Source organism: Coprococcus sp. TF11-13, from assembly GCF_003481085.1.
Classification (GTDB): Bacteria; Bacillota; Clostridia; order Lachnospirales; family Lachnospiraceae; genus Coprococcus; species Coprococcus aceti.
Genome location: NZ_QUKK01000005.1, coordinates 57672 through 173014, shown reverse-complemented (window position 1 = coordinate 173014; position 115343 = coordinate 57672). Strand labels below are relative to the sequence as shown.

Sequence of the window (115343 nt, the reverse complement as noted above, 5' to 3'; positions counted from 1 at the left end):
TGCTATTGGAGCTTTGGTAGCCGCCGCATCACTTACCATATCTATTATCTTGGACAGTGCGGTATCCGCACCTACCTGTGTAGCACGACATTTCAGATAACCCGACTGGTTGATCGTCGCCGCAGACACACGGCTTCCTGCAGTTTTATCCACAGGTATACTCTCACCCGAGAGAGCTGACTCGTCCACAGCGGAATCCCCCTCAAGGACTACTCCGTCCACAGGAACGCTCTCACCCGGTCTAACGGCAAATATATCTCCAACCGCAACTTCGTCTATATCCACGGTGACCTCCTCACCATCTCTGATGAGAACGGCTGTCTTCGGGGCAAGATCCATCAGACCTTTGAGTGCGTCCGTGGTTCTTCCCTTTGAATATGCTTCAAGCGTCTTGCCGACTGTTATAAGCGCCAGTATCATGGCCGCAGATTCAAAATAAAAATCATGCATGAGCGTCATGACACGCTCACCGTCACCTGCTGTCTGCGCCGCTGTCATGGCATAGAGCACGTACACGCTGTATATGAATGAGGCACCTGAGCCCATGGCAACAAGTGTATCCATATTAGGCGAGCCGTGTATAGCTCCCTTAAATCCACTCACAAAGAATCTCTGATTTATCACCATCACAATTATGGTTAGCAGCATCTGCGTGAGTCCCATCGCCACATGATTGCCGTCAAAGAAGCTTGGCAGCGGCCAGTTCCACATCATATGTCCCATTGATATATACATGAGGGGAATAAGAATTATAACTGATGCCACCAGTCTCTTCTTCATTTTTCCAAATTCTTTGTCCGCCTCACTCTCACCGGAACCGCTGCTCTTCCCACCTGAATGTGAAGTATTTCCACCAGCGGATCTTCCACCCGCCAGACTCGCACCGTATCCTGCCTTCTCAACTGCAGCCACTATAGTTCCGCTGTCGGCTGTTCCATCCACCATCATGGAGTTGGTCAGGAGATTCACCTGACACGAGGTAACTCCCTCAACATTGGATACGGCCTTCTCGACTCTTGCACTGCATGCACTGCATGTCATTCCTGTCACATTGTACTTGTCCATATATTTCACCTTCCTTTATCAAGCATCAGTCAGTTCGTAACCGCACTTGCCAATAACTGACATATCTATTTCATAAGTCTGGTAACCGTATTTACCAGATCCTCTATAGTATCATCCTTGCCATTTCTTATATCATCTGCAACACAGGTCCTGATATGTTCGGCAAGGAGCTGTCTGTTGAAGCTGTTGAGTGCCGCATTGATCGCCGACACTTGGAGCACAATGTCTGTGCAATAGGCATCATTTTCCAGCATACTCTTCACGCCTCTTATCTGCCCCTCTATCCTGTTCAGTCTGTTGAGAAGCTTCTTATACTCCTCGTCTGTCCTTGTCCTCACCCTGGCTTCCACATCGCTTATCTCTCCGCCATGATGACAGCAGCATTTCTTCTGTTCTTCCATATATCTTTCCTCCATCCTTATTGAACTCCAGCCATGCAAAATTTGCCTTCGGCAAATGGCTGGAGCTACATGTCAAGTTTTCATAGAAAACTTGACAATTCTCTTTTCATCCACGGATTATATACCCCCTAGGGGTATGTGTCAACAATAAAAAATCCTCATAGACCAATATTTATACCACTTTATCAGTCTATGAGGTTTTTTCTCCTTTAACCTATATGTCTGAGTTTTATTTACTCTGTTGTATCCTGATCGCCCATGTCGATATCAGCATCTCCGATATCAATCGCATTTGCGCTTGACTCATCACTGCTGTCTGCATCGTCAGTATCAGTTATATCAGTCTCATCAATGAGGCTGTCGTCACTTATATCAAAATCTGAATCACTGTCAATAACAGAATCAACTACAGATGAATCATATGTCTGCTGGTTCAGGACATCCTTAAGATCTATCATATCTCCTGTGGTAGCATCTAACATGATGAGCTGTATTGGATAATCCTTATCGAGGCTTCCATCCTCCATCTTGTCGCACTGTGCAAATACCCATACAGGGCTGTATGTGTACTTATCTCCATCCTTGAGCTTGTAGTATGTAAGTCTTACATCGTTGAACTCAATGGTGCTGTACTGTGTCTTGTTGTCTGTGTAATACTTATTTACAGCCTCCGGAAGCTTCTTGAGTGCATCATCCCAGCTTATAAGATCAACGTTGTCCTTCTTGTCTCCTGTTGCTCTGAAGGAATCAAGGCAATATGCTGAGATAAGTCCATTGTCATCAATACCGAGCTGGAATGTCTCATCCATGGTGTCATAATATACTGAGTCATCCCCTGTCGAAAGGGAATCAAGGCCGTATACATTAGGTGTATATGGAGCCACACCGTCCACAGAACGCTTGTATGTTACCATATAACCATTCTTCTCTGCTGCAACTGTGTTGTATGATGCATCGCTGTAATCCCACAGCAGATCAAAATTACTTGTCTCTATAACATCTGAGATTCCACATGATGCAAGGAAATCTGTTCCCTTCTGCTCAGCATCTGCCGCACTGATAGAAGCTGTGTTTGCGGAAGCCTCCTCGTCAGAATATTCACTGCTGTAGCAGTATACACTTGTTGCGCCATCCTTAGGTCTGTACTGTATAAGCTGATCCGATGGATAGTAATCCAGTGAGAATCCACCGCCTGTGGACATGTCATCGCCACTTCCATAGAATGTTACAATGAACTCGTTGTCCCCTACAGATCCGACGAATGTGTCTCCACTGTAATCTCCGGCACCCTCTCTCGTATCAGACGCTGTCTTGAGCTGATCCTTGAGGGTCTTCATGTAATCCTCATAATAGCTCTTGTCATCATCCGATGTTGCCTGATCCATCATAGCCTGAAGTGAATCTATCTCTCTCTGTACATCCTCCTTGTATGGCTTATCCCAGTTATATACATATACACCGGCGCTCACGTCAAATATATTCTCGCACACACGCTTCTTATAGTCATTGTCTACATTGTTACGCTCATAGTAAAGCACTGACATCTTATCTGTGTCAGGCACCTCTATCTCTGTGGCATTTATGGATACATCTGTGAGACCTGTATCTGCATTGATACCCTCAAGCTTGCCATTGTATGACTCCGGTACGTCGAGTCTTGATGCCAGCTTACCGCCGCCACCGCCGTTCTCGTCGTCTCCCATGTTGTAATCCACCTTCTTCTTGCCACATCCTGTGAGCGCAGTTCCTGCCACAAGTGATGTCACCAAAAGCAGCGCCGCCGCTTTTTTGTAACCCGCTTTTCTCATATAAAATACCAACCTTTCCTTACTTAATTGAAGTAATTATAATATATTTTCCCCGCTGACACAACACCATCTGCTATCACTCTTTTGTGATGATGACCTTGCCGTCAACAACCTGAACCTTGACCTTATTGCTGTCGATTCCGGCAGCAGCCAGCATATCAGGGCTTATCTGTACACGATTTGCCTTATCGAGTATCGAGAACTCCTCATGTGAATCATCAGATGAGAAGCCATCTGTCGTCAGCTCGTTCATTCTGTCCTTGTAAGATTCCTTCATGATCTTCTCTGTGCTAATCTTGCCGTCCGCAATCATAACCACACGTCCCACCTTATTTGCAAGACTTATATCATGTGTAACTATGATTATCGTTATCCCGAGCTCTTCGTTCAGCTTTCTGAACAGATCCTGTATCATGTTGGATGTCTTGCTGTCCACGGCTCCCGTCGGCTCATCCGCAAGAAGTATCTTCGGATTATTTGCCAGGGCTATGGCTATGGCAACTCTCTGCTGCTCACCACCTGACATCTGAGATGGATATGAATTTATCTTGTCCTCAAGTCCCACTCTGCAGAGCAGATCATGGGCTCTTGCATACTTGTCTTCCTTGTTGCTCTTGTCGAAGTACATAGGTACCTGAACATTCTCTATGGCTGTCATATATGGCAAAAGGTTTCTGGAGTTTTTCTGCCACACAAATCCTACAGTGTGCTTTCTGTACTCCACAAGCTCCTTATCCGTCATCGCAAACAGATCCTTGCCGTCGACATACAGCTTTCCGGCCGTAGGTCTCTCAAGTCCTCCGATCATATTGAGGAGTGTGGACTTTCCTGATCCCGACTTTCCGATGACCGCCATGAGCTCGCCGTATTTGATGTTGAGCTCCAGCCCCTGAAGAGCCATGACCTCCACATCGTCAGTCTTGTATATCTTGACAAGGCTGTCACACTCTATGATATTCTCCTCCGAGCCAAGGCGCTCCCCGCCGGATTCTTTATCTGTGCCATCCTCACGGCCCTCTTCCACGGCTTTCCCGCTGTCAGTGCCCTCGTCTTCCTGAAGATCCATGCCGTACACGAACTCCTGCGCCTCCTGGCCATCCGTGTTCTCTATGTCCTGTGTCTCCACATCCGGTGCTATAGTTTCAGGCTCCACAGCATCGTTCTTCTTTTTTCTGAATAAATGCTTATCGCTCAACTATCTCACCATCCTCTATCTCATATACTACATCACCGAGCTCCATAAGCTTCGGATCATGTGTCGTCATGACTATCGTTATTCCTTCCTTGTACACCAGCTCCTGGAACAGCTTCATCACCGCAAGTCCCGAAGCCGTATCAAGGGCTCCTGTAGGCTCATCCGCAAATATTACCTTTGGCTTATGAGCCACCGCTCTGGCTATGGCAACTCTCTGCTGCTCACCACCTGACATCTGATTCGGAAAATGCGTCATTCTGGATGACAGACCCACCAGATCGAGCACTTCTTTTATACGGGCATCCCTGTTGCCCTCATATTCCGCAAGTCTGAGTCCGAAATCGACGTTCTCATATGCACTCATAATCGGGATCAGGGCAACCGACTGGAATACAAATCCTATATTGTATCTTCTCAGCTTCTCCTTTTCCTTCTCGTTCATCTCGCTGTACACGTGGCCGCCGACTATCACTTCGCCCTCAGTAGGCTCATCCAGCGCGCTCAGGATATTGAGCAGTGTCGTCTTACCCGATCCTGAACGACCTTTGAGTATAGTGAGCTTTCCAGCCGGGACTGTTATATCTATTCCCTTGAGTGCATAGAAATCTTCTCCGCTTCCAAGTCTGAAACAGCGTTTGATTCCATGTGCCTCTATCATAATTTCATCCATAGATTAATCCTCCCCCAGCTTTAATGCCTGTGTTATATTCATCTTCTTCAATATAGTTCTTATGACTACGAAACATACAACAAACATAAATACAACAACCGCTGTGAGCTTTATGATGTCGTAAGGATCCACAGCTATCGATATCGCTATGTTGTGTGATTCCGGCAGATAAACCACGGCAACCAGCTTGACGAAAAGCGCCGTAGCCGCAGCACCAACTCCGTATCCCGCCAGACTGGCAAGTACCGAGCTGAATATCTGCTCATTTATGAGCATCTTGTTGATCTCACGCATGCTCATACCCATAGCTCTGTAGATACCAAACAGAAGTTCTCTCTGTTTGATGGATGTTATCCAGTATATCAGGAATCCCACCGTACAAAGTATGATCGCTATGATAAATGACAGTGAGAACAGACCATTTGTTATGAGCACCAGAGGTGACTCCTGCATCTCTGACACATCCTTATCCACACTCTCATACTGCACTATATTGACATCCTCATCACTGAGTGCCTGAAGTACATCCTTGTAGTCCACACCATCCTTGAGATGCATCCATACCTGGTATGGTGTCTGACTGAATGCACCAACAACATATGCATAGTTGGCAACTACGAGGTATCTCTCCACCTCCTGCATCTCTCCCTCGGAATCCTTCTCATACACATACTGTTGGAATCCCGGGAATGCATCCACTATGGCACATACCGTTCCGCTAGGAGATGCGATCTCCTCCTTCTCCTTGCTTGCAATAGGACTGTATCTCGCATAGTTTATGGAATCTCCAACCTTTATATTGTACTTCTTTGCAAGGTTTGATGAAATGATGACTCCATTCGACACTGTTGCAAGATCATTCAGGTAATTGTACCAGTGCTCCTTGTTGAGTCCGCTCTGCAGTCTGGCCGTCTCACCGAACTCCTTGGTGTTGATACCCATGAGTACGCTGCCCGCCAACTCCTCGCCGCCCGCTTTTATGACGGTATTGTCGTCGTATATGACTCTTGTCACCTTGTCGCACAGGCTGTCCTCGAGCTTTGTAAATCTCTCAAAATCCTGCTCTGTGTAATACCAGTGGGTCTTCTTGTCTTTGTCTATGTATGTTCCTCTGGTCCACTGCTCCTGTACCACAAGATCCGTTCCCAGATTGTAATCTATTCGCTGTGTCTTGTTCTTATTTATGGTTCTTGCCATGTTCGAGTTGAACATACCCATGGCTATTGTCATTACAAGGAACACCGATATGAATCCCTGCTTCTTGACCGTACGTGTGATCTGCAGGAATGATGCGTACACAGCCGGTGACCATCTCTTTCTTCCGATCCTGTATATCAGTCTTATCAGGTATTTGATGAGTCTGAGCACCAGAAGTCCCACTGCAAATATAAAGAGTGAGGAGTTCAGGAAGATGACCGGATCAGGTCTTGAACCCGCAAGTATATCGAGTGCTATCGTCGATTTCTGCTTGTTGTAATTGTACAGGAGGTATATTGAAAGTGCCACAAGGATGACGTCCACAAAGAACTTCTCCCAGAATGGCTTGTAATTTACCTTTCCTGTTCTGCTCTTCTGCTCTACTATGGAGTTCTTGGCGTATTTGAACACCGGAAGTGTCACAAATAATATAGCTATAACAGCGGCAGCCAGACTGTATACTATCATCCACGGATCTACTCCATAGAAATGTGTATCCTTAAATCCAAACTGCAGGAACGAATCCGTGCTTGCTGCAAGCTTACACAGAAGATATCCTATAGGGATTCCTATCACTATGGCTATCGCCGACAGTATTGCCGACTGTCCAAGGTATATTCCGAGAACCTGCTTCGTGCTGGTACCACGGCTCTTGAGCATGGCGATCTCTCCATCCTCCATCTCAAGTATCTGACTTGATACCATGTAAATGAATGCCAGAAGCAGAACCAGTATTGGGAGCTCCAGAACCCATATGATTATACCGATGGTTCTTGCATCGCCTTTATAATCTATGAGCACACTGCTGAAATTCTGCTCAAAATATTTATCTGACTTCTCAAATGACTGGAGATAATACAGCGTGTCCATGGCATTCTTGTGTGTTATCTGTGAGTAGTCAAGCATGACGTGATCCACGTAGTATATTGTGAGGAAGCCGTACTTGCCTATCATGTCGTTGAAGTCATCCTTCTTCACATATACCTCGCTGTCGAGATCTGCAAGCTGGTCATACCAGAAGCTGTCTGAGTAATCCTTCTCCTCAAATACACCTACGATCTGATACTTCATAGGATTGCCCTGTGTGTCAACGGCATCGCTGAGTCCGGTATCTATGCTGAATACCTCTCCAACGACAAGGCCGTATTTGTCAAGGTTTCTCTGTGAGATGATACACGGATACACACCATCCTCTGTCTTGGCATCCTCGAGTGACGTTCCATATGTTATGTTCACATGATCCTCTATCTGTGGCATATATGTCATGTTGAAGCTGGTCCTGTGATTCAGGTTGCTCTGGGTGTAGCCCGCCTGAAGTGACAGGCTGGTCTGCTTCTGCAGAGCATCTATCTCCATGTAGTAGTTCCACATGTCCTCATATTTGCCGATCCTGCCAAGTACTGCATCGGCATCGGCATAATCGTCTACTGCGCATGAGCCTGATCTGCCGATAGTTGCCGGATACTTGTTCTGCTCTACCATCGCCGCGTCAAACTTGGACGACATGAGCATATCCAGCGCTCCGTTTTTGAACATTGGGTTGCACGATGCAACAGCCACCAGCAATATGATTCCAAGCAGGAGACATGCATTTAACCACTTCTTGTTCAATAATTTATGTGATAAAAATTTAAACATTATATCTCCTCTCTGCTACTCTGCTGTTGTCGCATCTCCGTCAGATGAATCCGATCCGCCATCCGACTGGCTGTCTGCGCCTGACTTTGAATTATCGGAACCATCTGATGAACTCGATGAGCCACCGGTGGATGTTGCTCCTGATTCCTTAGCTATGACATCGCCCTCTGAAAGACCTGACAGTATAACCGTCTTGGTCTTGTCTGCCTCGCCGAGAGTGACATACTGCTTTATGATCTCATCATCCTTGATGAGCCATACATAGTCATACTCATTTGAATTGTTCTTGCTCGTCTCATGATAGATCATGTTGTTAGGTATCATGACCACGTTCTCATAGGACTTTGTCGGGTAGCTGACCTGATATGACTTCGGCTTCTTGTAAAAGCTTGCATCATCAACCTTTATATAATACTTCAGTTCATCACTGCCTGAACACTTGGTTACGTGAACCCCGCCCTCTGAATCAGTACTGATATATGACTTGGAGCTGTCTCCGGTGCTTCCGACACACACTCCGCTTATCTTCTTACCGCTGTTGTTCTTATTTGATATTGAAACCTTCTGGTTTACAGCAAGTTTTCCCTCTGATATGGATATCGCCAGGATCACATTGTCGTTGCTTCCGACTGTGAGTACATTTGCACCTTCCTTGACAGCCACATCAGTCTTCGCGCCAACCGAGAGGACTGTTCCCGCCTGGTCAGCGTAGACAGTTATCTTTCCGCTTCCATCATTGTTCTTGTTGAGCTTTTCTCTCTGTGCGTTTAAGCTCTTGATGGTTGCATTGTGTGTATATATCCTAAGATCCTTGTTGTATGTAACAACATTTCTCTGGCACACGAGCTGCTCCGCCATGTAGAGAGTGTTCTCTGCATCCGTCGGCGTTGCCACCTTACCCTTCTGGTATCTCGTGATCTCATTTGTAAGCTCATTTATCTGATCATCAAAATCCTTGAGATCCGAACTGTAAGTCTGGTTCTCCTCGCTGATCTGGTTATCTATATCCTTGACCGCCGCTGTTCCGCCGCCACTGTCAATGACAAACAGCACATCCCCCTTCTTAACCTTCTGGCCCTTCTTGACGTTGAGTGACGTGAAACGTCCATCGCATGGTGCAGTGTAGCTGACACTGTTGAGGTCCTCCACCGAGAACGAATCGCTCTTCACCGTTGCTGTCTTCGTATATGAATCGAGTGCCACCGTGTATTCTGTGTAATCACTAGGCATGACCGCATCTGAAGCGTAGTAGACAAGATCGCCTTCCTTGAGTCCGCTGACTACCTCTGTGTAGTTATTGTCGCTGGCACCGGTCTCTATATCCCTGCGCTCCTTCTCACTGGAATCTGTCTTGACATATACAAATTTCTGGTTGTTCTCCTCGTATATGGAATCATTTCCCACTGTGAGTACGTCCTTTGCATCGGATGTACTGAAATACAGTGACACCGTGTTGCCCACGCTGAGGATCTTATCTGCATCCTTCACACCCTTGAGCTTAAATCTTGTGTATGGAAGGCTTGACTTGCTCTGTGCCACAGCTATCTCCTGATTGGTGTAGTTGTATGGCACTATGTCATACTGCTTTCCATTTATCACAGTGTACATGTTCTTATACATGCTGTATGTATTCTTCTTGAAGCTCTCACCGGTTATCTCTATATATGGATCACTGTAATCTGAAACCACGACCACGTTCTCACCGCCGCCGACAGTATTCTCACTGCCGCTTATCTTCTTGGCGTATGTTACCGTGCCCGGACGGTCTGCCTTGAGCGTTCCGCTCTGCTTGACCTTGTCCTCATCCTCGTCCTGCTGTGTGAGCTTTTTCTGCTCATACTCATATAAAAGATTATCGTACCTGTTGTTCTCCTCATTTATGGCTTTTTCTGTTCTGGCCTCTGCAGCGCCCTTTGAATCACCGATCTCTTCGCACGCCTTTATCTTCCAGTCCAGCTCAGCCTGATTCTGCTCATATATCTTCTGCTTGATCTCATGTGAATACTTCTTCACATCCTGGGAATCAGCTCCCGAGCTGTCGTCCCCATCCATCGATGTTGAAGAATCATCCACTATTGAGCCTGAATCTGTACCACTGCCATCGTCTCCCGATGCTGTGGATGCATTGCTGTCGGTCTCTGCAAGAACCGTGTCCTTCTTGACCTCATCGCCCACATTCACATACACCTTTGACAGAGTCACAGATGTGTCATAGTAATAACAATAGTCAGTTGGGACTATCGTTCCGGTCTTGATGACCTTTTTGCCTATATCTCCATATGTAACCGGTCTGTATGCCTCGTTTGTACTTACAGGTTCAACGAGCTCAGGAACCTTCTCGCTGTTCTCCTTGCCACAGCCCGCCATTCCTCCTGCCATGACAAATGACATTACAAGGCATGCTATTCTGGCGGTCATATTCTTTTTTGTCCGTGTGCTGCCTTTATGCATAATATTCTGTCTCATCAATTTATCACCACCTGCTCTCCGGCCTTCAGTCCTGATTTGATAACTGTATAATCATCCACCGTATCTCCAACGGTAACTTCTACCGCATTCCTGTATCCGTCCTCATTTACAGTGTACACATACTTCTTCTCATCCGAGCCGTCAAACACAGCCTTTTTATTCACATATACAACGTTCTTTACAACCGGCTTATCTATGACCATCTTGAGGGTATCCGCTTCGGTCACTCCGGTCATATCACTGACAGGCTGAAATGTAAGTTTCTGCATCTCCTCTCCGGTGGCAGAGCTTGTATACTTCTCACACTTCGTGAGCTTCAGTGTAAATGTTGCCTCCTGAAAATCAGCATCGTAGGTCTGCCCCTCCTTGAATTCGTATGAATCCGCAGTCTCTGATACATAATCAGACGAACCCGAATCCACCGTTATGAGCGTATCACCCGCTGTGACATATCCATACTGCAGATCTGAGTTGACATAAGTCACTGTTCCGTCCTTGTCTGCAATGACCTGATAGTCCTTCATTCTCTCGTTCTGCTCTTTGATGTATGTATCCGCCAGATCCATATCCTCCTTCGCCGCGGATATGTCACTGGAGTAATCCTGGCTGCTGTCTATGCTCGCCAGCCTGTTGTAATGGTCTATAAGAAGCTGATCCCGCTCCTTCTGATCCGTATACTGATCTATGGTCTTCTGGATATCCTTGGCCTCAAACTGGATCATCACATCGCCTTTGGCCACCTTATCGCCCTCTTTTACCTTGACCTCCTGAACCTTGTAGTCAGACTGCTGTATCGAATAATCTTTGCTGCTGTAACCATCAGGCTTGAGCTCCAATGTCAATGAGGACTGGATATCTCCGCTCTTAACCTGATCCGTATTGAATTCCACCTTGCTATACGGCTCTATATTTATTCTGGAACTTCCTGTCTGTCCACCGGTACTGCCTCCGCAGCCAACCAGCGACACGGACATCAGACCGGCAATCGCTGCCGCCAGAACCTTCTTATTGAATATCGCTTTTGACACGCTATATTCCTCCTGTTTTTATGAATATATTTGATTCTACCCCCTGTCAGCCCATATATCAAGGAAATCTCCCGGGAGTTAATATTAGTTAAAAAAAAGAGAAAGCTTATGTTTTAAGCTTTCTCTCGAAATAAAAAATGCGGGAGATGGGACTTGAACCCACACGCCGTTTCCAGCACTAGATCCTTAGTCTAGCCTGTCTGCCAATTCCAGCACTCCCGCATATTCTATATGTAATTGATAACCGCCCATTCTCTCACATCCGAAATTCCATAGGACTTTCAAAATAAAAATGCGGGAGATGGGACTTGAACCCACACGCCGTTTCCAGCACTAGATCCTTAGTCTAGCCTGTCTGCCAATTCCAGCACTCCCGCATATTTATGTGATGTCGACTTCTGTGCTCGTCACCAACGAATAAGATAATACCATCTATCGAATACAAAGTCAACAACTTTTTTCAGATTTTTATCATATTAGTGAGCTTTCTGTCCACATCCTTCATAAGGTACTCCTTGAACGCTGTGTAATACTCATGTGTGAACTGTGTATACAGAAACTTATTCCAAAGATTACTGCAGTATGTACTGTCAAAATCATAATATGAATCAGTATATACCAGACCATTGCTGAACCTGGTCACATCCAGATACGGTTCCTTTCCTGCATAGTTAAGTCTCATAACGAGGTTCTTCTGCTCACTACAGCAAGCAAAAGTCTCAAGAAACATCTTCATCTGATCCTTTGTTATTCTCTCTACGAACATATGTGCCTCCTACTCTGTGTCTTTACTCTCATTGGTCATCCCCTTAACCTCTATAATTATAGCATACGCCTCCGAATTATAAAACCTTTTCGCGCAACAAAAGAACCGGATGTGTAAGTTTATACCACATCCGGTTCTTTTTACTTATATATAGAAGATTCTATATTCTATATTATGATAACTGTGCCTTTGCAACCTCAACAAGCTTTGCAAATCCCTCAGCATCGCTGATAGCCATCTCTGAGAGCATCTTTCTGTTGATGTCAACACCTGCCAGCTTAAGACCATGCATAAGCTTGCTGTATGAGATATCGTTCATTCTTGCTGCTGCGTTGATACGAGCGATCCAGAGCTGTCTGAACTGTCTCTTTCTCTGCTTTCTGCCAGCGTATGAAGATGTAAGTGCTCTCATAACTGACTGCTTTGCTACTCTATACTGCTTGCTTCTTGCTCCTCTGTAGCCCTTTGCAAGCTTTAATACCTTATTGTGCTTCTGCTTTGCGTTCATTCCGCCTTTAACTCTTGCCATTGGTTTTCTTCCTCCTGATCTATTAGATATAAGGTAATATCTTCTTCATTACCTTCTCGTTTGTTGCGTCTGTCATTGTAGCCTTTCTAAGATTTCTCTTTCTCTTAGTGGTCTTCTTTGTTAAGATATGACTCTTATAAGCTTTAGATCTCTTTAAACCGCCGTTAGCTGTTTTCTTGAAACGCTTAGCTGCTGCTCTTTTTGTCTTTAATTTAGCCATTTTACTTACTTCCTCCTTGAATTATATGTCTATAATAATTTAACGCTTTTGTGTTAAAAACATTATCATGCTTCTTCCTTCAAACTTAGCAGGCTTATCGATAACTGCTATCTCTGCAAGCTTCTCAGCAAAGTTGTCAAGAATAACCTTTGACTGCTCTACATGCGCAAGCTCTCTTCCCCTGAATCGCAGTGTAACCTTAACCTTATCGCCATGCTCAAGGAATTTTCTTGCCTGATTGATCTTGGTATTAAGGTCATTCGCATCGATGTTCGGTGAAAGTCTGACTTCCTTGACTTCCATGGTCTTCTGCTTCTTCTTGGCCTCTTTCTCTTTTCTGGCCTGCTCATAACGATACTTACCATAGTCAACTATCTTGCACACCGGTGGCTGTGCCTTAGGTGCTATCTTCACAAGATCAAGTCCTGCATCCTGAGCCATCTTGTATGCATCCCTGGATGACATTATTCCAACAAGCTGACCATCTTCTCCGATGAGTCGTACCTCTCTGTCTCTAATCTGTTCGTTGATCATTAAATCGCTAATGACTCTCTACCTCCACACTTTTAAAATTCAATTCTCTGACATAAGAAAAGTGGATAGAACCATCTATCCACTTTCTTAATACAAAGCATATTCAAACTCAGGAAAACCCTGTAAATCTTCTAAGCTAAATATTAACCCGAGTCATGTCAGACCATGCTGAGGTGAGAGTGGATACTCTGCTTCTATGTTCACTGTTTCACACAGCAATGGTAGAATACCACATCGCCAGCCGTGTGTCAACTGTTATTTTTCTTTTGTCGATATGCCTCTGTGCTGCCTTTATATCACTCATTATCGCCGTGGGATTCAACCGGGATGAACACCCTGTCATTGTCCTCTTCCTTCACCGGCTTCTGACTCTCCTGCGCAAGCTTCACAAAATACATCTGTGAATCAAGCTTTGCCTTGCCCCTGAGATCCTGCTTCGCATATGAGCCGTCAGGCTGCATGATGTGAGCCTTGAGTGTATCCTCAAGCTGTATCTTAAGGATATTCTTTATCTTCTTCTTAAGCTCCGGATCCTCTACAGGGAACGTTATCTCAACTCGCTTGTCCAGATTTCTAGGCATCCAGTCCGCACTTCCCATGTATATATCCTCAAATCCGTCATTATAGAAATAGAATATTCTCGAGTGCTCAAGATAATTTCCAACTATGGATCTTACTGATATATTATCTGAAAGTCCCGGAACTCCTGCCTTGATACAGCATATTCCCCTGACGATGAGTTCGATCTTTACGCCTGCCTTTGAGGCATCGTAGAGCGCATTCATGATCACCGGATCACAGAGACTGTTCATCTTGGCGACTATCCTTGCCTTTTTGCCCTGTCTCGCATTCTCTGCCTCACGGCCTATCAGCATGAGGAATTTGTCCTTCAGCCAGATCGGGGCAACTGCAAGCTTGTTCCACTTCTTCGGCTCTGAATATCCTGACAGCATGTTGAACACCGCCGTCGCGTCCTCTCCTATGGCATCGCTGCAGGTGAGAAGTCCCATGTCAGTGTAAAGCTTTGCGGTCTGATCATTGTAATTTCCTGTTCCCAGATGCACATATCTTCTGATTCCGTCCTCCTCGCGTCTGACAACCAGTGCGATCTTGGAATGTGTCTTAAGACCCACAAGGCCATAGATAACATGACAGCCCGCCTGCTCCAGCTTCTTGGCCCACGCTATATTGTTCTCCTCGTCAAATCTTGCCTTGAGCTCGACGAGAACAGTTACCTGCTTGCCATTTTCGGCAGCCTGTGCAAGTGCCGCGATGATAGGTGAATTGCCGCTGACACGGTAAAGTGTCTGCTTGATTGCCAGGACATCAGGATCATTTGCCGCCTGTTTTATGAACTCAATGACCGGAGTGAACTCATAATATGGATGGAACAGAAGGATGTCTCCCTTCTTTATCCTGTCAAATATATGGCTGTAATCGCCCATTCCAGGTACAGGCTGCGGTTTGTACTTAGGATACTTCAGATGGTCAAAACCATCTATGCCGTTCACCTTCATGAGGAATGTGAGATCCAGAGGTCCGTTGATCTTGTATACGACCTCGTCATCGACTCCGAGATGCTTCTTGAGCTCCTTAAGGAGCTTCTTGTCCATGGCCTCGTCCACCTCAAGTCTTATGACCTCGCCCCACTGTCTCTGCTTGAGCTGCTTCTCGATCTCCTTCAGCAGATCTGCGGTCTCCTCCTCATCTATGGAGAAGTCTGCATTTCTCATGATACGGTATGGATATGCACACACTATGTCGTAGTTCAGGAACAGCTTGTCAAGGTTCTTCTCGATAACCTCCTCCAGAAGAATTATCTCGGTAACGCCCTTCTCCTCAGAAGGAAGTCTCACGATCCTTGGAAGTACAGATGGAACCTGAACGGTCGCTATATCCGTCACGTCCTTTTTCTTATCGTATATGAGTGCACCTATATTCAGTGATTTATTGCGCACCAGCGGGAATGGTCTGGACGAGTCCACCGCCATAGGTGTGAGTACCGGGTATACATCCTTCTCAAAGTATTTGTCCACGTACTTTGCCTGCTTTGGAGTGAGATCCTCATGGTGTCTCACAAGCTTCAATCCGTTCTGGGCAAGCTGAGGGATGAGGGATCTGTTCAGTGTCTGATACTGGTTCTTCATGAACTCTTTGGTGCTGGCATGGAGTGCGTCAAGCTGCTCCCGCGCCGTCATTCCGGCTATATCCTTCTTGGTGTATCCGGCATGCACCATATCCGTGAGTGATGCTATTCTTACCATGAAGAACTCATCCAGATTGGATGCCGTTATACTCAGGAACTTTATTCTCTCAAACAGAGGAATGGTCCTGTCCTTCGCCTCTGACAGACATCTCTTGTCAAATTCAAGCCAACTGAGCTCTCTGTTATAAAATATCGGATTCTTATCTGCCATCCTTTACAACCCCCTTTTCTGTTTTAACACAGGCTTCACTCCAAAGACCTTTCTGAACAGTTCAGTCTTGGTCTTGAACACCCCTGCCTCAAGCGTAATATCATTCAGTGTATCTACCGTCATCGTGAGCACGTAGTCCTTGAAGCTGAACTTCATATCACTTATCTTCTGCCTGTGGCTCTTGTCAAGGACATCCGCAAGTCTCAGTATGGATGCCAGCTTGGCGACCTTCATGTAATCCGCAGTCATCAGCGATACCTGTGCCTTTGTCTGTGAAGGGAGATAATACTCGTTGAACTTCACAATATTTGCAATCTCCTCCCTCTCCTTGTGGGACAGTCCAAGTATCTCCGTGGACATGATTATGTGATAGGACATCATGGTGCCCTCGTTCATATTTACAAATTTGCCACAACTGTGGAGCATGGCTGCGATCTGGAGCTGCAGTCTCTCTCTCCTTCCGAGTCCGTGGACGCTCTTGAAGGAATCAAATATATCCAGTGCGTTCTGCGTCACATTCTGTGTGTGCTTCCTGTTGACCTTATATTTCTTGGCTATGCTGTTTGCCGATGCAATGATATCCTCGTCGAAATTCTTATTCAGCAGAAGAGTTCCGTTCTTATCCATATAATCGGCAACTATTCCGTCACAGAACGTAACATCCGGCGTGATGATATCCTCCGCCCTTGAGTTGTCGAGGAATGACTGGTAAATGATCGCCATCGGAAGCATCAGTGTCGCCCTCTCGTATGGCACACCGTATTTTTCTGAAAGGACCTCCGGGGTGGTCTCAACTACCTTGTGATAAAGCACGCGGAACTGATCTCTTGTGATCTTGTCTGTGATATTCAGCTCCGGTCCGACCTTCTTCAGATTTGCGATTCCGTCTCCTATGGCTATTATGCTCTTGATGTCCTTATCGTTTATAAAGAGGTTCCTGAACTCCTCTATGAAGTTCGATACGAACTCCTCCATGATATTCTCCAGAGCCACCGTGTCTGCGCCGTATTTTGCCAGATAATCCCTTATTCTCACGGCTCCTATAGGAAGGTTCTGTGTCTGGATCAGATTCTGCTTGTCAAATATAGATATCTGAAGACTTCCCGCTCCTATGTCCAGAAGCGCCCTGTTCTTCGTGTCGGCATCCTCAAACTTCGACTTTGCCGCATACGCCTTGTAGTTCATGAATCTCTGCTCCGAGTTGCTGAGCACTGAGACATCGATGCCTGTATGCTGCTTTATCCTCTCAAGGACCATGACTGAATTCTCCGCCTCACGCACAGCGGACGATGCATACGCCTTGTATTCACGCACATCGTATTCCCTCATCTTCCTTCGGAATTTGTTGAGGATCTCACATACCTTCATTATGGAATCCTCGGTTATCCTGCCACTGTTGTAGGTATCACTTCCGAGCTCAACTGTGCTGTTGACGTAATCGATCTCCCTCGCCCCTTTTTTGGGAGTTATCTCATACACCTTCATTGACAGCTCGTTAGAACCTACATCGATGGCTGCAAATACCTTACTTGCCATATCTACCCCACCTTTCATGTTACTTATCAGTATGTTCCAATTATCTTGAAATCCATAGAATCCTTATTTATATGGTCCAGCGCATCTATCGTCGCCGGATCCATGAGACTTCCCTCAAGAGTTATGAAGAATGAATATTCCCATTTTCTTCCCCTGAGAGGCCTCGACTCAATGCTTGTCATATTGAGCCCGTTATGTTTTATATGTCCAAGTATACTGTAAAGGGTTCCACTCTCATGTGGCAGTGCAAAGCATACGGATATATTTCCCGCACTCTTCACATACTCCTTTTTCTTTGACAGTATGATAAATCTCGTTGTGTTGTTCTCATTGTTGACTATATCGTCCTTGAGTATCTCAAGTCCGTATATATCTGCGGCAAGAGCGCTCGCTATGGCAGCCTGGGTAATATCACCTTCATCCCTGACCTTCACCGCACCCACTGCAGTGTTCGCAACCGGGCACTGTGCGTATCCGGCTCTGTTTAGGAATTCACTGCACTGCAGAAGCCCCTGCGGATGGGAATATACAGTCTGTATATCAGAAAGCTTTGAGCCCGGAACTCCCATGAGCATATGTGCCACCTTGACCTCGTCTCCGCCCACGATGGTCAGGCCGCTGCTGCCAACCATATCATATATACCACTCACAAATCCGGCAGAGGAATTCTCTATGGGCAGGACTCCGTAATCAGCCTTGCCGCTCTTCACCGTCTCTATGACATCCTCAAATTTTGCAACATTTACATTCTTTATATCCTTGCCAAAATAGTCATGCATAGCCTGATGACTGTAAGCCCCCGGAACACCCTGGTATACAACCACCGTGTCTTTATCGACCTTCAGATGATCCACGGGCACAAACCCGCTCACCACATCAGAGCTTATATGTGCCAGCGCAATATCTCTGCCCTCAACACACGCTCTGTCGATAATCTCATTCTTTCTGGTGATAAGCTGCTGTATCTGCTCCTCCAGACTGTTTATCTCTTCCAATGTATTCATTCTATCTATCCTTCCACTTGAAGTGTCAATTTTGTCACTGTTTGTCCAGCCCGGCACGAAGCTCGGATATTGTCTTGCCAAGCAGCGGGTGCCTCTTGTATCCCGCTATCGCGGACAACGGTTCAAGTACAAAATCTCTCTTGTGCATCTCCACGTGTGGTATGTGAAGATCCTCACTGTCATACACGACATCATCATAAAGCAGGATATCGATATCCAGAGTTCTCGGTCCCCAGTGGATCAGCCTCTCTCTTCCCGCCGCTTTCTCTATTCCATTCACCAGTCTCAGCAGTTCCTCAGGAGTCCTGAGCGTCTCTATCTCCAGACAGCCGTTCAGGAAATCGTCCTGCTCAACGCCGCCATACGGCTCGGTCTCTATAAAATCTGATACTCTTGTCACCTTGGTGTATTTATCCTTGTTCAGCTCATCTATGGCCATGTCCAGATATGATTCCCTGTCGCCGATATTTGACCCAAGTCCAAGATATGCTGTGTGCTTTTTTCTGCTTATGGACACGGACACTGTATCTACATGTACCATGACCGGAGCCCACGGCTTCTTCACCGTCACATTTACCCCTCTCACATCATCGTAAGTGAGAAGTATCATGTCTGCTATCTCCTCAGCCACAGTCTCTATCAATTTATAATTTCTGTTCTTCATGACCTTCTGTATGCCATCGCACACGCTGCCATAGTTCACAGATTTTCTTATATCATCACTTCTGCCGGCCTCCTGGGTCGACACCTGCATGGATACGTCCACCACGAACTTCTGTCCAAGGACATTCTCCTCCCTGTACACTCCGTGATGTGCAAATACCTCAAGTCCTTTTATATTGATACTGTCCATACCGCACCTCCGCTATATTTTATCTGGCACTCAGCATCGCATGCGTCATCTTGAGTGCTCTGTAGTTGCTCTTCACATCGTGTACTCTGAAGAAATCGCAGCCCTTCACAAGCCCAAGCACTGATGTGGCAACTGTTCCCTCCTCGCGCTCGGTCACCGGAAGATCAAGTGTAAGTCCTATCATCGACTTTCTCGACGTTCCGAGGAGTATCGGGAGATCCCATTTGTGGAGCAGCTCCAGATTGTTCATGAGGAGCAGATTCTGATGCAGATCCTTTGCAAATCCTATTCCCGGATCCACCATGATCTTGTCCCTGTCTATGCCTGCTGCCAGAGCCATGTTAACCGACTCATCCAGATCTGATACAACATCAGCCAGATAGTCTGTGTAATCTGTGTTCTCCCTGTTGTGCATAAGACAGCACGCCTTGTCGTACTTCGCTATGACAGCCGCCATCTTCTCATCGTACTTCAGTCCCCATATATCGTTTATGAGATCTGCACCTGCATGTATACCAGCCTCAGCCACCGCAGACTTGTATGTGTCGAGTGATACTGCCACGTCGAAATCTCTCTTTATCGCCTCTATGATCGGTGCGGTCCTCTCTATCTCCTCCTCATCCGATATCTTTGTATATCCAGGTCTTGTGGACTCACCGCCAACATCTATTATCACGTCGTTTCCCTCTGCATACAGGGTGTATAGCCGTGGTCTTGTGGACTCACCGCCAACATCTATTATCACAGCACCCTCAGCTATCATCTTCTCTGTGGTAAACAGAGCTGTGTCCATGGTGTTATGCTGTCCTCCATCCGAAAATGAATCCGGGGTCACATTCAGTATCCCCATCACATAAGGTTCTTTTCCACTCTCAAATGTCTTGTTTCCTATTATCATCCTTTTATCCTCCAGACATTAAATATCCGCACATGACGTGCGACCCCTTGGTATTTCCCTTAATATTTTATCCCTGTATTGCGTGCACTCTCCAGCCAGTAACACTGGTCTGATGCCTCGCAGTCAAAACAGTTTCGAGACAGCTTATCCGCATTATACAACACATATGCCAGTCCTTCCCGCTCAGCACCGTCTGTATTGTGTGAGCCTATGGCATCACATATCTGCTCATTCTCCTGCGTGGAAAATCCGCACTGCTCCAGTATTCTGCCCGCATACTCAACACTCAGCTCATGATGCTTCCTGCCGGTGTCATCAGGATCTGCCCGTCCCACATCGTGAAGAAGTGCCGTGGCATATATGATCTCCCTGTCTATCGCATATCCCTGTTCGATATTCATTATATACGCTATCCTGGCAACATCCAGGCAGTGCTCAAGTCCATGCCGGCAGAATATCCTGTCGGTCTCCTTGTTCCGCACAGTCTCCATGAGACGTCTGTATTCATCGTTGTATATGATCCTGTCCACTCTGTCCATCTCTGTCTGCATCAGCTTTCTATATATCCTCCATGTTCCGCACGGTCTATGATCGGCCCAATAAATGACAGCGAGCCAAATACCATCACCACCGAATCCCGCCTGCCATCAGCCAGCGTCATCGCCTGCCTCACGGCATCGTCCACATCTTCCTGCTCATAGACTTCATCTATATATGTCCCTGCCAGCTTTTTCAGCTCATGCCTTGAAAGTGCTCTCGGGTTATCCGGCTCAACTGCTATGAACGCAGAAGCCCCCGGCATCATGATCCTGAGCATCTGCTCATAGTCTTTGTCCTTGAACACACCACATATATATATGAGGTCTCTTCCGGCAAAATACTCATCTATGTTCTGTCTAAGTGCTCTCCAGCCTCCCGGATTGTGCGCGCCGTCCACATACATTAGAGGTTTGTCCATAAGCTTCTGGAATCTTCCCTTCCAAAACGTCGCTTTAAGCCCTCTCCTTATGTCATCCTCAGTCAGCTCGTATCCAAGCCTCATGAGAACATGTGCGGTCGCAGCCGCTGTGGCACTGTTATATATCTGATATATGCCCGGAACCTGAAGTTCGTATCTCTGTCCGTCATATATATATTCACTTCCACCTACTGACTCTCCGCATATCTCTATATCCTTCTCCCTGATAAGTACCGCCAAGTCCGATATATTATTCTGCTCACATGCCATATCCCACATATCCTCAAGCTCTGAGGCAAGCGGGTACGCCACACATGGGCAGTTCTTTTTCAATATTCCAAGCTTCTGTCTGTATATATCCCTCAGGGTATTCCCGAGGAAATGCATGTGATCCATGCTTATACTTGCTATTATCGTACAGACCGGGTGGCTGCACACATTTGTGGCATCCTCCAGGCCTCCCATTCCGGTCTCAAGCAACAGGAAATCGACCTTTTTGTCGCAGAAATAACAGAACACCACCGCTGTCTCCGTCTCAAACGATGTGGGCCTTCCCCAGCCGTCCGACACCATGTCATCCGCTGCATCTTTCACCGTCTCTAGATATACGGCAAAATCCTCCTCAGACATATATTCCTTATCTATCTGAAATCTCTCAAGATATGTAAATATCGTCGGAGATATATATCTTCCCACACTGTATCCTGCACTCTCAAGTATCTCGTCCAGAAATGCGCATATCGAACCTTTGCCATTTGTTCCTGCTATATGTATAACCGGGACTGCGTCCTGCGGATCGCCCAGCCTTCTCAGCAGCTCCTTTATACTGTCAAGCCCCAGAACGCTTCCCATGGTGTCCGTATATTCTATATAACTTCTTGCCTCTTCATAAGTCATGGCATATATCCGTCCCTTCTCATCTGTGCCTGATAAGTGGTGCATTCTCATCTATAGGCAGCAGCTCATACCCATCATCCCGGAGTCTTTCAATGAGCATCGGCAGTGATTCCACCGTGGTGTGCCTCGACTCAAGATCATGCATCAATATGACCACATCGTCGTGCTGCAGTGCATCATTCATGATATTGTCGACAAGCTGCTCCGGCGTGTAGCTGCCACACACGGCATCATTGTTCAGCGCATTCCAATCATAATATATAAGCCCCTCGGCATTCACATAGTCTATCAGGGTGTTCATATCCACTCTGGATACCGTATTTGAACTGCCACCCGGGAATCTGTAATATACACAATTTACACCTGTTACATCATACAATAAATTTCGCAATTCCTCAATATCTTCGGAGAAATCAGCAAGGCTTCCATATATTTTATCGTAATCATGGGTGTACGAATGAAGCCCCAGTGTATGTCCCCTATCCACTATATCCCGGTAGGCATCATAATAGCTCTTGTCGCGCCCCACGACAAAAAATGTTGCCTTCACATCGTATTTATCAAGGATATCCAGTATCTCCACTGTGTTCCCGGATGGCCCATCGTCAAATGTGAGATACGCCCTCTTCGTTATCTCCGGCTCCGCATTAGACTCCGTTTCGTCCTTCTCCGGCTGCATCTCCCCGGTATCATTTGCCCCATCCACCTCCGATGGTGTGCTCTCATCCGCCCCCAGGACATTTGCCTGCTGCCTGACCGGCCCTCCGGCAGTATAAAAGCCCCACCTCGACTGGCTGATTATGTAATAACAACAGAAAATTATGGCAAGAAATATGGCAACCGCCAGCATAATATACTGCCATCTGTCAGTCACCTCCTGCACATTGTCAATTTTTTTCAAATGATCCTCGCCGCCTATAGCGTTTTTTCTATTATATTATTTTTTATTTTTAATTATGTGTCTATTTTTTATGCCATGAATATTTCTCAGATATACGGAGAATATAAATAGCAAATATTAAAAAAAGGAGAACATGTACAATGAAAAAATACTTTTTACTTGTGACGTGTATGACACTCACCATGATCCTCTTCTGTGGTTGTGGCAATTCAAACGGTGCTTCAAGCACTGGCTCATCTTCAGCAGCCAGCACCCAGACAACATCTGAGGCTCAGAATGGTAACAGCTCTGAGGAAAACAGCACCGACTCATCTGACAAAGGCGTTGTAGGCGGAGCAGCCGACGCTGTAAAGGATGTCGCTGACGGCGTGGCCGACGGTGTAAAGGATGTTGCTGACGGCGTGGGAAACACCGTGTCAGGCATCTTCGGTTCATTTGATGATGCCCAGGACTGGTTCATGGATCAGCTTCCCGCAGGTGACGGAAGATTCGAGGTTGCCAACAGTGACAAGGATCTCACAGAATTTTCCGGTGGAAAAACAGGCTACCACATCGAGCTCCACGACAACAATAAAGAGGGCGACACCAAGGTCGGTGATTTCTATATCGACTCCAGCGATGGCAAGGTGTACAGATCCGATGAGCACGGGAAGACATTTGCAGAGTATGATTTCTCTGATTATAAATAGATGAAATATCCCGCATGAAAAAACAAGCGGCACGGAGGTATCTGAAAACCTCCATGCCGCTTTATTCTATGTTCTTATTCTGCCACATCCGCTGCATCATCAGCTTCAGTAACAGTCACTTGTTCGTCTTCACCCTTCTTGTCTGAGCTCAGCATCTCTCCTGTGAGCGGATTGATCTTGACTCCCATCTCCGACGCAATGAGATTGTACATGTCAAACTCTCTGTCTCTGGCAGCCTTCTTTCTGGCCTTTACGCCCCTGGATCTGACCAGCTCCACTATTCCGAATCCGATCATCAGTATGCCGAAGAATATGAAGCCCGCCATATTTTTTGAAAAAAATGCATGAGCCACACTTATTGCGCCTATTCCGATCATCACGATACCCATAACGAAATTGAACATATATGCTTTACCGCCTTTCACCAATCATCTGTTTACAAACGCATCTATGCCCGCCTTCTCGAGCATTCTGTCGTATTGCTCATACATATATTGGACACTGTTCTCAAGAAGATGATAGTGCAGTATGTATGGAACAAGCAGCACCATGAATGCAAGTGCAAGTATCAGCAGCGATATATTGTCCGTCACTACAAATGTTATACATGTTGCAACCGTCAATACGGCAAACAATACCAGCACTATGAGGTGGATAAGTCTCTCATGCATGAAAAATCCTACCTGCGTGAGATGTCTCTCTGCCTCCCGTGCAAAGTCCACATCATTCCTCTTTAAAAGCTCATCAATATATGCTATATACCGGCGTATCCTCTTTGCCATCTGCCGCATCTTCCTTTCCTGATCCCTGCCGAACCGTCAGGCTAGTTCATCACCTTGTTCATAAAGTGCTCCCACTGTGCGATCACCTTATCATAGTAAAAACTCAGAACATAGGATTCCTCATCCACATCTATTATCATCTGATAGCATTTTCTGTCAGCATTCTCCGAAGACTTGAGCATCTCCTTTGGCTGACCCGAATAAAATACAACCTTGCCCTCAAAGCTCTTCAGCACATCCTCATAGTCCGCCCTGTCCACAGGCTTATCCGGTACTGACTCCTGGAGGACATCGTTCGCATCGTAATACTTATGACCCTCGAGCAGAAATGCCTCGATCTCAGGCTCAGTGAATCTGACCTGCATATCACTGGCATATCTGTCAGTATAGAGCTCATTTGCAGAGTTGTCCTCTCTGACTACCGCGCCGTCAAATTCAAATTCCAGGATTCCCTGCTTCTCCGAATATATACATCTGATCAGAGTCGCATCCCTGAAAGAGAGCGTCTCGATCTCATCTACACTCTTGTACTTCATATCTGTATCTCCAACTAGTCCATTGCCTTCTTGATGGCCGCAAGAAGCTCATCGTATGTCTCAAATGCCTCAAGATCAGGATTGTCCGCCTTGATCTGATCTGTGCTCTTGAACAGGAAGCCTGCCTTGCTCGCATAGATCATTCCCAGATCGTTGTGGCTGTCACCGCTTGCTATAGTGTCGTAGCCGATTGACTGCAGAGCCTTGACTGTTGTGAGCTTCGACTGTGGGCATCTCATCTTGAAGCCTGTGATCTCACCGTCATCTGCAACGATCAGCTCATTACAGAATATTGTAGGGTAACCGAGCTTCTTCATGAGAGGGCCTGCAAACTGTGAAAATGTATCGCTTATGATTATCACCTGTCCTATGGATCTCAGCTCATCCAGAAACTCCTTTGCTCCAGGGATAGGATCTATCTTTGCTATAGTCTCCTGTATCTCCTTGAGTCCAAGTCCGTGCTCCTTAAGTATACCAAGTCTCCAGTTCATGAGCTTATCGTAGTCAGGCTCATCCCTTGTTGTTCTCTTAAGCTCAGGTATTCCGCTTGCCTCCGCAAATGCGATCCAAATCTCAGGCACCAGTACTCCCTCTAAATCAAGACATGTTATATACATATTATATTATCCTCCGTTCTTATAAAAAGTGTGAATTAATGCATGTCATACTCCTCCCGTTTCTGACCACACAAATGCATTATAGCACAGTATCACGCAGACTAACAATCACTACTTTCAGGCATTTGCCCGGACTTCTTCCATCTGTCCAGAGCGTATCCATAATCCCGGATTATCATGTCGAGCTGCACCCTTTCCGTCACTCTCATGTGGCTTCCCTTCAGGTATACTCCGTCCATGAAACCGGTCCGTATCGTCATTCCGCACTCACCTCTCATCGCAGCCGGTCTCTTCACCACACTTGCCCCCGCCGCCTTCTGAAGCTCTTCGTACCTTTCATAATTCTTCTGCCATGCCCTCATATAGGTCTCAACTTTCCTTCCCGGAATATTGACCCTCACTCCACCATAGCGTCCATCCGGCCCCGGGAAGAAATACTCTATCCTGAAGTCATTCTCACTTATTATTAGCGTACCGCCGCTCGCCAGCTCTTCTCTGCATGTTCTTCCCATAACTTATCCTCACACATTCCTGAGACTTTCAAATGTATTGTAAATGTTCAGCAGGCCATATCCCCACTCGGGATTCGGATACTGCCTGATCTCCAAAAGCCCGCCCGAACTTCCCGGTCTCACCGCTCCCCTTATCAGGTAGCCCCTTATCTGGTTGCCGTTTATATTCCTTATCATCTTTCTCCCATACGACCACTCAAGCATGATGGCACTGCAGCCCGCAGTGTACGAAGCCGCCACTGAGGTGCCGCTTCTTATAACCGTCTCCCCGCCGGCTCCTTCTCCCCTTATATTCACTCCGGGAGCGAGAAGATCCGGTTTCACCCTGCCGTCCGCCGTATAGCCTCTGCTGTTGTCGATATACAGATTACCATTTGAGTGATCATATGCGCAAGTGCATATCGCAGTCTCCGCCACCGCCGGGCTCGTTATGGTCACTCCCGGATCACTTGACACAAATCTCGTCCCCGGGGATACAAAGCTGCTTATGGGCAGCCACGCGTTAAAGCTGAGCTCCGTGGTTCCAACACCGTACACCCTTATCCGCCATATACCATTTGCCGGGGTTATAAATCTGAGCATGATGAGCTCCTGCCCAGCAGAATCCTCTACGAGAAAATAGTCGACATATATCATCCCACCTCCAAATATCGGACGGATGATCGAGCTCCTGTCATACCTCGGCGATATCCTCTCTATAAATTCCCCGCCGGGAATCTCTATGGCCACCGAGTAGGTATTGGTGGACTTACCCCATATCTCAAGTGTAAAGCTGTTGTGATCTGCCACATCGATCTCAACGACATCATATGCCCCTGTGACGATCCCGGAATAATGATGTCCTGCTCTCCCCTCGTTGCCACCGGCAGCAGATACCGCAAACCCCTGAAGATCTCCTATGTTGTTTATATATTTGTCCAGCGCTCCCGCCCCCGTATGGCTTCCACTGTTGGTCCCAAGCGTCACGAGTATGCTCATAGGCATGCGCAGCTTTTTCTGCTGCTCAAGCAGATATGCTATCGCTGTCATTATGTCAACCTCACTGTACGCATTTGCATCCGATGGAATACCATAAAAGCTGCGGAGATTCTCCTTTGCCTGCTTTAACTTCACCACCACCAGGTCTGCCGACGGAGCCACACTCACAGCCGTTCCCGCGCAGAAGCTTCCATGCCCGGTGGTATCCGTCAATATCCTTTGTCTCTCATCCACAGCAGCCTGTATCTCCTCCGTGCTATACTCCCTGCCGTAGCCGTATGATGCGTTGTCAGCCTCCTCCACAGTCTGATCCCACGCCGCAAGTATCTTTGTCTTACCCCCATCCCGCACAAATGAACTGCCAAATATATCGATCCCCGTATCAACGATGCCAAGCAGTATCCCCTTTCCGGTGAGTCCGAGTATATTTTCCTGCTGGATATTGATAACCCCTATAGCCTCAAGAGCCCCCACATCGTCCATCAGGCCGTACACTTTTGGGAAAAGATTGTACTCAAGCCTTGAAAAACTCTCCATATACCCGGCCGGAAACGGCTGATATGCCACCGCATATCTGTCGTCTATTATGTTGAGCCCGTATGGCTGATACAGATCCATCAGAGCTTCCCTGTCTCCGTTGTATTCTATTATATATTCCACATAATCCTCTGAGTAAGCAGCATCTGATATCACCGCACATTCCTCCAGGGGCAATCTATATAGTATATGCAGCAAATTCCGAATCTTTACACAAAAATACCGCAGCACGGAAATTTCTCCGGCTGCGGTATGTCTCCATCTGTACATTATATGTACCGGGTATATTCTATTTTATTGTTTTGTATCAATATACTTCTGAACCTGCTGCTTCAGGATATTGAACTGGCATGGACCTGTCTCGAGAACGACTGTATTGAACTCCTTCAGGTCAAACTTTGATCCAAGCTGTTCCTCAGCATAATCCCTGATCTCCTGCATCTCATAGAAGCCTGTTGAATAACTCTGGTATACGGCAGGATCACCTATCATGGTAGTATACAGATCGTCGGCGGCATCGCCGTTGAATCCCTTTTCATTCAGGTAATCTTTTGCTTCCTGCAGTGACCAGCCCTCATAGTTGATTCCTATATCGATCCTTCCACTTATAAGATAATTGATCTCATCGTTTAACCTGTACAGTTTTGCAACGGTGTCCGAATCAGATGCCCCATCAAATGTGTAATAGTTTATGGCATCATAGCACGCATACATTGCCCAGCCCTCCTTGTATCCAAGGAAGCTTAATATGGTACGTACCGGTTCAGGATCTGTTGACATGTAGTATGCATTCTGCAGCATGTGTCCCGGATATCCCTCATGGGCAAGTGTGGTCCACATACCATCCGTATGTTTGCCATTTACCCTGATAAGGTTGTTGTCCTGGTCATCGATCGCAGGTGACATATAGTATGCCAGCGTATTCTCCTGAATATCCTCAAGGCTCTTATCAAGCTTCTTCGCCTGATACTTTATCTCTCCAAAGTCTGGGTAGTTCTCGGTGGCTGTATTCATGAGTATATCTATTATTTCTGAAGGCTCCTTTGAGTCACTGTCTCCAAAGAGGTCATCGTAGTGCTCCACAAAATATTCATATGAATCGTACTGTGTCATGGCTATGGAATACAGATCTGTCATGAGATCTGACAGGTTGTCATCCAGCATCTGTGCCACTTCCTCAGGTGTCTTATCAGTTCCCGCAGCGTCCTTCAAAAGGTAAGCGTAATACTCTTTACCACCTTCATAGCCACACACACCGCCCTGGTTCTTACCGGTTCCCTTGAGCGATGACAGCACATCTATAACATCCTCATATGCAGGTATAAGACTTTCCGCAACGGCCTTCTTATTCTGTTCCTCAAAGTCCGCTATCTCGTCCGCAGTCAGAAAGTCCAGCGCCTCGATGTTATCGTTGAACACCTGTATCATGAAGTGATTGTCCTTGTCCTTGATGAAGTCTTCGCACTGCTCGATGACCTTATCGCACACGGCATCACTCATAAAATATCCCTTCTCGGACTTTGTCTTCTCAAACTCTAGATTGTCATCAAAATAATCCCTTACCATTCCAAGCACCTGGAGATATCTCTCCACATCACCCTTGTCGTCAAAACGGTAGTCTGTGAAATATGTGGATATATTCGACTGCAGTCCCTTCATAGGTGAGAACGGCTCGCTGAGGTATATGTTCAGATAACCCTCTGACTCCGTCTCCAGATACTGATTAAGTATATCATATGTGAGCTGCTGGCTCTCCGTGAGATCGTCCCTGTCAAATGACTTGAGCTTGTCAAAGGACTCATCAAACTCAGCCTTACGTTTTTTGATTCCCTCATCGCTCATATCCGAATCGCCCAGAGATACCTCCGGCTCAGGAATACCAAGGGCATCCCCATCCTTTATCTCATAGTTGTACGAGAGTGTGTCCGATGTCACACTGTCCACATACTCATCGTGCAGATATTCCTCGAACTCCTTCTGCACCTTTGTGTAGTTGTCCGCATTATCCTTTATTGTTCCTGTGATAGTCTTCTCATCAAACATATGAGAAGTACATGCAGTCATCGACATGGCCATGGCTCCGACAACAGCAGCCACGACAAATCTTCTCATATTCTTTTTGAATCTGGTCATACATCTACTCCTTACTTAATATATTGTCCCTTCACATAACCTATCTACACATTGTATGCCATAAACCATACTATTGTCCATTTATTTTATGTTAAGGTTACAATATACCGAGTCCGTCCAGAACAACCTTTACTCCTATGAGTATAAGTATGATACCTCCGGCAAGCTCAGCCTTTGACTTGTACTTTGTTCCGAATATACTTCCGATCTTCACTCCGACCGCTGAACATATGAATGTGATACATCCTATGAATAATACCGCAAGTATGATATACAGAGTGGACAGCTTGAGGAATGCAAATGACACTCCAACCGCCAGTGCGTCTATGCTGGTTGCAACCGCCAGAAGGAACATGACCTTAAAGCTCATATCTGCATCTACTTCCTCTTCCCCGCCAAACGACTCCTTGATCATGCTTCCGCCGATGAACAGGAGGAGCACAAATGCGATCCAGTGTGACCATTTGCTTACCAGATCTGCAAAAAAGCTTCCGAGGACATATCCTACCGTCGGCATAAGTGCCTGAAATCCTCCAAACCACGCACCTGCGATAAGCATGTGCTTCACCTTGATGTTGCGCAGGGACAACCCCTTACAGATAGACACGGCAAATGCATCCATTGAAAGACCAACTGCCAACAGGAATAACTCTGCAATACTCATAATTTTTCTCCTTGATATAGATTTGACGGATGCAGTCACAGACACATATAAAAAGAGACCTCCCGGGCAGCTAAAAGCTGTCCAGAAAGTCTCATCATCTACAGTAATACCAGATTCACGCCATCATCGACCGATGGCTGTCAATCATTATGTTGATATCACAACACATGCTCTGCGCTGACTACTCCCTTAATGAACGGTGATATTCTAGCATATTGATAAAATATTATCAAGTAGCATTTCCCTGTTATCGCATTATTGTCATTACAGATCTGTTCAGTCCTGCTTATCGATCTGAGTTGCGCTTGCCTCCTCAAGTGCCGGTGTTCCGCGCAGTTCTATGATAGGGCTTCCCTTGCCCTTTATATAATCACCTGTGATGGTCACCCTTCCTATGGTGTCATCCCTTGGGATCTGGTACATGATATCCAGCATGAATTTCTCTATAATTGCACGCAATGCTCTGGCTCCCGTCTTCCTCTTGATCGCCTCCTCGGCTATCGCCTCGTATGCCGAATCGTCAAATCTAAGATCCACCTCATCCAGTGCAAGGAGCTTCTTATACTGCTTTAATATCGCATTCTTAGGCTCCTTGAGTATGCTCACGTACATATCCTTGTCCAACGCATCAAGTGTGAAGAGTACCGGAAGTCTTCCAAGGAACTCAGGAATCATGCCAAACTCGCGGAGATCCTCGGTTGTAACCTGTCTCAGCAGATTCGGATCATCGTCATATTTGTCCTTGAGTTCAGCCTTGAATCCCATGGACGCCTGCTTGCTGATCCTCTGCTTGATGATCTCCTCTATATCAGGGAATGCTCCACCACATATAAACAGTATATTTCTTGTATTGATGGTCGTCATAGGAACCATAGCATTCTTGCTGCCCGATCCCACAGGTACCTCAACATCCGCACCCTCAAGCAGCTTCAACAGTCCCTGCTGTACGGATTCACCGCTCACATCCCTGCTGTTGCTGTTCTGCTTCTTGGCGATCTTGTCTATCTCATCTATGAACACGATTCCTCTCTCTGCCTTCTCCACATCATTGTCGGCGGCGGCGAGAAGCTTTGACAGAACGCTCTCAACATCATCGCCTATATAACCGGCCTCTGTAAGAGTTGTCGCATCAGTTATTGCAAGAGGCACCTTGAGAAGTCTTGCTATGGTCTTGACTATATATGTCTTACCACAGCCTGTAGGCCCCACCATCAGCATGTTGGACTTCTCTATCTCTATATCATCCATGGTATCTGTGAGAACCCTCTTATAATGATTGTATACAGCCACGGATATAACCTTCTTGGCATATTCCTGTCCCACAACATACTCGTCCAGCATAGCCTTGATCTTATGAGGAGCCGGAATGGTCTTAAGCGTGAGCTCTTCCTCCTGCTTCTTTTCCTTTGGCGCCTTCTTCTTGACCTTCTGTGACTTCGGCACGTCATTCTGTGCCTTGAACTTGGACATATCTATATTGCCAAATGGCATATTTGTCAGATCTATGAACTGCATATTGCCAAGCCCCGGCATGTTGCCAAACCCGGAATTGTTGAAGCTGTCAAATGATCTCTGCATGCAGTCCGCACATATATTTATATCTCCAGGCATATGTATCAGCTTGCCGGCCACGCTCTCCGGTCTCCTGCACAGGTAGCAGTATTTCTCGTAGTCGTCATCGTTGTCCTTATCATCCGATGCATGTCCATCGGCATCCACCGTATCCGGTGTCTTCTTATCTATATCATCATAATTCTCTGCCATATCTCATTTTCCTTTCCTGATTATACATATAATCTCAGTCAGAAATATAATAACACACATATACCACATTTACCAACACCTGCAAATATGAAATTACTGTAAATTAACCGCTGGCACGCAGCGCCGCCCTGCTTCTGTCCTTAATATTATTAAGTCATTTGTCTGTTTTTTGTATTATTTTACCGCTGGCATCTTTCGAATCGTTTTAAAATTTCGGCATTTGCGAAGTGCTATGGAATTGGATTTTTCGCTATGCTATAATCATAAAAAATAAATCCAACGGGTAAAAGGAGGACTGTAATTATGAAGAAACTTGAAATCGTAGTTCGTTCAGAAAAGCTTGATGATGTAAAGTCAATACTTGATGAGTGTGAATCAACAGGTGCCATGGTATCAAACATCATGGGTTACGGTAATCAGAAGGGATATAAGACAACTTACAGAGGAAGCGAATATGTTGTAAACCTTATTCCAAAGGTAAAGATCGAGACCATCGCAGCAGACGATGTTGCGGACAAGATCATTTTCAAGGTTTGCGAGAGAATATCCACAGGTAAGATCGGTGATGGTAAGATCTTCGTATATGATGTGGCAGATGTCGTTCGTATCCGTACAGGCGAGCGCGGAGAGACAGCACTCTAATAAGCACAGGTATCCAGTATCATTCCTTTTTCTAAATTGGCAGGCAGTGGCATTTGTACACTGCCTGTTTTTTATCGTTCTGCTCTGTCTCCCAGTATCTTCAGCAGACCCCCCGGGGTCATCCCTGTATACCACTTAAACTCTCTCTGGAAATGCGCCTGGTCAGAATATCCCATGTCATCCATATAATCCGTGACATGTCCGCCCGGATGCTCCAGCATTTTTCTCACAGTCTCCCTGATCCTCACGATGCGGGCAAACCTCTTGGGGCTGACCCCCAGCTCCTCCACAAATCTCCTATGCACATGTCTAACGGTGCATCCCATCTGCTCAGCAAGCTCTGATATGCTTATCTTCCCTTTTGCCGCATATATGACATCCGCCTGTTTCACGATGTCCGAATCAGCCATGCCATTCCTCTGCCACAACGATCCGCATTTCTCTATATGCTCCGTGATCTCCTCTGTCGCACCCTCTATCGGATCTTCTGCACCATTTCCTGTAAATGCATGATCAGCCGTCAGCAGTTTTTCAAGCAGACGCATATCTTGGGTATCCAGAGTCTCCCTGCCAAATCCAAGATCCTGCTCCACAGATATGAAGCTGCAGCTCTCCTCAATGCAAACAGCCGCCTCCAGTTCACCCGGATACACCCTTTTGATGTGTCCATCCGTACATATCACACATATCCCAGCATTCTCCTGTGGCACTATTCTCAGCCCACCCAAGCTGTAACCAGCTCTCACATACACAGACTTCTCATTCTTTTCTATCAAATTAGTATGTACTTCACTGCAAAAATTAACATTCAATAAAATCTGACTATCCATACGCCATCTCCGCATAACTTTATTTATCTTTACCGTATCTTTGCTTTATTATATTAAGCCCGCGCAAAATATAATAAGGTTTATCGTTCCATGTCCGATTTTTTCAATATTTTACCATATCTCAATACTATACTCAACCCAAGTTAGTAATTGAGGTGTGGCACTGAGATACTTATTATCAGTCATATCTCAGTGACGTACGATCAGATATAATGTGCACAAAGATGTGTTTTGTCAGGAGCATACCTGGCAGGGCGCATCTTTTTTTATTATCTGATCACTTCCACAACTACAATGTATTAAAAGGAGGAATGATTATGGAAGACGTAAGCACAATTGTATTTGGAGTATGGTTCCTTGTCGGAGCCGCACTGGTATTCTGGATGCAGGCCGGATTTGCAATGGTTGAGGCCGGTTTCACAAGAGCCAAGAATGCCGGAAACATTATAATGAAGAATCTCATGGATTTCTGTCTCGGTACAGTCTCATTCATGATCCTCGGTTCATCACTTCTGCTCGGCAGCAGTGACTGGGCACTCGGAGGTTTCATCGGAAAACCATCATGGGATTTGTTCCTTCACTTTGAAAACTATGACTGGTCAAGCTTCGTATTCAACCTTGTGTTCTGTGCAACAGCAGCAACCATCGTGTCAGGAGCTATGGCAGAGAGAACAAAGTTCTCTGCATATTGTGTATACTCAGCTATCATCTCACTGCTGATATATCCTATTGAGGCTCACTGGATCTGGAATCCAGGTGGCTGGCTTGTAAAACTTGGCTTCCATGATTTTGCCGGTTCATGTGCCATCCATATGGTAGGTGGAATCTCAGCACTGATTGGTGCCGCATTACTTGGACCTCGTATCGGAAAGTTCAATAAGGATGAGAATGGCAAAGTAGTAAAGGTTCACACCTTCCCTGGTCATAACCTTCCACTCGGCGCACTCGGTGTATTCATCTTGTGGTTCGGCTGGTACGGATTCAATGGTGCAGCCGCAACATCTGTTGATCAGTTAGGTTCTATCTTCCTCACTACTACTATCGCACCTGCACTTGCAACAGTTTCATGTATGATATTTACATGGCTCAAATATGGCAAGCCTGATGTGTCAATGTGTCTCAACGCTTCACTCGCTGGTCTTGTTGCCATCACAGCTCCTTGTGATACAGTCGATGCTTTCGGCGCAGCTATCATCGGTATCGTTGCCGGACTTCTCGTAGTATTCGGAGTATGGCTCTGTGACCACGCATTACATGTTGACGATCCTGTCGGTGCCGTAGCCGTACATGGTGTAAATGGTATCTGGGGAACAATCGCTGTAGGTCTCTTCTCCACAACAACTGTTCCTGGAAATGATACATTAAACGGTCTGTTCTACGGCGGTGGCATTCATCCACTTCTCATCCAGTTACTTGGATTTGCAGCAGTTGCAGCATGGACAGCAGTTACGATCACCATCGTATTCCTGATCATCAAGAAGACTATGGGACTTAGAGTATCTGAGGAGGAAGAGATCAAGGGACTTGATCCTACAGAGCATGGTCTTCCTACAGCATATGCAGATTTCCTGACAACAAAGTAATCCGTAATATATATATTTACAGCAAAAGCCTGTGGTATGAATCAAAGTTCATATCACAGGCTTTTTAATATATTCACATACACAGCTTTCTCTAATTACGATTTATGTCCTGCCGGGCTGCATGCTCCTTTTCTTACATGTTCTTCCTCATGTAGTCCTTCAATATATCACTGTACTCTTCCTGATGCTTAAACATATATACGCAATGGCCATAACCCTTTCTGACCGTTATCGTCGCCTCAGGATAATATTTCTTTATCAGCTTGCGGCACACAATGTGTGAATCCCTGCTGCCGAATTCAAAAAATAATCTTCTCTGCACATCTGCAGGAAGCATGCTCTGCCCGTATTTAAAGCTGTTGCAGGTATGCACCATACATGCAAGCGCTTTCTTATCTGTCCTGCCCATGGAATCGGAAAGCTTTTTCATCACGTCAGAATCTATCTCTGCCGCAGAATACATCTTCGCCGCAGCCTCCGGGTGCTTCTGCATGCCTCCCATCATCCCGCGGAACATCCATTCAACGCCCCTCATTCTCGTGAGCGCAGCTCCTTCAAACACTGAACACTTCACTGTAAGCCACGGACTGTCAGCCACAAGATACATGGCCACGACGCAGCCCAGGGACGTAGAAAACATGAGATCCAATGTCTTTATATCATGATCTGCAAGCCATTTGCCGATCTGTACAGCGTCCTGCTCTGCCCCCTCAAAACTTCCCATATCACTTCCATGCCCGGTGAGATCCGGCGCAATTATATGATACTCACTGCGCATTTTCTCTACATATGGAAGCATCATCTCATGACACATCCACATGCCATGTATAAGCAGTATATGCGGATTCTTCCTGTCTCCATACTCGTGTATTGTCATCTCTTACCCCCTGTAAAAGCATTAGTTAGATTATCCTAACCTATGACATATTATCACAGAAAGGCACTTATATACAACACAATATTGCACAAAGAAAAAAGATCCCAGTCATTACGACCGGGATCCGTCTTAAAACAAACATCTATAGATTAAAGACTGTAAGAACCTGATTCTCCATCAGCTGTATAATATACCATGCCTGTTTCTGGCTGGTAGTATACGTTCAATTCCTTAACTGTCTTATTGCCAATAACTTCCTTCACCTTAGCAACGATTGCTGCCATCTCGATCTGACCGCCAGCGAACTCAACAAATACATTCTCTGTTGTCTTAGCTGGAGCTGCCTTCTTTGCTGGAGCCTTCTTTGCAGGTGCTGCTGCCTTTGTCTCTTCCTTCTTAGCTGGTGCTGTTTTCTTTGCAGGTGCTGCCTTTGGCTCTTCCTTAACTGGAGCTACCTTCTTTGCAGGTGCTGCCTTTGGCTCTGTAGCTGCTGTCTTCTTTGCAGCTTCCTCTTTCTTAACTGCCTCAACCTTAGCAAGTGCTGCTGCAGGTGTTGCCTTTGTTACCTTCTTTGTCTCATCTGCCTTCTTTGCTGTAGCCATGATTCTTTCCTCCCAAATAAAAAGTATCTATGTAATCTTATGTATTTATTTTCAAGCTAGGTTGATATTACTCCATTTTTTATATTTTTTCAATATAACCAAATTCTTTTCTCCCTTTTGTATCGTTTTGGGAATTGATTTACAATAAATGGCAACACTTTACACAAAAAGGCGGTCACAGATCGTTGTAAATCCGTGACCGCTTTTGTCATTTTGTACAAATACACACACTAATTCGTGAGAATATTAACCACTTCACTCAATTTCATTCCGTTTGATCCCTTCAAAAGCACTATATCCTCAGGCTTCATGAGCGCCATAAGGTATATCGCGATCTCCTCCGTGTCAGTGAATGACACAGTCTTGGCATACTTCGTATCACAGGCATCCAGAGCTTCCTTGATCTTCTGGGCATGCTCTCCGATGACTATGACCTCATCTATCTTCTTATCTCTGAGATACTCTCCGACTTCATAGTGGTACTCATCGCTCTTCTCTCCGAGCTCAAGCATATCGCCGAGCACAATATACTTCTTGCCCTCGCACTTCATGTCACAGAGGACATCGGTGCTGGCCTTCATGGAATCAGGGCTTGCATTGTATGTATCGTCTATGATCGTGTATTTGCCAGGAAGCTTGATGACCTTCTGTCTGAGACCTCTGAAATTCTCAAATGCCTTCGACGACTTCTCATATGGAACTCCAAGCTGATGCGACACAGCCATGGCCACCAATGAATTGCGCACGTTGTGCAGTCCCATCACTCCTACCTTGACAGTTACAACGTCATCCCCATGTACCATATCGTATACAGAATATCCATCCTCCATGCGGATGTTAGTCGCTCTGAAGTCCATGCCCTCGCCGCAGCCATATGTGTATACCTTACATGGTATCTCATCCTTGACCGCATACAGCATAGGATCATCACCGTTGATATACAGTGTTCCATTCTCGCCCATGCCCTTGATAATGCTGAGCTTCTCCTTGCGGGTGTTCTCCAGTGAACCCATATATTCTATATGTGCAACGCCTATGGTCGTTATAACGCATATATCCGGCTGAGCTATATCAGTGAGGATGTCCATCTCACCCGGCTCGCCGATTCCAAGCTCAAGAACAGCCGCATCGTACTCGTCTGTCATCCTTGACACCGTGATAGGCTCGCCGTACACCGAATTATAATTGCCCTCTGTGTGGAAGCACTTCATTCCAGCACTGACAGCCGCTGTGATCATCTCTCTTGTCGTGGTCTTGCCCACGCTTCCTGTAACCGCCACAACAGGCATATCGTATCTGTTCCTTATATACTTTCCAATGGCCTGCAATGCCTTAACAGTATCATCCACCCTGATATACGCCTTGTCCGACACCACAACATTGTCATGCTCCGATGTGAGTGTGGCTGCTGCAGTCTGAAGTGCTGATTCTATAAATCTGTGTCCGTCGGTTCTTGTTCCTATGATCGGCACGAACAGATCGCCCTCCTTGGCCTCCTTAGAGTTTATACAGATGTCAGTGAGAACAGTGTTCTCATCTCCGCAGAGGAGTACGCCTCCTGTAGCTTCCAGAATATTTTTTACTGTTATATCTACCATCACTATCCCCTTTTTTCATATTGATAAAATATATACAACCGGGCTTTACCGCCGCTCCGGCTTCATCAGGTGTCCATTATAGCACTGTATTATGCTTTTGTATATTTAAATCTCTTTACTTTTATAATCCCAGAACTGTTCAAGGATCCCGTCCACATTTTGCATGTTGCATATCACGCTGTCATTCCATTCCACAGGAAACAGCTCCGTGTAACGCCTGGTGGCAAATCTCTCGTCTATCAGAAGTATTATCCCCTGATCCGTCTCCGTCCTTATGACTCTTCCGGCAGCCTGAAATACCTTGTTTATTCCCGGGTACTGGTACGCATATCTGAATCCATTCCTGTCGGATGCAGCCTCTTTTTCGTCCGCCGCGGTTCTGCTGTCGAAGTAATCCATCATCAGCTTTCTCTCCGTGCACACCTGGGGAAGACCGGGTCCGACTATTATCGCTCCTATCAGCCTGTCACCAGTCAGATCGATTCCCTCGGAGAATATTCCGCCCATGATACACAGTGCCAGCACATTGTCCTTCTCCTCAAATGCCCTCAGAAAGCTCTCTCTATCGCTCTCCGTCATGTATTGTTCCTGGGCTATAACTTCCACCCCAAGAGACTCTGGAAGCTCTTCAGTGAGCACATGCACCTTCTCCAGCATGGCATACGATGGAAAGAACACCATATAGTTGCCCGGTCTCGCACTTATCACGCGCTCTATATAGCTGTAAATGTTCCTGTACATCGCCTCATTACGGTTCGTGTATCTGGTCGTGACATCATTTGCTATCATTATCTTCCTGTTCTCCGCAGAAAATGGAGACGGGATGTATATTGCCCTGTCCTCCGGGCAGTCCGACAGCATCTCCATATAATATCTGACAGGAAGTATCGTAGCCGAGAAAAACACCGTGGCAAGCCCTTTGTCCAAGCAGTTTCTTATGTTAACTGCAGGCTTGACGCAGTACAGTCTCACCACAAATCTTCCGTCATCCCTTATCTCGTCATACACGACATAATTCTCATCCATCATCTCCGCAATGTTCAGAAATGAGGTGAGATTAAAATAAAAGTTCAGGACTTCCTTTCTCTCCGGGATCTGCCTGTGCTCCTCCAGAAAGAGCTGTATTGCTTCATGGAGGCTGAGCAATTTCAGGTGAAGAGGTGCTATGCTCGAGAGCACCCTGTATCCCTCCTCAGGAACCTCCTTCTTCATCGTAAGCAGCTCTCTGTTGCAGCTTCCTATATGTCTTGCCATACGGCCGCCATACTGGGCTGTGAGCTTCTTGAGCTCCAGAAAGTCCTCCTTCACGATCTCCGCACTGTACATGGACGAAGCCCTGTCCACAAGGTTGTGCGCCTCATCCACAAGGAATACATAATCTCCCGGCTTACCGCCCTCTGCCGCAAAGAACCTCTTGAGGCTCGCTCTCGGATCAAAGACATAGTTATAGTCACATATCACCATGTCAGCAAACAGACTCACGTCAAGGCTCAACTCAAACGGACACACCCTGTGAGCCTGTGCGTACCGTATTACCACATCTCTGTCAACCACCGTCTCATGTAATACCACGTCGTACAGCGCATCATTTACCCTGTCAAAATGCCCCTCGGCATACGGACATACCGCAGGATTGCAATCCACCTGTTCCTGACAACATATCTTCTCTTTTGCCGTGAGTATAACAGTCTTGAGCTTTAGCCCTCTGTCCTCCAGCAGCTCCACCGCATTTCTCGACACAGTGTGGGCTATGGTCTTGGCTGTCAGATAGAATATTTTCGACACATGTCCCTGAACCATGGATTTTATGGACGGGTACACCGCCGCCATGGTCTTTCCGATTCCAGTTGGTGCCTGGACATACAGATGTTTTTCCTGCTCAATAGCTCTGTACACATACAGAGCCATCTCCTTCTGGCCCTTCCTGTACTCAAATGGGAACTCCATGTCCGAGATGGACTGATTCCTCATAAGCTGATGCTTCTCCACCAGATCAATCCATTTGCAAAGCTCCGCCATCATTGAGCTGAACCATTTCTCCAGATAGCCAAATGAATATCTCCGCCTGAAGAACTTCTCCTTCTCGCTGTCAAGGTTTACATAACTTATCCTTACATCTATCCAGCTATAATTATTCTCTTTTGAATATATATACGCATAGCACATCGCCTGGGCCACGTGGACGCGCTGCGGGCTCTCCATGTCATCGAGGTTCCTGTATATGCCCTTTATCTCATCTATAAGCACATCGCTGTCATGGAAGTCCACAGCATACCCCTCTGCCATGTCAAAGCCGTCGTCAATATCCCCGGGCTCTTCCTGTTCGCCACCGCATCTGTCTATGATTCCATCAGCCCGGCCCTCCACAGTTATCAGATGTCCGCCAAGCTCCTCTGTATATCGGAGCGGCACCTCTGAATTATAATGAGACCCTGCCCTTTTCTGAAGCTTCCTGTGAATCCTGCTACCCGCATTCATCGCTTCTCTGGACAGAGTCCCACTACTGCTATCACTTATATCGCCACTGCGGAAGATGAATTCCACCAGGCTCCTAACTGATATTTTTATATTCATTATCTCTTATATACTATCTTCTCTGCGAGATCGTCCGCAGTCTGTCTGTCTATGAGTATCTCAACCAGCTTAAGTGCAAATTCTATGGCTGTTCCCACTCCTCTGCTAGTGATCACATTTCCGTCCACCACTACCGGCTCCGTACTGTGGCGCTTCGCCATGAGCTGATCCTCACATCCCGGATAACATGTTGCATTCTTGTCCGCAAGCACGCCAAATGCGCCAAGTGCTGTAGGTCCCGCACAGATAGCAGCCACATAACCGCCTCTGTCATTCTGTGCCTTGACCATGGCCTGAACCTTTGAATTTGCCTTGAGGTTCGGAACCCCCGGAATACCTCCAGGAAGAACTACAAGATCGCACTGGTCATCGATCTCTGATAACTTCTCATCCATCGTGACCTCCATGCCGCGCGCTCCTGTCACTGTATCCTGATCGTCAGCCGACACCATCAGGCACTCAACTCCGGCTCTCCTCAAGAGATCCACCACCGTGAGAGCCTCTACCTCTTCATAACCTGTTGCAAATAAAACTCTTGCCTTCATCGCTTTTCCTCCTTATTCGCACTCTTTACAAAACTGTCTATATCACGTCTGTCCATGCCGCTCAGGGCGCTGTTCTGATAGATACCGTCCTCAGTCACATCCCTGCCAAACCAAGTCGGCGGCACAAATGTATTTGCAAATTTCTCCTCCGGGAATTCAACCTCAGCATAGGTGAGTCCGCCAAATATCCCGTCGAACACGTCCAGCTCGATCTTCAGTTTCCTGTCCACCTCACTGTCACCACAGGTTCCGTCTGTATCGGAAATCGGTATTATATACCGGTCCTTCTCTATTATATTGCCGTCTGCCTTACATCTGAGATTCCTGTATTCATCCTCGTCCAGATCCATCTCGAATTCCTGCCTGATGAGCAGTCCCTTGGATTTGACCGTGAGCACACGTCTGTCGTCCGTTCTCCTGATCCTTATGACCGGCTTCACGGACACATACATCTGTTCCATGTGCTTCACCTGATATTTCGTCAGATCGACAGGTATCTCATGTACAAGGTATTTTCTCTCTATCTCCATATATGCCTCCACCTATTCAAACCAAATGACCGCCTTATCAGAACACATCTCCCGGCGGTATATCTCCACTCACATAGCTTCCTATAGCTTTGTTCATAAATATCATGGACACGACAAGTGCAATGATCCATACAACAAACGATGATAACAGATATCCAAGAGCAGTGTTGACCGATATTATGAACACCGACAGAGTCTGTGCATAGACACATATCGTAAATACCTTGCCGTAGGACAGTCCCGTGTTGAGATTTCTTGCAAGTCCATTGCCCGCTATACTGAATATCAGCGCAAGGAGAAGCTGTCTGCCCGCCGATGCCGCCATCACCGAAATGAACATGATCACCATGTACATATAAAATACCGGTGTCAGTGCCGCCAGCTTGCTATTGTTGAAGCCATCCGGCAGGAACATGTATTTGAGCGGTGTCACCATGTACTCATAGCCCTTGCCATCTGAGACCATTCCCATGACTATATTCTCACTTCCTATGGCGATGTACACTCCATCCGTTTCCATGGAGTCAAGATCCACTGACGCATTCTCCGTGTTGATGTACAGAGTAGTATTTCCTATCTCAAGCTGCATATCGTGTTCAATGTCAAGTTTATTGTCATGATATGTGAATGCCGGGATCTTATTTGTTATGAGATTTCTCAGACCTCCGACCTTGCCGACCCAGAATATGGCGTCTATTCCAAACTCTATAAATGCCAGCAAAAAGGATATGATCACCACAAACCACACAAGGCGTCCCGTCTTCAGCTTGACCAGTTGTTTGTAATTCTTCGGACTGCTGACCGCTATCGACAACTGATCGAGCAGCGTCACCTTCTTGTTCTCTTCCTGTTCTTCCATATAAATCTCCAACTCTAATAATTATTGACCGGCAAAATGAACCAGCTATTCCATCGGCTCTATGATCCCAAGCTTCACCATAGCCTTATATATTCCATCATTCTCCGCATCGTCTGTGACCATCATAACCTGTCTTTTGAGCTCCTCCGGCCCCTTCTCCATGATTATGCTGTTCGGACAATATAATAACATAGGTGCGTCATTGTTGCCATCACCAAATGCATATGCATTTTCAAGCGGAATATCAAAATAATCCAGAAGATACTGTATACCCGTCGCCTTACTGAACCCCTTGGGAACTATCTCGCAGAAATTTGAACCTCTGTCGATATAGTCAAAATGCTGTGATACATACTCGCGGAACTCAGGAACATTTTTATTGTCATCCGCGAACCAGCAGCAGAACTTGTCGAATTCAAAGTCATCCGAGTCCACATCCTCCCCAACAAATATTCCATTTGCCCGGAAGTATCTGACCATCTCTGCAAGGAGTTCATTTCCCATGTTCTGACCGTCCACGTACACCTTGTCTCTGTGCTCATACATTCCAAACATGTCATATCTGCGGCATGCATAAGCTATATCCCTGCACACATCCCTGCTGACATCATTGTGGAACAGCTCTTTGCCGTCATAGTAAATGGATGTTCCGCAGCCACACACAAAGCCGTCAAAACCCGCATCCTTGATCTCATCAGTGACATTACAGTAAACCCTGCCAGTGTTGATGAACACCAGATGTCCGTTGGCTCTCGCCTGCGCCAGCGCACGCCTTGCGCTGTCCGGGAAGTATCTCCTTCCGTCCTCGGTTATAAGCGTTCCGTCTATATCAAAGAACAATATCTTCCTGTCTGTGCTTTTCATATATTATATCCATCCTGTCATATATTTACAGGCACATGTATTATAACTACACGTGCCTGTATCTTCTGTACGCATTATATTTTCACTTGATAACCTGCGCATGCTTCATTATATCACTTTTTCTGCAGTCTGCATTACAACTGCTTCATGAGGTCGATCATCTCAAGAGCTCCCATAGCGCAGTCATAACCCTTGTTGCCGGCCTTTGTTCCTGCACGCTCGATGGCCTGCTCGATATTCTCTGTTGTGACAACTCCGAACATTACAGGTACACCTGTCTCAAGTGATACTGAAGCAACGCCCTTTGAAACCTCGTTGCACACATAATCATAGTGGCTTGTCGCACCACGGATAACAGCACCAAGACAGATAACAGCGTCATACTTGCCGCTTGCAGCCATCTTCTTTGCGATCACAGGGATCTCAAATGCTCCCGGAACCCATGCAACTGTGATGTCGTCAGCATTTACATCATGACGGAGAAGTGCATCCTCTGCACCGCTTACGAGCTTTGAAACTATGAACTCATTAAATCTTGCTGCCACTATACCTATCTTTGCTCCATTTGCTACTAACTTTCCTTCTACCTTATTCATCTGATTTATCCTCCTTATTCTATATCGGAGCTTACCCAGCCCCTTCTTATGAAATATTAGACTTCGTGTAACATATGACCCATTTTCTCTTTTTTTGTCTTGAGATAAAATGCGTCAAACTTGGTTGGCTCTATCTCTATAGGAACTCTCTCCACGATCTCAAGATTGTAGCCTGCAAGGCCGTATACCTTGAGTGGGTTGTTGGTGAGGAGTCTGATCTGTCTGATTCCGAGATCCACAAGTATCTGTGTTCCTATGGTGTAATCCCTTGCATCATCAGGGAAACCAAGCTTGAGGTTTGCCTCAACGGTGTCAAGCCCCTGATCCTGAAGCGCATATGCCCTGATCTTGTTGATAAGGCCGATTCCTCTGCCCTCCTGTCTCATGTACAGGAGCACGCCTCTGCCTTCCTTGGCAATGGCCTTCATGGCCGCATCGAGCTGCTGTCCGCAGTCACACTTCTGTGAGCCGAAGCAATCGCCTGTGAGGCACTCGCTGTGCACACGGCAGAGAACAGGCTTGCCGTCAGCTATATCACCCATTGTGAGTGCCACGTGATGTTCACCGTTCAGCTTGTTGATATATCCACAGATCGTAAACTCACCATACTTTGTTGGAAGCTTTGCCTTGGCTACGCACTCAACGAATACTTCATGCTCTTTTCTGTACTGCACAAGCTTCTCTATGGTCGATATCTTAAGGCCATGAACCTTTGCAAATTCCACAAGGTCATCCTTTCTCGCCATGGTTCCGTCATCCTTCATGATCTCACAGCACAGTCCGCAAGGCTTAAGTCCTGCAACCTTCATAAGATCAACTGTAGCCTCTGTGTGGCCGTTTCTCTCTATGACTCCGCCTGCAACTGCCTGAAGTGGGAACATATGTCCCGGCCTTCTGAAGTCATCCGGCTTTGCATTCTCATCCACAAATTTTCTGGCTGTGTAGCCTCTCTCCTCGGCTGAGATTCCTGTGGTTGTATCCACATGATCCACTGATACTGAAAATGCTGTGCAGTGGTTATCTGTATTGGTTATACACATCTGTGGGAGATTCAGCTTATCCGCATATGACGCATCCATAGGCATGCATATGAGACCTCTCGCCCACTTTGCCATGAAGTTGACATTCTCCGTTGTAGCAAATTCTGCTGCACAGATTACATCTCCCTCATTCTCTCTGTCCTCGTTATCGAGCATGACAACCGGCTTTCCCGCCGCAAGATCTGCAGCGATCTCCTCTATCGAGTTGAATTCAAAACTCATCACTCTACCTCCTTAAAATATCTGTCTACATAAATCCATTTTCTGCCAGAAACTTCATATCAAGTCCTGATCTATCTGAAGCATTTCCATTTGAAAGCTTTTCATCTGTATCGTCACCTTTGTATGGCATAAGCAGTTTCTCAACATACTTTCCAACCACGTCATTTTCAAGGTTGACCACCTTGCCCGGCTTGCCATCCAGCAGCGTCGTCTCTCCCGCCGTGTGCGGAATGATCGACACCTTAAAGCATGTATCATCGACATACGCAACCGTAAGGCTTATACCGTCTATGGCTATTGAGCCCTTCTCAATGATGTATCTGAGTATCTTCGGAGAACAATCTATTGTCACCCACACTGCATTGTCCTCCCTTTTGAGCTCTCTGATCGTTCCGGTTCCATCTATATGTCCTGACACTATATGTCCGCCAAATCTTCCTCCGGCCGCCATGGCACGCTCAAGATTCACCCTGCTGCCACCGGTAAGCTGTCCAAGTCCGCTTCGTCTCAAAGTCTCAGGCATGACATCCGCAGTAAAGATATTCCCCGATATGCCGGTTGCAGTAAGACACACACCGTTTACCGCTATACTGTCTCCAACCTGGCTTCCATGGAGAACCTTGTCTGCCTGCACCGTGATACTGCAGGAGCTTACGCCTTTATCTATCTTTCTTATAGTTCCTATCTCTTCTACTATTCCTGTGAACATGTATGACCTCTTTTCTATAAGTTCTTAAACCTTTTTGTATCTGAGCATCACATCTTCATCAAATCTTCTGACCTCGTCAAGTCCAAACATATGTGCATCCGCAGGCACATCAACACCCGTTCCGGATACCGGACTGTACTTGCCCTCGCCGCCAAATATCTTCGGGGCAATGAATACACATGCCTCATCCACAAGACCTTCAGACACCATGCTGTAGTTGAGCTCGCCGCCGCCCTCAAGCAGTATTCCGTCTATGCCTTTCCCGCCGAGGATCGTCATGAGCTGCCTTAGATCCACCTGTCCATCCACATCTTCGATCTCTATGATGCTTACACCTTTATCCTTGAGTCTCTCACACTTTGCTGAGTCTGAAGCTCCCGCTGCCGTCGTGGCAACTATGGTCTCTATCTCCCCGGCTGTCTGTACGATCTGTGAATCCTCCGGAATCCTGAGCTTGCTGTCACAAACTATCCTGATCGGATTTCTGACATTATCAGTATCCCTGTCCGTGCTTTTCTCTATTCTGCATGTCAGCATCGGATCATCCGCAAGCACTGTTCCTATGCCCGCCATAATACCCTTATGTCTGTTTCTGAGTTCCATGACATACGCCCTTGATGCCTCACCGGTTATCCACTTGCTGGCCCCTGTGTGGGTAGCGATCCTGCCGTCCATGGTCATGGCATATTTCATGGTCACATACGGCTGTTTATTTACTATATACTTAAAGAAAATGCCGTTTATGGCATCGCACTCGGCTTTGAGGCAGTGTGTGTACACCTCTATCCCGGCATCACGCAGTCTCTTAAAACCTTTTCCTGCCACCATAGCATTCGGATCATCGGAACCACAGTAGACCTTTCTGATCTTGTGCTCTATGATCGCGTCCACACATGGAGGCTGCTTGCCAAAATGGCAGCACGGCTCAAGCGTCACATACATGACTGCGCCCTCGGCATCTGCCTGATCCTTAAGACTGGCAAATGCTGCGCGCTCAGCGTGGAGCTCTCCATATCTCACATGATATCCCTCTCCTATGATCCTGCCATTCTTCACTATGACAGCACCTACAAGCGGATTTGGATTCACTGCTCCAGTGCCGCGCCTTGCAAGCTCTATGGCACGTCTCATATATGACGGATCAAATCCATCATCTATATCATATTTTTCCATATGACCACCATCCTACTTAATACCTTTACAGACAGACTATCGGATATTGCTCATTCAAGCCTCCGAAGTATCTGTTCGAAACACAAGAGAAAACCCCGAAGATAACTTCGGGGTTTTCTCTTGTTTAGGTATCCATCACCGAAATCCATCACAACGGACTTCCATCAGATACCCTGTTCTGAATATATAATACTTCTCTCATCCAGACTATACTGTCGGTCCCGGAATCACACCGGATCATGCCTCATGGCTCACGGACTTAAGGTTTCCCTAACACCGTCGGTGGAGAATTGCACTCACCCCCGAAGATCTATCATCATATGCAGTTGTCTCTTAAAAACGACTATATTGTATTCCATATGCCAACGGAATGCAACTGTTTTTTATGATGTATTTTACCGATAAATTTTAAAGCTGTGAATTGAACAGGCTCTTTATCTTGTAGATAATATCATCACTGTCCGCATTTATAGATGCCGCCTCATTTATTCCTGAGAGCTTTGCAAGCTCATCCGTGTCAGCATCTCCGCCGTAACCTATCGTGTATACAGGTATGTTCGACTGTCTGAGCGCACTTGTTATCTCATCCATGGAATATCCCACATTGGCATATCCATCGCTGAGAAGGAACAGCATACACTTTGCATCCGGGTGCTCTGCCTTTGCATCGGTTATCATCTTCATCGCAACCACAACGGCATCATACGAAGCCGTTCCTCCTGAAGCCATCAGATTGTTGACCGATCCCTGGAAATATGATCTCTGGTTCAGGTCAAACTGGGCGATCGGAACCTCCACTGTAACTGAGCTTGAGTAGCTGACAAGCCCAACATAATTGTTGTCATTGATATACTGCGCACCGTTTGTCAGACTGTTCTTGAGCTGGTTCATAGGATCTCCGTCCATGGAACCGCTGCAGTCCGCAACAAACACCGCGATGATGTCCTTGCCGTTATCCTTTGTCTTCTTGTATGTCTTGAGTCCCTGTGTGACCTGTGCACCGGAGAATTCTTCCGCCGCAGTATAATCATCGTTGGCATTGAAGCCCTTCTTTGTCGCGATCGTCTGCATATCATCACTCTTGCAGTAATCCACAACGAGCTGTATGGCCTCAAGCTCTGATGCAGACTTTCCCGACTTGTTACATATGTATACAGGATTGTCATGTCTCACGCCAAATGCAATGAAATCATACATTGACACGAGATTGCTGTCATTGATATATGCCTGATACTCTGACAGCATAGCATCGAGTGTTCCGTTTGATGCACTATCTCTCATCTGCTGTGTTGTATATGCAACGTATGGTATGTTTGAGTTAAACTTTGTAAAGTTATCCTCTCCGTCCTGAAGCAGCGTGAGCAGGAGGTTAAGTCCTGTGGCACTTGTCTGTGGGTTCGTGTATCCCATGGTGATCTTGTTATCCTGAACGGCCTTTATGGCATCGGCAGCAGTAGTGTAACCGCTGTCCTTCTTCACAAGGATTCCCGCTGTATTTCCAACCAGCCTGTCCGCGTAAAGCTCAAGGCTGCCACTGTTCGACATCGCATACTCTCCGAACAGGGTGTTGCTCGGGGTGTACAGATCCGGGAGATATTTGCCGGAAATGATATAGTCAGCGGCTGTACCGGATGGCACTGATCTCACGCTCATCGATACCGACTTGCCGTCCGCTGTCTTCACACCAGAACCGTTGAAGGAATTTGCAACATCTATAAGCCATGAGTCGTTGTCCTTTCCCGCCTTCTCACCTGATGTAAATATCTCTATATCTATGTCTCCATTACCCTCAACTGCCAGTGGATATTTGTCTATCTCAGGCAGCTCCGCATACAGATCCGGAGTGTCCAGAGTGACCGTACCCTTTACAGGGGTCGCTTCATTTACATCGAGATCTGCATATAACTCATCAAGAGTCATATCCGATCTTGATGATCCTCCATTTCCACTGCCTGCTATGTTGATAACCTTCCTGCCGACTATTCCGATAATGACCGCGATCATCGCAATTATCACCAGCACTCCGACTACCACTAATCCTTTTGTCCTCTTATCCATTTCTTCCTCCTTTTACATTCCCTGACTGTGGACATCCTGCCTCATGCCATTCATGCACTCTATGACATCATCCACATATTTCATATCCAGCGAGCTCAGGTTGGTGTCAATATCAACCATCTTCTCCACCAGAATATTGAACTTTCTCACCAGCTCGTCGCCCTGTCTGCACAGATTGTCGAGGTATACCGGCTGGGGTCTAGTGTAATAATCGTATGTCTGTATAAAGCCTATGGCACTGTCCATGTTGCTCTGTGCCTGCTGCTTTATATCCTCGTACAGATTGCGGACACCACTGCCCTCCTCCACATTCTCCTGGAAGTATTCCTCCCTGGACATTATGCTCTCATACTGTCTGTTGAGTCTCTCTATCTGTGCATCAAACAAATGTCCCCTGGCACTGTCCTTGAGCTTCTCCGTCGAGCGTCTTCCCTTGAGTATATGTACATTTGCTGTTATGGTGAATGTCAGCCACACTACACTGATCGCAACACCTATAGCTATTCCCACCATACTGTCAGCCAGCACAAACATTACTATTACCAGTATGAACATTATCAACCCTATGATATTGACCGCTATCAATCCCATCGTTTTTCCTCCTAAAGTCAATATATATCACACCGCATCTGCATGTTCATTGTCTCTCTGCAATACGCTGAGCCTTTGTTTTGCAGCATCGGTGACCATAAGTCCCGAAAAGTCAGCAAATTCCTTCTTCTCATTTCTTATGAGCATGACCGCAAACTCCCTGTCCGTCTCCTCCGCGCAGGACAGCAGTTCATGGTAATCCACCGGCCTATCCTCATATATTCGAAGCGCAACAGCCTCCGGCACAACAATAAACGTCATGGACGTGTGCGTCTTATCCGCTATGTATATCTCCGCCTTGTCCGCAAATTTTGCAAATTCCTCCGCCTGAGTCTGAAAGCCTCCACTCTGAAGCTCCGCCAATATCCTGTCTCTGTCCTCCATGAGACTGTCGAGATACAGATAGCCCTTCAGCAACAGGAGTCCCATAAGTCCATCTGACATATTGAAGTCAAGTATACAGCCATGTCCCTCGTCACTGTCCGTCAGTACATGACACACGCACTCCGCTATATCCTCATCGCTGAGTCCGCTGTATTTATACGCCTGCTCAATCCCATCATTTGTTATGAGCACGGTCTCTACATTTCCCCTTACAGACTTTTTCTTCCTAATGCTCTCAACAGGACGTGCAGCTATCTTGAACGCCTTCAGCGCATTTACAGCATCATCTATGCTCTTCTTCCCTGATATAGAGGTCTCAAACCGTCCCTGATCCGTAGCTGCCGCCTGCACATTCCTGTATATCCTTTGTACAGAGATCTTATTTCTCCTCATTATCGCACTTAAAATGTCAATATCTGACTTCTGACCGGTCAGATATCTCTGAAGCTCCGCTCTGAGCTTTCTCCTGAAATCAAGCTCGTACTCAGTGTTGGTTATATCCGTTCCTGAATACCACCGTTTCTCCAGATATTTGTAATTATCCGGATCCCTCAGTCTGTCCAGCGCACTGTTCTTCAGACTGTTCACACCTTCCTCATCGGTCTCCAACTCACAGGCAAGTTCCGGCACACTGCATCTGTCATGTCTGTAGCCATAGAGCTTATCTATCACTATCTTCTCCCTGTAATTCAGTTTGTCTATGAGTTCATCGAACATCCGCCTGCACATACCATCCTGTGAATAGGACAGCGTATCCGCCTGCACCCCAAATACAGAACTGTACAGTGCTTCATACGAACTGATAACATCCAGCATATATTTATTATTTTCTTTTCTTAGAACATACGCCCTGTGCAATATCCCACACCTCATTCTATATAAGTTCTTAATCCAATATGCAAACCGGCATACATATCTGATATGCCCATCATCATTTTTACTTATATCTGAACTTAATCATTTTCATTATACATGTTTTGCCACAAATTAAAAACATAAAAGTGACGGGATATGGTATTTTATTATTTTATTAAGTGTTTATACAACTGTCTGTCCACCTGTGGTATAATGAATCGACAACAAACTGGGAGGATATCTATGATCAGATTTTTGCCGGATGAATACTATTCATCCACATACAAGATAGATTTCAAAAAGTATTACGACATGGGATACAGAGGTATACTGTTCGACATAGACAACACTCTTGTGAGACATAATGAGCCGGCCACATCCAGAGCGATCCAGCTCATGGAACAGCTCAAGGCCATGGGCTTCAAGGTATGTCTTGTATCCAACAACAAGGAGCCAAGGGTTGCCGCTTTCAACAAAAAGATGAAGGTGAATTACATATTCAAAGCCGGCAAACCATCGAAAAAGGGCTACATCCATGCCATGAACGAGATAGGCTGCAACATAGACAACACGATTGCCGTGGGCGACCAGATCTACACTGACATCATCGGAAGTGCCAGCCTTGGCATACACACTATCCTTGTCAAGCCTATAGACACAAGCCACGAGGAGATACAGATCACCCTCAAGAGGATCATTGAAAAACCATTTATTTTCTACTTCAGGAAAAAGCATGGCATGGTAAGATAATTTCTGTTATTCATAACGCAACACAAAAGGCCGTATTCGCATATCTGTCTGATATGTGAATACAGCCTTTTATTAAATATCTCAGTAACATATACGTTCTGTCATGATGTTACACATCTGTGTGATCCACAGAACGTATGTTAGTCGTTGTACACCTTCTTGAACTCTGTGTATCCCTCTGACTCCAGCATGTTTATCTGCTGCTTCATGTTCTTTCTCATCATCTGGATAGTCACTGTCTTACCTGCCTGGCGAAGTTCCTTTGCCTCCTTGAAGATCTCAAGCTTCTTGTCCAGTGTCACATCCTTGTGAATGAGGATAGCCACGTTGTCAGAATCTATCTTGTATCCATTCTCAAGCTTGTCCTTGAGGATGGTGATTATTCTCTCAAAACCTATTGAAAATCCTGTTGCAGGAACATCCTGTCCACAGAAGTTTCCAACCATCTTGTCATATCTTCCGCCGCCGGCGATGGAGAAGTTGTAGTCATCTATTGTAACCTCAAAAATAGGTCCTGTGTAATATCCCATACCTCTCACAAGAGTAGGGTCAAATACGATCTTTACGCCATCTGCAACCATGGTCTTTGCACTTGATATGATCTCGTCCATATTGGTTATAACCTTTGGATCAAGGCACTCAGCGTCTATGTCCTTACAGAACTCAGCGCAGCTCATATCTCCAAGGTTCTGGTATATCTCAAGATACTTGTCCACCATCTCTGCGTCGTATCCGTTCTCTGTGAGCTCTGCTCTTATGCCATCCAGACCTATCTTGTCATACTTGTCAAGGCTGATGAGTATGGAAGCAATGTCTTCCTCTGCAAATCCCGCATTCTTCGCAGCACCACGAAGTATCTGTCTGTCGTTGATGTGGATAGTAAAATCTGTTATTCCCACCTCAGAGAATATTCTTGAGAGCATATCGGATGTGGCTGCCACAAGCTCTATCTCCGCAAGGTTTGTATTGTCACCAAGTATATCTATATCGCACTGGGTGAACATTCTGAATCGTCCCTTCTGGGGCTGATCCGCACGGAATACAGGTCCGATCTGGAGTGCCTTGAACGGGCTTGGAAGCTGTTCCTTGTTGTTCGCATAATATCTTGAGAGTGGAAGTGTCAGATCATATCTGAGTCCGCTGTCTGCCAGCTCTCCCTTACCTGCATCGATGGCTCTCGCAAGGTCTGCGCCTCTCTTCATCACCTTGAAGATAAGCTTCTCATTGTCACCACCCTGCTTGCTTGTAAGATTCTCTATATGTTCCATAACAGGAGTCTCTATCTGTGTAAATCCAAATCTGGAATAACTTGTCTTGATCATTGAAAGCACATGCTCTCTAAGCCTCATATCAGCCGGAAGCTGATCACACATACCTTTTACCGGTGTCTTGATGAATTTTGCCATTTCTAATCCTCCTGATCTTACATCTTTATTAAATCCAACCTATTCTAGCATATACAACTATATTTTTCCACCCTTAAAAAGAACACCGGAACAAACTTGTAGTTTGTTCCGGTGCTTTTCACATAATATATTGATATTTTTAATTGTCCTGTAATATCAGATTACTTGAGAAGATCATAGTTGAGCTTCTTGATAACAAGGAAGGCCTTGTTTCTGAGTTCCTCACCTGAGAATTCATCAAGCTGTACATTCATATCCCAGTTGTACTTCATGAGTGTATTCATAAGATCCTCAATGTAATCCTTTACATACTTGACGTTGCTCTCACTCTTATCCTTGAGCTGGACAACTATATTGTCTATAGCCTCGATGATTCCTGACTCCTGCTTCTCCGGTGCCTGTCCTGACTCATCATTGAGCTCTATAACCTTACCTGTCTTGGTTATGATGACCTTCTTGTTAGGAGCTGCAGCAGCCTTGCTCTTCTTGTTGATCATATGGTTGATACACTTGATCAGACATGCTACAGAGTATGTCATCTCCTCGTTTGATGGCTTGTCTATTCCCTTGAGAGTGTGCTGATGGTACAGGTACTCTGACTTGCACAGCATCTCCTCAACAATAGCTACCTTACACAGTGATACCAGATCAGCCGGCATAGCCTGCTGCTTCTTACCGAAGAGACCACCGCCACCCTGCTCATTGTCCTCCTTATACTTCTCAGGAAGGGCTGTTCTGACATATGTATCGTGCAGGTACTTCTTGGCTGTGTTGATATCGTAGCTTGATGCAAGAACCATCTTCTTGGTACTGTTGAGTCCGTTAACGACCATATCCTCAGCAGCCATGAACAGAAGGATCTTCTGTCTGTTGTCAAGCATTGAGTAAACCTCTCTGTTCTTGTTGTTCTTCTCAACAATTGACTTCTTTCTGACATCAAATACCTTTACCTTCTCCTTTACACTGAAGAATGCCTTCAGCATTGAAGGGTTAGCGTTCAGGAAGTTGCAGCACCATGTTAGCTCTATGTACTGATCCTCGATCTTATTTGATACCTCATACAGGCTGTATCCCTCAAACAGTACGTTGAGTGCCTTGGAGAGGATCTCCAGACTCTCATACTTCTCCTCGTATGACTTCTGTGTTATATCAGAGTTAACATATGCCTTGATTCCGCACTCTATGAAGAGCTTGTTGTACTCATATGCTCCCTCAGGAATGTTCTGACGTCCGCTGAGCTGTGCTCCTGAACCAAGTGTCTGAAGTACCTTCTTGACCTCCGGCTCATTCTCTATAGCCTGATATACCTTCTTGGTAAATGCGCAGGTCTCATTCAGCAGTGAATCGATCCTCTTGTTGTATACCTCCTGCTTGGAGATCTCTGAAGCCACCTTGCTGCTGAGGATCTTTGCTGCCTCTGTGCTTGTGACATTCTTGATGAGCTCCTTGAAGTTGGAGTATACTGACAGGTTATCTATAGGTATGTACTCTGCATTCAGTCCGTAGAACTGGAATGCCTTCTCATACTGCTTGTTCGCAATGTAGATAGAGAAGAGGTTGATAGATAACTGTATCTTGTAATCGTTAGGTGCATGTGCATCCTCAATGACGTAATCATAAAGTACCTCGAGGTTGTTGATATATGAATCAGATCCTATGTCTTTGGCTGAGATATCCATCTCCATAACCACATTGATCAAATCCAGGTATCCGAGCAGAGCCTTGTCAAAGTTCTTTGGTCTGTCATCATCCTCAAGTATCTGGTATGAAATGTTGATGAGAAGTGGAGCGATCTTATCCCCGATCAGTCTCATGCACTCTGGGATCTTCTCAAGCTGTAAGAGATACAGCAGCCATACACTGTAACGATAAACACCTGTAGCTGATACAGGCGCATCTATATCGGCAGGGTCAATATCACCATATACAAATCTGAATAAAGGCTCTATCCACTCTTCGATCGCATAGTGTCCGGTCGCCTTTATATTGAAGTCTACAAACTCTGCAAGCTCATACAGCTTTGTACACTGAGCACGAACCTCGTCATCCACTGTCATGGTCGACAGATCAAAATTAGAATCCTTCAGGCTGTCTATAACCAATGTATAGAATCCGTCCTCAACCTGATCATTCAGATAACGAATAAGTGTTCCTTTATTACTGGATGCCGCTATTGATAATGCGTTATCCCCTGCCTGTCCTATATTTGCTGGTAACATAATATGTCTACCTCCTTTTGTTTTCGTATGTCTGGCTTACGAATATTCTTGTATTATTCCCCTCAAATCACTACTCCAAATATAACATATTTGGTAAAATCATTCAACAAAGTTTTTGGTTATTACTGATAACTGTCATTGTGCATAATTACCCAAAAATTATAGCACTAAAAAAATCGCATTTTTTGTGCATTTTTACTGTTATGCCAGATAATGCCAGATTTCAGCATCAGTCGAGTCCTGCCATGTGAAGTATCGCCATGGCATTTGTCGTGGTACACCTGCCATCCTTCTTCTTATAGTCGAATTTCAACTGGTCTCCCTCGTAATATTCCTCGAAATGATAGTTCGCAGCAGGTGTTCCGTCCTCCGCCTTGAGATCACACAGCTCAAAATCGTGTGTCGATACCAGTGTCATTGAACCCGCTCCAGCAAGCTTTCTGATGACCTGTGTTGCTCCCACTATTCTGTCAGCAGAATTTGTTCCCTTGAATATCTCATCTATAAGACAGAGCATAGGTCTGTTCTCTTTTCTGTACTCAACCATCGTCTTTATCCTGAGTATCTCTGCATAGAACGTTGATATTCCATTGCTGACATCATCGGTCACCCTCATGGATGTGAATATCTTCATCCTGTCAGCCTCCATATAGCCCGCACACACTGGAGCGCCCGCATATGCAAGCACCAAATTTATACCCAGTGTTCTGAGGAAAGTCGTCTTTCCAGACATATTACTTCCGGTTATTATCGTGGCACCGCCCTTGAAGTCCGCGTCATTTGCCACGACTGTATCAGGGCTTATCAGAGGATGTCTCATATCCCTGGCGGTGACATGCACTCTGGCATTTGCGCCGACCTGTGGATAGCTCACTTCCCTCGTTCTTGAAAGGACAGCAAATGACATGAGTTCCTCCATATCAGAGACAGCCTTTATCCAGCCCTCAACGCTCTGTCCATTCTTCTGTTTCCATTTGTCCATCATCCTGCCTATGTGGAAGTCCCACATTATAAGTCCACACAGTATCTGATGAACTATAGGATTGTATCTGATATTGAACGCAGCACTTATCGTCCTCAGTTTTCTTATAGCCGCCAGGGCACCAGAGTCATTTGACAGATGCGACTTGATATCATTTAAAAGTTCACTGTCGAAATTCTCCCCGGAGATCAGCTCGAACATTCTTATATAGTCCTCTATCACATAGCCAAATGAGATCATCGGCATGACAGCCTGACCCGCAACTCCGCCAAAAAGCCAGGAGAACAAAAGCACAACAAAGAATGAAACAAGCGTCCAGCCTATGTTTATCTCACCCATTATTCCAAGTATAAATGCCACCAGTGTTATCGCCGGCAGTAAAAATCTCAATATGTTGAACACCGCAGGTATATGGTCATCGCCATTGCAGTATGCCACAAATTCATCCGCGGTATATTTCTTCTTTTTGCCCATTCCGGTCTTCACACCGAGGGTCTCAAAATCCATCGAGAACTCTCTCTTTGAAGTGAGCTCTTTTATCGCCTCCTGGCGCTTCTCTATGTCTGCTATATCGTACTTCGGATCGCGTATACTCTCGGCGAGAGCCCTTTTTCCCTCCTCGGTTCCCGCAACACAGATAAACTGATACAGAGAGCTCTGTCCAAGAAGGTCCATATCCCTTGCAACCAGATCGTCATCGCCGAGATACTGCGCACCGTTATCCTCAAACTTCTTCCAGCCGTCGCCAAATCTCTCAATATACCTCCTGAGCACCTCCGACTTGGCTTTCTTATATTCCAGCTCCTCACTGAGCTTTCCATGGATAAACACCATTGCGACAAATGCCACAGCGGCCATTATTCCCAGGATCAGCACTGTCACTCTGTTGTCATATATGCCTATTATCAGCCCTGCCAAAGCTGCAAGGAACATCACAAATCTAACCCCTGAATACGTTGCAGACTTCCCCTCAAGCGCCTTGATGTCCTTCTCCAAAATGTCCCTTTCGTCCTTGTATTCGTTCATGTTATCGTCCTTTCATAAAAAACAATATATTTACTTTTTGTCCGGCTTGTCCTTCTTCTTATATGACATCACACCGTTCTCTGATACATCTATCATGTCCGGCTTGACAACGAGCACGATACCCATTACCCCAAATACCACACACAACACGATGCATATTATTCCGATCACCTTATACGATGTAAATGCGAGCATGCCAACTCCCACTGCCAGTGTGAGTGCCGCACATAGAAAATAGTTCTTCTGAAGTGCCTTTATCGCCTGTTCTTCTTTGTTGTAATCCTGTCCACTATTATTCATGTTCCATTTTACCTCCATATATCCATTCCATTATAGATGAATATATCATACACGGTATATCATTCGCAAATATTAATTCCTGTGAATCAATCCACCACACTTATTGCATTTGACACGAATACATATTAAAATAAATGGACAGGTTATATTCTATGGGAAGGAGATTTTTATCATGAACAAATTGACAAAAATGGCGCTCACTCTTGCCGCTGCAGGAAGTGTCTGCTACTTATTCAAAGACAAGATCAAGACAACGAAAGCTTACCAGACAGTTGAGAACAATGATACTGTAAAGAAGGCAAAAGCCACAGCTACAGATACTTACCACAAAGTAAAGGACTCCGAGACAGTCAAAAAGATCAAGGACTCTGAAACATACCACAAGGTAAAGGACTCTGAGACAGTCCAGAAGGCAAAGGATACGATCAAGGATACCTACAATAAAGTAAAAGATTCCGAGACAGTCCAGAAAGCAAAGAATACAGTATCCGACACATATGACAAGCTCAAGGACAAGGTTAAGGAAAAAGCTGCTTCCACCGAAGATGGCGACCGTGAATATTTCACACTTCACGAAGACACCACCGGAGCAGAAGAAACCACATCCGAAGAAGCCGCAACCGAGGATGCTGTAACCCCGGAAGCCACAGCGGATATTCCGGATGAGACAACCGCAAAGGCCGTAACCGAGACCGTAGCTGAGGCTGAGGATGTTCTCGCCGAGGCAACCGGCGCCGTTGCAAATGCCGCTGACGCCGAGACCTCAGAGGTAATCGGCGATGAGTACATGGGACTTTCAGATGTATCTGAGGATCCATCAGTGCTCTCCGATCAGGACAAGCTTGACGTATAGTCTGCACAGTATAATAGGCAAAACAAAAACAGTATATGCGATCCGTTTGATAACGAACCGCATATACTGTTTTATTTTTTCCCTGAATCTCTCAGATATGACAATGCTTCATCTATGGCAGCCTCCGTCTTGAAGTCCTGCTCATATGTCACACCGTCCACATCCACCATGAGTAGTTTGTATATCTTTTTGTCTGCCGGCCCTATATTCGCCGATGTTCTGAGCTTCTTGAACGTCTCTATGGTGCTGAGTTCCACCACATCCGTATGCCAGGTTCCGTGATATACCAGATATTTGTCTGTTATGGCTATACCATCCTGATCATAGTAGAGATTGTATCTGAGCTGTTCATCTATATCCCTGACAGTATTCCTGTCTGCCTTTCCGCCCGATACGACCTGCATTCCTGACACCTTCCATGGACAGCACACACTGTATATACATCTGACTATATTATATAACGCCCACAGAGCCGTCAGCACAAGAACCAGCAGCATCATATTATAATAGATCCTCGGAAAATCCACCTCACTTATTATGAGTGGATATACCTTGCTCTCAAGCTGCTTTGATGGTATCCCCATGTCCTGTGCAAGTCCGTCAACTATCGATGTATACACATCATCCGCAGAGACTACTCTGCCTCTCAGCGTATAATTCAACAGTACATCTTCGTTACTCCTGATGAGCAGGATGGCATATCTGCCATCCTGCTGACAGTAGTAGTACCTGCCCTGCCTCTCAGAATCCACATAATAATCGTATCCTATATAATCCGCCCGATCCACGGTTATCGTCACATCCCTGTCGTTTGGATTCGCTCTGGACTCTATATCAGCTATGCTCCTGTATGTCCTGCTCCTTATCCTGTCCGGCAGACTGAAATGCCACGCCATGATGATCATGCATCCCACCATGATCAGTGATAGAATGATCCCGGGTATTCTGTTTTTTAGAATATAACTTTCAAACTTCCTGTTCTTCATAATATGTCTTTCCCGCGTACGGTCAGATTTTTAGAAATGGCTTCCGCCACCGCCATGACCACCGCCACCGCCTGATCCACCAGAACCTCCTGAGCTGCTCTGGATAGTCACGCTGGTTACTTCCTTACGTATAAATATATCTCTTCTGTCAAGCTCCTTGGCATTTCCATCGCTGTATGTAGAAGCTGTTGTGGTATCTTTTCCTGCTTTCTTCGACAGATTCACGATGCAGAATGCGATGGCTGCTCCAAGAGATACAAGGAAGCATATAAATGGTGACAGGAACTTTAATCCTCCTGTGCTGCTCTTCATAGCCGTCTCTGTTCTTGACATCATTCTCTCAAATGCTCCAAGAGTATCCGATCTGAGTATCTTTCCACCGTATTCCGTTATGGATGTCGCCTTGGAATCACTTATTCTCTTCTTCGCCTTGCCGGCTGTGCACAGATAAACATATCCATCGTTCTCCTGCCAGTTGGCAACTATAACTACGCTTGTGCTGGCATCCCTGCCGTCAAGATATGTTCCTGCAGGCCACTCTTCCCAGCCGAATCTGTAATAATCACAGATCTTCTCTGCTATATCCTTTGTGTTAGACTCTATGTCATATGAAACTGCATCGGCATCATATTCTGACAGATCTGTGTACTGATCCATGGTAACGACAACAAAGTCCATACCCACTTTATCTTCCAGTTCTGCTATCTCCCCGCGGAGAGTCTCCTCCTCCGAATCAGACAGCTTATCTGCATAGTCAAACACTCTCTCATTTGTCTTACATTCTGTATTATTTCTGGCGTCATGCTTGAGATTGGCATTTGATTTCACAAAGTATCCTATAAAGAACACTATTCCAAGTCCAAGTACCACGAGCATTGCCACGATAAATTTCTTTACTGCATTCATTTACAACACCCCCAATAACATAGACAAGCCATCAAGCAATACAAATGCTGCGCCAAACAAAAGTGCGGTAAGTCCAACTGCCTTACTCATGCTCTTCGGCTCTGTTCCGACACATTTTCCAGTCTGTCCGTTGACATAGAACTTATAGTTTTTGCCCTGGAAACGGTACTCATATACCCACACCGGCATGAGTCCGAACTTTGTTCCCGTGAGTCTGTTGTTGTTCCTGAATCTCTCATTTGTAAGTGATGAATATCCGGTTGTGGTGCTTCTCACCCAATCTCTGTTTGCCTTCTCTGCCTTTGCCTGAGCCCTCGGCTCCACCTCATTCGGCGGCATATTGTAAGTCTCCGCATCGAATCCCGAGAGGTACTTGTTGTCATGCTGCATGAGCTCTTTGTAGTTGTACGGCTCCATGAGATCCATGATTCCATCCTCCATGGCTATGGATGCATCAACCGGTATGCCCTCATAATTCACATGCAGTCTTCTTCCGACATCAAAATATGAAGTCTCTGTATATCTCTTGTCTCCAGACGTCCATGATCTGACCTTTGTTCCTATGGCCTCATAAGCCACATCCGAATCATAATCGTACATCCAGAATGGGACATACACTCCCTTAAGCGCCTCAAGCGTCTTCTGTGAGAGGAATGTTCCCGGTATAAATAGCTTTTTACCAAATTCATTCCTCAGCTTCTCCTCAGCCTCATGCTTTGATATCTTAAATGGAAGTATCACATCAGCCCCATACGGATAATTTACTTTGTCATCCCTGAGCAGATATGTTCCACATGAAGGACATCTTCCCGCAGACTGATACTCAGTGTAAGGTATCTGCGAACCACAGTTTATACATATTACAGGCTCCTGTGACGGAACCAGCTCCTGACAGTCGCTCCCTCCGCAACTGAGGCACACCATCTTTTTCTTTGCAGGATCGTACACTACGTTACCCCCACAATTTACACAACGATACAGCAAGTTATCTTCCCCCTGTCCTTTTTTATCGTTTTTCCTTCCAAACTTCCTACGCTATCTCCCAGCGTACTTGCGCTTATTATAGCATAGTAAGTCTGTTTTTAGAACATCGAATTGGATGCCTTAAGACAGCTTTATAACACATTTTAGATATCTTACATTAAACAAAATATTTTTTGAACAAATGTGTAACACATCATGTTCATGCGAATATGTTAAACCATGAACAAAATAATGGAGGCTTACCATGAGTGATTTATCGGCAACACAGTGTGCCTGTGGCGGTTGTGGCTGTGGCGGCAGAAATGGACTTTCTTGCGGAGGTTCCTGCGGATGCAACAGTTGCACTCTGATCATCATCCTTCTCCTCTGCTGTGGCGGCTGCGGCGGCGATGGTTTCGGTTTTAATGGCGGTTGTGGCAATGACAACAGTTGCATCTGGATCATCCTTCTCTTATTCTGCTGCGGTGGCTGTGGCAATAACAACGGATGTGGCTGCGGCGGCTGCGGTGGCAATGATTGCGGCTGCTGCTAAAAGCGGACTCACCACGATCTATAAACGGGATATCGGGCAGAATGACTGTCCGATATCCGCAAAAAGTGGCCAGCAGGAGCAATTCTGCTGGTATTTTTTTACTGAAAATCAATAGAATATAGTATAGCTGTCTTACCAAGTGATCACTGCATGAAACGGAGCTTCATATGTTTAATGGCAACTTCCATCATCCACTGGACAACTTAATAAAAGATGACCGCCTGTTCATGATGGAGGCCATTCTCCCATTTGTGGATGACCGTATGAAAGCTCCTCTGGCAATGTACATAAAGATCATGGAACTTCAGACCATATTGAATGCCCTGCGCGATACAAATTATGTAAACTCCTGTGGACTCCACAAAGATATAAACAATCAGGATGATATACTGTCATCCCTTGCCGGGTGTGGATTTCCCGATATCAGGGACCAGTTTGCCAGCATGAAAAAAGCCATGGATATGATGAAGACCATGGAGGCCATGAATACACAGCAATCCACGGATTCTCTGTACCGGCACTATCAAAGCAGAACTGCCTCTGAAACCGAGGGCGAAGAAAACTACGACAACACTGAATCCCAGTCATCCCAGGATATATACAGCTCCGTCAAAGACCTGTTTGAAAAATATGATATGGAGGGATATTAAACATGAATCTTCAAAATGACCCAAGACTTAAAAGCATGCACCCGCTAAAAAGGGAAATTCTTCTCAGATTATCCAACTCCCAGTCAACCATGACACCGGAACAGATGCTCCCCCAGCTAATGGAGATCAACAAAGAACTGCAGAAAAGGGATCTCTCCTTCAGCAGAGCAGAGTCCGAGATCGTTCTGGATGTGCTGAGCGAAGGCATGTCTCCACAGGAAAAACAAAAGATAAATATGATAAAGTCCATGCTGTAAAAAATGCATTTCAATAAATGTAACACAATTTTATTTTTGTGGCTGTTGGCTATAGTTTCATATTTTTGTACCTGATAGTTTCTGGCTGGCGATACCGTTATTGACAGATACTATTTGCATAAAATGTAGCTGATAGATATTATTTCAGCAAGATGGAGGTTATTGTGATAGATATCTTTGACTTGGGATTGCGGATAAGAAATGTGAGAAAGGCTCATAATCTTACTCAGGAACAGCTTGCCGAGAAAATAAAAGTGTCTCCCCATTACGTGTACGAGATTGAGCACGGATATAAAAGTATGAGTATATATACTCTTGCCAATATCGCAACTGTTCTTGATGCGCCACTGGATTTTCTGGTATTCGGAAAGGAACCCTTCACCACCCCCGAGAACAAGGATTATATCACTCATGACGATCTTGACAGACTGGTGGAATCGATACCGCTGTACAAACGTGACAGTGCATACAGCGCACTCAAGAATCTGCTGCCTTATCTGAAATAAATGATAATCCGATATATATTAAACATCAAGAAAGCCACATGGATTTTTCTCCATGTGGCTTTCTCATGTTTATAGTTTTTTTATTTCATAACAATATTCACAATACGTCCAGGAACATAGATCTCCTTGATAACGTTACCTGTGAGCTTGTCGGCGATCACTTCCTTAGCCTTTGCGATAACCTCATCCTTTGGATCCTCCTTGCCGATCGCAAGTGTTGCCTTAGTCTTACCGTTGATCTGTACAGCGATCTCTACTGTTGACTCTACTGTCTTTGCCTCATCGAACTCTGGCCATGTCTGCTGATATACATATCCGCCATAGTTCTTTACTGACCACAGCTCCTCTGTGATATGAGGTGCAACAGGGTTTAACAGGATGAGCAGTGTCTTGAACTCATCTGCTGTAACGCTTCCCTTCTTGTAGAAGTCGTTGAGAAGTGCCATCATGGCTGCGATAGCTGTGTTGTACTTCAGGTTCTCGAAGTCATTTGAAACCTTCTTGATAACCTGGTGCATCTTGGTCTCCATATCCTTGGAGTAGCCCTTCTCGTCTGTCACACTGTCCTGAAGCTTCCATACTCTGTCGAGGAATCTTCTACATCCCTTGACACCATCCTCTGACCATGAAGCTGCAAGGTCAAATGCTCCGATGAACATCTCGTAAGTACGAAGTGTATCTGCACCGTATACATCTACGATGTCGTCAGGATTTACAACGTTGCCTCTTGACTTACTCATCTTCTCGCCGTTCTCACCGAGGATCATACCATGTGATGTTCTCTTCTGGTATGGCTCTGGTGTAGGAACTACGCCCTGATCGTACAGGAACTTGTGCCAGAATCTTGAATACAGAAGGTGGAGTGTTGTATGCTCCATTCCTCCGTTGTACCAGTCAACAGGAAGCCAGTACTTGAGTGCCTCCTTGCTTGCAAGAGCCTCTGTGTTGTGAGGATCTGTATATCTGAGGAAATACCATGATGATCCAGCCCACTGTGGCATAGTATCCGTCTCTCTCTTTGCAGGACCGCCGCAGCATGGACATGTGGTGTTTACCCAGTCTGTCATAGCTGCAAGTGGTGACTCGCCGTTGTCTGTCGGCATGTAGCTGTCAACCTCTGGAAGAAGCAACGGAAGCTGGCTCTCGTCGATAGGTACATAACCACACTTATCGCAGTGAACGATAGGAATTGGCTCGCCCCAGTATCTCTGACGTGAGAATACCCAGTCACGGAGCTTGTAGTTTGTCTTTGCCTGACCGATACCCTTCTCCTCCAGGAACTTTATCATCTTCTCCTTTGCATCCTTTACCTCAAGGCCGTTGAGGAAATCTGAGTTGATGAGCACTCCTGTTGCCACGTCTGTAAATGCAGCCTCATTTATATCTACTTCCTCGCCATCCTTTGCAACAACCTGGATGAGTGGAAGTCCGAACTTCTTTGCAAATTCCCAGTCTCTGTCATCATGTGCAGGAACCGCCATGATAGCACCTGTTCCGTAGCTCATTAGTACATAGTCTGATACGTATATAGGGATCTCCTTGCCATTTACAGGGTTGATGGCTGTGAGTCCGTCTATGCATACACCAGTCTTATCCTTTGCAAGCTCTGAACGCTCAAAGTCGCTCTTCTTCGCTGCCTGCTCACGATATGCCTCGATGTCTGACCAGTTGCCGATCTCGTCCTTGTACTTGTCAAGGATTGGATGCTCTGGTGAAACAACCATGTATGTTACTCCGAACAGTGTATCGCATCTTGTTGTATATATGCGGAGCTTGTCCTCTTTGCCCTTTACTGAGAAATCTACCTCAGCTCCTGTTGAACGTCCGATCCAGTTCTTCTGTGAAACCTTTACACGCTCGATGTAATCCACGCCGTCAAGTCCTTCGATAAGCTTGTCTGCGTAATCTGTGATCTTGAGCATCCACTCAGACTTAACCTTGCGGACAACCTCGCTGCCACAACGCTCACATACGCCGTTGACAACCTCCTCATTTGCAAGACCGACCTTACATGATGTACACCAGTTGATAGGCATCTCCTTCTTGTATGCGAGACCAGCCTTGAAAAGCTTAAGGAATATCCACTGTGTCCACTTGTAATATTCAGGATCCGTTGTATTGATCTCTCTGTCCCAGTCGAATGAGTATCCAAGTGAGTGAAGCTGCTTCTTGAATCTTGCAACATTGGTCTTGGTTACTTCCTTTGGATGGATCTTGTTCTTGATCGCATAGTTCTCTGTAGGGAGACCAAATGCGTCCCATCCCATTGGGTACAGAACATTGTAGCCCTGCATTCTTCTCTTCCTTGCTACTATATCAAGCGCTGTGTATGGTCTTGGGTGACCTACGTGAAGTCCCTGTCCTGATGGGTATGGGAACTCAACTAACGCATAATACTTTGGTTTTGAATAATCATCTGTAGCAGCAAATGCCTTGTTGTCATCCCAGACCTTCTGCCACTTTCCTTCAACGACTTTGTGGTTGTATGTCTCAGCCATTTTTGAAAATGCCTCCTTGAAATTTATCTTTTCAGGCTTTATAACGCTTTTTCGCCCGATTTCTCTCTAATCTTAACTATATTAGCATATATGCTGTGTTTTTCAAACTGTTTTTTGGTATAACAGCCCGGCTTATTCAAACACTTTCTTGATACTATCATAATGAAGAAAGATTCCCTGCTCTGCATATTCCTTTATCTCATCCAGGGTTGCCAGCTTGAAACCATCCGTCTCCGCCTCCTGAGGTCTGACATCCTTTTCTTCAAAGTCACCTGTGAATTTGTACACATCCACAAAGTAGTTGTCCTTCTCATCCGGGTTATCTCTCCTATATGTGAACTGCAAGCCTCCGTCGAAATCACTTACGTCTATACCTGTCTCCTCAAGCACCTCACGCCTGACTGCCTCTATCGATGACTCTCCTGCCTGCACTCCGCCGCCAGAAACCTCCCACCAGCCTGCTGCCCACGCCTTTGTCATGGCACGCTTGGTTATCAGATACTTTCCCTCTCTGTTCTGGAGCACACCGAGCACTGTGAGGTGATAATCCCCCGGCTGCATATTCCAGTCATTTCTCTTCATTGTGCGCCCTGTAGGCTGCTTATTCACATCGTAAATATCCCAGTATTCCATCTCTGCTTGTCCTCTTTCTGATTTTTATATTTGTTCTGCCCAGTAACATAATAAATGCTATTTTAAGTTTCTTCAACAATCATTCAAATTTTATGCATAATTATTTATTGCAGTTTACTATAAAACTTAAGCTGTGGTACAATTCAAAATGTTATCAAAAGATTTGATCAGCGCAGGCTGAAGGAGGAAGCATGAACGCTTATGAAGTATTTGCCAGTGTCTATGACGAACTGATGGACAACATTCCATATGATGACTGGTGCACATATATAATAGAAGTTTTGAAAAAATTCGGAGTACACGACGGGCTCATATGTGAGCTTGGATGCGGCACCGGAGAGATAACCGAAAGGCTTGCGGATGCCGGATACGACATGATCGGTATCGACAATTCATATGAGATGCTTGAGCTGGCAAATGAAAAAAAGCTGGATACAGGACATGAATCCATCTTATATCTCATGCAGGACATGAAGGAGTTTGAGCTCTTCGGCACGGTGAATGCCATCGTGTGCGTGTGCGACAGCATCAACTATCTTACGGAGCTTGCCGACATAACCCACGTATTCAGGCTGGCAAATAACTATCTAGAATCAAAGGGCATATTTATCTGCGACTTCAAGACCCGCCACTATTTCAAGGATGTGGTTGCCGACAGCACCATAGCCGAGGACAGGGACGACGTGAGCTTTATCTGGGATAACTACTACGATACGGAAACCGATATAAATGAGCTGGCTCTCAGCCTGTTTCTCCCAGAATACCCAGAATCAGGCATTGAACCGGATGATGAGTGTCCTCTTTACAGGAAGTATCAGGAATTCCATTATCAGCGAGGCCTGACCCTTGACGACATGATAAAATGCGTTGCTGACTCAGGCATGGAGCTCGTCGCCATGTACGATGCATTTACATGGCAGCCAGCCACAGATTCCAGTGAAAGGGTATACGTGGTTGCAAGGGAGACACACCAAGATAACAAACACTATGAATAGGCTTGTCTTATCATCATTCATAATATAAAATGGTGAAGATTGTCCAATATATCATTATTATAATGCGATTATATATAGAGATAACCGGACAGATTTCAAAATGTAACAAAACTAATCAACATAGAATAGCGAGGTATACAACATGAGCGATCATATAATAAGAGGTATGGCGGCGAACAATCAGGTAAGATTCTTCGCCGGAACAACAAGAGATATCGTGGAGACTGCAAGATCTATCCACAACACAAGCCCTGTGGCTACAGCAGCCCTTGGAAGACTGCTCACAGCAGGCGCGCTTATGGGAGCGCAGTGCAAGAACGAATCTGACGTACTCACACTTCAGATCCAGTGCAACGGTCCTATCGGCGGACTGACTGTAACTGCAGACGCACATTCAAGAGTCAAGGGATATGTCAACAATCCAAACGTTATCCTTCACGCAAATGACAAGGGTAAGCTGGATGTTGCCAAGGCACTTGATCTCGGCGTGCTTTCAGTTATCAAGGATATCGGTCTCAAGGAGCCTTATGTCGGCCAGACACAGCTCGTATCCGGTGAGATTGCCGAGGATCTGACATATTATTTTGCAACATCAGAGCAGATCCCTACATCAGTTGCTCTCGGCGTCCTCATGGAAAAAGATAACACAGTAAAGCAGGCGGGCGGATTCATCATCCAGCTCATGCCATTTGCATCGGACGAGCTCATAGACGTTCTTGAGAAGAGACTTAACGAGTTCTCTTCTATCACCAGTCTCCTCGATGCGGGCAAGACTCCTCTTGACATCATCAAGGATGTATTTGAAGGATATGACGTTGTAGTGACCGATGAGTTGCCTACCGAGTGGCACTGCAACTGCAGCAAGGAGAGATACTACAATGCGGTACTCAGCCTTGGCAAAAAAGAGATCGCAAGTCTTCTTGAAGAGGGTGAGCCTATAGAGGTCAACTGCCAGTTCTGCAATTCACACTACAAATTCTCACCTGATGAACTTAAGGAGATGCTGCTCAAGGCGGCCGCCAGATAAATGCACGAAAATGCCTGCGATGTATATTGTTACATCGCAGGCATTTTAGACCATACTTTATATCTGTTTAATTATAAACGCTATCCAGTTTGACTGTTATAATACTATAATTTCCATTCGTGCAACACATTTTTAATCAAATACTCATCAGCCTCTTTAAACGTATATTTATCTGCATTATAGATTGCACGGGAATAATCAGCATACCCAGGCAAATGAGCTTCTGTCATCATAACATTATCGTAACCTCTCCGTTGCATTTCATCATACACTTCTTCTGATAAAGGTCTCGAATCCATGTTGCCAAAATCATCTCTGGTTACAATGCCTCTTGTCTCATATATCTCTATAACTTGCTCAATATCCTTTTCTGTAAACATTGTTGTCTCCTAATTATATTGTCTACAACCATAATCATTATCTTGTTTATAATTCTCAAATACGCCTACATAATAAGATTTCAAAATACAACATGGTGTTTTACTCTGGATTTTCTAAATTTTTTTTGGGCATATCCTCACCATTCGTTTTAACTACTTTGTCACAGCCTGAGCATATCCATGTGGTTGATGTAACATATGTTTCGGTATGAGTTGAACCATTGCATTTACTAACATCAGCCCATACAGGATCGTCCTTTGTGCCTATATTAGTTTTAACTGCTGTATCAGCTATATGCTGTTTTGCTGATATACCAGTTATATCCGCCCCACATATGTTGCATATTCTTCTCTCCCCGTAGGTCTGATCGCTGACAAGCCAATTATGAGTATGCTTTGTCGCTGCTTCTGTCGTCTTTTCGGTTGTCGGAGCCTGCGTTGTTACTTTACCATTCTTGTCAAAATAATATGTTTTACCGTTTATTTTACATGAGGTGTTCTTCTGAAGAACCCACTTCTTCTTTGCATAGCTATACTTATAGAGTCTTTTTGCCTTTTTCATGTATTTCCACTCTTATCGCTGACTGTGGATTTCTTTCTAATCAGCACTCCATTCTTTGACACAAAATGAAGCTTCTTATCTGATAACATTATGTAAACTCGATCGAGATTAACAATCTTCTTCTTTGATGCCACATATTTGCTTACGTAGGTCTTTGTTCCCTTCTTGAGCTGCTTGTACTGAACCTTGTAAGATGAGGTCAGCTTTACCTTCATGTTATTATTCACTATAACCCATCCGGTCTTCTTAACCTGTTTTCCATTCTTGTAGCAGTAATAATAGCCATTTGACGCCCCTTTTAAGCCAGTTCTGCCTGTTGCCGCCTGTGCATTGTCTGCCGGGATTATAGCCACTATAAGAGCCAGCGCCAAAACTAATGTTACCACCCTTTTTAGTATATTTTTCATGATCAATTATAAATAGAGCCTGCTAAAAACGCCATATTATTTTATTAAACACCTCTAAATTGTAGCATAGATCATTATACTTTTCCTTACATTATATTTTGGTAATATATGAAAATCAACACTTTCAAAAGCTTAAAGCAATAAGAACTATATCCCGATTTGAATTATATTAGATATACACATCTGATACACAGACTTTAACAATAATCTGTTAGTATTTGCCCTCTTTTTTACTACATTTTTGTACATTATCATTATTGCATTGGTTTTTTCACTATGCTAGAATGTTAACCGTTGTAAAGTAGACTAAATTTGAAAGAAAGAGTGAAAATTATGAAGATAACAAGAGATGATATCAGAAATGTGGCTATCATCGCCCACGTTGACCACGGTAAAACAACACTTGTAGACGAGCTCTTAAAGCAGAGCGGTGTGTTCCGTGACAATCAGGAGGTCGCTGAGCGTGTCATGGATTCCAACGATATCGAGCGTGAAAGAGGAATCACTATCCTCTCCAAGAATACTGCCGTAACATATGGAAGCACCAAGATCAACATCATTGATACTCCGGGTCATGCAGACTTCGGCGGTGAGGTTGAGCGAGTTCTTAAGATGGTAAACGGAGTAATCCTCGTTGTTGATGCATTTGAGGGTCCTATGCCACAGACCAAGTTCGTTCTGAAGAAGGCTCTTGAGCTTAATCTTGCAGTTATCGTATGTGTAAATAAATGTGATCGTCCTGAGGCACGTCCTGACGAGGTAGTTGACGAAGTTCTTGAGCTCCTCATCGAGCTCGATGCAAATGAGGATCAGCTTGACTGCCCATTTGTATTTGCTTCTGCCAAGTCCGGTTATGCAACACTTGACTCATCCGAGCCAGGCACAGACATGAAGCCTCTGTTCGACACTATCATTGATTATATTCCTGCTCCTACGGGCGATCCAGAAGCAGGTGTTCAGATGCTCGTCAGCACCATCGACTACAACGAGTACGTTGGACGTATAGGTGTCGGCAAGGTAGACAACGGTGTCCTCAAGGTAAATGAGGATCTCGTCATCGTAAATGAGCATGATCCTGACAAGCTTGAGAAGGTTCGTATTGGAAAGCTTTTTGAGTATGATGGTCTTAACAAGGTTGAAGTTAAGGAAGCACAGATTGGTTCAATCGTTGCAGTTTCAGGTATCACAGATGTACAGATCGGTGATACACTCTGCTCCCCTGAGAATCCTGATCCAATTCCTTTCCAGAAGATCTCAGAGCCAACCATCGCCATGACTTTCATGGTAAATGACTCTCCTCTCGCAGGCAAGGAAGGCAAGTTCGTCACATCAAGACATCTCCGTGAGAGACTTTTCAGAGAGCTGAACACTGATGTCAGCCTCAGAGTTGAGGAGACTGACACAACTGAGGCATTCAAGGTTTCAGGACGTGGTGAGCTCCACCTTTCAGTTCTTATCGAGAACATGAGACGTGAGGGTTATGAATTTGCAGTAAGTAAGGCTGAGGTTATCTACAAAGAGGATGAGCTTGGACACAAGCTTGAGCCATTTGAGATTGCTTATATAGATGTACCTGATGAGTTCGCAGGAACTATCATCAACATGCTGAACCAGAGAAAGGGTGAGCTGCAGGGAATGGCTCCTACAGGAAACGGAACCACAAGACTTGAGTTCTCTGTTCCATCCCGTGGACTTATCGGTTTCCGTGGCGACTTCATGACAGCTACAAAGGGAACTGGTATCATCAACACAACATTTGACGAGTACCTTCCATACAAGGGTGACATGAGCTACAGATCAAAGGGATCACTCATCGCATTCGAGTCAGGTACTTCCATCACATACGGTCTGTACAATGCACAGGAGCGTGGTACCCTGTTCATCGGACCTGGTGAGGAGGTTTACGCTGGTATGGTTGTCGGTGAGAACCCTCGTGCTGAGGACATGGAGGTCAATGTCTGCAAGAAGAAGCAGCTTACCAACACCCGTTCTTCAGGATCGGATGATGCGCTTAAGCTCTCACCTCCAAAGATCATGAGCCTTGAGCAGGCACTTGATTTCATCGACACTGATGAGCTCCTGGAGATCACACCAAAGTCATTCAGAATCCGTAAGAAGATTCTTGACCATACTCTCCGTTACAGAGCCAACAGGAAATAAGGACGGACTAAAAGTCCTTTGAGATAGTGAAGCCCGTACACTGTAAGGATGTGGATCCATCACGCTCGACTTCCTGAACTTTGACTTGCTTCTATATGCACTCGGCTTCGGCAGCGATAAGGTCGTTGCTGCCTACGCCTCGGCAAGAAGCGTCAAAGCTCAGGAGTCTTCGCTAACGATGGCCCCACACCCTTACAGGGTACGAGCTAATTTACTTTCTTATAGGGCTTTTCTGTTTTTTGTATCTTTCTGGCTTTTTCTTTATGTTTGCGATAATTTTGTGACCTTTTACCTCCTTGTCACGGCGTCTATCGGTCTTAGTTTTGAGGCCCATCTTGCTGGGAAATAGCCTGCTGCCACTCCGAGGATCACGGAGCCGAGGACTCCGGTCAGTGCAAGCCACCATGGGATCATGGCTATCTGGGTTCCTTTTGCAAGGTTGAACATGGAGACGGCGGCTTTATTCACCACTATTCTCACTCCGTAGGAGGATAATACTCCGAGGATGCCTCCGACAAGTCCTATCACTGCGGCCTCCATGAGGAACAGAAGTCTGAGCTCGTCTATGTCGCAGCCGAGGACCTTCAATATACCGATCTCGTTTACCCAGTCGAATACAGAGGTCGTCATGGTGTTGCTTATTCCTATGACAGCCACAATAAGTGCTATCATTCCGATTCCGCCGAGAAGAAGCTGTATCATCTTGAGGTACTTCTGTATCGTGTCCAGATATTCCTTGGAATTCTCTGTCTGATACCCCATGTCCTGAAGCTTTTTTACCATCGCATCGACGTTATTTATATCATCTACGATCACCACCGCTGATGTGTAGACAAATTCACGGTAGCTGTTGCCATTGCCATCCACCGGCTGACCGTACAGCTTGCCATCGGCGCTGACCTTTCTGAGCAGGCTTTTCAGTGAATCCATATCACAGTATATCGTCTGAGACTTCTCGCTGTAGCTGTCAGAGATGTCCAGCGATTCGTCAGACTCTTCATCCTGAACTGCGCTGTCATAAGAAGTGTCAGCAGAAGCATTGTCAGAGCTGTTATCCGTATCTCCATCAGATAAAACCCCGGTGAGCTTCAGTTTGAATATCCTGTCACTTTCACCGCTCCATCCGACGGTCGTGTCAAATCTCTTTCCGACAAGGGATGCAATACTCTTATTCTCTCTCTTCTCGTAACTGTCAAATATCTTTTGATTGAAGAACATTTTGCCCACACTGCTGCCCGAGATCAGTTCAGGTGTCCCATGTGAAGAATTGCTGTTTTCCCCATAGGCCAGACTCCAGCCATCAAGCTCATTTCCCGGCACACCCACAAGATTGCCAAAGTATTCATACTCCCCATACTTCATACTCACAGGCACCTCATACAGAGGATAACAACCATCCACATTTGCAAGATCTGTCAATGTAGATATCGTTCTGTCCGTTATCATTCGATCCTTATGCTTACTTCCGGTCTCACTGTATATCGTTATCTGGTTGACACTTCCACTTGCAACCGCAGAATCTATCATCTCGTTCTTGACTCCGATTCCCACAGCCAGAAGTGCTACAACCGATATAACACCTATCATCACGCCGAGAACGGTGAGAAATATTCTGATCTTTCTTCTCTTCATATTCATAAGACACAAATGCCATATCCACCCCATACAATCTATCTCCTTATAAACTCTCTCCCCGTGACCGGAATCTAAAATTCATCAAGAATCTCCTTTTTTCTCCTGTGCTTTCTTATTGCACATATACATAACAGAGCTATCACTATAACCACAGCAATTACACTATATAACACCTTTTTACCACTGCTTTTTGTGCTGTCCTTTATCTTCTCTACATTGTCATACACCGGAGATTCCACAGTCGCCTTGAAATTCCCCTCAATCATCGTCTCATTCCCCTCTTTGTCCTCATATGTAACTATCACCTTTGACATATCACCGCTCGCAGCAGTCGTCGCCACGGCATTCGTGAGGATATCTATGCTTCCGCTCTTTCCAGACTCTATATTGCCTATATACGTCTCAATCTCCTCCATATAAGAGCTCTGAAGCTTTGCCTTTACGTTGTAGAGCATGCCGGCACCCAGATTGTTCACGCTTCCGACTATCTCAACCGAATCCCCGAGAACCGCATCATCTGCCACATACAGATCCGTGAGAGAAGCCCTCTGCGCAAGCTTTACAGGAAGATATATCACGTCTGTAGCAGAATACGGATTTCCCCATATATCGTCATATTCATTTACCACGCTGAGTTTATAGCTTTTCTCCGCCAGTCCATCCGCAGCTCTGAGCTTGAATGTAAATGTACTCTCCTCGCCATTTGGAAGTTCATCAAGGAAGCCGTTTCCTGCCCCTTCCGCAGGAACTATATCCCCTGTGTCAGATGTTACGGATATCTTGAGATTGTCAACATATCTGCTGCCTGTATTCTTTATGGTGACCTTGAGGTCAAATGCCTGTCCGGAAAATATCTCCTTCTGCACTATCTGGTAATCCACCACCATGACCTTTGGCTGTGACGCCTCGGCTACCATATTGAAAGAAAATGCAGACATACAAACGATCACCGCAAGTAACAATGCCATGAATTTTTTTATATTTTTTACTATAGTCAACTTATTTGTTTTGTACACTTGTCCATCCCCCTATCAAGACATCTCTTCACAATTATCAGACATTTTCTTTTATCACTCCACTATCTTTCCATCGGCTATCTTTATTATCCTGTCCGCTTCCCTCGCCAGATCAATGTTGTGTGTGATGAGCACAAGTGTCTGGTTCAGCTTCTTCACCGAATCCTGCAGCAGTGTAATGACTTCATTTCCATTCTTTGAATCCAGGGCTCCTGTAGGCTCATCCGCCAACACAAGTGCCGGTCTGTTTGCCAGAGCTCTTGCTATGGCTGCTCTCTGCTGCTGACCACCGGATAACTGATTTGGCAGATATTTTTTTCTGTCCTTGAGGCCGAGCATCTCTATGATGTGGTCTATGTAATCCCTGTCCGGCTTCCTGTGGTCAAGAAGTATCGGCATCCTTATGTTCTCCTCGACGGTCAGCACCGGGATAAGGTGATATGCCTGAAATACAAAGCCTATCTTGCGCCTTCTGAACACAGACATTTCCTCATCTGACAGTCTGGTTATGTCCTTGCCATCTATAATCACGTTTCCGCTGTTAGGTGTGTCCACACCGCCCATGACATGCAGCATTGTCGATTTGCCTGAACCTGACGCCCCCACTATGGCGACGATCTCCCCTTTGTCTATTGTAAGACTAACATCGTCAAGTCCCCACACTCTCGTGTCACCTTCGCCGTATATCTTGGTCACATGCTCCATCTTTACTATTTCCATAACTTTCCTCCTCCTTTATTCCTCAAGTGTAAGATCCTCTGCCATACTCTGAGGAAGTCTTCTGAGCGGGATCAATATACTTCCAAATACCAATATCGTCGACAACACCACTCCCACCACAATGGCTGTCACCGATGGCGCAAATCTCATCTGGAACATCAGTCTTATGAAATAATACTCGCCATAATAAATGCCTGTACCGATCAATATTCCCAATATATTTGACCAGAATGCCGTCATGATTCCCTCGAGCAACACAGTCTTTATAAGTCTCTTTCTCGACATACCGATAACCCTGAGCTGTGCAAATTCCTTGCGTCTCATATGCAAATTACCCGCCGTTGCATTTATGATGTTTACAGCTCCCAGTGCAAATACAAGTGCAGCTATCATGAGTATGACACGGTTAAATTCCTTGAAGCTCTGGAACGTCCTGAGGTTTTCAACATACATATAAAAATCAAATGCCCCCGTATCTGTATACAGATAGCTCACCATATCGTCTATGCTTCTGTTCGTTATCCTGGTGGAATCGATCTGATACTCCATGCCGGATATCTGGCATGGAGTATATCCCGTCTCCGCCAGGTAATTATCCACGGAAGTGTACACCTGTATCCCACTCTCACCTGTCAGCATGTCTCCCAGGTCAAGTATTCCCTCCACCGTGTATGCCGTGAAGTCCCCCTCAGCCACAAGTCTGTCATACACTTCATTTGCAATACTTATTCTCTTTTCGGCATCCGGGTCAGCGATAGTGTCATCGGCTCTGTCTCCCCCGGTCTTGGCTATACCTGCCTGCTCTATAGCCTTCTGAGTCTCGGTGAACAGCTTGTCCGTGTTGACGAAAGCGATCGTATCCCCTACCTTGTAATCATTTACCTGGATATGTTCCAATGTCTGGTAAGTCAGACTGTCTTCATCATCGTCACTCCATGCAGAACTTCCCCCTGTGACTACCACGATTCCGTGATCACTCACATCCACAGTGCCGTCCACCAGATACTGTGAGAGATCTTTCATCCCCGAAGCATCCATTCCATGTAATGTAATACCCGAAAGTCTCATCCTTCCCATAGCCAGAGACTTGTCGTTTTCATACATCTTCTTGTAAGATTCCAGCATGTTTCCATACATGGTCGTATTTATATAAGCATCGTTGTATTTGGAATAAAGCTCATCGATATCCGCCACATATACATTTGCCGCATAGACCTTTCTTGCTGCAAGGGTATATCTGTTATCTGCGATTCTCTGCAGGCTCTCAGCGTCCGGAAGCCCGGCTTCCACGGAATCTATGTCCTGAAGCTGTGACGGCGTCTCATATACCTGAACCTGATATGTTCCGTATTCACCGTCCAGGAACTCAACGGCTTTGTCAAGCGCACCGGATACGCTCACCACCGCCACCAATGCCGCGATGCTGACCGAAAGCGATGCGATCGTCTTGACATACCGTCCCCTGTTCCTCAGGACACTCTTTCTCGCATACTCTCCCTCAATACCAAACAGCCTTCCCATCAGGCCCTTTCCCCTGGTACGTATACGCCCTGTCTTTATCCTGAACTGTCCCCTCACTGCACTTATAGGAGTCATCTTCACTATGATCTTGCTGTTATCCCTCATTACAAAATACAGATCACCCAGATAACATATGAGCACCGGAACGGCCGCTATCAGATGGTATCCCGCGCTCACGCCTGCAAATGCACCAACTATCAGTGTTATGAATCCTCCAACAATAACACCTATAACAATTCCGGCGCACTCAAGCATTGCTCCCATCAGGTAAATTATTTTCTTGAGCTGCCCCTTTGTCGATCCTATGCACCGGAGTATTCCATAGTCCTTTATCTGCTCCATCATGAACATCTGCACGGTGTTCCTTATGATTCCAACCGCAAATATGGCAAATATATATGCGATCAGCAGTATCAGCCACACAACGACCATGAGCATCGATCCATCCGTTGTCCCCTCCTGGAAATAAAGCACCGCCAGATCCACGTTGAGCTCCGCCTTGACTCCATATCTGTCCATGATCTCGTCCATGTTTTTTTCCATATGGAATGGATTGTCGCCTGTGGCATAGACGGCATTTCTGTAGAGCGTCTTCACCGGTGTACTGCTGCCAGTCTGCTCATCGACCTGCCAATCCGTGTACTCATATTTGCCTATGTACGCCTTTTCTATCTGTGAATCCGCCGCTATCTGCTCTGCCTGCGCCTTGCTCTCTGTCATGAGGACAAACTCGTAATCCTTTTCCTGCCTTGTCTCCTCCCTCGCATTAAGCAGATAGGAATAGGCCAAATTCAGTCCCCCGTATAGCACCATGACTGTGATTGCCACACCTATTATCGTAATTATGCTCCTCGCCCTGTTGGCCTTCAGGTATTTGACTGCCAGTTTCTTGTAATCCCCCAAATCTAAACCTCCCTGTATATAATAAAAAAAGATGATACTCAGCATTTCTATGATGCTATAGTACCACCTCTTTCTTACTGTCTGGTGACTGTATAAATTTTCTTTCTTACAGTTTAGTAAGATAAGTCAGATATCCCAGTCCAGCACAGACTATATATGTACAAATGTTATCTCAAAGCATGTATATTCATGAACCACGCTCTTCACTGTTATCCGTCCACCCATGCCCTCAACAATGGACTTGGTGAGCGACAAGCCTATTCCAACGCTGTTCGGATTGACCTCCTGGTTGACCCTGTAGAATCTCTTGAAGATGTTCGGGAGCTCATTTTCCGGGATGCCGATGCCATGATCTCTCACGTATATTCTCGTAAACAGATCGTTCTGCTCCACCGAAAGCGAGATCTCCGTATCCTTCTCCGAGTAGTCCGAAGCGTTCTTGAGCAGATTGAGAATGGCCTCTGTCAGCCAGTCACCATCACACTCCAGCTTCATATCACCTTTGCAGTCTATGATCACTCTCTGTCCGCGCTTGTCTGTGAGATACCTTACCCCATCCGCAGCCTGTGAGCAGATGACGTCCAGATTCCAGCTCTGCTTCTGAAACTCTATGGCCCCCGCCTCTATCCTTGCAAGTTTGAGCAGTGACAGAACCATCCACTCCATCCTTGAGAGCTGATTCTGTGCCTCAACCAGCACCTGCTTTCTTCTCTCCGGATCTGTAACTTTATCATCAAGAAGCATATCCACAAATACATTCAGTGATGCAAGCGGCGTCTTGAGCTGATGGGATATGTCGGATATTATATCCCTGAGAAATATCTTCTCTGAGAGCTCCTTCTCCCGGCTCTCTCTCAGAAATGATACCATCTTATAAAAGTTCGTGTACAGTATCCCCACGGAACCCTGTCTGAATTCCTCTTCAGCCACACTGTCAGGGTCATCCATAACCGTGATCATCTTATCAGATATGTTCTCAACCTCTCTGTATACATTGTCAATCTGTCTGTAGCCGGCAATAAACAGAAGTATCATCACCACAGCAATAAGCCCTGCTGACATCGCCGTATATAACACATTCCCGCCAAATGCGATATAGAACCATACCGTCAGAACACACAGAGCGGCAATGCTTATCCACACAAAACTGTATATGTATTTTTTTCTCTCATACGAGCTTTTCATAACTACTCCCCTGTCGCTTTGCCGTTCTTACTGAACCTGTATCCAACGCCCCTGACCGTCTCTATACACGACGCATCAGCACCAAGCTTTGTCCTGAGTCTCTTCATATACACAGACAGCGTATTGTCATCTATAAGAACACCGTCCATGTCATACAGTCTGTCAAGCAGTGCGCCCCTGGACAGCACTATTCCTTCATTTGACACAAGCTCCTTGAGCAGACGCAGTTCATTCTGGGTACAGTCTACGAGTCTGTCCCCATCATAAAGTCTGAATTCCGACACCACAAATCTATGCCTGCCAAATGTATACGCCTCCTGTGGCGCCCTGCCAGCCATATCATATCTTCTGAGATTGGCCGCTATCCTTGACAAAAGCTCCTTAAGCCTGTAAGGCTTGGCAACATAATCATCCGCTCCGAGCTCAAGCCCCTGGACTATATTCACCTCCTCCGACATCGCCGTGAGGAATATTATCGGGATCTGTATTCCTCTGTCCCTCACACTGCGGCAGAAGTCATAACCACTTCCATCCGGCAGCATGACATCCAGAAGGATAAGATCAACCGCATCGTCAAGCATAGTTCCCGCTGTTTTGATATTTACCGCATGCCGCACTGTATAACCCTCGGCCTCCAGCACGAACACCGTCCCCATGGCCAGTGCCTTGTCATCCTCAACAAGCAATATTGTCTTTCCGTCCATTGCGTACCTCCAACCTGATCAATCCCCTTATGGCAAATACATAGATATCATTTGCCCTTTATCATATCTATCGCCTCATCGACCGTGGCGATATCTCCGTAGCCCAAAGTCCATGATATTTTGTCCAAACATCATAGACTTTTCACACATGTTTTCTTTTTTCTACATCTCTTCGTTTATGATAACACTCTTTATACCTGAGACACTGTTAAGTGCGTTCAGTATACCCGTTACCGCCATGTTGCTATTTTCTTCTGATACGCCGCCAAGATCAAGGTATATCATTATCTGGTCTTCGCCCTTATATATATCAATATACCCCATATAGTTTTCTTCATCACCATTTTGTGAAGAATAATCCGCCATCACCTGCTGGATCTCATCTACCTTCTCATCTGTGACACCGCCATCAATATGCACACTATACAAAAAGCTCTCTCCGTCAAATCCTGCAACATGTGCCTCGTAGTTCAGGTCAAGCTGATCTATCCCAAATATACTGTCAAAGTCGAATTCTCCGTCTTCTCCAAATCCATATTCTCCATAATTTTCTGCCATAGCATCATCCATATTATCTGCCATTTCACTATTCCCCTCTATCTCATTCTCTTTCTCTGCAACCTCCGTCTCATCCTGTTCTTCCGCTGCAGCATCCTCAGGACTTCTCTCAAACCTCGCATATCCGCTGTCATATTTCAGATAAATGACATTCTTCTCAGTTGTGCTGATATATATTTCCTGTCCAGCTTCAAGATCCACGCCTGCTGCCGCAAAATTCTCTGCAGGATAGTCTTTGCTGTCGACCTTTTTTATCGTTCCCGCGATCTCGTATCCTTCCGGCAATTTCTCATCTCTTCCGGTTGCATTGTAATAATAGATGTGTCCATCATACATGACCTGTGGCTGCTCTATTATTCCGCTCTCCACACCGGTCGAGGTCTCCGCACCATTTGTTTCTGAAACATTTCCACCTGAATTTCCACAGGCCGTACACGCCATAATGGAGAGCATCGCAGCAACTATAAATACTTCTTTTCGTATTCCCATATAAATTTCCCCTTTTTAATTCTTATTTATTGATGTAATGTAAACCAACTAACTGTATGTCCATATTAACATGGCTTTTCCAGCTCTGCCACATACTTATTATTAAAGTTGTCACCATATGCTTACTTCCGTCCATCCATATCCTCATCCCGAACATATCTCGCATTGAACTCCATATTTATCTCACGAAGCTCTTTCTTCCCGTCAATATAATCCTGGTACATCTCTGTGATACCACACATACAGCCATCACAGTAAGCGTCAATATTCCCCAGAGAATCAGCAACTATCTGCTCCCTCTCCTGCCTGGTCGTATCCTTGATAAGATATTCCGCCATAAAAACCTCCTCGCAATAAAAACAAGCACTTGTAGTTTTCTGACGAAGAATATGAAACATATATACAAACGATAGTGAAAGCGACTGATCTTCAGCGCTTACCTGCTGATGTGAAAGCCGCAGCGCCCTTATCGCGGCTGAAACATCACGCAGATGTAAGCCAGCTGAAGTGAGGGTAGCTGAATGTGTTTGTATATATGTCTTCATATTCGAGTCTAAAAATCACAAGTGCCGTCCGGCCTTTTTACTGTCTGACCTTAATGTGAACCTCACGGAGCTGCTGCTCTGTAACCTCGCCAGGTGCTCCGCACATAAGATCCTGTGCATTTCCATTCATTGGGAATGGGATGACCTCTCTGATATTCTCCTCGTTTCTGAGAAGCATGATCATTCTGTCCACACCAGGAGCCATACCTGCATGAGGTGGTGCTCCGAACTGGAATGCATTGTAGAGTGCTCCGAACTTCTCCTTCAGATCATCCTCTGTGTATCCTGCGATCTCAAATGCCTTGACCATGATCTTCATATCGTGGTTTCTTACAGCGCCTGATGAAAGCTCGATACCGTTGCAGACGATGTCGTACTGGTAAGCCAGAATATCAAGTGGATCCTTCTCATTTAACGCCTCAAGTCCGCCCTGTGGCATTGAGAACGGATTGTGAGTGAAGATGATCTTCTTGCTCTCCTTGTCATACTCGTACATTGGGAAGTCATTTATATAACAGAAACGGAATGCGTTCTTCTCGTTGAGGTCAAGTCTGTTGCCAAGCTCAATTCTGATCTGTCCTGCAAATGACGCTGCAAGCTCCTCCACGTCTGCGATGAAGAAAATAGTATCTCCAGGCTGAAGGCCTGCAAGCTCTGCGATCTCACCCTTCATATCATCAGGAATGAACTTGTCGATAGGTCCCTTGTATGACATATCCTCAAGGATCTCTAGGTATCCAAGACCGCCCATGCCGATGCTCTGTGCAAACTTGAGCATCTTCTCATGCTGTCCCTTTGAAAGTTTCTTGTGTACATTGATGGCACGCACTGTCTTGCCATGGAATGGCTTGAATGTACATCTCTGGAAGAAGTCTGTGAGGTCTATTATTCTGAGTGGGTTTCTGAGGTCAGGCTTATCTGTACCGAACTCAAGCATAGCCTGCTTGTAGCTGATGATAGGATATGGAGCCTGTGTAACCACTGCGCCCTCAGGTGCAAACTTCTCAAATGTTGCTGAGAGAACTTCCTCTCCAACCTTGAATACGTCCTCCTGTGTTGCAAAGCTCATCTCAAAGTCAAGCTGGTAGAACTCACCAGGTGAACGATCTGCTCTCGCATCCTCATCTCTGAAACAAGGAGCAATCTGGAAGTACTTGTCAAATCCTGATACCATGAGGAGCTGCTTGTACTGCTGTGGTGCCTGTGGAAGTGCATAGAACTTGCCCTTGAACTTTCTTGATGGCACGATGTAATCTCTTGCACCCTCAGGTGATGATGCGCAGAGGATAGGTGTCTGGATCTCAAGGAATCCCATCTCAGTCATCTTCTGACGAAGGTAGCTGATGACCTGGCTTCTGAAAATCATGTTGTCCTTAACCTTCTTGTTTCTGAGGTCAAGATATCTGTACTTGAGTCTCACATCCTCACGTGTCTCCTTGGATGTCTGGATCTCAAATGGAATCTGCTTATATACCTTGCCAAGTATCTCTACAGTCTTTGCCTCAAGCTCAATAGTACCTGTAGGGATCTTAGGATTGTATGTCTCCTCATCTCTGTGCTCAACGATACCCTCGATTGATACACAATCCTCCTTTGTTATTCCGTCAAGCAGTGATGTGTCTCTCATTACTACCTGGAGCACGCCATACATATCACGCAGATCGATGAATGATACTCCACCATGGTCACGGATATTCTCTACCCATCCGGCAACCTTAAGTGTCTTTCCCACATCGCCCTCAGTGATCTCGTTCATTGTTCTGTTACGATAAATGTTCTCGATTGTCATCTGTTCTCTCCTTTTCTTTACTATTTGCCTGTGGCTTTATGTCCACTTTGGCTTTTTCAGGATTACGCACTGGCTGTTATTTCTCTTGCAAATAGAAAAAGCTTATGTTCATCCTGAATCAGATGCACATATACATATGCAAATATTCAGGACGAACATAAGCTCTCTCAAACTACCTGTCGGTTACTTGTCTGCTTTAATGTCCGCGGTACCACCTGATTTACCGTTACACGATCTTCGTATATTCAAAGCATCGCGTCCCAGTCCCTCTCAGTCACCTTGCTCATGACCTCTCTGCGTATCGTGCAGCTACGGCTCCCCTACTCGACATAAAACACGTATCCCGCTATGGGCTATATCTTTCAGCTTGCGGCTGGTAAAGTGTTATTCACATATATTCACTCCGCCGGACTCCCACCACCACCGGCTCTCTGTGGGCGATAATCTATGCTACTTCTCTTCGTCATTGCCTTATATATGGCGTCAGCACATATCTGACGCCACATTATTATATTCTAGTGATTCAAGTTCTGTCAACTATATTTATGTATATTTCCACCATCATCCCACAATCTCTGCACCAAAAGGCATGAGCGCCAGCTTGGCGATCTTAAAGAACTGAAGCCCAAATGGAATTCCGACTATCGTTATGCAAAGCAGCAGCCCCAGGCAGGCATTCTCTACCGCCATAGGTATTCCGCAGCAGAGCAGCCATATGATATTCGCGATCAGCGAGCCAGCCCCGCCTCCATACACTATCTCTTTTCCAAATGGAAAGAATGCAAGTCCTGCAAACTTAAAGCACTGCATCCCAATCGGAATCCCTATTATCGTTATACAGCACAGCACCCCGCTTGCCCCCCACGAAAGTCCGCTCAATATTCCGCCACATAAAAACCATATACAATTTCCAAGACATCCCATGATATCATCTCCTATCTGCACAGTGCAGCCAGCATCCTGACTGCCGCCTCATACTCACCATTATCTCTAGTCTTCCGGATCTTCTTAAGAGCCCTCTCAGCTCCCTCCACATCATAAAACAGCCTCGACCAGTAAGCCCACAGCTCCTTCATCTTGAACATCGTGTTGCCCCTGCCCACATCCGACTCACAGTAATTCCTGTAAAGTTCATCGTGGAATATGAAAAATCTGTTCCAGTCATATGTACTGTCGCCACACTCTTCCTTTATCCGCTCCGCCAGACAAGGATCAGCTATTATCCCCCTGCCTATCATAACCTTACTTATATCAGGAAAATCGCCCGTGAACCTGTCATAATCCACCACACTGTTTATATCTCCGTTGTAGCACACTGTGTCTGGTCTTCCATATGAAGCCACACCTTCGGCAAACACTTCCATGTTTGGCGTATTCTTGTAGAAATCCGTCTGTATTCTCGGATGTATGATCAGCTCACTTATCGGATACTTCTTATATATTTCTATGATATCCTCAAACTCCACAGAACTGTCTCTTCCTATTCTGGTCTTTATAGACACATCCATCACGTCGGCGGCAAATACTTCATATAAGAAGTTGTCAAGCCTCTCCGTATCGTATATCAAACCCGAGCCTTTATACTTCGTGACAACAGTTTTTGACGGACAGCCGAGATTGATATTCACCTCGTTATATCCAAGCTCCTTCAGGAACTTTGCGGCCTTCACAAATCCCTCGCCGCTGTTGGTCAGAAGCTGCGGCACCACATTTATCCCCTGATTGTTTTCCGGCAGCACATCCCTTAGTTCCCTGTTTCTGAGAGGACGTCCTTTCGCCGGGGCAATGAACGGCATAAAGTATTTGTCAACGCCGCCGAAATATTTGTGATGTGCATTTCTGTATATGTATCCTGTTATCCCCTCCATCGGGGCAAGATATATCAAATCATCCCTGTTGTTCATCCATCATTCTCCCATTAAATCCGTAAACCCGGTATAAATATCCTGCAATGACATTCCTTATGACAAAAATATAGAGGCCTTCATCACTCACATGACAAACGCCTCTACATTATAAACTATATTGTTCTATTTGAACAGATTTGTAACAAACTGTACAAAGTCAATTCCAAATGACTGGAGAAGCAGCAATGCAAGCAGTATTGGTGCCACAAACTTTACCATGACAATATAGAGCTTCTTTCTTCCAAACTTCTCGCCATTTCTTGTAACCTCGTCTATAACCGTCTTAGGCTTCACTACCCAGCCGATAAGTATACATGACAGGATAGCCACAAGCGGCATGAAGATGTTGTTACTCAGGTAATCCATCACATCGAGGATCTGGGCTGTAGCTCCATTTGGAAGCTTGAGCTCAAAGTACCATATGTTGTAACCGAAACATACGACCAACATTCCGACAACCGCATATACAGTTGTTATGACCGCACTCTTCTTTCTCGTGAGATGGAACTTATCCATAAGTCCTGACACTATCGCTTCCATGACCGATACTGAGGATGTGATCGCCGCAAATGTAACCATGATGAAGAACAGGGCTCCGATGACTGTTCCGACCTTACCCATGGCATTGAATACCTTTGGCAGAGATATGAACATAAGTCCAGGGCCCGCTGACATGCCTTCCGTTCCAGAGAACACATACACCGCAGGGACTATCATCAGACCAGCAAGGAAAGCCACTGCCGTGTCAAATATCTCTATCTGATTGATCGACTTCATAAGGTTAACATCCTTCTTAACATATGAGCCATACGCAACCATGATACCCATAGCGACACTTATCGAGAAGAAGAGCTGTCCCATGGCATCCATTACAACCATGAATATATCCCTGAATGTCATTCCCTTAAAATCAGGAATCAAATATACCTTCAGTCCATCAATTCCTGTTCTGATCGTACCATCATCACCGGTATGCTTGATCGTCAGTGAATAGATTGAAATTCCAATTATAAGAATTACCAATATCGGCATGAGCACCTTGCTAAACTTCTCTATTCCCTTTTCAACACCACAGAATACGACAACGCCTGTGGCCGTAAGGAATATAAGTGCAAATACTATAGGCGCAGTCTGGGCTGTTATAAAACCGGTGAAATAACCGTCACCAGTGGCAGCCTCTGTCTGACCTGTAAAATATGCTGTCATATACTTCAGAACCCATCCTCCGATAGTACAGTAATATGGAAGGATTATGACCGGTACGATCCACGCCAGACCGCCAAGCCATTTCCACTTCTTATGTATAAGACCATAAGCTGTGAGCGGTCCCTGCCGAGTCTTTCTTCCTATTGCAATATCTGTTGTGAGCAGTGTGAATCCAAATGTAAGCGCAAGTATTATATACACAAGTATAAACACACCACCGTTGTCCTTTGCCGCAAGATATGGGAACCTCCATATATTACCAAGTCCTACCGCACTTCCCGCTGCTGCCATAACAAAGCCCAGCGTCCCCGTAAAATTACTTCTTTCCTTCTTATTCATAATCGCCCTTTCTGTTTTTGCTTTTATTTTTTGCTATCCAGTCCCCTGTCTGAACAGTTACTTTTCATTTTTGCCTTCAGTTTTGCCGATGCCGCAAAGTATGCACGACATCTCGCAGGATAATTTCGGAATGCGCCATATATATTGTATAAATAAAATCCATACGTCAGGAATTTGCCGGCAGGTCCTATCTTGTCCTTCAAGGTCTTCGGGTATCTCTTTCCGCCAACCTCGGGATGATTGCCGTCATTTATATAATTTATCAGATCATCCTCCGAATGTATATAATCCGGAAGATATGTACCTGCAAGTCCGACACAGTTCTCCTTATGGGCATCGCTTCCACCCAAAACAGGTATATCATAGTATGACGCAAGCCTTCTGGCCATCTTATTCCTCTTGGCTGATTCACAGCAATTATATCCCTCTATGAAGTCAAAATGCTGTGCATATAGTCTGTGCTCTATCATGCCAAGCCTTCTCGTGCTGCCAAAGCTCATGAACTTCTCGCCAAATGGATGAGCTGGGCCAAGTATACCGCCGCACTCGTGCACAAGCCATATCACCCTGATAAGCGCCATGCCCCTGTGTTCAAACAGGTCGTACACCTCCTCAGGTGTATCTGATGGCAGTACGATGAGGAAATGTCCATAGTCAAACGTATCATACTCGATACCTCTGAGCACAGTGAAATCCTTCACCTTATCTTTCTGCCTTAAGTACGCTTTGTATCCGGAATATGAATCATGGTCTGTGACCAGCATTCCGTGAAAACCACGCTGCTTTAACAGATCAATATAATCAAGAATCTTTACTTTGGCATCGGGTGATCCCTCAGCCGTATGACAATGCATGTCAAATCTTACTCTGTTCATGTGACCATCTCCTCTGATTATCCATCATGACATACAATCTAATACTCTGCTCCGTTTCCAAGCCATGTTATCTGTGAAAATGGGAAATACACAAATTCTGCTTTGGCAAGTATCTTGTCACGCTTCACATAGGTATTCTCCCAAAGTCTGGCATCCGCTGAGTTTGGTCTGTTGTCTCCCAGCATAAAGTAACAGTCCTCAGGAACCTGATACGGTCCAAACGATCTTACGTCAGTCCTTGCCTCATCACTAAGATAATCCTCCTTGAGCGGAGTATCACTTCCATTTATATATACCTTACCATCTATGATCTCCACGGTCTCACCCGGCAGTCCTATGATTCTCTTGATATATATCTGGGACTCATCGTCCGGCCACTTGAATATGGCTATATCGCCACGCTCAGGATCAGAGAACTTATATGTAAGCCTGCTTCCTATTATATTGTCTCCAAGCTGTATTGTCTCAAGCATGGAACCAGTAGGTACATTACAGTTTAATATCACAAATCGTCCCAGCAGAAATGCCAGTACGGCGGCCACAACTACTATCACTATACAATCAATCACATCCTGCTTATAATCACGTTTTATATCTCTGCGCCTTATCCTCATCTGATGCCAGACGACACCGCCATGCTCAGATTCACTCACGCCCTCATCCACAAAACCAAATTGTTCGTAGAATGGGATCATGTTCTCTTTACATGTGAGGACGACTCCGTCGAGTTTACATTTGACCGTCTCCTGAAGAACCTCATGCATTATCTTCGCCGCATATCCATTGTGCTGATAGTCCGGCAGAGTTGACACGCCGAATATCATAAGCCAGCGACCCTTCTTGTCGTAGAAGTCCTCGCCCGTATACATGGCATCGCTCAAATCCTTCTCATTAGTAGTAATACCATTTATACCTGCTATTATTCGCCCGTCCTTCTTGAGCACCCAGAAAGTTTCTCTGTGCGCCTTCAGTCTTCGCTCTATAGACTCCCGGCTTGCTGCCTCAGCCTCAGGAAATGTCTCCTGCTCAAGCATCACAAGCTGGTCAAGATCTTTTTTACCTGGATTGTTTACCTTCATAAATATCCAAACACCTCTTTTCTAAGACACCTATTCTTCATTATCTCACATAACAGAACGGTGTCAAGAAAAAAGGATGCATATCTGACAGATATGCATCCTCTTATCTGAAATCATCTATGCAAATTTCTATTACTCTACACTGTAGTTAGGAGCTTCCTTTGTGATATGGATATCATGTGGATGGCTCTCCTTGAGTGAAGCTGCTGAAATCTTGACGAACTCTGCCTTCTCATGAAGCTCTGCAATGTTCTTTGCTCCGCAGTAACCCATACCTGAACGAAGTCCACCGATGAGCTGGAATACTGTATCCTCAAGTGATCCCTTGTATGCCACACGGCCCTCAACGCCCTCTGGGACAAGCTTTCTTGCGTTCTCCTGGAAGTATCTGTCCTTAGAACCATTCTCCATGGCTGCTATAGATCCCATACCTCTGTATACCTTGTACTTACGTCCCTGATAAAGCTCGAAATCACCAGGAGCCTCATCTGTACCTGCGAACAGACTTCCCATCATACATACGTTGGCACCTGCTGCCAGAGCCTTTGTGATATCTCCTGAATACTTGATACCGCCATCTGCGATAACAGGGATTCCGGCATTCATAGCTGCATCATATGCCTGCATGATAGCTGTGATCTGTGGTACACCGATACCTGCAACAACTCTTGTTGTACAGATAGAACCAGGTCCGATACCGATCTTGACTGCATCTACACCCATGTCGATCATAGCCTGTGCGCCTGATCTTGTTGCAACGTTACCGGCAATAACCTGAAGGTCAGGATACTTCTCCTTAACCATCTTGAAAGTTCTCAGAACGTTGGCTGAATGTCCATGTGCTGTATCTATAACTATCGCATCAACCTTTGCTGATACGAGCTCTGCAACTCTGTCGAGGATGTTGGCTGTACATCCTACTGCTGCTGCACAGAGAAGTCTGCCCTGTGCGTCATGTGCTGAATATGGGTACTTGATCTGCTTCTCAATATCCTTGATCGTGATGAGTCCCTTCAGGTGGAAATCGTCATCAACGATAGGAAGCTTCTCCTTACGAGCCTTTCCAAGGATCTCTCTAGCCTCGTCAAGTGTGATTCCCTCCTTTGCTGTAACAAGACCCTCAGATGTCATTGACTCCTTGATCTTCTTGGTGTAGTCCTTCTCAAACTTCAGGTCACGGTTGGTTATGATTCCAACAAGCTTGCCATCCTCTGTGATAGGTACACCTGAGATTCTGAACTTGCTCATAAGCTCGTCAGCATCTGCCAGTGTATGCTCTGGAGATAAGTAAAATGGATCTGATATTACACCGTTCTCTGAACGCTTTACCTTGTCAACTTCCTCTGCCTGCTTCTCTATGGACATGTTCTTGTGGATAACTCCGATACCACCCTGACGAGCCATGGCAATAGCCATTCTGTGCTCTGTAACTGTGTCCATACCGGCACTCATAAGAGGAATGTTCAACTTAATCTTCTGTGTCAGCTGTGTTGTAAGGTCAACGTCATTTGGTAATACCTCAGAATAAGCAGGTACCAATAAAACGTCATCAAATGTAATTCCTTCGCCAATAATCTTACCCATTTTCTTCTCTCTCTTTCTGTAAAATATTTAATAAGAGCATTGTGCTCATTATGTACGTCAATTAGCCTTAATAGAGAAAACACATCACCCAACACTTATCGCGTTGGGTGATGTAACTTTTTAAACATGCTAACAAATTATATAGTTCTTGTCAAGGCAGTTCTTCCGTCTCCGTGGTCACATTTGTCTCTGTGTCCTCCGGATCTTCAGGATCTCCCTTATATACATAAGTGTCTTCCACTCCGAAATCTATACTGTCGTCTCCGACCTGCGCCACGGATATCTCCTTGCCCGCCTCAAACGAGTCCTCATATGGAAGAAACAGCGTATCTCTGTCTATATAGATAGTCTCCTTCAAAAAGGCATCATCTATCCACACAAATGTACATTCATTGAAGTTGCTTCCGTGGATATAATATCCATTCATAGGCTGTGGCTCCTCAGCACTCTCACCGTCCCCGGAACCATCATTTGCCGTGAAATCCGCTTCTTCATCAACCGGTGGCACATACACGCCCTTTTTGATCTCCGAGATCCTGATCTTGCTTATGCCGTATTTCATATTCGTCGGCTCATATGGCCATCCATCAGGATACATGTATCTCTGTCCATAAAGCATATCATACTCAATGTTCTCGAGATCATCATCATAGTTTGCATCGCCCGGCTTGTACTTTGACTGGAACTTCTGCACATAGCTCTTCTCAAATCCCAGCATATCAAACACCTTTGTGCTGAGCTGATATGCCTCTATATCCTCATCCTCAACCGGGAAGTTCTTCATATTGCTCCAGACAAAATACTCTGTCTGGTAAAGGTCTCCGTTGGTTATATCGTCCTCTGTGATCTCAAATCCAGGAAGATGGTCTCCATACATAACGAGAACGACCGGCTCATCGTACGCCGTAAGTCTGTCTATAAGCTTGCCAATGAAATCGTCCATCTCGTGGAGCTGGTTACAGTAATATGTCCACTGTGTATCAAGACTCTCATCGCCTGTTCCGGCAACCTTTATAGGATAGCTGTAATTCTCCTCGTCAAGCTCTGATGGGTATCTTCCATGTCCCTGTACGCTGACGGTGAATATGAAATCCCGTCCAGTGGTGGAGTACAGAGTCTTCATGATCTCACCGGTAAGGACATTGTCCTTCTCCCAGTTCTTCTGAGTATGCTCCAGATTGTACATATACTCCATCGGGGTAAATGTATCAAATCCCATGTTTTTATACACCTTGTATCTGTCATAGAATGTACCATCGTGATTGTGCATGGCATGTGTTGAATAACCATCAAGCTTCAGCTGTGTCGCCATGCTCTCTATGGTCTGCTTGCCAAGTATGGTCTTATATGGATACTCACCTGCACCGAAATATGCCACGTTAAATCCCGTGAGCACCTCAAATTCCGAATTGGCTGTACCTGCACCGATCGCCGGCATCGTCAGGAATCCTGATGTACATTCCTCCTTCAGCTTTGTGAAATTCGGAATAGGATTCTCATTGAACGTGAGGCATTTTACATATGACGGATCCATGAATGACTCAAGCTGTACAAATATAACGTTTGGCTTGTCCTTGCCATGCTTTGAATCCGTTGTGCCAACACTGTCCAGATCATCCTTTATCTCAAGCATCTTATCCTCGCTGTAATCACTCGGCTGTCCTATACCTACATCGACCACACTGTTTGAGAAACAGTATACAAATCCATAATTGTTGTATGCCGTTGCAAGGTTTGCAAAATTATCTGATATAGTCTGTGCATTGAGCGCGATCTTGGTGAAGAGCATTACACAGAAGAATGTCGCAACTATAAACACAGTCGTTCTCGTTCTATATATATTGCCCGTAACCGTCGGCGATTTTATGAACAGAACTATGATGGCTGCCAGCGCAACGAACAGAAGCGCAGCTATGAGCACGATCTGCCATACATTAAAATATTTGTCTATGATAGTTATCGTATTCCTCGCCATAAGCATATCGATAGCTGAAAATGGCGTTATTCTGAATCCCAGAACTATGCAGTTCGTGATTCCAAGTATCAGCCATGCAAACGATATAACGCAGTATCCGAATATTCTCTTTCTCATGAGCAGCGAAAGTGTCAGCGTAAAGAAAATGATCGAACAGTTATACAGAAATATGAGCGGCTGATTCCACACATACGATATCGCCTTAAACAGCGAATGTCTTCCAAGAGCTTCCAGAACAACGTCCAGAACAATTGCAAGAACCAGACAGATAAAAACTGCTGAATGATGAAAATTCTTAAGTCTCTCTTTCATAATTTAATCATTACCTCGTAAAAATTATACTTTTTCTGATATTCAACGATTGTGATTGATTATATCACTACATGTCATTTATTCAATAGTAAAAATGTTTAAATTTTATTACCAATCGCTTCTGAGGGCAAAAAAAAATCAGGATTGAATCCTGAGTGTGAATTAATATAAAAGAGCGCGAGACGGGAATCGAACCCGCGACCCTCTCCTTGGCAAGGAGATGCTCCACCGCTGAGCCACTCGCGCTTATCTGCTGTGCTACCAACAACAATATGGATAATATCACACCGCCAGCAAACTGTCAACAACTTTTTTAAAATTTTAGCAACATGGAAATTATCCAGAGCGCGAGACGGGAATCGAACCCGCGACCCTCTCCTTGGCAAGGAGATGCTCCACCGCTGAGCCACTCGCGCTTATCTGTTGTGTTTTCAACAACAATATGGATAATACCACATCTTATTCGAATTGCCAACAATTTTTTGAAAATTTTTTACAATTTTTTATTCAAGCCTTTATCCTATACCGGTTACTGAGTATCCACACTTCTCTACACAGCTCTTAAGCTCATCATCAGATACTTCTCTTCCGAGCTTAACGATAGCCTGCTTCTTCTTGAGGTCGACTTTTGCGTTCACCTGGCTCAGACTGTTCAGTGCATTCTGTACACGATCTGAACAGTTGCTGCAGTGCATTCCCTCTATGTAAATAGTCTTCACGGCGACAACATCCTTTATCTTGTCACCCTTGACCTTGACGGAACCACCGCCGCCACAGCAGCCTCCTTCTCCTTTAAAGTGCTTTGTAGAACTGATAACTGCACCCACTACTATAAGCACCAGTATGCACACTACCAATATTGTTCCACCCATTGTAGATCATCTCCTTCGTTATTAACAACATGAGCCACAGCCACAAGGCTTTACATTGACACCTGTCACCATCTGATTCTCAATATATCCGCCAGCCATAAGTCCTGCACGGATTATCCTGTTCCACTCTTTGGCCGAAAGCTCAATGCTGGATGAATCATCAAGCTCAATGACACAGGCATCCTCTATACCACAGTTGGCACCACAGGCAACCTTATACATGTTTTTACGGTTGATGGCTCCTATATCCTCCAATGTATTCACCATTCTGTACACTGTAGCCGAGCCTATACGACTGTCCTGCTTGGTCGCCTTATAATAAATCTCCTTGCAGGAAGAACACTCTTCCCCGAGTATTATGTCAAGGAGTATCATTCTCTGTCTGGTTATCCTGCATCCCATTTCCCTGAGTCTGCTGATAACGATCTCTTTCTGCATCTCTGTACGCTGGATACCTGTATCATCTATACTCTTCTTGTCCGTCTCTAATCTTTCGTTAGTCATCATACACGCCTCCTTCTGATTGTTGATAATATTATCATCAAGGTTAGTATGCCCTAACTCAAATTAGTTGTCAATAACGTTTTGTGCTAAAATCTAATATTTTTTCATAATTCAACCTGCAGATCACACATTATTCTAACAATTGGTTTTCTTCTGCGGAGTTCCGCAGTCAAATGTTATAACTGCCTTGAACAGATCACCATCTATGCTCAATCTGAATTTTGCACCCATCAGTGTACACAGACTGTTTGCAATAGACAATCCCAGTCCGCTTCCCTCCGTATTTCTGGAGCTGTCTCCACGGACAAATCTCTCCATGAGCTCATCACTGGACACATTGAGCGGATCTCTGGATATATTCTTGAACTCAATCCTGGTCTTTCTGTCATCGATTATCACCGATGCATATACCCTTGTCCCCGGCATTGCATATTTGCTTATATTACACAGAAGATTATCAAATACTCTCCACAGATGCTGTCCATCAGCTCTTATGACTGCCGGCAACTCTGATCTTGTGAATACGACCTTAAGCCCGGCATTTGCAAGTTTATCCTCATATTCTGCAACAGCCTGCTCAAGCAGCATATTGGCATCTATCTCTGCCCAGTTTATCTGGATATTGCCAGTGGATGCCTTGGATGCCTCGACCAGATCCTCTATGAGTTTTTTCAATCTCGCAGACTGCCTTGAGAGAACTTCTATATATTCCTGTCTTGTCTTCTCATCCATATCGTCCTTCTGCAGCAGATCAACATAGTTGATTATGGATGTAAGCGGGGTCTTTATATCGTGGGATACATTTGTTATGAGTTCTGTCTTCAAATGCTCGCTCTTCATTCTGGCCTCAACAGCCTTTGACATGCCGTCTCTTATCTGGTTGAGGTGTTCACCATGTGCGCGGAATACCCAGAACATTTTGCTTGTGTCCGCTTTCCTGTCCAGATTGCCCTCCGCCATCTCCTTTGCGCACTTGTATAACTCTTGTGTCTGTATGAGATATGCCACTATTCCGACTATGCACAGCCATTTTAAAATGATATAAATCACCACCCAAAGAAGGCCTCTCATGCTGCCTGCTGCCAGGATTGCCACAAAAATTATCTCTACTATAGTTATACCTATATAAGCCCATACGCCCTTCTGCGTCAGGGACATATGACTTTTCACATACCTGAAACAAGCTTTCGTCTTTCTTGCTATCCACTTCAGTGCGCGGATTATCAGACAGTCTGCAAAAAATGTTCCCGCCTTCACCTTAGCGACTATATTATTAAAGAAAAACAATGCCACAGAATATAGGCATGCCACCGGCACCAGAAACGCAATATACTGTATATTCTCTGATACAAATGTGTAATTCCTATACTGGTTCACACACATGGATGCAATACCGCTTTCAACGCAGATCCCTACTGCTGCTGCAACAGAGCATACTGTCATAGCCAGCACAAGCTCAGTCGGAGTCCTCTCAAATCTGCCAAGAGTGATCGTCTCCTTCCCTGTCTTTACGCCGGCGTTGACCATTGAAAATATTGACATGACGATGCACAGCAGCAGCATAACTGCAAATCCCGCCAATATCCCCTTGCTCTTCGTCCTCCATCTTCCAATGTATTGAACCATTTCCGGATTTGACGCTTTGATGTTGTCTACAGCAGCCGCCACGTCCACATAGCATTTTCCCGTGATATTTATAAATGAATATGCATCATAGCTTAGCACAAGACAGTAGACCTTTCCAGATGAACTGCCAGAATCGTCTGCTTCATCAAGATACAGTTTTTCAACTGAGCTAGGATAATAATCGCCATACATGATATCCTGTTTGGTAATAGACTTGCCATCCGCTGTCAATACAGAATCTGTATCAGCCTCCACAGTATCACTTTCTTCATATTCTTCATTATAAATGTATTCGTCATAATATGGATCATAATTCCCCAGCAGAGCATTGATATACTGCTCGCCCTGTTCCATATCGCTCTGTTTGTCAAACACAATATATCTTTTAACAGGTACTTCTATCGTGCTATCATAATCATTTGTATATATATTATCGTCCAGCCGTGCATCATCGTTTATCAGCTTTATATTTCCGGTCGTTACTTTTATCTTTCCATTATTGATGCTGACATTTGTATCATCACTGCAGGATGCCGTCAGCATATAGCCGATATCACCTCGTTCGCTCATATCCTCATACCGGTATGACGACTTGATCGCAGATGTTGTATCCGCATTGGTCAATCTCCGGAAAACATCATCCGCAGTTATAACCATATCTCCGTTATGATCAGCACTCACGAGCTGATTATATGTTGTAATGCTTTCCAGCTGCGACCTTGTATCCTGGATGTAAGCCTTCACCTTTTCGGTAAGCGCATCATTTGTGTCCTCCACATAATCGTTTACAAGTCTCTCATACGGCGTCGCGCCCTGATCATCATCACTGTACACTCCAAGGTAGCTTCCCTGCAGCACCAGACCGCCTGTATACAGCGTTCCATATGCCAGCACCGCCACAAGAATATATATTCCAAGTTTAAAGAACACATTTCCTCGTATCTTATAAATTGTTTTATCCACTATTGTCCCTCCATTCTATATCCTCTTCCCCAGATAACCTTTATGTATCTCGGATCAGATGGATTTATCTCTATCTTTTCTCTCAGGTGTCTTATATGAACCGCAACAGAGCCTTCCGCTCCCATCGGATCCTCCTTCCACACCGCCTTATATATCTCCTTCGTGGAAAATACCTTTCCCACATTCTGCATAAGAAGTTTCAGGATGTCATACTCCGTCGGGGTGAGTGGCATAAGTTCACCGTCAAGTGTGACCTGTTTGGATTTGTCGTCAAGTTCTATACCTCCGATAACCAGCTTATCCTTTGGTGTCTCTCCGCCTCCCAGCTGCATGTAACGCCTGAGCTGGGACTTTACCCTTGCCAGAAGTTCCACCGGATTAAATGGTTTTGTCACATAGTCATCTGCGCCGACCTCAAGTCCCAGCACCTTGTCGGTATCCTCACTCTTTGCCGTAAGCATGATAACCGGCACATTGCTGCTCTCTCTTATCTTTGCCATGGCTGTTATACCGTCCATCTGAGGCATCATGACGTCCATGAGTACAAGCTGTATGTCATTAGAATTTACCATATCAACTGCCTCCATACCATTGTAAGCTTTATACACCGAATACCCGGCTGTCTTAAGATATATCTCTATAGCTGATACTATATCTTTTTCATCGTCACATATTAATATATTGTACATTTTTCTTGTCCTCACCTTTTTCGTATTTATCCTTAGCTTACCACAATCACCTCCTGTTCTCAATTATCGCCATACTGCCATTAAGAAACAACCATTATAAAGTTTAAGATATCTTTAAGACTTGTCATTATTTGTGGTATACTTAGGAGGCGGTCTGTCATTGCAGATGTTATAACGCAAAATATATCACTATATAGAAACGGAGTTTTATTTATGACAAAAAAAGACGTACTTGAGATAAGACACCTGTTTGCTCCAAAGGAATGCTCCATAAGCAAGATCCGCGGATGCTACGTGGACGGAGACTGCAACAAGGTGGCGACCATCAACGAACAGTTTCTCACCATGCCGGAAGAAGAAACATACAAATATTTTGAAATACTGAAAAAGACTTTATCAGGAAGCATTGGCAAGAATCTTGTCACCATGCCATTTCCTACCTCACAGGAGTTTGAAGGCGGCACACAGGAATTCCTGAATAAACTCAGGAAGAGCAAGCTTGAGAACGATGAGCTGATAAATGAGTTCTATGACAAGGTCATCGAGAACTACGATTACACCGGCAACTACCTCATACTGCTCATCCACGATACATATGATGTTCCGGGCAAGACAACCGACGGCATCATGATGGACGATGCATCAGACGAGGTGTATGACTATATCATGTGCTCCATTTGCCACGTCAACCTGTCCAAGGCGGGACTCAGCTACTTCGACGTTGAAAGCACATTCCACAACAGAGTCCGCGACTGGGTGGTCGACATGCCGGACATAGGCTTCCTGTTCCCGGCATTTATCGACAGGAGCACGGATATCCACAACGTTCTGTACTACACCAAAAAACCGGAGGAGCTTCACGACAGCTTCATAAGTAACATCCTTGGCACTTCTCTTCCTATAACAGCGGGCGAGCAGAAGGATGTATTCCAGGAGATCGTGGCTGAGACTCTGGGCGATGACTGTAATTACGACATGGTGCGTACAATACACGACAATCTGAACGAGATGATAGAGCAGAGAAAGGACAGTCCTGAACCGCTGACCCTATCCAAGAACACTATAAAGAATCTGCTGACAGAGAGCGGAGTATCAGATGAGAAGATGGCAGATTTTGACGCCCACTACGAGAAGGTAACCGCTGCGGCAGCACCGCCTGAGCAGCCATCTGAGAACCCGGAGGATGAACCGGCCATAGTTGTACCGCGTGAGAAGTCAACTGTCATGTACGCGACAAATGTTGCAAACACAAAAACATTTGAGGTAAAGACTCCTGATGTGGTCATCAAGGTGAATCCTGAGAGAACTGATCTGGTAGAGACCATGGAGATCGACGGAAGGAAATGCATCGTCATCCAGATATCCGATCAGGTCGAGGTAAACGGAATACCTATCAACAACAAATAACAACGGCACAAAAAAGGACCACCGGCAGCAACAAAACCGCCGGTGATCCTTTTTCTATCTGCCCTATTGTTTGAGCATCTTCTTTTTCTTCAATATCAAAGCTATCACAATACTTATAACGAGTATTATACCGCACACTATCTCAAATCCATATGGTACATTCGCAAATGGCATCCACTTCGTGCCCACATTCATTCCATACACACCCGATATGACCGTTGGCACAGCCATGACAATGGTTATGGCAGCAAGAAACTTCATGGCATTGTTCAATCTATTGTTGATGATCGTGGTCATGAGCTCCCTCGTACCACTTATGATATCTCTGTATATCTGTGTCATCTCTATAGCCTGCTTATTCTCCACCAAAACGTCGTCAAGCAATTCCTTGTCCTCCGGATACTGCTTGATTCTGCCATATCTGGTCAGCTTGTCGAGGACTACTCCGTTCGCCCTCAGTGACGTTGCGAAGTATACAAGGTTGGACTCCAGCTCGTGAAGATCTATGAGATCCGCATCCTCGGTCTCCTCCTGGATACGCTGCTCAATAAGGGTTCTTCTTCTGTCCATGACTCTCAGATAATACTGGTATGTTGTACAGTTTCTATAGAGTATCTGATACATGAACCTCATCCTCTTCTTGGTACTGAATTCTCTCACCTTGCCTTCCATGAATGCCTCAAGTACCGGTGTCTCCTCGGCGCATATGGTGATGATGCAGTCTGCAACCAGTATGATACCAAGAGGGATTGTTGTATATGCCTCTCGTTCATTTCTTATCTCTATAGAAGGAATATCCACGATTATCAGTGTGTAGTTGTCCTCCACCTGAACACGTGAGCTCTCCTCGTCATCCAGTGCGGCTCTGACATCCGCCAGATCTATCTCAAACCTCTCGGCTATGCTCTTACTCTCATCTATTGTTGGCTTAGTCATGACTATCCAGGCACCAGGACCATATTCCTGTATTTCACTCAAAATTCTGTCATCCGTTCTGTACAGTGTGATCATTCCCTGCGCCTCCTGCCACATATATTACAGCATGCCTCAAATGCACATTACCGCCTGATAATATTAACATAAAAAACACGGCCTTTCAACAAAGTTTTGTGTAAAGACCGTGTAATATCTATGTTAGTCAAGTGCCTTTCTGTGGGCTACTGTAACCGTCTCCTCGTAGCATGAGAAGGCATCCTCGACTTTCTTCTGGTCAGGCTTCTTTGTGAACAGGCTCACAATAGGAACTATTATGAGACCGCCCACCATTGCAACCGCACCGCAGTTGATAGGTGACTGCATCACTGCCGGGAACTTGAACAATCCCCATGTATTGCTTATAAAGTTCAGCGTCATGATTCCTGTTCCCCATATAAAGCATGTCCAGCATGCCGCAACTGTAGTCTTCTTCCAGTATAAGCCATATAAAAATGGAGCAAGGAACGCACCTGCTATAGCCCCCCATGAAACACCCATAAGCTGTGCTATGAACGTTATCCTGCTTGAGTACTGCACGATGGCAATAACAGCCGATACAGCAACAAACATAACGAGCATGAGCCTCATGACAAGTATCTGTTTCTTCTCATCCATCTTCGGTGCAATGACCGGCTTTATAAAGTCGATGGTAAGCGTTGAGCTGGATGTAAGGACCAGCGAAGAAAGTGTGGACATAGATGCTGAAAGCACCAGTATGACCACAAGTCCCATAAGGGCAGCTGGAAGCTTCTCAAGCAGATGTGGAATGATGGCATCGAATCCCTCTGTAGCAACATCGGTTCCTGTCAGTCTTCCAAAACCGCCGAGGAAATAGCATCCGCCGGCAACTACGATCGCAAACAGTGTCGACACAACCGTACCTGTCTTGATGGATCTCTCATCCTTTATGGCGTAGAACTTCTGTACCATCTGTGGAAGTCCCCATGTTCCAAGGGATGTCAGCACGACGACACAAAACAGATTGAACACGTCAGGTCCCAGGAATGATGCAAATACACCAGGTGTATCTGACACTGCAGGATCATTTATCCTTGCCAGACTGTCTAGCGCGCCTGTGAGTCCACCATAGTTGTTGAGTACCGCATATATGACTGCCACGATTCCCACCAGCATGATGAGTCCCTGGATGAAATCGTTGATAGCAGTCGCCATGTATCCACCAACGATTACATATATACCTGTAAGGGCAGCCATGACGATTACGCATATCTTATAGTCAACATTGAACGCCATTCCGAACAGTCTTGAAAGTCCGTTGTACAGTGACGCTGTATATGGAATGAGGAAGATGAAGATGATGATCGACGAGAAAAGCTTCAATGACTTGCTGGAGTATCTCTTCTCGAAGAACTCCGGCATAGTTCTCGTGTCAAGCTCCTGTGTGAGCAGTCTTGTTCTTCTTCCGAGAACTACCCATGCCACCAGTGAGCCAAGCAGCGCATTTCCAATTCCTATCCATGTGGAAGCAATTCCGTACTTCCATCCAAACTGTCCGGCATATCCAATGAATATAACCGCTGAGAAGTAAGATGTTCCATAGGCAAATGCTGTGAGCCACGGGCCAACGCTTCTGCCCCCAAGAACAAATCCATTCACATCCTTTGTGTGTTTTCTCGAGTAAAATCCAACTCCAAGCATGATCGCAAAGAAAACAACAAGCATAATAACTTTGAGTACCATAGTATCCTCCCAATACATTTTTTATCCGCACTTTACTTTATCACGTCAAAGCGTGTCAACTTTAAAGTTTTGCGGTTTAAATTGCTACGTCTGATTATAAGTTATACCCATACCATAGTCAAGAAATATCCACAAAAAAATACAGCGTGCGTCACTCGCTACACGCTGTATTTTTTATTGCGATCTAATCAAGTTCTTCTAAATCATAAAAATCATCCATACTGTAATAATCCTTGTCATCGTGACTTGTTATACACACCAACTCTTCCGGTTCATAATCATCACATAAATGACTATACCCCATTCATTTGATATCTGCTACATATAATTCTTGTACATAATATAAGCAAAATATACCGCATACACAGCCAGCATCACTATTCCGCCCGGCCTGGTGAGCTTCTTCTTTCTGACGCTGCACACCCAGAGGAGAACAGCAGCCACTATTGCCATGATGCCATCCAACAGGAAGTTCTGCTCAAACTGCACTGGGGTTATGAGCATTGTAGTTCCGGCAACGAAAAGTATATTGAATATATTGCTTCCAACTATGTTGCCTATGGCAATATCTGTCTGCCCCTTTTTTGCCGCTGTGCATGATGTCACAAGCTCAGGAAGAGATGTGCCAAATGCCACTATTGTAAGACCTATGAGTCTCTCTGTCATACCGAGCTTTCCAGCTATATATGATGCCGCATTTACAGTGAAATTACTTCCGACCACGACCAGCGCTAATCCTATGATTATAAACAGTATAAGTCTCGGAGTCTTATCCTTCTCCGTGAGTTCTATAGAATCACTCTCGCTGTTGCCATTCTTCGCGCTGATGATCAGATATACCAAAAATCCAATAAACACTACATAGAATATCACACCCTCAAGTCTGCTGAGCACACCATCAAAATATCCCATGCAGAGTATCATGATCGATGCCACGATAACAAATGGTATATCTATCCTAAGTGTATTTTTCTTTATAGGAAGTGCTGCTATGAGTGCTGTCACTCCAAGGATGACAAGTATGTTAATAATGTTGCTTCCAAGCACATTTCCAACAGTGATCCCGGCTCCCGCAGGCGAAAGTGCCGCCTTTATGCTGACAGCTGCTTCTGGAGCACTAGTGCCCATGGCAACTATTGTTAAGCCAACTACCATCTCTGGTATGTTGCATTTGACAGCTATTTTAGACGCACCATCTACAAATACATCCGCTCCCTTTATCATAAACACAAATCCAAGCACAAGAAGCAGTATCTGACCTAACATTTTTAATATCTCCATACATTCCCTCCATTGTATATATGCTACATTTTCACCTCAGCTATATAAGCAGCTTTTCTATCCCTATCATGTGGCATATGACGTATTACAGATCTCTTCTGACAATTATCATGCCCGCAACGCTGTCCAGCAATTCCTCAATTCCAAGACCTTCCGCTTTGATATTGATATGGCAGTACTTCTCATAAAGCTTTGTCCTCTCATTATACAAATCTTTCAGAGTCTGTCCATCCTTCAGCACCACGCCTCTTCTCTTGATATTGCCAAGTCTGTTCGCTATCTCCTCATACGGAAGATTGATATATATAACTGTATCCTCCGCCATGTATTTCTTCATGGCCTCAGTACAGTACACAGCGCTTCCACCTGTGGCTATGACTGCATGTTGGTCTGTGATACCCTTGTTCACATCATTCTCTATCTTTAAAAACCCATCATCGCCATACTTTGCTATTATCTCCCTGAGCAGCATTCCCTGACTGTTCTGTATGAGAATATCTGCATCGATGAACTTATAACCGAGAACCTTTGCCAGAAGAACCCCTATAGTGCTCTTGCCCGCTCCCGGCATGCCTGTAAGTACTATGTTGTTCATTTTTCCTTTACCTCCGGTATAACTGATACTTCGTCCTTGAGCGTCTTGAGAACAAAGTGCGTTTCAGTTGCAGACACACCCTCATATCCCTTCACAAACCTATACACCTCGTCCAGACCTGCAGCGGAATCAGTCACTATCTTCAATATAAAGTCAAAATCTCCTGTCATATAGAAGCATGCGACTATGCTGTCATTTGTCTGTATAAGCTGTGCAAATTCATCATAATATTTCGGATGCTTCAGTCTCACTTCCATGATGGCTACCATCTCATTGCCCAGCTTTTTCTGGTCAACCTCAATGGTATATCCCTTTATTACCCCGCTGCTCTCCATCTTCCTTATTCTCTCTATCACGGCCGAGACAGAGAGATTGATCTCTTCACTGATGGCCGATGCTGTAAGTCTCGCATTGTCCTTCAGGCATCTCAGTATCTTGTAGTCAATGTTATCCATTAATTAAACCTCTGTATAATAAAATTAGATTACTCCCAAACATTTTAACACAAACACCCACAGAGTCAACGTCACTGACGATAATAATGTGGATAAAACGATAATATTCGATGACAGCACATAATCATTGTCCATATTCTTCGCCATGATGTATCCCGACACCGTAGCCGGTGCTCCAACCATTATCAGTATAGCAACAATCTCACTCGGCCCAAAGCCCATACCAATGGCAGCCGGAAGGAATATGACAGGAAGAATCACAAGCTTTATGACCGTTGCCACAAGTGACGGCTTGAGCCTGGTCAATGCCTGCTGTGAGTCAAATCCAGCACCTATGGCTATGAGCGCTATAGGAGTCGCCGTCTGTGCTATATAACTGATAGTTCTTGTCGGTATGGCTGGTATCGGTATGTCAAATACAGAGAACGGGACTCCAAGCAATATTCCTATGATGATCGGATTCTTCAATATATTGACGAACGCTTTCTTGATACCAGCTGTTCCCCTCTGTCTGTCGTTCCCGCCAAATGTCAGAGCTATTACAGATATAATATTGTACATCGGCACCGCTGACACTATCATGAGAGGCGCCATGCCCGAGTTGCCACAGATATTCTCCACAAATGCAACGCCGAGAACCGCAGCACTTCCTCTTGCTCCCCCCTGCACAAATGCACCGATCATGGTTCTGTCCTTACAGTATATCAGTGCCAACACCCATACCAGCCCAAACATTATGATCGTTCCAAAGAAGCAGAACAGAACAAACTTTACATTGAGGTCGTCCAATATGGAGGTCGTCGCAATATCCCTGAACAGCAGAACCGGAAGGGCTACCTTGAACACATATTTATTCGCCACGTTGGCGAACTCTTCTGTTATAATATGTATCTTCATCAGAAACCATCCCAGAAGTATCACCAGAAATATCGGTATCGTTGCATTTATGCTGAATATAAAATTATCCATTACTACACATCCTCACAATTTTCAATTTTTTTCAAAATACCTATTGACTTTCGCTCCTATAATGCATATAATGCAAAAGTCGGTTTGATGAACAGGCGATAACGTCTGATTCAATATAACACATCAGCAACTGATTTTCAAAAAAAAATTAAAAAAGTTGTTGACAAACATCACCGACTTGTGTATAATAGGTTTTGCGTTGGTCGCAAAGGACTAACGGGGTGTGGCTCAGCTTGGCTAGAGCGCTTGATTTGGGATCAAGAGGTCGCAGGTTCGAATCCTGTCACCCCGACTTATAATCCAAAACACTGTTAAGCATTATGCGGGTGTAGTTCAATGGTAGAACACTAGCCTTCCAAGCTAGATACGTGGGTTCGATTCCCATCACCCGCTCTTTATTTTCGCTAACATATACATATAGCGGGAATTGGTACGTGTCCGTAGCTCAGCTGGATAGAGCAACGGCCTTCTAAGCCGTGGGTCGGGGGTTCGAATCCCTTCGGGCACATTTTTGTATCTTAGCTACTACTACTGTTAGCAGGCTAAGATATATTTTTATAAAATAACAATTATTTTATAAGCCTATGGTGGGTATGGCGCAGTTGGCTAGCGCGCCAGATTGTGGCTCTGGAGGCCGAGGGTTCGAGTCCCTCTATCCACCCTTTTTCTTTATCGCACATATTAGCGATGCTATTGGGTTATCGCCAAGCGGTAAGGCACAGGACTTTGACTCCTGCATTCGCTGGTTCGAATCCAGCTAGCCCAGTTATTAAAGTCCAGACTTATGGGCCATTAGCTCAGGCGGTAGAGCACTTGACTTTTAATCAAGTTGTCCGGGGTTCGAGTCCCCGATGGCTCACTATTTCCCTTCTGGTATGAGGGGCTATTTTTATTTTACGGAGAATTAAGCGGATATGGCGGAACTGGCAGACGCGCTAGACTTAGGATCTAGTCCTTCGGGGTGCAGGTTCGATTCCTGTTATCCGCATTTTTTATACCTTTTATCATGACGTTTCGTCCTATCTTCCATTTTTTTTAGTAGATGGCAAAAAAATACGCTCTATCCTCAATGGATAGAGCGTATCTTTATACTACCATATTCTTCTATATAATACAGTACGAATTACTCAGCGTCTGCCGCCTCGGCTGCTTCTGCTGCTGGCTCTGCCTCATCTGTATCTTCCTCATCATCGAAGAAGTCATCGTCGAAATCATCGTCGAAGTCATCATCAAAATCATCAAGGAAGTCTGGTGTAAGATATGAATATACTGCATATGCAATACCTGCAATAGCAGCAACGGCACCAATGATAACCAAGATCACAAATAATGTGCTCTTTGCCTTCTCTTCTGTTGCATCGCCTTTAACTAAGATTACGTCACTACTCTTCATCGTTACATTCCACCCTTTCTTAACCCTGTAACGGGTTTCATTATATTATATTGATTTGAGAGAAGAAACATACAGTTATTATCTCCCAACACATACCAAAATTATAGCATACGGTTTTGATTATTTCTATATGTATTTTATAAATAAATCTAACATGCGGTTTAATTGACTACTCGCATTTTTTGAGCTTTGCAAACGAAGCAAACATCTTCCTGACACCGCATCTGTCGAAATTCACTGTAACCTCGTAATCCTTATCGCCCTTCTCCAAAGCCTCCACAGTACCCGGACCAAACTTAATATGTCTGACTCTGTCTCCAACAGCATAATCCGGCTTGCCAACACTGTTTACCACAAAGGCTTTGCCGAACGAAAGCTGGGAAGACGGCTGCCCGTATGACTGCTGTTTTGCATAGCTGCTGTATGGATTCTTCTGTCCATAGCTTCTGCCTGAGGCTGCTCCAGCGGTTCTTCCACCGCCATAGCCGGCATATGTATCACCATATGAACTTCCATACGCATCTCTGCGTCCTTCACCTCTGTTATATCTGTCGACAGACTCCGACTCTCTTCGCTTTGCCATATTCTTCATATCAGCTTCATGCTCAAACAGCATAGGTGGGATCTCTCTTATGAATCTGGACACATCGCTGTACACCCTGTTACCATGCATCATTCGTTCCTTCGCCGCACTCAGGTACAGCTTTTTCATGGCTCTGGTTATACCCACGTAACACAGACGTCTCTCCTCCTCAAGAGCATCGGGATCATCTGAGTTGAGTGCCATTCCACTAGGAAATACTCTGTCCTCCATTCCGCATATAAATACGTATGGGAACTCCAGACCCTTGGCACTGTGGAGAGTCATCAGCTTGACCTGATTGTCATCCTCCGACATGGCATCGAGGTCAGACACAAGCGCTATCTCCTCCAGGAACTCGCTGAGCCCTGCCTCCTCATTATCCTCTGTGAATTCCACCACCTTGTTGCGGAGTTCATCGATATTCTCAAGCCTAGTCATGGCCTCCTCTGTGTGCTCTGCTATGAGCTCTGACTCATAACCCGTATCCTCAAGGATCCTGTCGTACACCGAGTCAAGGCTCTCACCATCCGCCAGCATATCCCTGAATGATGTGATAAGCTCCGCAAACTGCCTGATCTTAGCCGAGGTCTTGGCAGCCATTCCCGGTATCTCGTCAGCTCTCGCCGCAGCATCCATCATCGACAATCCATACGCATCCGCAAATGACTCAACCTTGCTGAGACTCGCCTCGCCTATACCTCTCTTCGGAACATTTACCACTCTCCTGAAGTACAGGTTGTCAGTGGAATTGTTGATGACCTTGAGATATGCCAGAACATCCTTGATCTCCTTTCGGGCATAGAAGTTTGTGCCGCCATATACTCTGTATGGTATGTTCGCATACACCATCTTCTCTCCGAGCACACGGGACTGTGCATTCGTCCTGTAGAGGATAGCTATATCCCTGTAGTCCACTCCCTGTCTGACAAGAGTCTTGATACGGCTCGCCACCATATCTCCCTCTGCATATTCCGAATCGCACTGCTCAAACGAGATCTTCTCACCGGCATCCTTATCCGTCCACAGAGCCTTATCCTTACGGCCTGCATTGTGCTGTATGACTGCATTCGCTGCGGCAAGTATATTGCCACAGGATCTATAGTTCTGTTCCATCTTGATAACCTTCGCATCCTCATATTCCTTCTCAAAGTTCAGGATATTGGTTATATTCGCTCCTCTGAACTTGTATATGGACTGATCATCGTCTCCCACCACACACAGGTTCCTGTATTTTCTCGCAAGCATCTTGACCAGCAGGAACTGTATGTGATTAGTATCCTGATACTCGTCAACCATGATATATCTGAATCTATTCTGATATGTATCAAGGACATCAGGATTGTGCTCGAACAGCTCCACCGTCTTGTAAATAAGATCGTCAAAGTCCATCGCATTGTTCTTCTTAAGACGACTCTGATACTCAGTGTACACCTCTGCTGCCTTTGTTCCTGCATAGTCTGCAACATTCTTTTTTGCAAATTCATCAGGTGACAGATACTTCTCCTTGGCCTTGGATATCTCCGCCATGAACATCTTCTCGGGATACCTCTTCGGGTCTATCTGAAAATCCTTGAGTATACTCTTCACCGTACTCTTCTGGTCATCCGAATCATATATATCAAAGTTCTTGCCATAGCCGATCTTATCAGCATATCTTCTGAGTATCCTCACACACAGCGAATGAAATGTGCTGACCCATACCCTGTCAGCTCCGTCCCCAACTATCAGATCAACTCTCTCTCGCATCTCACGGGCCGCCTTGTTGGTGAATGTGATCGCCAGTATGTTCAGAGGATTAACTCCTTCGTGCTCCATGAGATAGGCTACCCTGTGTGTGATAACCCTGGTCTTTCCGCTTCCTGCTCCCGCAAGTATGAGCAGTGGCCCATCCACATGCTCACAGGCCTGTTCCTGCATATCGTTAAGTCCTGCCATAATTCCTCCTGTATCCTGTGACGTAAAAAACGCCGTTATATATACCAAACATATGTTTTATTCCATCTGCCTAGTATATCATAACAGCGTTTATTTGAAAATATCATTATTCAATTATAATGTATTTGTCTTTAGATCAGCTTCGTTCCACAGTTGCCACAGAACTTCGCACCGTTAGTTGGCTGTCCACAGTTAGGACAGAACTTTGGGGCTGTTCCGGTTCCCGCTGCCTGCGTTGCTGCATTGTTCATCTGGTTCATAGCTCCGGCCATCTGACCTGCCATAGCCATTCCCATCTGCATTCCTACCATGGCATTTGCCATATCCGTTGCATTGCTTCCGGCTGTTCCTGTACGGCCACCCCTTGCCATGGAATCAACCATATTCACCTGCTGGAATCTGTTCATATCCCCTATCATAGAATACTCAGCAGCCTGATCAGCACGCTTCTGTATATTCTCAGGATATGTAAACTCGCTTATTCTGAAATCAGTTATCGTAAGTCCGATTCCCAAGAGTTCCATGTCCAGATCTTCCTTGATACCCTTAGCTATATCAACGGAATTGGCCATAAGATTGAATACGTCTCCGCCAACCTTTGTGATCCACTTCATCAGCAGTCCGTCCAGGATACCTCTTATCCTGTCTCTTATGTCATCGACTGTGAACTGTTGCTTTATACCTGCAACCTTCTCTATTAGAACATTATAATCGTCTATCTTGAATGAGAATTTACCATTTGATCTCACAGGAAGTCCGCCCGGAAGTCCCGGTGCCTGAAGTCTGATCGGCGAACTGGTTCCCCAGTTACATGTAAACTCTTTTGTATTCACAAACAGAACCTCTGCGCGAAGTCCTGAATTGAATCCGAACTTAAATCCCTTGAGTGTTGAAAGGAATGGTATGATCTGTGAATCAATAGTGTAGTTTCCAGACTCGGTAAATATACCTTCAACCGCTCCGTTATAAAGGAATATAGCATCCTGTCCCGGTTTGATTATAAGCTTTGAATCCTTCTTGATCTCTCTATTTGTCCACTTCCAGAAGATGACGTCATCTCTGTACTCTTCCCATTCTACAACATTAGCAAACTGATTTGAAAATAAACCCATGTAGTGCACTCCTCTCTGTTCTGCAATATGTTTGGAATATTATAATCCCATCTTTGCCTTAAGTGCTGCAAGCTCATCCTGAACGTCTGCATTTGGAGCTGCATCATACTTGCTTGCAAGATCATCTATTGAATCTGCGCTTGATGAATTGAGCTCGCTCATTGCATTTGCCTTGTCAAGCATAGCGTCTGCCTTTGCTTCCATTCTTGAAAATGCATCAAGTGAAGCTGATGAATCGCCGATACCGCTCATCATCTTGTTCATACGCTCCTGAGTCTTAGCAACCTGAACCTTTGCCTTGATAGTCTCTTTTCTTGCATTGAGATCGCTGACATCCTTTGTGAGCTTGTCATGCATCTGTCTCATCTTGGCTGCGTTAGCTGCTGCTGCATCATATGCCTGCTGAAGAGCTACCTGCTTCTGCGTGAGCTGGTTCTTCTTCTCGAGGAACTTCATTGCATCGCCCTCGTTACCTGCTACAAGTGCCTTCTCTGCATATGTCTGCATCTTTGCGATCTCTGCGTCACACTCATCAAGCTGTCTCTTGCATCTCTGCTCCTCTGCCATAACAGTTGCAGTCTCTGACTTAACCTTTCTGAGATCCTCCTGAAGGTCTCTGAGGTACTGATCTATCATCTTCTCAGGATCCTCTGCCTTGTCAAGAAGTGCATTGATGTTTGATGACATAATGTCCTTAAATCTCTTTAAAATTCCCATAACTTTTTACCTCCGCGTTTTAGGTTGATTTATTTGTATATAATATTAAATGTTGCCTCCTGTCGACGACACCACCATTATATGATCTCCCATGCTCCGGCGCAATGCCATGCATGCTGTGTTGCTGCATCATATAATGTGCTATTCGACACGTTACCCCCTGTAAAGTATCAGCCGCCAACTTATCAGGCTTTAATATTCAAAACTAGCGCGTCCCCTGCATGTTGCACGAAACTTTTATACGACTCCGTCATCCACGTCATCATAGGCATCGGATATACGTCCGCCTATTCTGAAATCAGGTCTGCCGTTCTTGTCTGAGTCGCTTCCCTTGGCACTCGCATCCGTTATCGACTCCTCAAGTCTCACCGGTGTTCTGTCTCCAAAGCGTCTCATCTTATCGTCATGATCACTGTCTTTTATGACATGTATCGAAGAATCCGCATCGTCAGTCTCCCTCTGGACACTCTTGACCGGTTCCCTGGATGCCTTCACCCGGATCGGTTCAGGCTCCTTCTTATCTTCAAAATCGAACTCCCACTGAACCATCTCCGGCTCACCGTTCTTATCCTTGTGCTCCTCATCCTTGGCTTTGTTCTTCTCGTAATACAGCTCATTCGCCAGAAGCTGGCTGATCTCCAGTATATCGGCATAGCGCTCCTGCTTCTTCATATCCATGAGACCTTCCATGAGCTCCTTCTTGTTGTTCTCAATGATCTCAGATTTCTTTCTCAGAGAATCAAGGACTCTGTCGCTCTCCATGCTTATCATATTATATGCCTGGTTCACGGTCTCGTTGATCTCCATCAGCATCTCATTTGTATAAATGATAGATGCCGCATATATCTCGTTGGCCGTTCTGAGCGCCTGCCTGTCCTGCTTGCCAAGGCTCTTGACCTTGCGGTCCACAAAGAGCGGGCTTGGCTTTGTAAGCCTGATCCTGGATGCAGTCTCCTCGGCCTCCGCGATGATCTCATCGGCCTCCTGCTCTGCCTCCTTGATGATCTTGCTTCTCTTGTCTGTGATCTCATGATATGCCTTGAGTTCCAGATCTATAGTAGTCTTGAGCTCCTCAACGATCTCAAGAACCTCTTCCTTGTTGACCAGTACCTTACCTGCTGCAAATGGAACGTTCTGTCCATCTCCAACTATATCCTGTATTCTATCTAAAAGCTGTTTAGCTTTTCCGTTCTCCATAATAGTGCCTCCATCGCAACTTTTCTATCTCATAAGTATACGCTAGTTTATTTTAGCATCTTTCATATGGCATTTCAACGTTAATCTATCGCCGGTTTCACATCATCTCTCGGAAGCCCAAGGAAATCCTGTATAAGATGTCTTGTAAAAAGCCGTCCTTCCTCGCTCTCAAATATACGCTCAGGATGCCACTGAAAGGCAAGTATGCTCATCGTCGGTGATACAAATGCCTCGACAGATTCATTCTCCTCATCGACCACTATCGGATAGAACATCGTCGACAGATTTTCCAGATAGACACAGTCGCTGTGGAAGTTGTTTACCTTGATATATCTGTCCGTCTTGACTATCCTTGCCATGTGGTCTGTGCCTCTGGGTCTTGGCACCTTAAAGCGCGCGGAATAACTTATCTTACCGCCAAACAGCGCATTTATGTGCTGCATTCCCCTGCACACGCCTATCACTGGGATCTCATTCTGGACGCAGTACATTATGAGCTGCTCCTCTAGCGCATCACGGTGCGGCTGCAGCTCTGCATTGTGCGGCTCCACATAATGTCTCGGATGGAGCGTTCCGCCCCCTGTCACTATCAGGAGATCAAACTGTTCATCCACTATCTCATCAAAGTTTTTTGTAAAGTTGGATACCGGTCTGAGTCTTATTCCAAGGCTCTCATAGAACTCCACATAAGCAGCCTCGAGAACGTCCGTATATTTTCCATACATATTGTGTCCTTCCCGCTGTGTTATAAGTGCATGTAACATAAAACCTATACCCCCTTTGTTATCTTACTGTGTGCACAGTCGAGCGTCACCGTCTGCTGTTTTTCCACGAAACTGTATATGCAGTCTCCGCAGCCTATTGCCGCCGGGATGTTGAACTCCGCACACCTTATCGCCATGTGGGATGCAACTCCGCCGTATTTCGTTATAAATCCTTTTATCCCCTTTGCAAATATCCAATCATATCCCGGATCCGCCTTCGGGAGAACTACTATCTTATCCTGAACGTCAGCCACATCCTCGTGATCCTCATTCTCATAATTTTCAAGCAGGAGAATGTCACCCGTGACGCATTCAGATGTTATGAAGTTAGGTCTGGCCTCCCATATCTCTATGCATTTTAACTGCAACGGATCATATATGACATCCGGCAGTATAAGCATGGACGCCCTCTGGAATTTCTTTTTGTTCTGATCTATGTTCTTTCTCCATATATCGCCTGTGAATTCCGCAGGTCTGTTCACCATAAGCTGAATATCCGGCACCTCAAGATATGCCATGTCTTCCTTGCTTATGCCAAGTTTATCGCCTATATCTATAAGTATGTCTATGGCAAGGCTTAATGTCTTGGTGAACTCGAACTTGAAGAATTCCCTCTCCTCCATGGAATCCTTGAGGAAATCCAGAAATTCCCTGAGGTCCACATAAAAGCCTATATCCTCAAGTGCCTCCATGAGCTTAACCGAATCCAAAGGATTATGCTTAAGCTCCTCTATGGTCTGCCTCTGCTTTCTCGCAGCAGCGCTTCCCTTGGACAGGTCGAACTCGCGCTGGGCGTATGTCTCGCAGGTTATGTCGTATGTGCCTGAACGCAGATGTCCATATTTTTCATCAAATGTAACTCTTGTTATCCTGCCGTCCACCAGATCCTGAAAGTCAGAATCGTACTCCGACGCAACAGTATATATCGACATCATAAAATCGTCTATCTCTTTGTCCGTAAAATATCCTCTGTACACAAGGGATCTGCTAATCGCCTTCGATATGAATGCCAGTCTCGCCTGTCGCGCAAATTTCGGGGTTCCGTAATGCTTTATGCTCTCTATGAGCTGTACAAAATACTGTATCAGCGTTACCACATCATTGTGCGCCATAAGCCAGTTGCTTCTCGTATTCTCACGGTGGACACGAAGGCCGTTAAGAGCCCTGAGATCCTTCATCCTGTTTCTATTGAAATTGCATATCGCATTGTTTGTCAGATTGAACAGCGAATCCGAGAGGTCCGCAATCTCCTCCCTGGTGAACCCGGCTTCCGTCAGTGTCCCCAGCTTGTCCTCCGTCGAGAAGTCATATTCGGAAAATGCTATCTCAAATTCTATCTTGTCATGGGCGGTCGGATCATCTATAAGCTTCTTATCATAATACTTCAGAAGCTTCGCCTCCAGCCTGTCATCCAGTTCATCCGGCATCAGCCCCAGGAACGACTTCTTAAGAGATATGTACGGCTTGTTGCCAAGCTTATACATGAGGTCTCCATCCACCTCTCTGTAACCAATGTAGCTGAGTCCCTGATTCCATGCCGCAGACGTGATGATCTCCCTGTACAGGGAATAGTCAAGCGGATGGGGATTTTCACCTATGATCTCCGCAGGATTCCAGAATGCCATATCCGACAATATGGTGTTCCTGTCCCCAACCAGGCTGCTGATCTCCCTGTATGTATCCTCAGCCTCCAAAACAGTCCTGAACACCTCTTCGTCATCGACATCGGAGTGAACACCATTGATGCTGGCTGCAAGAGGTCTCATCTGAAATATCGTGACTGTATTGTCCTCATCTATTGCGAACTCCACATCCAGTGGATATTCAGGGTGCATCTCCTCCAGCTCACGCATGGATCTGATGAGCGCAGCCCAGTTCGCCGGCAGCTCATCACAGTCCACATTCCTGATTATGTATACCGTCTTTCCTCCCCTTCCGCTTGTAACCGCGTCTGTGGATGAATCATCGTAGGTTATCGTATAATATGGCCTGTCCTTCTTGATCTCCCTTGAAAATATAACGCCGCTGTAGCTGATATTCGTGATCTGTCTCTGTATGAGAACCTGTTCGCCGGACACATCGTCCAGATCACATTTATATGAATCCAGCACTTCCCTGACTGCCCTTACTACCGCCTCTCCGTCTGAAGGGTCCACTCCCAGAATACTCTCATAGTGACCGGCATTCGAAGTGTTGAGTCCGTCTTCATTTGAGGACGAGCTTCTGACCACGATATACCCTCCGGCAAATTCTTCTGCTATCTCCGCCGCAAGTCCATACGGATCGGCATCAAGCTCAGCTCCGGTTACTATCTTCAGCTTTTCCACTCTCGAATACTTCAATTTTCCATACAGGCTCTTAAGAACATCAGCCTTTGAAGAAATCCTGTCTGCCATGTTGCCTCCTTATTAAAAAAAGCTGCACTTAGTGTATACTAAAGTGCAGCTTACATCAATTTCTTTTTATATGTAATTGTACCGTTCTGTGATCTACTTCACTGTGAGAAGGTCGTCCACTGACTTTCTAGGCGGCATCTCCGGTGCAAATGCAGGATAACCCATAGCCACAACTGCGGCAACAGTCTGTCCATCAGGAATACCAACTATCTCTCCTACCTTTGCATCGTCAAATATTCCGAGTATGACTGTTCCAACGCCCTTATCATGAGCGGCAAGACAGAATGTCTGGGTTGCTATACCGGCATCGAACATCTCCCACTCGCTGCCCTTGCTTGTGCTGAACTCTCCTGACTTCTCATAGCCACATATTCCGTCCTTCTTGGTGACTATCATGAGCTGCTTCGCTCTGCTGACTGTCTTCTGGTTGAGAGGGAAATCCATAACGCCCTCTGCAGCTATCTTAGCGATGATCTCCGGATCCTCCACAAGTGTATATCTGATAACCTGTGTATTCTTC

The 115343-nt window shown here is 45.4% G+C and carries 103 protein-coding genes, 11 tRNA genes, 1 pseudogene and 1 riboswitch (2 of these 116 cut by a window edge); of the genes and pseudogenes, 20 read left to right on the top strand and 95 right to left on the bottom strand.

Features of this window, described 5'->3' with window-relative positions; all coding sequences use genetic code 11:
- The 22 genes from DXD11_RS09955 to DXD11_RS09850 all read right to left on the bottom strand — a co-directional run.
- A protein-coding gene (locus tag DXD11_RS09955; RefSeq protein ID WP_118758305.1) for a heavy metal translocating P-type ATPase crosses the window boundary here: on the bottom strand, nt 1-1065 show its 5' end (the start). Its footprint begins 1488 nt before the window's first position; only the first 1065 of its 2553 coding nucleotides appear in the window; it begins with the start codon at nt 1063-1065; its stop codon lies off the left edge, out of view.
- A 65-nt stretch (nt 1066-1130) separates the two neighbouring features.
- Nucleotides 1131-1466, bottom strand: coding sequence for a metal-sensing transcriptional repressor (locus tag DXD11_RS09950; protein WP_022216248.1), 336 nt, complete (start codon nt 1464-1466; stop codon nt 1131-1133).
- Between the two features lie 233 nt (nt 1467-1699).
- A complete protein-coding gene (locus DXD11_RS09945; protein WP_118758304.1) occupies nt 1700-3274 on the bottom strand; it encodes a hypothetical protein in 1575 nt (524 codons plus the stop codon).
- A gap of 76 nt (nt 3275-3350) precedes the next feature.
- Nucleotides 3351-4469, bottom strand: a complete 1119-nt coding sequence (locus DXD11_RS09940) for an ABC transporter ATP-binding protein (RefSeq protein ID WP_330426632.1) — start codon at nt 4467-4469, stop codon at nt 3351-3353.
- Nucleotides 4459-5139 (bottom strand): ABC transporter ATP-binding protein, encoded by a 681-nt coding sequence (locus tag DXD11_RS09935; RefSeq protein ID WP_015533878.1) that lies wholly within the window; start codon nt 5137-5139, stop codon nt 4459-4461. The genes DXD11_RS09940 and DXD11_RS09935 overlap by 11 nt, the downstream gene beginning before the upstream one ends.
- Nucleotides 5140-5142: 3 nt before the next feature.
- A complete protein-coding gene (locus DXD11_RS09930; RefSeq protein ID WP_117549223.1) occupies nt 5143-7974 on the bottom strand; it encodes an ABC transporter permease in 2832 nt (943 codons plus the stop codon).
- Nucleotides 7975-7989: 15 nt separating this feature from the next.
- Nucleotides 7990-10440 (bottom strand): biotin/lipoyl-binding protein, encoded by a 2451-nt coding sequence (locus DXD11_RS09925; protein ID WP_117549225.1) that lies wholly within the window; start codon nt 10438-10440, stop codon nt 7990-7992.
- On the bottom strand, nt 10440-11471 hold the full coding sequence (locus DXD11_RS09920) for an efflux RND transporter periplasmic adaptor subunit (protein ID WP_118758303.1): 1032 nt from the start codon (nt 11469-11471) through the stop codon (nt 10440-10442). The genes DXD11_RS09925 and DXD11_RS09920 overlap by 1 nt, the downstream gene beginning before the upstream one ends.
- Before the next feature lie 138 nt (nt 11472-11609).
- Nucleotides 11610-11693 (bottom strand) — tRNA-Leu (locus DXD11_RS09915).
- Nucleotides 11694-11764: 71 nt separating this feature from the next.
- A tRNA-Leu gene (locus DXD11_RS09910) sits at nt 11765-11848 on the bottom strand.
- An 83-nt stretch (nt 11849-11931) separates the two neighbouring features.
- Nucleotides 11932-12237: a hypothetical protein gene (locus DXD11_RS09905; RefSeq protein WP_015533881.1), complete on the bottom strand. Its 306-nt coding sequence runs from the start codon at nt 12235-12237 to the stop codon at nt 11932-11934.
- A 172-nt stretch (nt 12238-12409) separates the two neighbouring features.
- Nucleotides 12410-12766 (bottom strand): 50S ribosomal protein L20, encoded by a 357-nt coding sequence (gene rplT / locus DXD11_RS09900; RefSeq protein ID WP_004849136.1) that lies wholly within the window; start codon nt 12764-12766, stop codon nt 12410-12412.
- 22 nt (nt 12767-12788) lie between these two features.
- Nucleotides 12789-12986 carry a 50S ribosomal protein L35 gene (rpmI, locus tag DXD11_RS09895; protein WP_004849138.1) on the bottom strand — a complete coding sequence of 66 codons (198 nt, stop codon included), beginning with the start codon at nt 12984-12986 and terminating at the stop codon, nt 12789-12791.
- A 39-nt stretch (nt 12987-13025) separates the two neighbouring features.
- Nucleotides 13026-13520 (bottom strand): translation initiation factor IF-3, encoded by a 495-nt coding sequence (gene infC / locus DXD11_RS09890; RefSeq protein WP_015533882.1) that lies wholly within the window; start codon nt 13518-13520, stop codon nt 13026-13028.
- Between the two features lie 296 nt (nt 13521-13816).
- Complete coding sequence (locus DXD11_RS09885; protein ID WP_015533883.1) at nt 13817-15937, bottom strand: RNA degradosome polyphosphate kinase; 2121 nt, start codon at nt 15935-15937, stop codon at nt 13817-13819.
- A 3-nt stretch (nt 15938-15940) separates the two neighbouring features.
- Nucleotides 15941-17473: a Ppx/GppA phosphatase family protein gene (locus tag DXD11_RS09880; RefSeq protein WP_015533884.1), complete on the bottom strand. Its 1533-nt coding sequence runs from the start codon at nt 17471-17473 to the stop codon at nt 15941-15943.
- Between the two features lie 26 nt (nt 17474-17499).
- Nucleotides 17500-18477 (bottom strand): prephenate dehydratase, encoded by a 978-nt coding sequence (locus DXD11_RS09875; protein WP_118758302.1) that lies wholly within the window; start codon nt 18475-18477, stop codon nt 17500-17502.
- 34 nt (nt 18478-18511) lie between these two features.
- Nucleotides 18512-19330 (bottom strand): 2-amino-4-hydroxy-6-hydroxymethyldihydropteridine diphosphokinase, encoded by an 819-nt coding sequence (folK, locus tag DXD11_RS09870; RefSeq protein ID WP_118758301.1) that lies wholly within the window; start codon nt 19328-19330, stop codon nt 18512-18514.
- A gap of 19 nt (nt 19331-19349) precedes the next feature.
- Nucleotides 19350-20228, bottom strand: a complete 879-nt coding sequence (gene folP, locus DXD11_RS09865; protein ID WP_118758300.1) for a dihydropteroate synthase — start codon at nt 20226-20228, stop codon at nt 19350-19352.
- A 59-nt stretch (nt 20229-20287) separates the two neighbouring features.
- Nucleotides 20288-20779, bottom strand: a complete 492-nt coding sequence (locus tag DXD11_RS09860) for an HD domain-containing protein (RefSeq protein WP_118758299.1) — start codon at nt 20777-20779, stop codon at nt 20288-20290.
- Nucleotides 20779-22083, bottom strand: a complete 1305-nt coding sequence (locus DXD11_RS09855) for a bifunctional folylpolyglutamate synthase/dihydrofolate synthase (RefSeq protein ID WP_243105849.1) — start codon at nt 22081-22083, stop codon at nt 20779-20781. Before DXD11_RS09855 ends, DXD11_RS09860 begins: the two co-directional genes overlap by 1 nt.
- Before the next feature lie 19 nt (nt 22084-22102).
- Nucleotides 22103-22984, bottom strand: coding sequence for a polysaccharide deacetylase family protein (locus DXD11_RS09850; protein ID WP_243105848.1), 882 nt, complete (start codon nt 22982-22984; stop codon nt 22103-22105).
- 140 nt (nt 22985-23124) lie between these two features.
- Here DXD11_RS09850 and DXD11_RS09845 point away from each other — a divergent pair, with 140 nt between their 5' ends.
- On the top strand, nt 23125-23673 hold the full coding sequence (locus DXD11_RS09845; RefSeq protein ID WP_117549238.1) for a hypothetical protein: 549 nt from the start codon (nt 23125-23127) through the stop codon (nt 23671-23673).
- Between the two features lie 74 nt (nt 23674-23747).
- Here the strand turns inward: DXD11_RS09845 and DXD11_RS09840 are convergent, their stop codons facing one another.
- From DXD11_RS09840 to clpX, 9 genes are all read right to left on the bottom strand, one after another.
- Nucleotides 23748-24077 carry a hypothetical protein gene (locus DXD11_RS09840; protein WP_055273341.1) on the bottom strand — a complete coding sequence of 110 codons (330 nt, stop codon included), beginning with the start codon at nt 24075-24077 and terminating at the stop codon, nt 23748-23750.
- A 24-nt stretch (nt 24078-24101) separates the two neighbouring features.
- Nucleotides 24102-24455: a hypothetical protein gene (locus DXD11_RS09835; protein WP_118758297.1), complete on the bottom strand. Its 354-nt coding sequence runs from the start codon at nt 24453-24455 to the stop codon at nt 24102-24104.
- Between the two features lie 41 nt (nt 24456-24496).
- Nucleotides 24497-24991, bottom strand: a complete 495-nt coding sequence (locus DXD11_RS09830) for a hypothetical protein (protein ID WP_118758296.1) — start codon at nt 24989-24991, stop codon at nt 24497-24499.
- 14 nt (nt 24992-25005) lie between these two features.
- Nucleotides 25006-25608 carry a bifunctional phosphoserine phosphatase/homoserine phosphotransferase ThrH gene (thrH, locus tag DXD11_RS09825; protein WP_015533894.1) on the bottom strand — a complete coding sequence of 201 codons (603 nt, stop codon included), beginning with the start codon at nt 25606-25608 and terminating at the stop codon, nt 25006-25008.
- A gap of 101 nt (nt 25609-25709) precedes the next feature.
- Nucleotides 25710-26120 (bottom strand): hypothetical protein, encoded by a 411-nt coding sequence (locus DXD11_RS09820; protein WP_015533895.1) that lies wholly within the window; start codon nt 26118-26120, stop codon nt 25710-25712.
- A gap of 9 nt (nt 26121-26129) precedes the next feature.
- Nucleotides 26130-27791 (bottom strand): S8 family peptidase, encoded by a 1662-nt coding sequence (locus tag DXD11_RS09815; RefSeq protein WP_118758295.1) that lies wholly within the window; start codon nt 27789-27791, stop codon nt 26130-26132.
- A 138-nt stretch (nt 27792-27929) separates the two neighbouring features.
- Nucleotides 27930-29768 carry a DUF885 domain-containing protein gene (locus DXD11_RS09810; RefSeq protein ID WP_117549247.1) on the bottom strand — a complete coding sequence of 613 codons (1839 nt, stop codon included), beginning with the start codon at nt 29766-29768 and terminating at the stop codon, nt 27930-27932.
- Between the two features lie 97 nt (nt 29769-29865).
- Nucleotides 29866-30432, bottom strand: a complete 567-nt coding sequence (locus DXD11_RS09805) for a manganese efflux pump MntP (RefSeq protein WP_117549249.1) — start codon at nt 30430-30432, stop codon at nt 29866-29868.
- Between the two features lie 276 nt (nt 30433-30708).
- Nucleotides 30709-32196, bottom strand: coding sequence for an ATP-dependent Clp protease ATP-binding subunit ClpX (gene clpX, locus DXD11_RS09800; protein ID WP_118758294.1), 1488 nt, complete (start codon nt 32194-32196; stop codon nt 30709-30711).
- A 303-nt stretch (nt 32197-32499) separates the two neighbouring features.
- Between clpX and DXD11_RS09795 the strand changes: the two genes are divergently transcribed.
- The gene (locus DXD11_RS09795; protein WP_015533899.1) at nt 32500-32838 is read left to right on the top strand and encodes a P-II family nitrogen regulator; all 339 of its coding nucleotides are present in this window, start codon (nt 32500-32502) and stop codon (nt 32836-32838) included.
- A gap of 71 nt (nt 32839-32909) precedes the next feature.
- On the opposite strand, the gene DXD11_RS09790 is transcribed toward DXD11_RS09795, so the two are convergent.
- Nucleotides 32910-33668 (bottom strand): helix-turn-helix transcriptional regulator, encoded by a 759-nt coding sequence (locus DXD11_RS09790; protein WP_158579435.1) that lies wholly within the window; start codon nt 33666-33668, stop codon nt 32910-32912.
- A 311-nt stretch (nt 33669-33979) separates the two neighbouring features.
- On the opposite strand from DXD11_RS09790, the pseudogene DXD11_RS09785 reads away from it, so the two are divergent.
- Nucleotides 33980-35236, top strand: a pseudogene (locus DXD11_RS09785) (ammonium transporter); the annotation flags it as partial.
- A 148-nt stretch (nt 35237-35384) separates the two neighbouring features.
- Here the strand turns inward: DXD11_RS09785 and DXD11_RS09780 are convergent.
- The 15 genes from DXD11_RS09780 to DXD11_RS09710 all read right to left on the bottom strand — a co-directional run bounded on the left by DXD11_RS09780 (nt 35385) and on the right by DXD11_RS09710 (nt 51289).
- On the bottom strand, nt 35385-36128 hold the full coding sequence (locus DXD11_RS09780; protein ID WP_118758292.1) for an alpha/beta fold hydrolase: 744 nt from the start codon (nt 36126-36128) through the stop codon (nt 35385-35387).
- A gap of 149 nt (nt 36129-36277) precedes the next feature.
- Nucleotides 36278-36730, bottom strand: a complete 453-nt coding sequence (locus DXD11_RS09775; protein WP_118758291.1) for a DUF6465 family protein — start codon at nt 36728-36730, stop codon at nt 36278-36280.
- Between the two features lie 230 nt (nt 36731-36960).
- A complete protein-coding gene (locus tag DXD11_RS09770) occupies nt 36961-38328 on the bottom strand; it encodes a UDP-N-acetylmuramoyl-tripeptide--D-alanyl-D-alanine ligase (RefSeq protein WP_022215917.1) in 1368 nt (455 codons plus the stop codon).
- Nucleotides 38329-38433: 105 nt separating this feature from the next.
- Complete coding sequence (locus DXD11_RS09765) at nt 38434-40902, bottom strand: ATP-dependent DNA helicase (protein ID WP_118758290.1); 2469 nt, start codon at nt 40900-40902, stop codon at nt 38434-38436.
- Nucleotides 40902-41447 carry a DJ-1 family glyoxalase III gene (locus DXD11_RS09760; RefSeq protein ID WP_117549261.1) on the bottom strand — a complete coding sequence of 182 codons (546 nt, stop codon included), beginning with the start codon at nt 41445-41447 and terminating at the stop codon, nt 40902-40904. Before DXD11_RS09760 ends, DXD11_RS09765 begins: the two co-directional genes overlap by 1 nt.
- Complete coding sequence (locus DXD11_RS09755) at nt 41444-41977, bottom strand: CYTH domain-containing protein (protein ID WP_118758289.1); 534 nt, start codon at nt 41975-41977, stop codon at nt 41444-41446. Before DXD11_RS09755 ends, DXD11_RS09760 begins: the two co-directional genes overlap by 4 nt.
- 37 nt (nt 41978-42014) lie before the next feature.
- Nucleotides 42015-42836 (bottom strand): DUF1189 domain-containing protein, encoded by an 822-nt coding sequence (locus DXD11_RS09750; RefSeq protein WP_118758288.1) that lies wholly within the window; start codon nt 42834-42836, stop codon nt 42015-42017.
- A gap of 45 nt (nt 42837-42881) precedes the next feature.
- Nucleotides 42882-43700, bottom strand: a complete 819-nt coding sequence (locus tag DXD11_RS09745) for a Cof-type HAD-IIB family hydrolase (protein WP_055273331.1) — start codon at nt 43698-43700, stop codon at nt 42882-42884.
- Between the two features lie 134 nt (nt 43701-43834).
- A complete protein-coding gene (gene ribH, locus DXD11_RS09740) occupies nt 43835-44296 on the bottom strand; it encodes a 6,7-dimethyl-8-ribityllumazine synthase (protein WP_015533909.1) in 462 nt (153 codons plus the stop codon).
- A gap of 56 nt (nt 44297-44352) precedes the next feature.
- Nucleotides 44353-45558 carry a bifunctional 3,4-dihydroxy-2-butanone-4-phosphate synthase/GTP cyclohydrolase II gene (locus DXD11_RS09735; RefSeq protein WP_055273329.1) on the bottom strand — a complete coding sequence of 402 codons (1206 nt, stop codon included), beginning with the start codon at nt 45556-45558 and terminating at the stop codon, nt 44353-44355.
- Nucleotides 45559-45583: 25 nt separating this feature from the next.
- Complete coding sequence (locus DXD11_RS09730; RefSeq protein WP_015533911.1) at nt 45584-46267, bottom strand: riboflavin synthase; 684 nt, start codon at nt 46265-46267, stop codon at nt 45584-45586.
- A gap of 24 nt (nt 46268-46291) precedes the next feature.
- Nucleotides 46292-47440 carry a bifunctional diaminohydroxyphosphoribosylaminopyrimidine deaminase/5-amino-6-(5-phosphoribosylamino)uracil reductase RibD gene (gene ribD, locus DXD11_RS09725; RefSeq protein ID WP_117875023.1) on the bottom strand — a complete coding sequence of 383 codons (1149 nt, stop codon included), beginning with the start codon at nt 47438-47440 and terminating at the stop codon, nt 46292-46294.
- 186 nt (nt 47441-47626) lie between these two features.
- Nucleotides 47627-47754: riboswitch (FMN riboswitch) on the bottom strand.
- 94 nt (nt 47755-47848) lie between these two features.
- On the bottom strand, nt 47849-49498 hold the full coding sequence (locus DXD11_RS09720; RefSeq protein ID WP_117549273.1) for a vWA domain-containing protein: 1650 nt from the start codon (nt 49496-49498) through the stop codon (nt 47849-47851).
- Nucleotides 49499-49510: 12 nt separating this feature from the next.
- Nucleotides 49511-50089: a hypothetical protein gene (locus DXD11_RS09715; RefSeq protein WP_118758287.1), complete on the bottom strand. Its 579-nt coding sequence runs from the start codon at nt 50087-50089 to the stop codon at nt 49511-49513.
- A 27-nt stretch (nt 50090-50116) separates the two neighbouring features.
- Nucleotides 50117-51289 carry a hypothetical protein gene (locus DXD11_RS09710; RefSeq protein ID WP_118758286.1) on the bottom strand — a complete coding sequence of 391 codons (1173 nt, stop codon included), beginning with the start codon at nt 51287-51289 and terminating at the stop codon, nt 50117-50119.
- A gap of 282 nt (nt 51290-51571) precedes the next feature.
- On the opposite strand from DXD11_RS09710, the gene DXD11_RS09705 reads away from it, so the two are divergent.
- Nucleotides 51572-52078 (top strand): YqeG family HAD IIIA-type phosphatase, encoded by a 507-nt coding sequence (locus tag DXD11_RS09705; RefSeq protein ID WP_118758285.1) that lies wholly within the window; start codon nt 51572-51574, stop codon nt 52076-52078.
- 140 nt (nt 52079-52218) lie between these two features.
- On the opposite strand, the gene hisS is transcribed toward DXD11_RS09705, so the two are convergent.
- The 4 genes from hisS to DXD11_RS09685 form a co-directional block, all read right to left on the bottom strand.
- A complete protein-coding gene (hisS, locus tag DXD11_RS09700; protein WP_117549277.1) occupies nt 52219-53484 on the bottom strand; it encodes a histidine--tRNA ligase in 1266 nt (421 codons plus the stop codon).
- A 161-nt stretch (nt 53485-53645) separates the two neighbouring features.
- A complete protein-coding gene (locus DXD11_RS09695; protein ID WP_117549279.1) occupies nt 53646-55703 on the bottom strand; it encodes a hypothetical protein in 2058 nt (685 codons plus the stop codon).
- Nucleotides 55704-55932: 229 nt separating this feature from the next.
- A complete protein-coding gene (locus DXD11_RS09690) occupies nt 55933-57711 on the bottom strand; it encodes a MutS-related protein (protein ID WP_117549281.1) in 1779 nt (592 codons plus the stop codon).
- 30 nt (nt 57712-57741) lie between these two features.
- Entirely contained in the window at nt 57742-58011 is a 270-nt protein-coding gene (locus tag DXD11_RS09685; RefSeq protein WP_117549283.1) for a hypothetical protein, read from the bottom strand.
- A gap of 172 nt (nt 58012-58183) precedes the next feature.
- Here DXD11_RS09685 and DXD11_RS09680 point away from each other — a divergent pair, with 172 nt between their 5' ends.
- Nucleotides 58184-58864, top strand: coding sequence for a hypothetical protein (locus DXD11_RS09680; RefSeq protein ID WP_117549285.1), 681 nt, complete (start codon nt 58184-58186; stop codon nt 58862-58864).
- Nucleotides 58865-58935: 71 nt separating this feature from the next.
- Here DXD11_RS09680 and DXD11_RS09675 read toward each other — a convergent pair whose 3' ends face one another.
- Genes DXD11_RS09675 through DXD11_RS09665 form a run of 3 tightly spaced genes read right to left on the bottom strand, consistent with a single transcriptional unit; the run spans nt 58936 to nt 61704 of the window.
- Nucleotides 58936-59850 carry a hypothetical protein gene (locus DXD11_RS09675; protein ID WP_120000013.1) on the bottom strand — a complete coding sequence of 305 codons (915 nt, stop codon included), beginning with the start codon at nt 59848-59850 and terminating at the stop codon, nt 58936-58938.
- Nucleotides 59851-59880: 30 nt separating this feature from the next.
- Nucleotides 59881-60756, bottom strand: a complete 876-nt coding sequence (locus DXD11_RS09670; protein ID WP_117875037.1) for a TPM domain-containing protein — start codon at nt 60754-60756, stop codon at nt 59881-59883.
- The gene (locus DXD11_RS09665; protein ID WP_199688733.1) at nt 60757-61704 is read right to left on the bottom strand and encodes a hypothetical protein; all 948 of its coding nucleotides are present in this window, start codon (nt 61702-61704) and stop codon (nt 60757-60759) included.
- Nucleotides 61705-61984: 280 nt separating this feature from the next.
- Here DXD11_RS09665 and DXD11_RS09660 point away from each other — a divergent pair, with 280 nt between their 5' ends.
- From DXD11_RS09660 to DXD11_RS09645, 4 genes are all read left to right on the top strand, one after another.
- Nucleotides 61985-62272 (top strand): chorion class high-cysteine HCB protein 13, encoded by a 288-nt coding sequence (locus DXD11_RS09660; protein ID WP_117549292.1) that lies wholly within the window; start codon nt 61985-61987, stop codon nt 62270-62272.
- 167 nt (nt 62273-62439) lie between these two features.
- The gene (locus tag DXD11_RS09655) at nt 62440-62922 is read left to right on the top strand and encodes a hypothetical protein (RefSeq protein WP_015533924.1); all 483 of its coding nucleotides are present in this window, start codon (nt 62440-62442) and stop codon (nt 62920-62922) included.
- Nucleotides 62923-62924: 2 nt separating this feature from the next.
- Nucleotides 62925-63179, top strand: a complete 255-nt coding sequence (locus DXD11_RS09650; RefSeq protein ID WP_117549296.1) for a hypothetical protein — start codon at nt 62925-62927, stop codon at nt 63177-63179.
- A gap of 164 nt (nt 63180-63343) precedes the next feature.
- The gene (locus tag DXD11_RS09645) at nt 63344-63685 is read left to right on the top strand and encodes a helix-turn-helix domain-containing protein (protein WP_158579434.1); all 342 of its coding nucleotides are present in this window, start codon (nt 63344-63346) and stop codon (nt 63683-63685) included.
- A gap of 80 nt (nt 63686-63765) precedes the next feature.
- On the opposite strand, the gene leuS is transcribed toward DXD11_RS09645, so the two are convergent.
- Both leuS and DXD11_RS09635 read right to left on the bottom strand, forming a co-directional pair.
- A complete protein-coding gene (gene leuS, locus DXD11_RS09640) occupies nt 63766-66183 on the bottom strand; it encodes a leucine--tRNA ligase (RefSeq protein ID WP_055146959.1) in 2418 nt (805 codons plus the stop codon).
- Between the two features lie 132 nt (nt 66184-66315).
- Nucleotides 66316-66816, bottom strand: a complete 501-nt coding sequence (locus tag DXD11_RS09635) for an NUDIX hydrolase (RefSeq protein ID WP_118758282.1) — start codon at nt 66814-66816, stop codon at nt 66316-66318.
- A gap of 191 nt (nt 66817-67007) precedes the next feature.
- Between DXD11_RS09635 and DXD11_RS09630 the strand changes: the two genes are divergently transcribed.
- Both DXD11_RS09630 and hslO read left to right on the top strand, forming a co-directional pair.
- Nucleotides 67008-67811 carry a class I SAM-dependent DNA methyltransferase gene (locus DXD11_RS09630; RefSeq protein WP_118758281.1) on the top strand — a complete coding sequence of 268 codons (804 nt, stop codon included), beginning with the start codon at nt 67008-67010 and terminating at the stop codon, nt 67809-67811.
- Between the two features lie 142 nt (nt 67812-67953).
- Nucleotides 67954-68838, top strand: a complete 885-nt coding sequence (gene hslO, locus DXD11_RS09625) for an Hsp33 family molecular chaperone HslO (protein WP_118758280.1) — start codon at nt 67954-67956, stop codon at nt 68836-68838.
- 104 nt (nt 68839-68942) lie between these two features.
- On the opposite strand, the gene DXD11_RS09620 is transcribed toward hslO, so the two are convergent.
- The 3 genes from DXD11_RS09620 to DXD11_RS09610 form a co-directional block, all read right to left on the bottom strand.
- Nucleotides 68943-69218, bottom strand: coding sequence for a hypothetical protein (locus tag DXD11_RS09620; RefSeq protein WP_118758279.1), 276 nt, complete (start codon nt 69216-69218; stop codon nt 68943-68945).
- Between the two features lie 100 nt (nt 69219-69318).
- Entirely contained in the window at nt 69319-69780 is a 462-nt protein-coding gene (locus DXD11_RS09615) for a hypothetical protein (protein WP_118758278.1), read from the bottom strand.
- The gene (locus DXD11_RS09610) at nt 69777-70151 is read right to left on the bottom strand and encodes a hypothetical protein (protein WP_118758277.1); all 375 of its coding nucleotides are present in this window, start codon (nt 70149-70151) and stop codon (nt 69777-69779) included. Before DXD11_RS09610 ends, DXD11_RS09615 begins: the two co-directional genes overlap by 4 nt.
- Nucleotides 70152-70520: 369 nt before the next feature.
- On the opposite strand from DXD11_RS09610, the gene typA reads away from it, so the two are divergent.
- Nucleotides 70521-72347 (top strand): translational GTPase TypA, encoded by a 1827-nt coding sequence (gene typA / locus DXD11_RS09605; RefSeq protein WP_118758276.1) that lies wholly within the window; start codon nt 70521-70523, stop codon nt 72345-72347.
- Between the two features lie 288 nt (nt 72348-72635).
- Here typA and DXD11_RS09600 read toward each other — a convergent pair whose 3' ends face one another.
- From DXD11_RS09600 to DXD11_RS09495, 22 genes are all read right to left on the bottom strand, one after another.
- Entirely contained in the window at nt 72636-74012 is a 1377-nt protein-coding gene (locus DXD11_RS09600; RefSeq protein ID WP_118758275.1) for an ABC transporter permease, read from the bottom strand.
- A 41-nt stretch (nt 74013-74053) separates the two neighbouring features.
- A complete protein-coding gene (locus DXD11_RS09595; RefSeq protein ID WP_118758274.1) occupies nt 74054-74998 on the bottom strand; it encodes a COG1361 S-layer family protein in 945 nt (314 codons plus the stop codon).
- A 54-nt stretch (nt 74999-75052) separates the two neighbouring features.
- Nucleotides 75053-75718 (bottom strand): ABC transporter ATP-binding protein, encoded by a 666-nt coding sequence (locus DXD11_RS09590; RefSeq protein WP_118758273.1) that lies wholly within the window; start codon nt 75716-75718, stop codon nt 75053-75055.
- Nucleotides 75719-75733: 15 nt separating this feature from the next.
- The gene (locus DXD11_RS09585) at nt 75734-78142 is read right to left on the bottom strand and encodes an ABC transporter permease (protein ID WP_158579433.1); all 2409 of its coding nucleotides are present in this window, start codon (nt 78140-78142) and stop codon (nt 75734-75736) included.
- 150 nt (nt 78143-78292) lie between these two features.
- The gene (locus DXD11_RS09580) at nt 78293-79327 is read right to left on the bottom strand and encodes a sensor histidine kinase (RefSeq protein WP_118758271.1); all 1035 of its coding nucleotides are present in this window, start codon (nt 79325-79327) and stop codon (nt 78293-78295) included.
- A gap of 2 nt (nt 79328-79329) precedes the next feature.
- On the bottom strand, nt 79330-80031 hold the full coding sequence (locus tag DXD11_RS09575) for a response regulator transcription factor (protein ID WP_118758270.1): 702 nt from the start codon (nt 80029-80031) through the stop codon (nt 79330-79332).
- Nucleotides 80032-80193: 162 nt separating this feature from the next.
- On the bottom strand, nt 80194-81078 hold the full coding sequence (locus DXD11_RS09570) for a hypothetical protein (RefSeq protein ID WP_118758269.1): 885 nt from the start codon (nt 81076-81078) through the stop codon (nt 80194-80196).
- A gap of 122 nt (nt 81079-81200) precedes the next feature.
- Nucleotides 81201-81416 carry a purine biosynthesis protein PurH gene (locus DXD11_RS09565; protein ID WP_118758268.1) on the bottom strand — a complete coding sequence of 72 codons (216 nt, stop codon included), beginning with the start codon at nt 81414-81416 and terminating at the stop codon, nt 81201-81203.
- Between the two features lie 244 nt (nt 81417-81660).
- A complete protein-coding gene (gene aspS, locus DXD11_RS09560) occupies nt 81661-83412 on the bottom strand; it encodes an aspartate--tRNA ligase (protein ID WP_118758267.1) in 1752 nt (583 codons plus the stop codon).
- Between the two features lie 561 nt (nt 83413-83973).
- Nucleotides 83974-84336: a YccF domain-containing protein gene (locus DXD11_RS09555; protein WP_117549311.1), complete on the bottom strand. Its 363-nt coding sequence runs from the start codon at nt 84334-84336 to the stop codon at nt 83974-83976.
- An 11-nt stretch (nt 84337-84347) separates the two neighbouring features.
- Nucleotides 84348-85316 carry a tRNA dihydrouridine synthase gene (locus DXD11_RS09550; RefSeq protein ID WP_118758266.1) on the bottom strand — a complete coding sequence of 323 codons (969 nt, stop codon included), beginning with the start codon at nt 85314-85316 and terminating at the stop codon, nt 84348-84350.
- A 126-nt stretch (nt 85317-85442) separates the two neighbouring features.
- Nucleotides 85443-86864 (bottom strand): sodium-dependent transporter, encoded by a 1422-nt coding sequence (locus tag DXD11_RS09545; protein WP_055280491.1) that lies wholly within the window; start codon nt 86862-86864, stop codon nt 85443-85445.
- 23 nt (nt 86865-86887) lie between these two features.
- Nucleotides 86888-87739 (bottom strand): PHP-associated domain-containing protein, encoded by an 852-nt coding sequence (locus DXD11_RS09540; RefSeq protein ID WP_117549317.1) that lies wholly within the window; start codon nt 87737-87739, stop codon nt 86888-86890.
- A 38-nt stretch (nt 87740-87777) separates the two neighbouring features.
- A complete protein-coding gene (lepB, locus tag DXD11_RS09535) occupies nt 87778-88818 on the bottom strand; it encodes a signal peptidase I (protein ID WP_117875061.1) in 1041 nt (346 codons plus the stop codon).
- A gap of 132 nt (nt 88819-88950) precedes the next feature.
- Nucleotides 88951-90402 carry an IMP dehydrogenase gene (gene guaB / locus DXD11_RS09530; RefSeq protein ID WP_117549321.1) on the bottom strand — a complete coding sequence of 484 codons (1452 nt, stop codon included), beginning with the start codon at nt 90400-90402 and terminating at the stop codon, nt 88951-88953.
- Between the two features lie 151 nt (nt 90403-90553).
- On the bottom strand, nt 90554-92689 hold the full coding sequence (locus tag DXD11_RS09525) for an LTA synthase family protein (protein ID WP_117549323.1): 2136 nt from the start codon (nt 92687-92689) through the stop codon (nt 90554-90556).
- A 174-nt stretch (nt 92690-92863) separates the two neighbouring features.
- Nucleotides 92864-92935: transfer RNA gene (locus DXD11_RS09520), tRNA-Gly, on the bottom strand.
- Between the two features lie 98 nt (nt 92936-93033).
- Nucleotides 93034-93105 (bottom strand) — tRNA-Gly (locus DXD11_RS09515).
- A 99-nt stretch (nt 93106-93204) separates the two neighbouring features.
- Nucleotides 93205-93561, bottom strand: coding sequence for a heavy-metal-associated domain-containing protein (locus tag DXD11_RS09510; protein ID WP_117549325.1), 357 nt, complete (start codon nt 93559-93561; stop codon nt 93205-93207).
- 21 nt (nt 93562-93582) lie between these two features.
- Nucleotides 93583-94065 carry a transcriptional repressor gene (locus tag DXD11_RS09505; protein ID WP_117549327.1) on the bottom strand — a complete coding sequence of 161 codons (483 nt, stop codon included), beginning with the start codon at nt 94063-94065 and terminating at the stop codon, nt 93583-93585.
- Nucleotides 94066-94200: 135 nt separating this feature from the next.
- The gene (locus DXD11_RS09500; RefSeq protein WP_118758265.1) at nt 94201-96654 is read right to left on the bottom strand and encodes a sensor histidine kinase; all 2454 of its coding nucleotides are present in this window, start codon (nt 96652-96654) and stop codon (nt 94201-94203) included.
- Complete coding sequence (locus DXD11_RS09495) at nt 96654-97343, bottom strand: response regulator transcription factor (protein ID WP_117549467.1); 690 nt, start codon at nt 97341-97343, stop codon at nt 96654-96656. Before DXD11_RS09495 ends, DXD11_RS09500 begins: the two co-directional genes overlap by 1 nt.
- A gap of 213 nt (nt 97344-97556) precedes the next feature.
- On the opposite strand from DXD11_RS09495, the gene DXD11_RS09490 reads away from it, so the two are divergent.
- Nucleotides 97557-98750, top strand: a complete 1194-nt coding sequence (locus DXD11_RS09490; RefSeq protein ID WP_015533946.1) for a DUF4317 domain-containing protein — start codon at nt 97557-97559, stop codon at nt 98748-98750.
- Nucleotides 98751-98813: 63 nt separating this feature from the next.
- On the opposite strand, the gene DXD11_RS09485 is transcribed toward DXD11_RS09490, so the two are convergent.
- From DXD11_RS09485 to DXD11_RS09460, 6 genes are all read right to left on the bottom strand, one after another.
- Nucleotides 98814-99761 (bottom strand): magnesium transporter CorA family protein, encoded by a 948-nt coding sequence (locus DXD11_RS09485; protein ID WP_117549331.1) that lies wholly within the window; start codon nt 99759-99761, stop codon nt 98814-98816.
- 123 nt (nt 99762-99884) lie between these two features.
- Entirely contained in the window at nt 99885-101426 is a 1542-nt protein-coding gene (locus DXD11_RS09480) for a sodium:solute symporter family protein (protein ID WP_117549333.1), read from the bottom strand.
- A 318-nt stretch (nt 101427-101744) separates the two neighbouring features.
- The gene (locus DXD11_RS09475) at nt 101745-102707 is read right to left on the bottom strand and encodes a calcium/sodium antiporter (protein WP_015533950.1); all 963 of its coding nucleotides are present in this window, start codon (nt 102705-102707) and stop codon (nt 101745-101747) included.
- An 85-nt stretch (nt 102708-102792) separates the two neighbouring features.
- Nucleotides 102793-103302 carry a shikimate kinase gene (locus DXD11_RS09470; RefSeq protein ID WP_055146992.1) on the bottom strand — a complete coding sequence of 170 codons (510 nt, stop codon included), beginning with the start codon at nt 103300-103302 and terminating at the stop codon, nt 102793-102795.
- Nucleotides 103299-103757, bottom strand: coding sequence for an Lrp/AsnC family transcriptional regulator (locus DXD11_RS09465; RefSeq protein ID WP_022215931.1), 459 nt, complete (start codon nt 103755-103757; stop codon nt 103299-103301). Before DXD11_RS09465 ends, DXD11_RS09470 begins: the two co-directional genes overlap by 4 nt.
- Nucleotides 103758-103781: 24 nt before the next feature.
- Nucleotides 103782-104726, bottom strand: coding sequence for an AEC family transporter (locus tag DXD11_RS09460; RefSeq protein WP_118018194.1), 945 nt, complete (start codon nt 104724-104726; stop codon nt 103782-103784).
- A gap of 217 nt (nt 104727-104943) precedes the next feature.
- On the opposite strand from DXD11_RS09460, the gene DXD11_RS09455 reads away from it, so the two are divergent.
- From DXD11_RS09455 to DXD11_RS09425, 7 genes are all read left to right on the top strand, one after another.
- Nucleotides 104944-105018 (top strand) — tRNA-Pro (locus DXD11_RS09455).
- A gap of 30 nt (nt 105019-105048) precedes the next feature.
- Nucleotides 105049-105119: transfer RNA gene (locus DXD11_RS09450), tRNA-Gly, on the top strand.
- A 41-nt stretch (nt 105120-105160) separates the two neighbouring features.
- A tRNA-Arg gene (locus DXD11_RS09445) sits at nt 105161-105234 on the top strand.
- 79 nt (nt 105235-105313) lie between these two features.
- Nucleotides 105314-105387: transfer RNA gene (locus DXD11_RS09440), tRNA-His, on the top strand.
- Nucleotides 105388-105420: 33 nt separating this feature from the next.
- A tRNA-Gln gene (locus DXD11_RS09435) sits at nt 105421-105492 on the top strand.
- 20 nt (nt 105493-105512) lie between these two features.
- Nucleotides 105513-105585 (top strand) — tRNA-Lys (locus DXD11_RS09430).
- A gap of 49 nt (nt 105586-105634) precedes the next feature.
- Nucleotides 105635-105714, top strand: a tRNA-Leu gene (locus DXD11_RS09425).
- 135 nt (nt 105715-105849) lie between these two features.
- Here the strand turns inward: DXD11_RS09425 and DXD11_RS09420 are convergent.
- The 8 genes from DXD11_RS09420 to DXD11_RS09385 form a co-directional block, all read right to left on the bottom strand.
- Nucleotides 105850-106119 carry a hypothetical protein gene (locus DXD11_RS09420; RefSeq protein ID WP_015533951.1) on the bottom strand — a complete coding sequence of 90 codons (270 nt, stop codon included), beginning with the start codon at nt 106117-106119 and terminating at the stop codon, nt 105850-105852.
- A gap of 169 nt (nt 106120-106288) precedes the next feature.
- A complete protein-coding gene (gene pcrA, locus DXD11_RS09415) occupies nt 106289-108637 on the bottom strand; it encodes a DNA helicase PcrA (RefSeq protein ID WP_118758264.1) in 2349 nt (782 codons plus the stop codon).
- A 131-nt stretch (nt 108638-108768) separates the two neighbouring features.
- Complete coding sequence (locus DXD11_RS09410; RefSeq protein WP_015533953.1) at nt 108769-109749, bottom strand: SPFH domain-containing protein; 981 nt, start codon at nt 109747-109749, stop codon at nt 108769-108771.
- A 39-nt stretch (nt 109750-109788) separates the two neighbouring features.
- Nucleotides 109789-110466: a PspA/IM30 family protein gene (locus tag DXD11_RS09405; RefSeq protein ID WP_015533954.1), complete on the bottom strand. Its 678-nt coding sequence runs from the start codon at nt 110464-110466 to the stop codon at nt 109789-109791.
- Between the two features lie 237 nt (nt 110467-110703).
- Nucleotides 110704-111663 carry a hypothetical protein gene (locus tag DXD11_RS09400; RefSeq protein ID WP_117549341.1) on the bottom strand — a complete coding sequence of 320 codons (960 nt, stop codon included), beginning with the start codon at nt 111661-111663 and terminating at the stop codon, nt 110704-110706.
- Between the two features lie 80 nt (nt 111664-111743).
- Nucleotides 111744-112427 carry a gamma-glutamyl-gamma-aminobutyrate hydrolase family protein gene (locus tag DXD11_RS09395; protein WP_015533956.1) on the bottom strand — a complete coding sequence of 228 codons (684 nt, stop codon included), beginning with the start codon at nt 112425-112427 and terminating at the stop codon, nt 111744-111746.
- Between the two features lie 5 nt (nt 112428-112432).
- A complete protein-coding gene (locus tag DXD11_RS09390) occupies nt 112433-114823 on the bottom strand; it encodes a PEP-utilizing enzyme (RefSeq protein WP_118758263.1) in 2391 nt (796 codons plus the stop codon).
- A gap of 93 nt (nt 114824-114916) precedes the next feature.
- On the bottom strand, nt 114917-115343 hold the 3' portion of the coding sequence (locus DXD11_RS09385; RefSeq protein WP_015533958.1) for a nitroreductase family protein. Its footprint extends 116 nt past the window's final position; only the last 427 of its 543 coding nucleotides appear in the window; the start codon falls outside the window, past its right edge — the gene reads right to left on this strand; the stop codon is at nt 114917-114919.

What these genes read in the sequence shown, in the direction of transcription:
- DXD11_RS09570 (WP_118758269.1), bottom strand. Translation starts at nt 81,078, where the DNA reads ATGGGAATACGAAAAGAAGTATTTATAGTTGCTGCGATGCTCTCCATT.
- DXD11_RS09855 (WP_243105849.1), bottom strand. Translation starts at nt 22,083, where the DNA reads ATGACTTATGAAGAGGCAAGAAGTTATATAGAATATACGGACACCATG.
- DXD11_RS09660 (WP_117549292.1), top strand. Translation starts at nt 61,985, where the DNA reads ATGAGTGATTTATCGGCAACACAGTGTGCCTGTGGCGGTTGTGGCTGT.
- DXD11_RS09715 (WP_118758287.1), bottom strand. Translation starts at nt 50,089, where the DNA reads ATGGGATTGATAGCGGTCAATATCATAGGGTTGATAATGTTCATACTG.
- DXD11_RS09730 (WP_015533911.1), bottom strand. Translation starts at nt 46,267, where the DNA reads ATGTTCACAGGAATAGTAGAAGAGATAGGAACTATAAGAAAGATAGAT.
- DXD11_RS09540 (WP_117549317.1), bottom strand. Translation starts at nt 87,739, where the DNA reads ATGAACAGAGTAAGATTTGACATGCATTGTCATACGGCTGAGGGATCA.
- DXD11_RS09465 (WP_022215931.1), bottom strand. Translation starts at nt 103,757, where the DNA reads ATGGATAACATTGACTACAAGATACTGAGATGCCTGAAGGACAATGCG.
- DXD11_RS09685 (WP_117549283.1), bottom strand. Translation starts at nt 58,011, where the DNA reads ATGAATAATAGTGGACAGGATTACAACAAAGAAGAACAGGCGATAAAG.
- rpmI (WP_004849138.1), bottom strand. Translation starts at nt 12,986, where the DNA reads ATGGCTAAATTAAAGACAAAAAGAGCAGCAGCTAAGCGTTTCAAGAAA.
- DXD11_RS09575 (WP_118758270.1), bottom strand. Translation starts at nt 80,031, where the DNA reads ATGGACGGAAAGACAATATTGCTTGTTGAGGATGACAAGGCACTGGCC.
- DXD11_RS09950 (WP_022216248.1), bottom strand. Translation starts at nt 1,466, where the DNA reads ATGGAAGAACAGAAGAAATGCTGCTGTCATCATGGCGGAGAGATAAGC.
- DXD11_RS09775 (WP_118758291.1), bottom strand. Translation starts at nt 36,730, where the DNA reads ATGGCTACAGCAAAGAAGGCAGATGAGACAAAGAAGGTAACAAAGGCA.
- DXD11_RS09750 (WP_118758288.1), bottom strand. Translation starts at nt 42,836, where the DNA reads ATGGAAGAACAGGAAGAGAACAAGAAGGTGACGCTGCTCGATCAGTTG.
- DXD11_RS09760 (WP_117549261.1), bottom strand. Translation starts at nt 41,447, where the DNA reads ATGAAGGCAAGAGTTTTATTTGCAACAGGTTATGAAGAGGTAGAGGCT.
- ribH (WP_015533909.1), bottom strand. Translation starts at nt 44,296, where the DNA reads ATGAATAAGGTAGAAGGAAAGTTAGTAGCAAATGGAGCAAAGATAGGT.
- DXD11_RS09400 (WP_117549341.1), bottom strand. Translation starts at nt 111,663, where the DNA reads ATGGAGAACGGAAAAGCTAAACAGCTTTTAGATAGAATACAGGATATA.
- DXD11_RS09720 (WP_117549273.1), bottom strand. Translation starts at nt 49,498, where the DNA reads ATGGATAAGAGGACAAAAGGATTAGTGGTAGTCGGAGTGCTGGTGATA.
- DXD11_RS09945 (WP_118758304.1), bottom strand. Translation starts at nt 3,274, where the DNA reads ATGAGAAAAGCGGGTTACAAAAAAGCGGCGGCGCTGCTTTTGGTGACA.
- DXD11_RS09875 (WP_118758302.1), bottom strand. Translation starts at nt 18,477, where the DNA reads ATGAATACATTGGAAGAGATAAACAGTCTGGAGGAGCAGATACAGCAG.
- DXD11_RS09655 (WP_015533924.1), top strand. Translation starts at nt 62,440, where the DNA reads ATGTTTAATGGCAACTTCCATCATCCACTGGACAACTTAATAAAAGAT.
- DXD11_RS09930 (WP_117549223.1), bottom strand. Translation starts at nt 7,974, where the DNA reads ATGTTTAAATTTTTATCACATAAATTATTGAACAAGAAGTGGTTAAAT.
- DXD11_RS09480 (WP_117549333.1), bottom strand. Translation starts at nt 101,426, where the DNA reads ATGGTACTCAAAGTTATTATGCTTGTTGTTTTCTTTGCGATCATGCTT.
- DXD11_RS09680 (WP_117549285.1), top strand. Translation starts at nt 58,184, where the DNA reads ATGAACAAATTGACAAAAATGGCGCTCACTCTTGCCGCTGCAGGAAGT.
- typA (WP_118758276.1), top strand. Translation starts at nt 70,521, where the DNA reads ATGAAGATAACAAGAGATGATATCAGAAATGTGGCTATCATCGCCCAC.
- DXD11_RS09475 (WP_015533950.1), bottom strand. Translation starts at nt 102,707, where the DNA reads ATGGAGATATTAAAAATGTTAGGTCAGATACTGCTTCTTGTGCTTGGA.
- ribD (WP_117875023.1), bottom strand. Translation starts at nt 47,440, where the DNA reads ATGGAAAAATATGATATAGATGATGGATTTGATCCGTCATATATGAGA.
- aspS (WP_118758267.1), bottom strand. Translation starts at nt 83,412, where the DNA reads ATGACAATCGAGAACATTTATCGTAACAGAACAATGAACGAGATCACT.
- DXD11_RS09635 (WP_118758282.1), bottom strand. Translation starts at nt 66,816, where the DNA reads ATGGAATACTGGGATATTTACGATGTGAATAAGCAGCCTACAGGGCGC.
- DXD11_RS09390 (WP_118758263.1), bottom strand. Translation starts at nt 114,823, where the DNA reads ATGGCAGACAGGATTTCTTCAAAGGCTGATGTTCTTAAGAGCCTGTAT.
- DXD11_RS09460 (WP_118018194.1), bottom strand. Translation starts at nt 104,726, where the DNA reads ATGGATAATTTTATATTCAGCATAAATGCAACGATACCGATATTTCTG.
- hisS (WP_117549277.1), bottom strand. Translation starts at nt 53,484, where the DNA reads ATGGCAAAATTCATCAAGACACCGGTAAAAGGTATGTGTGATCAGCTT.
- DXD11_RS09590 (WP_118758273.1), bottom strand. Translation starts at nt 75,718, where the DNA reads ATGGAAATAGTAAAGATGGAGCATGTGACCAAGATATACGGCGAAGGT.
- rplT (WP_004849136.1), bottom strand. Translation starts at nt 12,766, where the DNA reads ATGGCAAGAGTTAAAGGCGGAATGAACGCAAAGCAGAAGCACAATAAG.
- DXD11_RS09925 (WP_117549225.1), bottom strand. Translation starts at nt 10,440, where the DNA reads ATGAGACAGAATATTATGCATAAAGGCAGCACACGGACAAAAAAGAAT.
- DXD11_RS09690 (WP_117549281.1), bottom strand. Translation starts at nt 57,711, where the DNA reads ATGAACGAATACAAGGACGAAAGGGACATTTTGGAGAAGGACATCAAG.
- folP (WP_118758300.1), bottom strand. Translation starts at nt 20,228, where the DNA reads ATGATAATAGGAAACAAGACATTTGAGAGTGGAAAAGAACCTTATGTG.
- DXD11_RS09550 (WP_118758266.1), bottom strand. Translation starts at nt 85,316, where the DNA reads ATGAACAACAGGGATGATTTGATATATCTTGCCCCGATGGAGGGGATA.
- DXD11_RS09420 (WP_015533951.1), bottom strand. Translation starts at nt 106,119, where the DNA reads ATGAAGAGTAGTGACGTAATCTTAGTTAAAGGCGATGCAACAGAAGAG.
- DXD11_RS09795 (WP_015533899.1), top strand. Translation starts at nt 32,500, where the DNA reads ATGAAGAAACTTGAAATCGTAGTTCGTTCAGAAAAGCTTGATGATGTA.
- DXD11_RS09705 (WP_118758285.1), top strand. Translation starts at nt 51,572, where the DNA reads ATGATCAGATTTTTGCCGGATGAATACTATTCATCCACATACAAGATA.
- DXD11_RS09790 (WP_158579435.1), bottom strand. Translation starts at nt 33,668, where the DNA reads ATGGATAGTCAGATTTTATTGAATGTTAATTTTTGCAGTGAAGTACAT.
- DXD11_RS09745 (WP_055273331.1), bottom strand. Translation starts at nt 43,700, where the DNA reads ATGAAAAGCACAGACAGGAAGATATTGTTCTTTGATATAGACGGAACG.
- infC (WP_015533882.1), bottom strand. Translation starts at nt 13,520, where the DNA reads ATGATCAACGAACAGATTAGAGACAGAGAGGTACGACTCATCGGAGAA.
- DXD11_RS09675 (WP_120000013.1), bottom strand. Translation starts at nt 59,850, where the DNA reads ATGAAGAACAGGAAGTTTGAAAGTTATATTCTAAAAAACAGAATACCC.
- DXD11_RS09505 (WP_117549327.1), bottom strand. Translation starts at nt 94,065, where the DNA reads ATGACTAACGAAAGATTAGAGACGGACAAGAAGAGTATAGATGATACA.
- DXD11_RS09495 (WP_117549467.1), bottom strand. Translation starts at nt 97,343, where the DNA reads ATGTACAATATATTAATATGTGACGATGAAAAAGATATAGTATCAGCT.
- DXD11_RS09565 (WP_118758268.1), bottom strand. Translation starts at nt 81,416, where the DNA reads ATGGCGGAATATCTTATCAAGGATACGACCAGGCAGGAGAGGGAGCAG.
- DXD11_RS09710 (WP_118758286.1), bottom strand. Translation starts at nt 51,289, where the DNA reads ATGCTGGATGTTATCAGTTCGTATGAAGCACTGTACAGTTCTGTATTT.
- DXD11_RS09735 (WP_055273329.1), bottom strand. Translation starts at nt 45,558, where the DNA reads ATGAGTTTTGAATTCAACTCGATAGAGGAGATCGCTGCAGATCTTGCG.
- folK (WP_118758301.1), bottom strand. Translation starts at nt 19,330, where the DNA reads ATGGACAGTATCAATATAAAAGGACTTGAGGTATTTGCACATCACGGA.
- DXD11_RS09935 (WP_015533878.1), bottom strand. Translation starts at nt 5,139, where the DNA reads ATGGATGAAATTATGATAGAGGCACATGGAATCAAACGCTGTTTCAGA.
- hslO (WP_118758280.1), top strand. Translation starts at nt 67,954, where the DNA reads ATGAGCGATCATATAATAAGAGGTATGGCGGCGAACAATCAGGTAAGA.
- DXD11_RS09490 (WP_015533946.1), top strand. Translation starts at nt 97,557, where the DNA reads ATGACAAAAAAAGACGTACTTGAGATAAGACACCTGTTTGCTCCAAAG.
- DXD11_RS09805 (WP_117549249.1), bottom strand. Translation starts at nt 30,432, where the DNA reads ATGAGTATTGCAGAGTTATTCCTGTTGGCAGTTGGTCTTTCAATGGAT.
- thrH (WP_015533894.1), bottom strand. Translation starts at nt 25,608, where the DNA reads ATGTATATAACATGTCTTGATTTAGAGGGAGTACTGGTGCCTGAGATT.
- DXD11_RS09650 (WP_117549296.1), top strand. Translation starts at nt 62,925, where the DNA reads ATGAATCTTCAAAATGACCCAAGACTTAAAAGCATGCACCCGCTAAAA.
- lepB (WP_117875061.1), bottom strand. Translation starts at nt 88,818, where the DNA reads ATGAAGGTAAACAATCCAGGTAAAAAAGATCTTGACCAGCTTGTGATG.
- DXD11_RS09510 (WP_117549325.1), bottom strand. Translation starts at nt 93,561, where the DNA reads ATGGGTGGAACAATATTGGTAGTGTGCATACTGGTGCTTATAGTAGTG.
- DXD11_RS09835 (WP_118758297.1), bottom strand. Translation starts at nt 24,455, where the DNA reads ATGGCAAAGAGGATACGCCGGTATATAGCATATATTGATGAGCTTTTA.
- DXD11_RS09780 (WP_118758292.1), bottom strand. Translation starts at nt 36,128, where the DNA reads ATGACAATACACGAGTATGGAGACAGGAAGAATCCGCATATACTGCTT.
- DXD11_RS09470 (WP_055146992.1), bottom strand. Translation starts at nt 103,302, where the DNA reads ATGAACAACATAGTACTTACAGGCATGCCGGGAGCGGGCAAGAGCACT.
- DXD11_RS09755 (WP_118758289.1), bottom strand. Translation starts at nt 41,977, where the DNA reads ATGGAGATAGAGAGAAAATACCTTGTACATGAGATACCTGTCGATCTG.
- DXD11_RS09810 (WP_117549247.1), bottom strand. Translation starts at nt 29,768, where the DNA reads ATGACCAGATTCAAAAAGAATATGAGAAGATTTGTCGTGGCTGCTGTT.
- DXD11_RS09845 (WP_117549238.1), top strand. Translation starts at nt 23,125, where the DNA reads ATGAAAAAATACTTTTTACTTGTGACGTGTATGACACTCACCATGATC.
- DXD11_RS09620 (WP_118758279.1), bottom strand. Translation starts at nt 69,218, where the DNA reads ATGTTTACAGAAAAGGATATTGAGCAAGTTATAGAGATATATGAGACA.
- DXD11_RS09545 (WP_055280491.1), bottom strand. Translation starts at nt 86,864, where the DNA reads ATGAATAAGAAGGAAAGAAGTAATTTTACGGGGACGCTGGGCTTTGTT.
- DXD11_RS09840 (WP_055273341.1), bottom strand. Translation starts at nt 24,077, where the DNA reads ATGTTCAATTTCGTTATGGGTATCGTGATGATCGGAATAGGCGCAATA.
- DXD11_RS09395 (WP_015533956.1), bottom strand. Translation starts at nt 112,427, where the DNA reads ATGTTACATGCACTTATAACACAGCGGGAAGGACACAATATGTATGGA.
- DXD11_RS09525 (WP_117549323.1), bottom strand. Translation starts at nt 92,689, where the DNA reads ATGAAAGAGAGACTTAAGAATTTTCATCATTCAGCAGTTTTTATCTGT.
- guaB (WP_117549321.1), bottom strand. Translation starts at nt 90,402, where the DNA reads ATGGGTAAGATTATTGGCGAAGGAATTACATTTGATGACGTTTTATTG.
- DXD11_RS09695 (WP_117549279.1), bottom strand. Translation starts at nt 55,703, where the DNA reads ATGTTACCAGCAAATATAGGACAGGCAGGGGATAACGCATTATCAATA.
- leuS (WP_055146959.1), bottom strand. Translation starts at nt 66,183, where the DNA reads ATGGCTGAGACATACAACCACAAAGTCGTTGAAGGAAAGTGGCAGAAG.
- DXD11_RS09830 (WP_118758296.1), bottom strand. Translation starts at nt 24,991, where the DNA reads ATGAAGTACAAGAGTGTAGATGAGATCGAGACGCTCTCTTTCAGGGAT.
- DXD11_RS09885 (WP_015533883.1), bottom strand. Translation starts at nt 15,937, where the DNA reads ATGGCAGATAAGAATCCGATATTTTATAACAGAGAGCTCAGTTGGCTT.
- DXD11_RS09615 (WP_118758278.1), bottom strand. Translation starts at nt 69,780, where the DNA reads ATGAAAAAGGCAAAAAGACTCTATAAGTATAGCTATGCAAAGAAGAAG.
- DXD11_RS09770 (WP_022215917.1), bottom strand. Translation starts at nt 38,328, where the DNA reads ATGGTAGATATAACAGTAAAAAATATTCTGGAAGCTACAGGAGGCGTA.
- DXD11_RS09765 (WP_118758290.1), bottom strand. Translation starts at nt 40,902, where the DNA reads ATGAATATAAAAATATCAGTTAGGAGCCTGGTGGAATTCATCTTCCGC.
- DXD11_RS09580 (WP_118758271.1), bottom strand. Translation starts at nt 79,327, where the DNA reads ATGAAAAGCTCGTATGAGAGAAAAAAATACATATACAGTTTTGTGTGG.
- DXD11_RS09410 (WP_015533953.1), bottom strand. Translation starts at nt 109,749, where the DNA reads ATGGGTTTATTTTCAAATCAGTTTGCTAATGTTGTAGAATGGGAAGAG.
- DXD11_RS09880 (WP_015533884.1), bottom strand. Translation starts at nt 17,473, where the DNA reads ATGGCAAGTAAGGTATTTGCAGCCATCGATGTAGGTTCTAACGAGCTG.
- DXD11_RS09860 (WP_118758299.1), bottom strand. Translation starts at nt 20,779, where the DNA reads ATGCAGACAGAGATGGACAGAGTGGACAGGATCATATACAACGATGAA.
- DXD11_RS09405 (WP_015533954.1), bottom strand. Translation starts at nt 110,466, where the DNA reads ATGGGAATTTTAAAGAGATTTAAGGACATTATGTCATCAAACATCAAT.
- DXD11_RS09600 (WP_118758275.1), bottom strand. Translation starts at nt 74,012, where the DNA reads ATGGGGTGGATATGGCATTTGTGTCTTATGAATATGAAGAGAAGAAAG.
- DXD11_RS09820 (WP_015533895.1), bottom strand. Translation starts at nt 26,120, where the DNA reads ATGGGAAGAACATGCAGAGAAGAGCTGGCGAGCGGCGGTACGCTAATA.
- DXD11_RS09670 (WP_117875037.1), bottom strand. Translation starts at nt 60,756, where the DNA reads ATGAATGCAGTAAAGAAATTTATCGTGGCAATGCTCGTGGTACTTGGA.
- DXD11_RS09485 (WP_117549331.1), bottom strand. Translation starts at nt 99,761, where the DNA reads ATGATCACACTGTACAGAACGGATGACAGAATTTTGAGTGAAATACAG.
- DXD11_RS09630 (WP_118758281.1), top strand. Translation starts at nt 67,008, where the DNA reads ATGAACGCTTATGAAGTATTTGCCAGTGTCTATGACGAACTGATGGAC.
- clpX (WP_118758294.1), bottom strand. Translation starts at nt 32,196, where the DNA reads ATGGCAGAGAATTATGATGATATAGATAAGAAGACACCGGATACGGTG.
- pcrA (WP_118758264.1), bottom strand. Translation starts at nt 108,637, where the DNA reads ATGGCAGGACTTAACGATATGCAGGAACAGGCCTGTGAGCATGTGGAT.
- DXD11_RS09905 (WP_015533881.1), bottom strand. Translation starts at nt 12,237, where the DNA reads ATGTTCGTAGAGAGAATAACAAAGGATCAGATGAAGATGTTTCTTGAG.
- DXD11_RS09555 (WP_117549311.1), bottom strand. Translation starts at nt 84,336, where the DNA reads ATGGGATGTCTTGGAAATTGTATATGGTTTTTATGTGGCGGAATATTG.